This is a genomic window from Streptomyces sp. A3M-1-3 (assembly GCF_024213665.1).
Classification (GTDB): domain Bacteria; phylum Actinomycetota; class Actinomycetes; order Streptomycetales; family Streptomycetaceae; genus Streptomyces.
Genome location: NZ_JANAVP010000026.1, coordinates 1 through 102,000, shown reverse-complemented (window position 1 = coordinate 102,000; position 102,000 = coordinate 1). Strand labels below are relative to the sequence as shown.

The 102,000-nt window shown below is 69.7% G+C and carries 102 protein-coding genes, 1 rRNA gene, 1 pseudogene and 1 riboswitch; of the genes and pseudogenes, 55 read left to right on the top strand and 49 right to left on the bottom strand.

Annotation, left to right across the window (positions count from 1 at the left end):
* Window positions 1–207: 207 nt before the first annotated feature.
* The 17 genes from NLX86_RS26025 to NLX86_RS25945 form a co-directional block, all read right to left on the bottom strand.
* Window positions 208–1,251 carry a collagen binding domain-containing protein gene (locus NLX86_RS26025; protein ID WP_254374223.1) on the bottom strand — a complete coding sequence of 348 codons (1,044 nt, stop codon included), beginning with the start codon at window positions 1,249–1,251 and terminating at the stop codon, window positions 208–210.
* A gap of 62 nt (window positions 1,252–1,313) precedes the next feature.
* Complete coding sequence (locus NLX86_RS26020) at window positions 1,314–1,808, bottom strand: hypothetical protein (protein ID WP_254374222.1); 495 nt, start codon at window positions 1,806–1,808, stop codon at window positions 1,314–1,316.
* A gap of 37 nt (window positions 1,809–1,845) precedes the next feature.
* The gene (locus NLX86_RS26015) at window positions 1,846–2,712 is read right to left on the bottom strand and encodes a DUF317 domain-containing protein (protein WP_254374221.1); all 867 of its coding nucleotides are present in this window, start codon (window positions 2,710–2,712) and stop codon (window positions 1,846–1,848) included.
* A 13-nt stretch (window positions 2,713–2,725) separates the two neighbouring features.
* On the bottom strand, window positions 2,726–3,919 hold the full coding sequence (locus NLX86_RS26010) for an ATP-grasp domain-containing protein (RefSeq protein WP_254374227.1): 1,194 nt from the start codon (window positions 3,917–3,919) through the stop codon (window positions 2,726–2,728).
* Between the two features lie 92 nt (window positions 3,920–4,011).
* Window positions 4,012–4,332: a hypothetical protein gene (locus NLX86_RS26005; RefSeq protein WP_254374220.1), complete on the bottom strand. Its 321-nt coding sequence runs from the start codon at window positions 4,330–4,332 to the stop codon at window positions 4,012–4,014.
* Between the two features lie 30 nt (window positions 4,333–4,362).
* Window positions 4,363–5,601, bottom strand: coding sequence for an MFS transporter (locus NLX86_RS26000; protein WP_254374219.1), 1,239 nt, complete (start codon window positions 5,599–5,601; stop codon window positions 4,363–4,365).
* The gene (locus tag NLX86_RS25995; protein WP_254374218.1) at window positions 5,598–6,116 is read right to left on the bottom strand and encodes a hypothetical protein; all 519 of its coding nucleotides are present in this window, start codon (window positions 6,114–6,116) and stop codon (window positions 5,598–5,600) included. Before NLX86_RS25995 ends, NLX86_RS26000 begins: the two co-directional genes overlap by 4 nt.
* Window positions 6,113–6,964 carry a winged helix-turn-helix transcriptional regulator gene (locus NLX86_RS25990; RefSeq protein ID WP_254374217.1) on the bottom strand — a complete coding sequence of 284 codons (852 nt, stop codon included), beginning with the start codon at window positions 6,962–6,964 and terminating at the stop codon, window positions 6,113–6,115. The genes NLX86_RS25995 and NLX86_RS25990 overlap by 4 nt, the downstream gene beginning before the upstream one ends.
* Window positions 6,965–7,005: 41 nt before the next feature.
* Window positions 7,006–7,425 (bottom strand): hypothetical protein, encoded by a 420-nt coding sequence (locus NLX86_RS25985; protein ID WP_254374216.1) that lies wholly within the window; start codon window positions 7,423–7,425, stop codon window positions 7,006–7,008.
* 10 nt (window positions 7,426–7,435) lie between these two features.
* Window positions 7,436–7,882, bottom strand: coding sequence for a hypothetical protein (locus NLX86_RS25980; RefSeq protein ID WP_254374215.1), 447 nt, complete (start codon window positions 7,880–7,882; stop codon window positions 7,436–7,438).
* Entirely contained in the window at window positions 7,879–8,364 is a 486-nt protein-coding gene (locus NLX86_RS25975; RefSeq protein ID WP_254374214.1) for a hypothetical protein, read from the bottom strand. The genes NLX86_RS25980 and NLX86_RS25975 overlap by 4 nt, the downstream gene beginning before the upstream one ends.
* A 111-nt stretch (window positions 8,365–8,475) precedes the next feature.
* A complete protein-coding gene (locus NLX86_RS25970; RefSeq protein ID WP_254374213.1) occupies window positions 8,476–8,796 on the bottom strand; it encodes an SH3 domain-containing protein in 321 nt (106 codons plus the stop codon).
* A 180-nt stretch (window positions 8,797–8,976) separates the two neighbouring features.
* On the bottom strand, window positions 8,977–9,687 hold the full coding sequence (locus NLX86_RS25965) for a hypothetical protein (RefSeq protein ID WP_254374212.1): 711 nt from the start codon (window positions 9,685–9,687) through the stop codon (window positions 8,977–8,979).
* A gap of 56 nt (window positions 9,688–9,743) precedes the next feature.
* Window positions 9,744–10,445 carry a hypothetical protein gene (locus NLX86_RS25960; protein WP_254374211.1) on the bottom strand — a complete coding sequence of 234 codons (702 nt, stop codon included), beginning with the start codon at window positions 10,443–10,445 and terminating at the stop codon, window positions 9,744–9,746.
* A gap of 18 nt (window positions 10,446–10,463) precedes the next feature.
* The gene (locus NLX86_RS25955; RefSeq protein WP_254374210.1) at window positions 10,464–10,949 is read right to left on the bottom strand and encodes a hypothetical protein; all 486 of its coding nucleotides are present in this window, start codon (window positions 10,947–10,949) and stop codon (window positions 10,464–10,466) included.
* On the bottom strand, window positions 10,946–11,503 hold the full coding sequence (locus tag NLX86_RS25950; protein WP_254374226.1) for a DUF4913 domain-containing protein: 558 nt from the start codon (window positions 11,501–11,503) through the stop codon (window positions 10,946–10,948). Before NLX86_RS25950 ends, NLX86_RS25955 begins: the two co-directional genes overlap by 4 nt.
* A gap of 246 nt (window positions 11,504–11,749) precedes the next feature.
* Entirely contained in the window at window positions 11,750–12,505 is a 756-nt protein-coding gene (locus NLX86_RS25945; RefSeq protein ID WP_254374209.1) for a site-specific DNA-methyltransferase, read from the bottom strand.
* 516 nt (window positions 12,506–13,021) lie between these two features.
* Here NLX86_RS25945 and NLX86_RS25940 point away from each other — a divergent pair.
* From NLX86_RS25940 to NLX86_RS25750, 40 genes and pseudogenes are all read left to right on the top strand, one after another.
* On the top strand, window positions 13,022–14,143 hold the full coding sequence (locus tag NLX86_RS25940; protein WP_254374208.1) for a C40 family peptidase: 1,122 nt from the start codon (window positions 13,022–13,024) through the stop codon (window positions 14,141–14,143).
* A 107-nt stretch (window positions 14,144–14,250) separates the two neighbouring features.
* Window positions 14,251–14,562: a DUF6112 family protein gene (locus NLX86_RS25935; protein WP_254374207.1), complete on the top strand. Its 312-nt coding sequence runs from the start codon at window positions 14,251–14,253 to the stop codon at window positions 14,560–14,562.
* Window positions 14,562–15,251 carry a hypothetical protein gene (locus NLX86_RS25930; RefSeq protein ID WP_254374206.1) on the top strand — a complete coding sequence of 230 codons (690 nt, stop codon included), beginning with the start codon at window positions 14,562–14,564 and terminating at the stop codon, window positions 15,249–15,251. Before NLX86_RS25935 ends, NLX86_RS25930 begins: the two co-directional genes overlap by 1 nt.
* A gap of 20 nt (window positions 15,252–15,271) precedes the next feature.
* Window positions 15,272–16,651, top strand: a complete 1,380-nt coding sequence (locus NLX86_RS25925; protein ID WP_254374205.1) for an ATP-binding protein — start codon at window positions 15,272–15,274, stop codon at window positions 16,649–16,651.
* Window positions 16,652–16,732: 81 nt separating this feature from the next.
* Window positions 16,733–18,205: an SCO6880 family protein gene (locus NLX86_RS25920; protein ID WP_254374204.1), complete on the top strand. Its 1,473-nt coding sequence runs from the start codon at window positions 16,733–16,735 to the stop codon at window positions 18,203–18,205.
* Window positions 18,202–18,762 (top strand): hypothetical protein, encoded by a 561-nt coding sequence (locus NLX86_RS25915; protein WP_254374203.1) that lies wholly within the window; start codon window positions 18,202–18,204, stop codon window positions 18,760–18,762. Before NLX86_RS25920 ends, NLX86_RS25915 begins: the two co-directional genes overlap by 4 nt.
* Window positions 18,763–18,842: 80 nt before the next feature.
* Window positions 18,843–19,313: a DUF6238 family protein gene (locus tag NLX86_RS25910; RefSeq protein WP_254374202.1), complete on the top strand. Its 471-nt coding sequence runs from the start codon at window positions 18,843–18,845 to the stop codon at window positions 19,311–19,313.
* Window positions 19,314–19,336: 23 nt separating this feature from the next.
* Window positions 19,337–19,879 carry a hypothetical protein gene (locus NLX86_RS25905; RefSeq protein WP_254374201.1) on the top strand — a complete coding sequence of 181 codons (543 nt, stop codon included), beginning with the start codon at window positions 19,337–19,339 and terminating at the stop codon, window positions 19,877–19,879.
* 45 nt (window positions 19,880–19,924) lie between these two features.
* On the top strand, window positions 19,925–21,439 hold the full coding sequence (locus NLX86_RS25900; RefSeq protein ID WP_254374200.1) for a type IV secretory system conjugative DNA transfer family protein: 1,515 nt from the start codon (window positions 19,925–19,927) through the stop codon (window positions 21,437–21,439).
* A 53-nt stretch (window positions 21,440–21,492) separates the two neighbouring features.
* Entirely contained in the window at window positions 21,493–22,020 is a 528-nt protein-coding gene (locus NLX86_RS25895; RefSeq protein WP_254374199.1) for a hypothetical protein, read from the top strand.
* Between the two features lie 241 nt (window positions 22,021–22,261).
* On the top strand, window positions 22,262–22,762 hold the full coding sequence (locus NLX86_RS25890; RefSeq protein ID WP_254374198.1) for a hypothetical protein: 501 nt from the start codon (window positions 22,262–22,264) through the stop codon (window positions 22,760–22,762).
* 32 nt (window positions 22,763–22,794) lie between these two features.
* Window positions 22,795–23,577, top strand: a complete 783-nt coding sequence (locus tag NLX86_RS25885; RefSeq protein ID WP_254374197.1) for a hypothetical protein — start codon at window positions 22,795–22,797, stop codon at window positions 23,575–23,577.
* Window positions 23,578–23,696: 119 nt separating this feature from the next.
* Window positions 23,697–24,683 (top strand): hypothetical protein, encoded by a 987-nt coding sequence (locus NLX86_RS25880; RefSeq protein ID WP_254374196.1) that lies wholly within the window; start codon window positions 23,697–23,699, stop codon window positions 24,681–24,683.
* A 13-nt stretch (window positions 24,684–24,696) separates the two neighbouring features.
* The gene (locus tag NLX86_RS25875; RefSeq protein WP_254374195.1) at window positions 24,697–25,242 is read left to right on the top strand and encodes a hypothetical protein; all 546 of its coding nucleotides are present in this window, start codon (window positions 24,697–24,699) and stop codon (window positions 25,240–25,242) included.
* A 118-nt stretch (window positions 25,243–25,360) separates the two neighbouring features.
* The gene (locus NLX86_RS25870; RefSeq protein ID WP_254374194.1) at window positions 25,361–25,891 is read left to right on the top strand and encodes a hypothetical protein; all 531 of its coding nucleotides are present in this window, start codon (window positions 25,361–25,363) and stop codon (window positions 25,889–25,891) included.
* A 34-nt stretch (window positions 25,892–25,925) separates the two neighbouring features.
* Entirely contained in the window at window positions 25,926–26,384 is a 459-nt protein-coding gene (locus tag NLX86_RS25865) for a hypothetical protein (protein ID WP_254374193.1), read from the top strand.
* Window positions 26,381–26,725 carry a hypothetical protein gene (locus NLX86_RS25860; RefSeq protein WP_254374192.1) on the top strand — a complete coding sequence of 115 codons (345 nt, stop codon included), beginning with the start codon at window positions 26,381–26,383 and terminating at the stop codon, window positions 26,723–26,725. Before NLX86_RS25865 ends, NLX86_RS25860 begins: the two co-directional genes overlap by 4 nt.
* A gap of 88 nt (window positions 26,726–26,813) precedes the next feature.
* On the top strand, window positions 26,814–27,914 hold the full coding sequence (locus NLX86_RS25855; RefSeq protein WP_254374191.1) for a hypothetical protein: 1,101 nt from the start codon (window positions 26,814–26,816) through the stop codon (window positions 27,912–27,914).
* A gap of 34 nt (window positions 27,915–27,948) precedes the next feature.
* On the top strand, window positions 27,949–29,205 hold the full coding sequence (locus NLX86_RS25850) for an MFS transporter (RefSeq protein ID WP_254374190.1): 1,257 nt from the start codon (window positions 27,949–27,951) through the stop codon (window positions 29,203–29,205).
* Between the two features lie 53 nt (window positions 29,206–29,258).
* The gene (locus tag NLX86_RS25845; protein WP_254374189.1) at window positions 29,259–29,756 is read left to right on the top strand and encodes a hypothetical protein; all 498 of its coding nucleotides are present in this window, start codon (window positions 29,259–29,261) and stop codon (window positions 29,754–29,756) included.
* Between the two features lie 97 nt (window positions 29,757–29,853).
* A complete protein-coding gene (locus NLX86_RS25840; RefSeq protein ID WP_254374188.1) occupies window positions 29,854–30,291 on the top strand; it encodes a hypothetical protein in 438 nt (145 codons plus the stop codon).
* 580 nt (window positions 30,292–30,871) lie between these two features.
* Window positions 30,872–31,621, top strand: a complete 750-nt coding sequence (locus NLX86_RS25835) for a hypothetical protein (protein WP_254374187.1) — start codon at window positions 30,872–30,874, stop codon at window positions 31,619–31,621.
* A 15-nt stretch (window positions 31,622–31,636) separates the two neighbouring features.
* The gene (locus tag NLX86_RS25830; RefSeq protein ID WP_254374186.1) at window positions 31,637–32,044 is read left to right on the top strand and encodes a hypothetical protein; all 408 of its coding nucleotides are present in this window, start codon (window positions 31,637–31,639) and stop codon (window positions 32,042–32,044) included.
* A 297-nt stretch (window positions 32,045–32,341) separates the two neighbouring features.
* A complete protein-coding gene (locus NLX86_RS25825) occupies window positions 32,342–32,701 on the top strand; it encodes a hypothetical protein (RefSeq protein ID WP_254374185.1) in 360 nt (119 codons plus the stop codon).
* Entirely contained in the window at window positions 32,698–33,501 is an 804-nt protein-coding gene (locus NLX86_RS25820) for a DUF317 domain-containing protein (protein WP_254374184.1), read from the top strand. The genes NLX86_RS25825 and NLX86_RS25820 overlap by 4 nt, the downstream gene beginning before the upstream one ends.
* Window positions 33,502–33,531: 30 nt before the next feature.
* Window positions 33,532–33,888, top strand: a complete 357-nt coding sequence (locus tag NLX86_RS25815; protein WP_254374183.1) for a hypothetical protein — start codon at window positions 33,532–33,534, stop codon at window positions 33,886–33,888.
* Window positions 33,783–34,166: pseudogene (locus NLX86_RS34835) on the top strand (DUF317 domain-containing protein); the annotation flags it as partial. The gene NLX86_RS25815 and the pseudogene NLX86_RS34835, both read left to right, overlap by 106 nt.
* A gap of 151 nt (window positions 34,167–34,317) precedes the next feature.
* Entirely contained in the window at window positions 34,318–34,707 is a 390-nt protein-coding gene (locus tag NLX86_RS34830; protein WP_308409639.1) for a DUF317 domain-containing protein, read from the top strand.
* A gap of 266 nt (window positions 34,708–34,973) precedes the next feature.
* Window positions 34,974–35,306 (top strand): hypothetical protein, encoded by a 333-nt coding sequence (locus NLX86_RS25805; RefSeq protein ID WP_254374182.1) that lies wholly within the window; start codon window positions 34,974–34,976, stop codon window positions 35,304–35,306.
* Window positions 35,307–35,308: 2 nt separating this feature from the next.
* Window positions 35,309–36,082, top strand: coding sequence for a DUF317 domain-containing protein (locus NLX86_RS25800; RefSeq protein WP_254374181.1), 774 nt, complete (start codon window positions 35,309–35,311; stop codon window positions 36,080–36,082).
* A gap of 34 nt (window positions 36,083–36,116) precedes the next feature.
* Window positions 36,117–37,907, top strand: coding sequence for a TraM recognition domain-containing protein (locus tag NLX86_RS25795; protein WP_254374180.1), 1,791 nt, complete (start codon window positions 36,117–36,119; stop codon window positions 37,905–37,907).
* A gap of 55 nt (window positions 37,908–37,962) precedes the next feature.
* Window positions 37,963–38,865, top strand: coding sequence for an alpha/beta fold hydrolase (locus tag NLX86_RS25790; RefSeq protein WP_254374179.1), 903 nt, complete (start codon window positions 37,963–37,965; stop codon window positions 38,863–38,865).
* A 15-nt stretch (window positions 38,866–38,880) separates the two neighbouring features.
* Entirely contained in the window at window positions 38,881–39,471 is a 591-nt protein-coding gene (locus NLX86_RS25785) for a hypothetical protein (RefSeq protein ID WP_254374178.1), read from the top strand.
* Between the two features lie 30 nt (window positions 39,472–39,501).
* The gene (locus NLX86_RS25780; protein WP_254374177.1) at window positions 39,502–40,122 is read left to right on the top strand and encodes a hypothetical protein; all 621 of its coding nucleotides are present in this window, start codon (window positions 39,502–39,504) and stop codon (window positions 40,120–40,122) included.
* 9 nt (window positions 40,123–40,131) lie between these two features.
* A complete protein-coding gene (trpA, locus tag NLX86_RS25775; RefSeq protein WP_254374176.1) occupies window positions 40,132–40,917 on the top strand; it encodes a tryptophan synthase subunit alpha in 786 nt (261 codons plus the stop codon).
* Window positions 40,918–41,030: 113 nt separating this feature from the next.
* Window positions 41,031–41,894, top strand: coding sequence for a hypothetical protein (locus tag NLX86_RS25770; protein WP_254374175.1), 864 nt, complete (start codon window positions 41,031–41,033; stop codon window positions 41,892–41,894).
* Complete coding sequence (locus NLX86_RS25765; protein ID WP_254374174.1) at window positions 41,891–43,165, top strand: DNA cytosine methyltransferase; 1,275 nt, start codon at window positions 41,891–41,893, stop codon at window positions 43,163–43,165. The genes NLX86_RS25770 and NLX86_RS25765 overlap by 4 nt, the downstream gene beginning before the upstream one ends.
* Window positions 43,165–44,283, top strand: a complete 1,119-nt coding sequence (locus tag NLX86_RS25760) for a DnaB-like helicase N-terminal domain-containing protein (RefSeq protein WP_254374173.1) — start codon at window positions 43,165–43,167, stop codon at window positions 44,281–44,283. The genes NLX86_RS25765 and NLX86_RS25760 overlap by 1 nt, the downstream gene beginning before the upstream one ends.
* Window positions 44,284–44,349: 66 nt before the next feature.
* Window positions 44,350–45,708, top strand: coding sequence for a DUF317 domain-containing protein (locus NLX86_RS34825; protein ID WP_254374172.1), 1,359 nt, complete (start codon window positions 44,350–44,352; stop codon window positions 45,706–45,708).
* 34 nt (window positions 45,709–45,742) lie between these two features.
* Entirely contained in the window at window positions 45,743–46,582 is an 840-nt protein-coding gene (locus NLX86_RS25750; RefSeq protein ID WP_254374171.1) for a hypothetical protein, read from the top strand.
* Here NLX86_RS25750 and NLX86_RS25745 read toward each other — a convergent pair.
* The 4 genes from NLX86_RS25745 to NLX86_RS25730 form a co-directional block, all read right to left on the bottom strand.
* A complete protein-coding gene (locus NLX86_RS25745; protein ID WP_254374170.1) occupies window positions 46,501–47,379 on the bottom strand; it encodes an aldo/keto reductase in 879 nt (292 codons plus the stop codon). The genes NLX86_RS25750 and NLX86_RS25745 overlap by 82 nt on opposite strands.
* Window positions 47,289–48,500, bottom strand: coding sequence for a cupin domain-containing protein (locus tag NLX86_RS25740; protein WP_254374169.1), 1,212 nt, complete (start codon window positions 48,498–48,500; stop codon window positions 47,289–47,291). Before NLX86_RS25740 ends, NLX86_RS25745 begins: the two co-directional genes overlap by 91 nt.
* 8 nt (window positions 48,501–48,508) lie before the next feature.
* Window positions 48,509–48,685, bottom strand: coding sequence for a hypothetical protein (locus NLX86_RS25735; protein WP_254374168.1), 177 nt, complete (start codon window positions 48,683–48,685; stop codon window positions 48,509–48,511).
* 347 nt (window positions 48,686–49,032) lie between these two features.
* Window positions 49,033–49,929, bottom strand: coding sequence for a DUF5655 domain-containing protein (locus tag NLX86_RS25730; protein ID WP_254374167.1), 897 nt, complete (start codon window positions 49,927–49,929; stop codon window positions 49,033–49,035).
* 1,260 nt (window positions 49,930–51,189) lie between these two features.
* Here NLX86_RS25730 and NLX86_RS25725 point away from each other — a divergent pair.
* A complete protein-coding gene (locus tag NLX86_RS25725; RefSeq protein ID WP_254374166.1) occupies window positions 51,190–56,388 on the top strand; it encodes an NACHT domain-containing protein in 5,199 nt (1,732 codons plus the stop codon).
* Between the two features lie 795 nt (window positions 56,389–57,183).
* On the opposite strand, the gene NLX86_RS25715 is transcribed toward NLX86_RS25725, so the two are convergent.
* From NLX86_RS25715 to NLX86_RS25695, 5 genes are all read right to left on the bottom strand, one after another.
* Entirely contained in the window at window positions 57,184–57,723 is a 540-nt protein-coding gene (locus NLX86_RS25715; protein WP_254374165.1) for a hypothetical protein, read from the bottom strand.
* Window positions 57,724–57,861: 138 nt separating this feature from the next.
* A complete protein-coding gene (locus NLX86_RS25710) occupies window positions 57,862–60,042 on the bottom strand; it encodes a hypothetical protein (RefSeq protein ID WP_254374164.1) in 2,181 nt (726 codons plus the stop codon).
* Between the two features lie 2 nt (window positions 60,043–60,044).
* Entirely contained in the window at window positions 60,045–60,905 is an 861-nt protein-coding gene (locus NLX86_RS25705) for a hypothetical protein (protein ID WP_254374163.1), read from the bottom strand.
* Window positions 60,902–61,738, bottom strand: coding sequence for a vWA domain-containing protein (locus tag NLX86_RS25700; protein ID WP_254374162.1), 837 nt, complete (start codon window positions 61,736–61,738; stop codon window positions 60,902–60,904). Before NLX86_RS25700 ends, NLX86_RS25705 begins: the two co-directional genes overlap by 4 nt.
* Window positions 61,739–62,651: 913 nt before the next feature.
* Complete coding sequence (locus tag NLX86_RS25695; protein ID WP_254374161.1) at window positions 62,652–63,440, bottom strand: hypothetical protein; 789 nt, start codon at window positions 63,438–63,440, stop codon at window positions 62,652–62,654.
* 935 nt (window positions 63,441–64,375) lie between these two features.
* On the opposite strand from NLX86_RS25695, the gene NLX86_RS25690 reads away from it, so the two are divergent.
* The 4 genes from NLX86_RS25690 to NLX86_RS25675 all read left to right on the top strand — a co-directional run bounded on the left by NLX86_RS25690 (window position 64,376) and on the right by NLX86_RS25675 (window position 70,895).
* The gene (locus tag NLX86_RS25690) at window positions 64,376–64,633 is read left to right on the top strand and encodes a hypothetical protein (RefSeq protein WP_254374160.1); all 258 of its coding nucleotides are present in this window, start codon (window positions 64,376–64,378) and stop codon (window positions 64,631–64,633) included.
* A gap of 441 nt (window positions 64,634–65,074) precedes the next feature.
* On the top strand, window positions 65,075–67,078 hold the full coding sequence (locus NLX86_RS25685) for an AAA family ATPase (RefSeq protein WP_254374159.1): 2,004 nt from the start codon (window positions 65,075–65,077) through the stop codon (window positions 67,076–67,078).
* Complete coding sequence (locus tag NLX86_RS25680; RefSeq protein WP_254374158.1) at window positions 67,066–68,700, top strand: ATP-dependent helicase; 1,635 nt, start codon at window positions 67,066–67,068, stop codon at window positions 68,698–68,700. The genes NLX86_RS25685 and NLX86_RS25680 overlap by 13 nt, the downstream gene beginning before the upstream one ends.
* A 191-nt stretch (window positions 68,701–68,891) precedes the next feature.
* Window positions 68,892–70,895: a serine/threonine-protein kinase gene (locus NLX86_RS25675; RefSeq protein ID WP_254374157.1), complete on the top strand. Its 2,004-nt coding sequence runs from the start codon at window positions 68,892–68,894 to the stop codon at window positions 70,893–70,895.
* 511 nt (window positions 70,896–71,406) lie between these two features.
* Here NLX86_RS25675 and NLX86_RS34525 read toward each other — a convergent pair.
* Window positions 71,407–71,532, bottom strand: coding sequence for a hypothetical protein (locus NLX86_RS34525; protein WP_302061780.1), 126 nt, complete (start codon window positions 71,530–71,532; stop codon window positions 71,407–71,409).
* A 120-nt stretch (window positions 71,533–71,652) separates the two neighbouring features.
* On the opposite strand from NLX86_RS34525, the gene NLX86_RS25670 reads away from it, so the two are divergent.
* A complete protein-coding gene (locus tag NLX86_RS25670; protein ID WP_254374156.1) occupies window positions 71,653–72,111 on the top strand; it encodes a Rieske (2Fe-2S) protein in 459 nt (152 codons plus the stop codon).
* A 98-nt stretch (window positions 72,112–72,209) separates the two neighbouring features.
* Here the strand turns inward: NLX86_RS25670 and NLX86_RS25665 are convergent, their stop codons facing one another.
* On the bottom strand, window positions 72,210–72,911 hold the full coding sequence (locus NLX86_RS25665) for a cysteine hydrolase (protein ID WP_254374155.1): 702 nt from the start codon (window positions 72,909–72,911) through the stop codon (window positions 72,210–72,212).
* Between the two features lie 141 nt (window positions 72,912–73,052).
* On the opposite strand from NLX86_RS25665, the gene NLX86_RS25660 reads away from it, so the two are divergent.
* Window positions 73,053–73,520, top strand: a complete 468-nt coding sequence (locus NLX86_RS25660) for a pyridoxamine 5'-phosphate oxidase family protein (RefSeq protein ID WP_254374154.1) — start codon at window positions 73,053–73,055, stop codon at window positions 73,518–73,520.
* A 6-nt stretch (window positions 73,521–73,526) separates the two neighbouring features.
* On the opposite strand, the gene NLX86_RS25655 is transcribed toward NLX86_RS25660, so the two are convergent.
* Window positions 73,527–74,441 carry a LysR family transcriptional regulator gene (locus NLX86_RS25655; protein ID WP_254374153.1) on the bottom strand — a complete coding sequence of 305 codons (915 nt, stop codon included), beginning with the start codon at window positions 74,439–74,441 and terminating at the stop codon, window positions 73,527–73,529.
* A gap of 74 nt (window positions 74,442–74,515) precedes the next feature.
* On the opposite strand from NLX86_RS25655, the gene NLX86_RS25650 reads away from it, so the two are divergent.
* Window positions 74,516–75,487, top strand: coding sequence for a DMT family transporter (locus NLX86_RS25650; RefSeq protein ID WP_254374152.1), 972 nt, complete (start codon window positions 74,516–74,518; stop codon window positions 75,485–75,487).
* Here NLX86_RS25650 and NLX86_RS25645 read toward each other — a convergent pair.
* Entirely contained in the window at window positions 75,478–76,809 is a 1,332-nt protein-coding gene (locus NLX86_RS25645) for an aminotransferase class I/II-fold pyridoxal phosphate-dependent enzyme (protein WP_254374151.1), read from the bottom strand. The genes NLX86_RS25650 and NLX86_RS25645 overlap by 10 nt on opposite strands.
* Before the next feature lie 35 nt (window positions 76,810–76,844).
* Here NLX86_RS25645 and NLX86_RS25640 point away from each other — a divergent pair, with 35 nt between their 5' ends.
* The gene (locus NLX86_RS25640; RefSeq protein ID WP_374213958.1) at window positions 76,845–77,513 is read left to right on the top strand and encodes a pyridoxamine 5'-phosphate oxidase family protein; all 669 of its coding nucleotides are present in this window, start codon (window positions 76,845–76,847) and stop codon (window positions 77,511–77,513) included.
* Here NLX86_RS25640 and NLX86_RS25635 read toward each other — a convergent pair.
* Window positions 77,495–78,382: a haloalkane dehalogenase gene (locus NLX86_RS25635; protein WP_254374149.1), complete on the bottom strand. Its 888-nt coding sequence runs from the start codon at window positions 78,380–78,382 to the stop codon at window positions 77,495–77,497. The genes NLX86_RS25640 and NLX86_RS25635 overlap by 19 nt on opposite strands.
* 104 nt (window positions 78,383–78,486) lie before the next feature.
* Here NLX86_RS25635 and NLX86_RS25630 point away from each other — a divergent pair, with 104 nt between their 5' ends.
* Entirely contained in the window at window positions 78,487–78,942 is a 456-nt protein-coding gene (locus NLX86_RS25630) for a MarR family winged helix-turn-helix transcriptional regulator (RefSeq protein ID WP_254374148.1), read from the top strand.
* A gap of 10 nt (window positions 78,943–78,952) precedes the next feature.
* Here NLX86_RS25630 and NLX86_RS25625 read toward each other — a convergent pair whose 3' ends face one another.
* The 3 genes from NLX86_RS25625 to NLX86_RS25615 form a co-directional block, all read right to left on the bottom strand.
* Window positions 78,953–79,927, bottom strand: a complete 975-nt coding sequence (locus tag NLX86_RS25625; protein WP_254374147.1) for a DMT family transporter — start codon at window positions 79,925–79,927, stop codon at window positions 78,953–78,955.
* A gap of 160 nt (window positions 79,928–80,087) precedes the next feature.
* Window positions 80,088–81,083: a DMT family transporter gene (locus tag NLX86_RS25620; RefSeq protein ID WP_254374146.1), complete on the bottom strand. Its 996-nt coding sequence runs from the start codon at window positions 81,081–81,083 to the stop codon at window positions 80,088–80,090.
* Window positions 81,084–81,114: 31 nt separating this feature from the next.
* Window positions 81,115–81,681 carry a Clp protease N-terminal domain-containing protein gene (locus NLX86_RS25615; protein ID WP_254374145.1) on the bottom strand — a complete coding sequence of 189 codons (567 nt, stop codon included), beginning with the start codon at window positions 81,679–81,681 and terminating at the stop codon, window positions 81,115–81,117.
* Between the two features lie 203 nt (window positions 81,682–81,884).
* Here NLX86_RS25615 and NLX86_RS25610 point away from each other — a divergent pair, with 203 nt between their 5' ends.
* Complete coding sequence (locus tag NLX86_RS25610) at window positions 81,885–82,313, top strand: SRPBCC family protein (RefSeq protein ID WP_254374144.1); 429 nt, start codon at window positions 81,885–81,887, stop codon at window positions 82,311–82,313.
* A 112-nt stretch (window positions 82,314–82,425) separates the two neighbouring features.
* Here the strand turns inward: NLX86_RS25610 and NLX86_RS25605 are convergent, their stop codons facing one another.
* A complete protein-coding gene (locus tag NLX86_RS25605; RefSeq protein WP_254374143.1) occupies window positions 82,426–82,848 on the bottom strand; it encodes a PadR family transcriptional regulator in 423 nt (140 codons plus the stop codon).
* A gap of 340 nt (window positions 82,849–83,188) precedes the next feature.
* Here NLX86_RS25605 and NLX86_RS25600 point away from each other — a divergent pair, with 340 nt between their 5' ends.
* Complete coding sequence (locus NLX86_RS25600) at window positions 83,189–84,058, top strand: PhzF family phenazine biosynthesis protein (RefSeq protein ID WP_254374142.1); 870 nt, start codon at window positions 83,189–83,191, stop codon at window positions 84,056–84,058.
* On the opposite strand, the gene NLX86_RS25595 is transcribed toward NLX86_RS25600, so the two are convergent.
* Together NLX86_RS25595 and NLX86_RS25590 are read right to left on the bottom strand one after the other, a co-directional pair.
* Window positions 84,013–84,813, bottom strand: coding sequence for a CPBP family intramembrane glutamic endopeptidase (locus tag NLX86_RS25595; RefSeq protein WP_374213957.1), 801 nt, complete (start codon window positions 84,811–84,813; stop codon window positions 84,013–84,015). The two genes, NLX86_RS25600 and NLX86_RS25595, sit on opposite strands and share 46 nt — an antisense overlap.
* Before the next feature lie 154 nt (window positions 84,814–84,967).
* Window positions 84,968–86,497: a glutamate-cysteine ligase family protein gene (locus NLX86_RS25590; protein WP_254374140.1), complete on the bottom strand. Its 1,530-nt coding sequence runs from the start codon at window positions 86,495–86,497 to the stop codon at window positions 84,968–84,970.
* A 483-nt stretch (window positions 86,498–86,980) separates the two neighbouring features.
* Between NLX86_RS25590 and NLX86_RS25585 the strand changes: the two genes are divergently transcribed.
* Both NLX86_RS25585 and NLX86_RS25580 read left to right on the top strand, forming a co-directional pair.
* Window positions 86,981–87,562 (top strand): hypothetical protein, encoded by a 582-nt coding sequence (locus NLX86_RS25585; RefSeq protein ID WP_254374139.1) that lies wholly within the window; start codon window positions 86,981–86,983, stop codon window positions 87,560–87,562.
* 310 nt (window positions 87,563–87,872) lie between these two features.
* Window positions 87,873–88,070 carry a DUF5999 family protein gene (locus NLX86_RS25580; protein ID WP_302061762.1) on the top strand — a complete coding sequence of 66 codons (198 nt, stop codon included), beginning with the start codon at window positions 87,873–87,875 and terminating at the stop codon, window positions 88,068–88,070.
* A gap of 112 nt (window positions 88,071–88,182) precedes the next feature.
* On the opposite strand, the gene gcvP is transcribed toward NLX86_RS25580, so the two are convergent.
* On the bottom strand, window positions 88,183–91,068 hold the full coding sequence (gene gcvP / locus NLX86_RS25575) for an aminomethyl-transferring glycine dehydrogenase (RefSeq protein WP_254374137.1): 2,886 nt from the start codon (window positions 91,066–91,068) through the stop codon (window positions 88,183–88,185).
* A 185-nt stretch (window positions 91,069–91,253) separates the two neighbouring features.
* A riboswitch (glycine riboswitch) is annotated at window positions 91,254–91,352 on the bottom strand.
* A 101-nt stretch (window positions 91,353–91,453) separates the two neighbouring features.
* Here gcvP and NLX86_RS25570 point away from each other — a divergent pair.
* Entirely contained in the window at window positions 91,454–91,870 is a 417-nt protein-coding gene (locus tag NLX86_RS25570; RefSeq protein ID WP_254374225.1) for a PRC-barrel domain-containing protein, read from the top strand.
* Here the strand turns inward: NLX86_RS25570 and NLX86_RS25565 are convergent.
* From NLX86_RS25565 to rrf, 11 genes are all read right to left on the bottom strand, one after another.
* Complete coding sequence (locus NLX86_RS25565; protein ID WP_254374136.1) at window positions 91,759–93,324, bottom strand: DNA polymerase IV; 1,566 nt, start codon at window positions 93,322–93,324, stop codon at window positions 91,759–91,761. The two genes, NLX86_RS25570 and NLX86_RS25565, sit on opposite strands and share 112 nt — an antisense overlap.
* 68 nt (window positions 93,325–93,392) lie before the next feature.
* Complete coding sequence (locus tag NLX86_RS25560; protein WP_254374135.1) at window positions 93,393–93,998, bottom strand: MerR family transcriptional regulator; 606 nt, start codon at window positions 93,996–93,998, stop codon at window positions 93,393–93,395.
* Window positions 93,999–94,166: 168 nt separating this feature from the next.
* Entirely contained in the window at window positions 94,167–94,640 is a 474-nt protein-coding gene (locus NLX86_RS25555; protein WP_006123076.1) for a bifunctional nuclease family protein, read from the bottom strand.
* A 52-nt stretch (window positions 94,641–94,692) separates the two neighbouring features.
* The gene (locus tag NLX86_RS25550; protein ID WP_254374134.1) at window positions 94,693–95,430 is read right to left on the bottom strand and encodes a MerR family transcriptional regulator; all 738 of its coding nucleotides are present in this window, start codon (window positions 95,428–95,430) and stop codon (window positions 94,693–94,695) included.
* 17 nt (window positions 95,431–95,447) lie between these two features.
* On the bottom strand, window positions 95,448–96,380 hold the full coding sequence (locus NLX86_RS25545) for an FHA domain-containing protein (protein WP_254374224.1): 933 nt from the start codon (window positions 96,378–96,380) through the stop codon (window positions 95,448–95,450).
* 49 nt (window positions 96,381–96,429) lie between these two features.
* On the bottom strand, window positions 96,430–97,197 hold the full coding sequence (locus tag NLX86_RS25540) for a DUF881 domain-containing protein (protein ID WP_254374133.1): 768 nt from the start codon (window positions 97,195–97,197) through the stop codon (window positions 96,430–96,432).
* Between the two features lie 5 nt (window positions 97,198–97,202).
* Complete coding sequence (locus NLX86_RS25535; RefSeq protein ID WP_003970459.1) at window positions 97,203–97,535, bottom strand: small basic family protein; 333 nt, start codon at window positions 97,533–97,535, stop codon at window positions 97,203–97,205.
* Entirely contained in the window at window positions 97,532–98,452 is a 921-nt protein-coding gene (locus NLX86_RS25530) for a DUF881 domain-containing protein (protein WP_254374132.1), read from the bottom strand. The genes NLX86_RS25535 and NLX86_RS25530 overlap by 4 nt, the downstream gene beginning before the upstream one ends.
* Window positions 98,453–98,549: 97 nt before the next feature.
* Complete coding sequence (locus NLX86_RS25525) at window positions 98,550–101,045, bottom strand: mannose-1-phosphate guanyltransferase (RefSeq protein ID WP_254374131.1); 2,496 nt, start codon at window positions 101,043–101,045, stop codon at window positions 98,550–98,552.
* A gap of 115 nt (window positions 101,046–101,160) precedes the next feature.
* On the bottom strand, window positions 101,161–101,769 hold the full coding sequence (locus NLX86_RS25520) for a CDP-alcohol phosphatidyltransferase family protein (protein ID WP_254374130.1): 609 nt from the start codon (window positions 101,767–101,769) through the stop codon (window positions 101,161–101,163).
* A gap of 144 nt (window positions 101,770–101,913) precedes the next feature.
* Window positions 101,914–102,000, bottom strand: a 5S ribosomal RNA gene (rrf, locus tag NLX86_RS25515); the annotation flags it as partial.

The following is a 102,000-nucleotide window of genomic DNA, read 5'->3' as shown; positions in this document are numbered from 1 at the left end:
AACTCTGTCTTCACACACTGACGTTGGACGCCCTCGTCTCATGCGCGCAACCCATCCCTTGGAATCGATCATCTAGTCCCAGCGGACCCTAGGCGTATCGCCCAGTGCTCCCGAGTTCTTTGCTGAATCCGCTGCTCCTGGCCGGGGAAGGCGGTATACGCAGCAGGCTCCCCGGGGAATCACGGGGGGCCTGCTTTTCGATTGGGGTTAGTTGGTCTTCTCGTCGTCCTGCTCGGGCTCGGAGGTCGTCCGACGACGGGCGGCGACGACCGCGCCCGTGCCTGCGGCGAGGAGGAGCCCGGCTCCGCCGAGGATCCACGGGTTAGCGTCGGTGCCCGTGTGGGCGAGTGAGCCTTCCGGAGTCTTCGGCGACGCGGTGTCCGTCGCGTCCGCAGAAGGGGCGAGAGAGGAATCGGCGTCCGGCGTGCCGGTGGCCGTGGGGGCAGGCTGCGACTCGCCGGAGGCGTCGTGGGTCGGCTGGTCTGTGGGCGTGGACGGGGTGCCGGTCGGCTGTTCCGTCGGCTTCTCCGTCGGCGTGGGTTTCGGGGTGGTGGCGGTCTTGGCGTTGGTGACGGTCACGGTGACCGGTGCGCCGGGGCCGGCGGTGAAGGTCTTCGAAGGCTTGTAGAGGTCATAGCCCTCGGGTGCCTTGACCTGCTTGACCCAGAACTCGGTCTTCCTGCTGGTCACCGGTAGTTCGCCGGTGGCGGTGCCCTTCGGTCCGGTGGTGAGGGTGAGCAGGGTCTCCTTGCCGCTGCCGATGTTCACGGTGGAGCCGGGGAGGAGCTTGCCGGTCTTGTCGTCCTTGGCCTTGAGGAGGACCTGGGCGGGCTTGAACGGGTCGACGATCGTCAGGCGGGCGGTGGCGCCCGGGGTGACGATGACGTCCTGGTCGGCGACGAGGTCGTGGAGCGGGCTGCCGGAGCCGGTCTCCTTCAGCCGGTAGACGCCCGGTGCGAGGTCGGGGAAGGTCAGCTTCCCCTGCGCGTCCGTCTTTCCGCGGCCGGCCTCATGGCCGGTGGCGTCCATGAGTAGGAACGAGGCGCCCGCCAGAAGGCCGCCGGCCGGGTCCTTCTTGATGATCGCGACACTGCCGGCGTCGGGTGCCGGGGTCTCGGTGAGAGCGGTGAAGGCGGAGTGCGTCGGCTCGGCCGACTGGGCACTCGCGGCCGGCGTCCAGGTGAGGGTGCCGGTCACCGCGGCGGCGACGGCGACGGCAGCGGGAAGACGGCGGGCGGGGCTGATACGCAAGAAGGAACTCCTGAAGGATGAAGGTGGTGGCGAAGGAGGGTGCAGAGCGAGTGGCCGGTGGTTCAGCGGGAGCGGCTCCCGCTAGGGGCGGATGGTCGGGGCAGGGCCTTCCGCGCGGTGCGGCCCGCAGTGCGAGACGGGGAGGACGTCTTCCAGGCGCCGGGGAACCACACCGACGTGTACTGCTCGATGGCAGCACAGAGCCCGTTGGTGTGGGCGCCTTCCCACGGCACCCAGTCGGGTCGGTCGCGGAACTCGTAGAACGTGCCGTATCCCGAGTGCGACGGGCCGCAGCCCTGGGTCGCATCGCGGTGCTCGAAGGTCCTGTGGTCCTCGAACCGCAATGCCACGGCGTCGAGTTCGCCGCCGTCCTGGTGGATGGTGGCGAGTCGCAGGCCGTCGTACTCGTCTGCCCGGATGGTGCGCGAGAATTCGATTCGCAGCCTCAGCGGGCCGCCGGGCATGGGTGTCGCGTAGTAGGAGTTGCCGACGACGACGGCATCGGCGAACGGGAGCTTCAGGTGATCCACGAAGAACTCGCGGGCGTACAGGGCCAATCAGGCGCCTCCGGGCGGACGGTCAGGCAGCGGGTGGTCAACGTCGAGGTCCGGGCAGCGCGGGGCGACTGGTGGTGCTCCAGCGCGGCACGCTGGAGGCGGGGAGCGCGGCCGGTCGGCGGGGGGCGGCCCGCTGGACGTCGAGCGGGGTCGGGGCCGGCGGGCGCGGCGGGAGGATGGGGGTGAGCTGGGCCATGCCTTCGATGTAGCTGTGGGTGTTCTGTCGCCATCGGGGCAGCGGAGCCGGGTCGGAGACGCACTCGGTGACGGCCTTGAGCAGGGCGACGGGGGTGTCGGTGCTGGCGGTGGCGTACCAGGCGGGGCGGTCGATCGAGGTGCCGGCCCACATCTGCCAGCGGGCGTCGCGGGTGGTCAGCTCGGCTTCCGGGTCAAGGTTTCCGGTGGTGAACTCCAGCCCGGCGAACCCGTCGGCTGACTGGACTGCGAACACCCCCCAGCGGGGGCGGTCGATCTGCCAGCCGCGGTTGATGAGGGGGACGACCGCGAGGAACGGGTCGCGGTCCTTGCTCCTGGGATCGGGCGCTGCGAGGTAGGTGTCAGGGCCCTGTTCGTACGCTTCGGCGAGGGCGGTGGTGAAGGCGCGGGCGAACTCCGTCGGGCAGGAGTCGTTGAAACAGACGCCCCAGGTCGGTGGGCCGAACGGGTCCTTGTAGGCGTTGATGCGCCAGAGGCCGTCGTCGTCGCCTTCGGGGAGGTAGCCGAGGCGGACCTTGTGGTCGGGCGCGTTCAGGTAGGCGTTGCCGAGGTCGTCGTTCTCCAATTCCCAGCCGAGGTCGCGGAGCGGGGCGAGGGCAGGATCGCCGATCGCGGTGGAGCCGGCGAGGTAGCGCGGGGAGACGTAGACGTCTCCATCGATGGTGCAAAGGTCGTCGTCAGGGGACATGTGTCTCCGGTGATCAGGAGGCGGAGGCGAGGCGGAAAGTGAGGCGGCCGAGGGCGGTGGAGGCGCGGGCTTCGGCGGTCGCGGCAGTGGGGCCGGTGGTGATGAGGTAGCCGATCCGGGCGGTGAACATGTCGCCGCCATCCGCGGGGACGACGAGCTGGTCGCCGGGACGGTGCTGGAAGTGGACCCGCTCCAGCCACGGCGGGCGGGGGCCGTCGAAGCGAAGGCTGGTGAGGGTGCCGGAGGTCTCGGGGTAGATCAGCTGGATCACGGCAGCCGAGGACCTGGTCGGGGCAAGGTCGGGCGCGCGGTCGCAGGCGATGTCGGCAGCTGCGCGCGGCAGGTCGATGCCGGTGGCGAGGTGCACCAGGTGGCCGATCATGTCCCCGGCGATGCGACCGTTGACCTCGATGAGCCGGGGCCGGCCGCCAACGAGGCGCATCTCGGCGTGGCTGACGCCGTCGGTGATCCCGAGCGCGCGGATCGCGGCCCTCGCGACGGGGGCGACGGTGTCGAGGAGCGGGTCGGCGGCGTCAACGGAGTGCGCCAGCTCCTCGAAGAACGGCGCGGGGCTGACGGTCTTGCGGGTCACCGCGACGACGATGGTCTCGCCCCAGTAGGTGACGCACTCGACCGAGACCTCGGGCCCGTCGAGGTACTCCTCGACCAGGACACTCGTGCTCTCCGTCCCCAGGCGGGCGGCTCGGTCGGCGAACTCGAAGGCAGCGGTGAGCTGTTCAGGAGTGTCGGCGCGGATCACGCCGATGCTGGCCGCGTGCGCGGCGGGCTTCAGGACGACCGGGTAGCCGATCCGCTCCGCTGCAGCGTGCGCCTCCTCGCGGGTGCGGACGCTCACCGACACGGCCGACGGGACACCGTGGCGGGCGAACAGGGCCCTTGCGGTGGCCTTGTTGCGGCACGCCTGCATCACCTCCGGGGCGGTGGTGGGCAGGCCGAGCTGGCGTGCGAGGCGTGCGACCGGGACGAGATACCACTCGGTCCAGGTGAACACCCCAGCCAGGTCGTAGCGGTCGGCCAGCGTACGGCCGGCGGCAGACAGCGCCGCCTGGTCGGTCGGGTCGGGCACGACCACGCAGTCCCGGATGTACGGCACCTCCCACGACGGCTCCTCACCGGTGATCAAGACGACGTCGTAGACGGCTGCCACGGACTCAAGGCAGTAGCCGCGATACGCCTCGGCTTCCATGTCGGCCGCGGCCACGACCAGGACGACAGGACGGTCGGACAAGAAGGTGCTCCTCGAAGAATCAAATGGTGGACGGGAAATTACGCTCGGGTTCACGGGCTGCGCCGGCGGCGGACCTCGATCGCGGAAGCCCACTCCGGGTGCTCGGCGAGCAACCGCCGTGCGTAGAGCGCCGTGTAGTTGTTGTTGAAGCCCTTCACCCCGTACGGGTGACGCCAGCGCAGGGCCTCGAACAGCGCCTTCATCCCGATCCTCTTCGCACCCGCAGCGAGGCGCTGGACGACGAGCTGCTCCAGAACCCGGTAAACCCACGGGTGTTGGGCGTCGAAGGCGTGGAACTGCTGGGTGATGGTCGGGCCGTCCCGGTGTGGGAGGGCGAGTCCGGGCAGTCCGTCCTGCGTGATGGTGGACATGAGCGTCGAGTGCTCCTCTCGCAACGGGGGTCAGGCAGACGGGAAAGGAAGGGCAGGCAGGGTGCGCAGCCGGGTGAAGGCGGTCGCGAGGCCGAGGGCCTGCAGGACGGCGGCGGCGGTAATGGCGTGCCCGAGCTGGGCGGGTGGCACGGCGGCGACGAGCAGTCCGGCTGCGGGGAAGGGCAACAGGAGCAGCAGGATCGTGACCGCGAGGGTGCTGCCGAAGACGTCGGGCGGGATCAGGTGGGAGCGCAGGGTGCGCAGGACGACGGTGAGGCCCCCTTCGCCGGCCATCAGGACAGCGATCAGCAACAAGTAGTCGCGGTAGGTGTCGGCCTGGGCGACGGCGAGGGTTGCGCCGGCGGCGACGGCGGCGGCTGTGGAGCCGACCGGCCACAGGCCCCAGCGGTCGATGGCACGACGGGCTGCGGTGATGGCGAGCAGGGAGGCGACTGCTGCGGCGGACCAGATGAGTCCGGCGTCGGCGCTGGAGTGCTCCAGCTCGTTGACCACGATCACTGGCATGGCCGCCTGGAGGAGGGCGACGGCCGTGTTGGAGACGACCAGGCCGCCGACCAGCCATGCGAGGGCCGGCAGCGAGCGCAGCGTCGCCCAGCCTGCCCGCAGCCCTCCCGGCGCCGACACGGCACCGATCGGGACGGTCCGGTCGCGGGGGCCGAGTGCGGCGGCGAGGAGGGAGAAGCCGGCGAGTGTGCCGAGCATGACGGCCGGGCCGCCGTGCTCCAGCAGCAGGCCGGAGACGAGGGGCCCGGCGAGCATCGCGCTCTGGTCGATCCCCAGCAGGACGGATTGCACCCGGTGCGCCCGCATTCCGGCCGTTCGGCTTGCCTCGCCGCCGGCGGTCTCGGCCGCGACGTAACTGAACTCCGTGAGGACGCCGGTCAACGCGGCGAGTGCCATCACCGTGACCGTCGCCGCCGTTGCCTCGGCGTCGAGGACCGTCAGCAGGAGCGCGGCGGCGACGACGACCAGGGCCCGGGCGGCGCACGCAGTACGAAAGACGCGGGCCGTGCCGTGGCGGTCGACGACGGTGCCGGCCACGGTGAACGCACCCAGGCGCGGCAGCCACTCCAGCGCGAAGGCGAGCCCGGTCAACGCCGCGGATCCGGTGGTGGCCAGGACAAGGAGGGGGATGCCGTAGGTGGTCATCGCGAACGCGGCACCGTCAGCGCTGCGGGGCAGGTAGACCCCGCGCAGCAGGGTCGGGGCAAGGTGGCGCGCCTGCCGGGGGGCGGTGCGCGCCGTCACGCGGCAGGCGCGGGCTCGGCGAGCTGGGCTGCCTGAGGGTTGGCGTGCATCCACTGGCTCAGCAGGTCGCGCGGCCGGGCAAGGTCCGCGACAGCTTGCACGTTCGGCAAGCGGTCGTCTGCCGGGCGGTGGGGACCATCTCCCGCGGTGAGGACGTGTGTCTCGGCCAGGAGGGCGAGGGTGCACTGGATGCGGCTGGTGAAGTCGGCAACCGGCGCCGGGTAGGCATGGCGCCTGGCCCACCGGGCGGTTGTGTCGTAGACGTCGGCCAGCTCCAAGCCGGACGTGGTCAGGCTCAGCCCGACGCCGGGACGGACACGGACAAGGCCGAGGGCGCGGGCCAGGTCGGTGGCCTGACGAAGGTGGTGCGGCGTGAGATCGGCGAGCGTGCGTGCCAGCCCCCGCGGCGGGATCGGTCCGTTGTCGTCGATCTCGGTGATCAGGCGTATCAAGGGGAGCGAGGACAGCATGGCGACGGTGTCCCGGAGTTCGGCCGTGGTGAAGGAGGCAGTCATCGACGCGGGCCTCCCGCCGGAACTGCGGCCTTCGGGCGGGCCGTCGCGGCGTGGGAGAACAGGTCGCGGTTCTGCCACGTCAGGGGCGAGGTCTGCCCCGCTCGGACCGGCGCTGGCGCTGCTGTTGGGGCCGGCAGCCGCGATTGGTTGCTGACCCACTTCTTCGGAGCGGGCGCGGCATCCGGGCGCCCCCAGACCGGGTGCCGGGCGGCCTGCGCGAGGGGGTGTCCAGCGGACCACGCGGACAGGGCCCCGAAGACGGGCGCCAGCCCGTCACCCGCGTCGGACAGGCGGTAGGGCTGCCCGATGCCGTCGGTGTCGACCAGGCCGTCGGCCACGAGCTGTCGCAGCGGCGGGTAGATGTTGGTCCAGTCGCTGCTGGGCATGACGATCCTGGCCAGTGCCCGGCCGCTGACCTCTTCGCGGGACTTCAGCACCCACAGGATGGCGGCGGCGTGCCGCCGGGTGAGGAGGGTGAGGCTGTCCTCGATCTGCTCGATCGCAGGCAGCGGCGGGTCCGCCTTCTCCAGATGCTGCTCGGCCCAGGTGACGATCAGCGGCAGGACCGGCAGCAGCGCTGCCCCGCGGTCGGTGTGGCCGTAGGTGACGTGACGCGAGGTGTGCTCGGTGCGCTGGACGAGCCCGGCATCGCACAGACTTCGCAGCTTGGGGTGAAGCTGGCCGCTCTGCAGCCAGGACACCTTGCCCGCGATCTCGCTGTACCGCAGCGGCGGGCCGGAAAGAGCCAGCATGATCCGCACGTTCCATCGCGGAGTGATCATGGCGAGGGCCTCGGTCACCCGGGCGATGTCAGCGTCGGAGTCGGGAGGCAAACCGGTGATGGCCAAGGGAGAAACTCCTGGGTGGGTGAAGGGGAGGGCCGCAGAGGTCAGCGGCTCCGAGCAGCGCTCGCGGCCGGCACGGGAAGGGCGGGCACGGCAGTTACGTCCGGCATGGGGGCCTGGGACGGCTGGGGCGCGGGAACGCGTCCGAGGCTCTGGAGAACGGCGGAGACCGTCTTGGCCTGGACGTCGCGGACGGCGACCGCTTCGGCGAGCCGGCGGGTGCAGTCGAGAACGTGCGACACCTCGTGTCCGCCGAGCTCCCGCTCGGGATGGACGAGCTGGGCGAGGCGGTCACTGTGGAAGGCGATGCTCCGCTCGGCGAGGGCAAGGTCGTCGTGCATGCCGAGCAGGGCGGAGAGCATGCCGGGCGGCTGGTCCTGGGCGTGGGATTCGAGGTCGGCCAGCGGTGCGGCGTACAGGTCCTCGATCCGTCCGGCTATCTCGGTAGACGTGAGGTCGGGCAATCGGGGGCCTTCACAGTCGGCGGGCCCGGGCCGCCCCGGCACGCTGCGGTGCCGGGGCGGCGACGGCCGGGGGCAGGGTGGTGGTGGCCTTGTGCTGAGCCAGCTGGACGGGCCAGGGTTGGCCGGGGGACGGCATGGTGCGCAGCAGGTCGTCGAGCGCGGCGCGGTAGCCGTCGTGGGCATCGAGCGCGGCATCCAGCCACTGCGCGTCCAACCGCAGGTCCTCCGCGGACAGTTCGCTCATGTCGCGGTCGGGCGCCATAGCGTCGTGCACGCGGTCGCGGACACGGGCGACCTGCTCCTCGGCCAGGGCGAGGAAGGAGCGCAGTTCCAGGGCGCGAGTGATCGCGGGAGAGGCATCGGCCCTGGTCGCCGTCTCGTACAGCTCGGGGACGGGGGCGCCGAAGACCTCCTGCAAGCAGCCGTCGACGGTGCTGGGCTTGAGCCAGACGCTCATCGCTGCGCTGCCCTCCCCGTTCGCAGTGCCGTTGCCGGTGCGGTCGCGGGTCGGCTCGGAGCGCTGGTCTGCACGGCCGGGCCCGTACGGGCGCCGCGGTTGAGACGGGCGAGCCGTTCGGCAGCGAGATCCTTCTTCCCCGGAGCGTCCGGGTCGAGAAGCCACCGCACGACCAGAGCCCGCCCGTCCCGTGCGGCGACGGCCGCGTTGACGCGGTGGGCGAGACCCATCGTCGGGTCGTCCACCTCGCTGGGCTGTGTTTCCAGCGCGGCGAGGAGGGCGTCCTCCGCGCAATCGAGTACCGCCTGGGACTCGGTCAGAAGGCCGTGCCACTTGACGGCGTCGGTGGCATCAGGGTTAGCAGTCGGCGCCACGGAGACCGCGGCCTTCAACAGGTCCATGCCCATCCCGAAGTGCGCTTCGATCTGTTCGGTGAGCACGCCCACGACATCCTCTGTGCCGTCGACTATTTCGTCGGACAAGGAGAACTCCTCTCCGAAAGGGGCACAGCGGCCCGGTGGTTCACAGGACGGGATTCGGCGAACGAGCGATTAACTCGGCTACACCACAGGCGGGTTGTCGCCGAATGCCTGTCAGTCGAGGCACATTCGGACGTCGCGGTAGACGTAGGTGCCGGACACCCACCCCTTTACGCCGGTGGTCTTGTCGGTGATGTAGAGCCAGTTCCCGCTCTTCTTGGAGACGGTGAACTTGTGGCTCTGGTAGAGCACTCCCAGCGCGGTGGACTTCGTGGTGGCCTTGGACCGGATGGTCACGGCCTTCGTGTGGACCTCGTACGGGAGCGGCGGGAGAGACGAGCAGCTGCTCGCGTGGGCGGCCGTTGCCGCGGTGGCGACGGGTGCCGCACTCGCGGTGGTGGCGGACAGCACCGGCAGAGCAAGTGCTCCGAGCATCGCAGCGGATATGGCAATTCGGGTTGAGCGCATGCGGAAGAAACCTCCGTGCAGGCATAGGGATTGCGTGGAAAGGCGCCGCGGGTTTGTCCCGGCGGCTGTATAAGAGTCCGGAGAATCGCCGGTTTGGCCAACCGGCGATCGTCGGCTATGTTTCGCCGCGCCAATCGGCCTTACTGTTCAGCGCGATCGGCCAGGCGGGCGCGGAACAGATGCCTTTGGCGGGAGAGTCGGGCGGGTCGGCGACGCGGTCGGCCGCACTGCCGGGAGGGGGCCGACCGTGCCTGTGAGCCGGTCGTCGCACCACTGGAGGGCCTCTTCGACCGTGGCGAAGCCACCCTCACGCAGGGTGTGGGTCCACGCCTCGGTGTCGACCTCATCGACCACGACGCGGAACGGAGAGGGGGCTCGCTCATCCAAGGCACGCAGCGCCACGACGGTGACCATGTCGTCCGGGTCGTCTCGGGTGTAGGAGTAGCCCATCGCGTAGTGGTCGCCGTCGCCCACGAGACGTCGCTCCAGCGCCCGCGTCGCCTCATCCGCGGGCGGTGGACCCAGCTCGGGGTTGAGGCCGATGACGTCGGGAGGACAGCCGCGGTGGATCAGCCAGGACTGCGCCATCGCTGGCAGTGGCAGCGGAGCCTGCTCGAAGTCGAACGTCCTCTTCTCTTGGTCCCGTTGCAGGTGGACGGCGACGTACTGCGGCATGCCGGGGTGGCCGTAGGTGGCGGTGCGGTCGAACAGGACGTAATAGCTGTGCACGCCGCTGGCGGTGTGGTACTCGGCGAGCGGGACGAGCATGTCCTCGCGCACCGCGACCTGACGGTAGAAAGCGAGGTAGATCTGCTCGTCGGAGTCGAATTCGTCCAGTTCGAAGTCGACTTCGGGCATGCGCCCCTGGGCGGGGGACGATGCGGTGGAGGGCAACAGGGGCCTTTCGGTGGGGGTCAGCGCCGGTGTGCTGGGGTGGACGGCCATGCCCCGGGCCGGGGCGCCGTCTTCGGCACCTCGGTCGCCTTCGGGCGGCGGGCAGCGACCAGTGCGACGCGGCCGACTTCGGTCAGGACGACCGGCTGGCCGGCATGGACGGGGTGGCCGGTGTCCCGGGAGACGAGACCGGCAGCTTCGAGCCGCTGCAGCTCTGCGTGGGGGATGCGGGTGCCGGAGGCGGTGGTCACCGACATCCGGCCGGTCAGGAGATGCTCGTAGAGCCTGGCGCCGCCGGCGATGGCAAGCAGCGCCGCCTGGTCGGCAGCTGAGAGCGGTTCTCGCCCGGCAGCCGGTGCCGTGCGGGCGGCGGACTCGATCGGCTCCAGGGCTGCGAGCACCCGTTGTGCGGCGGCGTCGCGTACGTCAGCGGCTTCCTCCAGCTGGTCCACGGTGCGGTCGATCCGTTCGAAGAGAGCGCCGTCGACGGGGAACTCGCCGCTGGCCAGGCGGTGGAGGAGGGTGCGGTAGAAGGTCACGCCGGTCTCGGCCTGGGCCAGCTCGCGGTGCCGGTCGACCAGCCGGACGTGCGGCTCGTCGAGGACGCCGCGGTCGCGGTGGACCCACAGGGTCTCGACGTCGTGGCCGGTGGCGGCCTCGATGCGGTGGTCGAGCGGGGAAACCGCGCGCCGGGCTGCTGCCGGCACGGGGTCAGGGGGCATAGGCGCGTGCTCCTGTACTCAGCGGGCTTGGTGGTGCGAGGGGTTGTGCGCAGGGCGGGGCAGGCCCGGTATCGCGGAAGGCAGCGGTCCCGGACTCGCTACCGGGCCGCGGGTCGTGAGCTGCGGGGAGCGGGAGCGGGCCGCGTGGGTGCGGGAGCTGAGCGGTCGGCGGGCCATCCCCAGCCGGGCACCGACGGTGTCGTAGACGTCGTTGCCGGCCCGCGGCCGGACCGCGACGACATGGATCTCCCGCCGGTGCGTAGACACCTCGGGCGCCGGGCGCACGCCGTAGACGACGCGCCACTCCTTGCGGGAGTCCACGAACAGCTTGCGGTAGCCCTCCAGATCACCGGTCAGCCGGAGCCCGAACCGCTCCGCGTTCACCACTTCCTGCAGGTAAGCAAGGGTGAGGTCGCGGATGTCGCTGGGAGCCTGGAGGAGATCGGTAAGGGCCCGGGGGTCGAAGCTGAGGCCGAAGGCCGGCCGCTGCTGCCCCCCGTTCATGACATCAGCTCGTCCGGCTCACCGGACCCTGACGACTCCGACTCGGTCGCGTTCGCCTTCTCCGAACGAGCCGAAGGCGGCGGGCCGGCCAGGATCCGGTGTGCGGGACGCTCCGGGGAGGTCATGCAGGCCGACAGCGGACCCCCGGGCGCACGGACCGCCGCGATGGCGTGGGTGAGGAAGTCCCGGTGCCACACGAACAGTCCGGACAGGCCCGCCTCGGGGTCCTTGTGCTGCTGGTAGGCGAGCCACAAGCTGTGGAGCCAGGCGACGACGTCGTCGTGCTCCTGCCACTGCAGGCACCAGGGCGCCGCCGTAGTGACCTCCGCGCCGTAGACGGGGAGAAGGAAGTCGTCCACCCAGTCGCTCAAGGCGTCGAGTTCGTCCTCGTACTCCTCGCCCTCCAGCTCCAGGATGGGGCGCGGCTCCGGCGGCGTCGCCGGGGGCGGTACGCCGAGCCCCGGAATGCCGAACGCCGCCAACGGCGATCCGCCGGGGGCCGGGGCGGAGGCCAGGTGGTCGAGCTGCTGGGCCTGCTGCGCCGACTGCTCCATCAGCCGCCGGACGCTCGCCTCGATTCCCTCCAACTGGGGATCCGGAATACGAACCGGCTCCAACTCCCCATCGGCTGGGGGTTCTACGGATTCAGGCATGAAAAGAATGGCCTCCTACGAATCGTGGAAATAAGGGAAGCGGAAGCGGTGACCGACCGGGCCGTGGACCACTGGCAAGGCACGGCGCAGCGCCGCCCTGGACCGCGAAAGGTGCCGATTTCCGCCACAGAGAATGCTGTTGTGGCGTCAGGCGGTGAGAACCATGTCGCGCTGGGCGACGCATTCGCGGATCGCCTCCGTGAGCCGGTCGGCCGCGATGGACGCGTAGTGCTCGGTCTTCTCCACGCCGATGAAGTCCCGGCCTTCCAAAAGGGCGGCCACGCCGGTGGAGCCGGAGCCGGCACAGAAATCGAGTACCGTGCCGCCTTCGGGACTGATCTTGACCAGCTCGCGCATCACCTCGACGGGCTTCTGCGTGATGTGCCGGCGCTTCGCACCCGACGGCTGCGAGGCGCTGTAGAGGCCCGGCAGGTAGACCGGGTTCCGGGAGGCGTCGATCGCGCCCTTCGAGGCCCAGACGATGAACTCGCAGTTCTGCGTGAAGCGGCCCTTCTGGGGCCTGGCCTGCGGCTTGTGCCAGGCCAGCACGCCTCGCCACAGCCACCCGGCGGCCTGGATCGCATCCGTGGTGACGGGGAGCTGGCGCCAGTCGGTGAACAGGAGCGCGGTGCCGCCTGTGCGGGTGAGCCGGTGGGCTTCGGTCATGATCTGCGTCAGCCAGAAGCCGTAGCTGCGCTGGTCCATGTTCTCGCCGGTGAAGTCGGCGAGGGTGTGCTTGGCGTCGGTGGAGGTGTACTTCTGCTTCGCGCTGCGGGACGTGCGCTCCTTCGCGGTCCGGCCGCCTGAGTTGTACGGCGGGTCGGTAATCACGGAGTCGACGCAGTCGTCGGGCAGGCCGGCGAGGACGCTGAGCGCGTCGCCCTGATGCAGGGAAAAAGGCAAAGAGGAACCCCGATTCGGGTGTGAACGTGCGGAGGGAACTCCCCATCTCGCGCTTACAAGTCCACGCGGGCCGGTATTGGGCATGCAGAAGCCCGGGGCCGCAACCGGGGAGGGCGAGGGGAGTCCCAAAACTGTAGAGGCGAATTTGCCGCCGACCAAGAAGCGCGGTGCTGAGGGGTCGGATTCCGACCCCTCACGCCGACTTTTTGGTCAACCGCCGATCTGGGCCTACTGTTTTGGAACCGCCCGGCGCACACCGCCGCTGGCCGAATCCCACCCTGCCTCGCGGAGGTTCCCCCTGCCCCGGCGCACCTAGCTCACCCCCTGGCCCGCCCGAGCGAGCGGCAACTCGCCTGCGCCGGCCGACATCCCCGATCGCCCACCCCGGCAGCCGCGCCCCTTTCCACCACGCCATGCGCACGCGGCACGCCGGACACCGCACTCCAAGGACACCTGCATGACGTCTCGTTACCCGCCCCTGCCCGAAACCGGTGACCTGCGAGCGGGCCGTACCGGTTGAAGGCGCTCGCCGCCGGCATCGGCGTCGTCTTCCTCTCCCCGTTTCTCCTCGGCGGCGCTGCCATGATGATGGCCAGCTCCAGTGAAGCCGCCACCGGCACCAGTGCCATCGGCCCGTGCCTCCCCGACCTCGACACCGACAAGGTCACCGAGCAGGTAACCAAGATCCTCGACGGCGCGAACGCATCCGACGTACGGATCGAGGGCCTGGACCTGCCCGGCGAGCAGATCCCGCACGCCCAGACCATCGTCGCCACCGGCATCAGCCTGCAGGTGCCCCGGCGCGGTCAGATCGTCGCGCTGGCCACCGCCATGCAGGAGAGCCGGCTGCGCAACCTCACCTACGGCGACCGCGATTCGCTCGGGCTGTTCCAGCAACGGCCCAGCCAGGGCTGGGGCACCGCCGAGCAGATCCGCGACCCTGTGTACGCCTCAGAGAAGTTCTACAAGGCGCTACTGAAGGTGAACGGCTGGCAGCAGATGACCGTGACGCAGGCGGCCCAGGCCGTGCAGAAGTCCGGCTACCCGGACGCGTACGCGCAGTGGGAGCCGCTCGCGACGGCGCTGCAGAAGGCCATCGCCGCGACCTTCCCCGGCGGCGGGAAGGACGACACCGACCAGGACACCGAGAAGCCGCCCACAACGTCCGACTGCGGCACGGCGAGCGACGGCTCGTCCTTCGGGAAGATCCCCGAAGGCGCGGTCCCCAAGGGATACAAGATCCCGAAGGACACCGACCCACGCGCCAGTAAGGCGATCGTCTGGGCGATGCAGCAGCTCGGCACGATGTATCAGTGGGGCGGCACCTGCACCAACCCGCGCGGTGCAGATCCGATGGGCCGCTGCGACTGCAGCTCGCTGATGCAGCAGGCGTACGCCAAGGCCGGCATTCAGCTCACCCGCGCCACGTACACGCAGGTCAACGAGGGCAAGGCCGTCTCCCCGAACGCGCTGAAGCCCGGCGACCTGATCTTCAGCCGCGGCACCGCCGCCCGTCCGGAGCACGTCGGCATGTACCTGGGCGAAGGACTCGTCATCGAGGCCCCGCGCACCGGCAAGCCCACCCGGATCACCCCGATCAAGGACTGGGACGTCCTGGCCGCCCGCCGGGTCGTCTAAGCGCCGCACCACCTCGGCCGGCCCTCTCGCACCCCTCGCGCGCATCCCCCTTCTTCATCTCCGCCCGGGCCGTTCGGCCTGCGCACACAAGGAGCCTCGCAATACCCATGACACCCCTCGCCGACCGCTTCATCCACCTCGCCTACGACCCGGGCATCACCCCGGCAGGCGGTGGCCTGCCCGGCCTCTCCGTTCTGAAGAACGTCGTCAATTCGATCAACCTGTTCGGCATCGTGGCCGTCGTCGGCGCCCTGGCCGTCTCGCTCGGTGTGTGGGCCTGGGGCCACCACAGCGGCGGACACCAGGCCGAGGCAAACGGCAAGAAGGGTGCGGTCGTTGCCGCCGGCGCCGCTCTCGGCCTGGGTGCCGCCAACGGCATCGTGGCCTTCTTCTCCGCCCTGGGGTCGCAGGTCCGCTGATGACGAAGCGATTCCCCTCCCTGTCGGACTACGGAGTGGGCTGGTCCGCAAACCGCCGCAGTGCGTTGATCGCGATCGTCCTGGCCTGCCTGCTCGCCGTCGCCGGTGCGACCGCCTACTTCACCGGCCGCGGTGAACAGCACCGTTCGCCCTCCAGCAGCCCGGACCCGGCCCCGACAAGCAGCTCGGCGCCCTCGAACGACGCGCACGAACCAGGGTCCACGGAAGGATCTGTGCCCCGCCCGCCGCGAATCTCCGACCCCGTCGCCTTCGCCAAGGAAGCCGCCGCGATGCTCTGGTCCTACGACACCCGCGACACCAGCCACGAGCAGCAACTCTTCGGCATGGAGGCGTGGATGACGAAGGAGACCCAGTACAGCGACTGGGCCTCGGTCTCCGCGCAGATGCCGGACCCGGTCCTGTGGTCACGGATGGCCGACCAGAAGCAGCACGCCGCCGCCACCGTCTCCGAGGCCCACTACCCGGCCGCGTTCAAGCAGGCCCTCGCCGAAGACCCGTCGGCGATCACCAAGGCGTACATCTACGCCGTCACCGTCACCGGCAAGCAGACCATCACCTGGGCCAAGGGCGGCGGTGGTGCGGAAGACCGCTCCATCACCCTCGCCGTGCAGTGCCGGCCCTCCCACGACTGCTCGCTCGTCGCCATCGCCCCGCGCGTCGCGCCTTGACGATAAGGAGGTAGCTCCCCATGGGATTCTGCGACCTTCCCCTCGCGGACAAGGTCTGCGCGGTCGGCGAGGCAGTCGACTTCGCGTCCGACCCGGGCAAGGCCATCGGCGACTGGATGGCGAAGAGTGCCGGTGAACTCGCCGCCGCCTCAGCCGACCTCGCTGCCAAGGCAGTTGACGCCACCACCCGCGTCGACCTGAACGCGGGCTGGTTCCGCGACAACTACGAGACGATCCTGCCTATCGGCCTGGTCGTCCTCGTGGCCACCTTCTGCGCCCAGCTCGTCCGGGCCGCGATCAAACGCGACGGGCAGGCCCTGACCCAGGCGTTCACCGGCACCGCGTCTGGTGTGATCTTCGCCTTCGCCGCCATCGCCCTGACCACAGTCGCGATCGAAGTGGTCGACGCGCTGTCGGCCGGGCTCCTCAAAGCTTCCAACCTGTCGATCGAGACCGCGGTCCGCCGCATCGTCAAGGTCAGCCAGATCGGCGCTCTCTCGGGTCTCGGGTGGCTGGTGATGGTGTTCGCCGCCCTCGGCGCCGCGATCGGCGCGTTCATGTACTGGTGCGTGATGATGGTCCGCAAGGTCGGCATCCTCGTCATGGTCACACTCGCCGTGTTCGCGGGAGCGGGAGGCGGCTGGGAAGCCGCGCGGCGCTGGCGTAAGGGCTGGATCGAGGCCACCGCCACCCTCGTCGTCAGCAAGTTGCTGATGACGATCGTCTTCGTCCTCGGCATCTCCGCGATGGGCAAGACCGAGTCGAAAGACGGGCTCGCCGCGCTCGCCGACGTCATGGCCGGCATCGTCATCATGATCCTGGTCCTGCTGTGCCCGTACGCCACCTTCAAGTTCGTCCACTGGGCCGCTGAAGGCTCCGACGGCGAATCCCTCCACCGCGCCGGCGGAGCCGGTGCCCAGCTCGCCAAGCAGCACGCGGAAAAGGCGACCCGCAAGGCCGCCGCGATGGCGGCCACCGCCGGAACCGGCGGCGCCGCCGCCGGAGCAGGCGCTGCTCCACAGGGCCCCGACTCGATTCCCGGCGGAGGCGGATTCCCCGGCGACATCGCCTCCAACCCGACCGGCCAAGGCGGCGGCCAGGAGAGTTCGCAGAGCGGCGGGACCGGTATCTCGCCCGGTGGCGATGCCGTCAAGTCCGGCCTGGAGAAGGCCGTGCAACCCCCGCCGACCAGCGTCTCCGACGACACCAGCGGCCAGGTCGGCGGTAGCCCGGGCACAGGCAGCTCCGGACCCGGTGCCGCAGCCGGCCAGGCAGGCGGATGGCAGTCAACGCCGCCTACCACGACCCCGCCGCCGCAGGGCGCACCGCCGTCCTCCGGCTCACAGACCGCCCAGAACAGCGGCACGGCATCCCCACCACCGCCCCCGACCGGCCTCTGACCATCTGCCCGACTCCTGGGGGCGGGACGCGCCCCCCGCCGCCCGCCCCCAGGCTCCGCCCGCGCCTCCAGGACCAGCCCCTTGTCTGATCTCTCCGTCGCCCCTCTCACGGTGAAATTCCCGCACCGGTCCCGCCGCGGCATCCTCCTCGGCCTTTCCCTCCCCCAACTCGTCCTCGTATCCTGCGCCTTGGCGCTGCTCCTGGCGACCGTGGTCTCCACCGGGCTGCTCGGCGCCATCGCTCTGACCCCGCTGTGGGCAGCCGTCGCCGCCCTAGTCGCGATACGACGGCACGGCCGGTCGTTGATCGACTGGGCGCCGATCGTCGCCCGCTACGCGCACCGTCGCCGCACCGGTCAGACCCTCTGGCTGGCTCGGCCGGTCACCCGGCCCCGGCAGGACGGCATCCTCCACCTGCCCGACACCGCCGCATCCCTCAAGGTCGTCACCCCCGGCAACTCCGCCAACGGCGCCGCGGCCGTCCACGACCCGCACCAGCAGACCCTGACCGCCGTCGCCCGCGTGTCCAGCCGCGCCTTCGCGCTGCTCGACCCGGCAACGCAGAACCACAACGTGAACGGCTGGGGGCGCGCGCTGGCGGGCATCGCCCGTACGGGACACGTCGCCACCGTGCAGGTCCTGGAACGCACCGTCCCCGACTCCGGCGACACCCTCGCCCGCCACTGGGCCCAGCACGGACAGCCCGACACCCCCGTCGCCGGGCAGATCTATTCCGAACTGGTTGCCTCGGCCGGCCCCGCCGCCGCCCCGCACGAGACCTACCTCGCTATCTCCCTCGACCTGAAGGCCGCCAAGCGGCTGATCTCGCAGGCCGGCGGCGGGCTACCGGGTGCGTTCACCGTCATGGAGCAGACGACCGCTGCCATCACCCAGGCCGCCCGGAACGCGGGGCTGATGGTCACCGGGTGGCTGAGCGCCCGGGAGATCGCCGCCGTGATCCGCACCGCCTACGACCCGGGGGCCCTCGCCGCGCTCCAGCAGTGGTCCGAGACCGGCCGCGCCGAAGCAGATCCCGCAGCCGCCGGGCCCGTCGTCCAGTTCGAGGAGTACGACCGGCTCGCCACCGACACCGCCCGCCACGCCACCTACTGGGTGGAGAACTGGCCGCGAACCGAGATGGGGGCCGGCTTTCTGCACGGGCTGATGTTCACCGCCGGCGTCCGCCGGACCCTCTCCCTTATATACGTGCCGCAGGCGCTCGAGTCCGCACTGCGGGACGTCCAGCGGAAGAAGGCAGCGATCATCGCCGACGCCAGCGAACGCGCCCGCCGCGGCCAGGTCGACAGCGAGGAAGACTCCGTCGAGTACGCCGACGTCAAACAGCGCGAGCGCCAGCTCATCGCCGGGCACGCCGACGTCGCCCTGACCGGCCTGGTCACCGTCACCGCCGACACCGATGCCCTCCTCGACGCGGCCTGCGCGCAGATCGAGACCGCCGCCGTCACCGCCGGCGTCGACCTGCGCCGCCTCAACTACCAGCAGCCCGACGCCTTCACCCTCACCGCGCTGCCCCTCGCCCGGAGTGCCCTGTGACAGACCCCAGCGAGTCGCATCTGTACGACGAAATCCGCGCGCTGCTCGCGCCCCTGCAGGACATGCAGCGACGCCACCAACAGCGAATCGCCGCACACAAGAACGCAGACGGCGACGTCATCGACGAGCAATACGCCCAGCACGAGGACGCACGCCACGACACGGCCATCGAAGCCAGCGACACCCTCGACACGGTCATCACACGGCTGCACCTGCTGACAGCCACCCCCGCACGCCGTGCCTTCACCGTCGCTGTCACCGGACCTGGCCATGCGGACGGCGAACGCCCCTGGCTGTTCGTCGTCCATGCCACCGACCTCAACGACGCCCACCGCGGTCTGGTCCAGCTGCCGGCATTTCAGCACTGGCTGCTCGACACCAAGACGTCCCACGACTATGCCGTGCTGGTGCCCTCAGAGTGCCACCCGGGCACCCGAGCACCCGGCAGCTACCTCGATCTGCGCCATGAGCAGGCCCGGATCCTCGCCGAGCGATCACCCTTGCCCGCGACCGCCGCCCCTGTCCAGCCTGCGAATCCCACAAGCCGGACCCGCTGAGCACCGAAGCGCAGCCCTTCCTCCCCTCCGCCCGCCCGTTGCCCCTGCCTAGACCTACGGCAAGAAGGACCACAAGCCCATTGCCCTCTGCCATCCCCATCGCTGACGCACACCCCTATCTGCGGGCCGCCACCGCTGGCATCCGCCACCACACCCGCACCGTCGCCCGAGCCGCGCAGACGGCCGAGCCGGACACAGCAGTGGACCGCGTGCACCTCGACGTGCTCCACGCCCACCTCACCTCGCTCCACCAGCTCCTCCACCACCTCACCGAGACCGCTCGCCCGCCGCACCCCGCCGCCAGCCGACATCTCGCCACCGCGCACACCCGGCTGTGGCAGGCCACCGCCGCCGTGCACGATGCCTTCCACCTTCTCCCAGCCGCCTCGACAGACGCGACCGAGTGCCAGCCGGAGCGGCTCCCGGAAGGGCCACCGGTACTGACGATCTGCCAGCGCCACCTGGCCGCCGGCCACGTCGTACGTCGCAAGACCACGCCGAGCGATCTCAAAGCCCCGCTGCACAGCCACACCACCACCTGCAGCCAGTAACTGCCCCCAACGAAAGGCACCGTATGCGCACGCCGAAGCGATCCACCTCCGCAGCGGTCATCATCGCCGCACTCGCCGGCACCGCCGCCGTCGCGACCGGCACGCCGGCCGCAGCCGCCAGCTACAAGTGCACGACCAGCACCACGTCCATCGACGACCCGGCGTACACGGGCCCCTGGGCCGACAACTGGGACGTCAAGGTCAGCCTGTGCGCCAAGCGCTCCGGCTCGACCGTCTACACGTACGCGAAGGTCAGCTGGGACGGACCAGCGTACGGCCAGGTCGACGACAGCACCATCTTCGATGGCGCGTACTTCAAGCTCCAGGTCAAGCGCTCCCAGTCCGGCACCGACCCGGTGAAGAAGTCCGCCAACTACTACGGCATCGAGTCGCGGCTGGAAAACAGCGACTCGAACGCCAACTACAACAACGCGTACACAACGCCCGTTCTGAGCTACACGATCGGCTCCGGACGCGGACTGGCCGACGGCGAACTCCACCTCGACTGGAACAACGACGGCAAGGGCTACTGGAAGCACCAGTTCAGCGCCTCCCCGGCGGTCTGACCCTCTCCCGCATCGAGACCGCCGTTACCTGAAAGCCGTCCTGCCATGACTCACCGGCCCGCACGCAGAGCCCGCCGCGCCTCCGCCTCCCCGCTGTTCACCCCACACGGCACCGACCGGGCCAGCCGCAAAGCAGCCCGGCGGCAGCTCGCCGAAGCCGCCGCCAAGGCCCGCGCCGAAGTCAGTTCCCACCTCGCCGGCACCGCGCCCGCCGAGCAGGAGACGCCCGGTCCCCTCTATCCGCCGAGCGGGCGCCCGGGGCCTGCCTCCGCCCGCGGGAACCGGCTCCGCCTGCCATCACATCGCATGACCACCGCCATCGCGGCCGGCGCATACCCATTCCTCGCCGAAGGCGGCCTCGGCGCCGAAGGCATCTACGTCGGCCGCGACGTGCACGCCGAAGCCAGCTTCGTGTTCGACCCCTTCGCGCTGTACGGCAAGATCGAGGGGTTCACCAACCCCAACATCCTGCTTGCCGGCGTGATCGGCCAGGGAAAGTCCGCGCTCGCGAAGTCGTTCGCGCTCCGGTCGGTCGCCTTCGGCTACCGCATCTACGTCCCCTGCGACCCCAAAGGCGAGTGGACTCCCGTCGCCAAAGCGCTGGGCGGCACGTCCGTCGCTCTCGGTCCCGGACTGCCCGGCAAGCTCAACCCCTTGGACGCCGCACCGCGTCCGGAGAGCGTCTCCGAGGCCGACTGGGTCGGAGAGATCCGCAAGAGGCGCCTCCTGCTGCTCGGTTCGCTGGCCCGGACCGTCCTCGGCCGGGACCTGCTGCCGATGGAGCACACCGCCCTCGACGTCGCTCTCGACGGCGTCGTCACCCACGCCGCCGACACCGGCCGTACACCGCTTCTCGGCGACGTCGCCGCCGCCCTCAACAACCCCACGGCCCTGGACGAAGCCGCCGGGATGATGTCCGGACGGCTCGGGGAAGCGGCCCGCGACCTCGCCCACGCCATGCGCCGCCTGGTCCACGGCGACTTGGCCGGCATGTTCGACGCACCCTCCACCGTGGCGTTCGACCCCAGCTCCCCGATGCTCACCATCGACCTGTCCCGGCTCGGCGGGTCCGGCGACGACACCGCGCTCGTCCTCGCCATGACCTGCGCCTCCGCGTGGATGGAGTCCGCCCTCACCGACCCGAACGGCGGTCGGCGCTGGATCGTCTACGACGAAGCATGGCGCCTGATGCGCCACCCCGGCCTTCTCCAGCGCATGCAGGCCCAGTGGAAGCTCAGCCGCGGCCTGGGCATCGCGAACCTCATGGTCATCCACCGGCTGTCCGACCTGCTCACCGCCGGCGACGCAGGATCACGGGGCCGCGCCCTCGCCGAGGGTCTCCTCGCCGACTGCTCCACCCGCATCATCTACCGGCAGGAAACCGACCAGCTCCATGCCGCGGCCGCCCTGCTCGGCCTGACCACCGTCGAGATGGACGCCATCGCCCACCTCAACCGAGGCCGTGGCCTGTGGAAGGTCGCCGGGCGATCTTTCATCGTTCAACACCTTCTCCATTCGCTCGAATTGTCGCTATTCGATACAGATACCCGGATGCATTGAAAGGGAATGAGTAACCCATCTACGACACCTCTGACTACCCCGACGACATTCGCATGACCAACCCGGTACACCTCCGGCATCTGGCACGAAGCCTCGACGCCTCTGCCGACAGCCTCCCGCAGGCCGACGCCCTGAGGTGCGGCACCGATATCAGCCCGGACCTCGACGGGGCCATGGCCAACATCAGCTGGACGCTGGGGACCATCACAAACGATCTGGCCGTCAGCTACAGCCGCGAGACCAAGCGACCCTTGCCTCGTAACGGAGCTCTGCACGCCACGGCCATCAGTGGGTGCGCGGCTCCCTTGGGGAACGCGGTCAAGCATCTGGGCACGGCTGTCGACCGCCTCAGCTCGCACCACCACATCCTTCGGCCAGCAACGGCTACCCCCATCCACGCCCCCGAGGACCTCCTGGTGCCCTTGCAACGGGACATCAGCCGCGCTCGTACCGCAATTCGCAGGGCGGCGAAGCAGCTCAGGGAGAACGCCGCACTGCTCCACACCGCGACCACGCCGTCCCACGCGGTGTCCGACACCGCGTCACCATCCGCCGTGCCCAGGTCCGGCCGGGCACGCTGACATCGCACGCGGCCCCGCGCTCTCGACGGGGCGATCAGGCCCTGAAGCCCACACATCACGAATATCGCCACACCTTCGAGATTCTCGACGAAACGGCGACTTCTCCACATCCAGCGGGCCCAACTGCCTGGATTCCCAGTTCGCCAGCCCAGGCGAACCCCAAACGAACCCATGCCAGTGCAGACAGGCGCGGAGCTGCCGAAACCACCGCTGGCGACGAGCCGACCGGAACGGAATCTTTTTGTCGCACCCCGATCCCGAACAGCACAACGACGGCGCCTCCCCCTCCACCCTGCACCGCTACGCCCGCCGAGACGCCGAACCCTTCCTGGCCAAGCACTCACTCCCGGACCAGCCGCTGCCGCTCCCGGACCTGACTCCCTACCTCACCGCACTCGCCGCGGCTGAGACACCCGCCGAGGTCAGCGCCATCACCGACCGACTCGTCGGCGCCACCGCGCCCCTCCTCGACCACATCGCCGGCCACTTCGTGGCCACCGCACTCTGGGCCGGCCACGAGCACAGTCACACGCCACAGTCAGTACGCCTTCTGCGCGACGCGGCCCACAGTGTCCGGTCAGCTCTGATCCACGTGGCCCAGGCCGACCTGGAGAACCTGCGGGCCCACTACGCCCCGCCCGCGCTCAGCCCAGGCGAAGGACACGCCGTCCGGCCCGCCGCAGCACACCCCTCGTCCCCGGGGCCCTTGGCCGCTTCCAGCCCTCCTCGGTCCCGCCGCTAGAAACGCATCCCTCCGATTCGCCTTGGGACCACATGCCCGCACCCCGCACTGATCTCTCCTCCTTCGCCGACGCCCTGGCCGACCGGCTGCCCGGCCACTGGACCAGCGAATACGCCCAACACGATTCCTACGCCCAGCAGTTCGTCACCGTCGAGAAGCTCTGGGACACGGGCCACGTCGACTACATCGTCAGCCAGTACGTCCTCGGCCACCACGCCGTCCTGCACGACCAGGACGGACGACAGCTCTACCTCACCGACCGGCCCTTGTACTCCCGCCAGTTCGTCGTGGCACCGCTGGAGCCCGGAGAGCCGGGTATCAAGCCCCACCACTTCGCCGGCGTCGAGGAACCGAACGGCATCACCGTCCCCGACCAGCCGACGCGAGCAGCCGCCCAGGTCACCCGGCGCCTGTTGCCCCGCTACCAGCAGGCCCTGGACACCGTGCTGCACAACGCGGCCGTCCAGCCCGCCCCACCGCACCGCCCCGGACCGCCGCGGGTGGCTGACGTCGTCACCCTGACCTGGTACGAGGACGGCGCACTCGGCACGCCGTACAAGAGCGTCCCCGAGGGCGCCCGTACGACGCTGTACGCCCTCGGGTTCCAGTACCACCCGCACCAGGCCGCGTTCCTGCTGCCCGCCGCCTACGGGGAGGACGGCCGTGCTCTTCGCCTGCGGGCCCTGGTGCACCAGCTCGCACAGAAGGGCATCGGCGTGAACCTCCGCCACAGCACCACGCCCATCATCACGTCCTCGTCGCACCCGCCCGTTCCCGCGCTGACCAGCGCCTCTGTTCCCGCGCGCCATCGGTAGGGCCGGACCGCCCTGAACACCCCCTGCCCCTTCCCCTTCACCCAGCACAAGGAGCGTCCATCCGTACTGCCCGCCGCACCCTGCCCCTGATCACCGCAGCCCTCACCGTCGCCCTGGCCGTGACCGCCTGCACCAACGACGACAGCGACACCTCCGCCAAGAAGACGGCGCCCAGCGCCACCGCCGCGCCGAAGCCGGCCCCTGCGCTCACCCCGGCACAGGCACGAGACGCCATCACCCACTACTCGAAGACCAACAACCTTGTGCACATGAACCAGGACCGCGCGCTCCTCGACACCGTCGAGGGCGGCCCCCGGTACGTGATGTCGCTGGCCGACCTCAAGCAGGACGAGGCCCTGCCCAAGGCCGACCGCGAGCCGTACCGACCGTGGTCGTACAACCTCTCGGCCACCGACCTCTACATCCCGCGTCTGCAGAACGGACAGCAGCGGTGGTTCGCCGCCGTCACCCGGGCCGGCAGCAAGCAGCAATACGCCCGCGTCCTGATCATGGCCGAGAACACGAAGTCGAAGCAGTGGGAGATGGTCGCCACCGTCGACCTCGACGATCCGAAGCAGCTCCCGCAGATCATGCTCGACAAGGACGGGTACGCCACCGCGGTCGACGCCGCCTCGAATGCACTCGCCGCACCGGTCGGCGTGCTCCGCTCAGCCGTAGGCGACAACTTCGCCACCGGAGGCGAGATGACCGGGAAAAAGGTCTTCACCTCAACCGAGACCTCCCAGCGGCAGATCAAGGTCCACGACGAGACGACCCGGAAGTTCGGCCCGCGCGGCACCACACGCTTCGCCTCCGCCGACCCACAGTTCACCGACGCGTACGCGCTGAAGACCACCACGGGCGCACTCGTGATCTTCTCCCACACCCACACCCAGCACGACGCCGTCACCTCCCCGGGCCTGCGGATCGTGCCGGAGAAGCGCGACCGCGCCTGGCTCGGCACCAGCCCGAGCCCCGCCTTCAACTACCGATTTACCTGCTCGGACATCGCCGCCGTCCCCAGCGTGCCTGAGCCGTCCAGCCTTCTCGGCTACGGCTGCCGCCGCACGGACGCCGAGGCCGCCGGCCCGAGCACCTCCGTCTAGGAGACCCGCCCCAATGCAGAACCCCGACTTCGAGCTGTACGACAGCGTGGGCCGCGACGCCGACCAGATTGCCGCCGCCTGCTACGGCATCGCCACCCGCGATGACCTGCTCCGGTGGGCGAGGCGGGACGCAAGGACGTTCCTGGCCGACCATCCGTTGCCGGACAAGCCCCTTCCGAGCCCTGACCTGGCCCCGTACCTGGCCGCGCTCGCTGCGGCGGAGACACCTGCCGAGGTCAGCGCCGTCACCCAGCATCTGCTGGACGCCGCCGAACCCGCCCACCGGGCGGTGAGCGACTTCCTCCTGGCCGCCGCCCAACGGCAGGGCCAGAACCGCGGCGCGGCGAAGGGTTCACCGCCCAAGCTGCCGATGGAAGCGGCCAGCCGCAGCCTTTCCGTGTTGGCCATCGCGGACGAAGCCGATCTGACGACCCTGCGTGCCGAGTACGACCCCGCGCCAACGCCGAACCTCCCACCGCCGGGCCATGCACGGGCGTCGTCCGGACTCCCCCCGGCCCCGCCGCACGCCCCGCCAGCCGGCCCGAAGCCAGGCCGGTAATCCCGAAACTCCCCGGAGGCTTCTCCTGTCGACCCGTTCCTTCATCGCCCGTCCCACCGACACCGGCCACGCCGGCATATACGTCCATCTCGACGGCCAGCCGAGCAAGAAGCTGCCCATGCTCCTCGCCGCCTACCAGCACCGGTTCGGGCAAGACGTCGAGGCCATGGCGCGGCATCTCGTGGACGGCGTCGCCGTCGGCTGGGACGAGCTGGGCACCGACCTCCTCGACGCCTCCGGCCGGTACAGCAACGCCACCCCGCTCGCCATCGACGCGCGCGGCGCCGCGACCGAGCAGCTCCTGGACAGCACCTGGCGCGAGTTCCGCACCGTCCTGGACCACGCTCCCGCGCTGCTCGACCGGTGCCGCCCCACCGCCACCCCGTGGCCCGAGGACACCGATGCTCTCGCGCGGCTGGCCGACGCCCTCGGCGACGCCGAGACCGTGCGCGAGGAGCTGGTCTGCGGCACTCCGCTCACCCGCCCGGAGCGCAACGCGCGGACGTGGGCGGCCGTCGAGACCTGGCTCACCCACGGCGAATCGTTCCCCCGCCAGGCCCGCGCGGCGACCCCGCAACAGCGCACCGCCCTGGCCGTCTCCGCGCCGCCCCGCTCCCTCCCACCGGGGCAGCCCGCCCGCCGCCGCTGACCTGCGGCACAACACCGTAAGGAGTCCCCTCCCTTTGGATCCTGGCACCCACTTCGCCTTCGGCACCCACGAGCAGCACGGCTTCGTCGCCGCCTTCACCTCCTCCATGCCCGCCCACCTGGCCCACTGGTTCCTCGTGCGGGAGCAGTTCGAGCCTGTGCTCGGTGAGCCGGGCCTGTTCCGGCTCACCGAGCCCGAGCGCGACGGTCCGCGCCGCACCCGCCAGGCCGTCCACGACCTGCGCCGCCACGGCTACGCCGTGCACGCCGACGTCGCCCTCGACCCCGCAGCCTCGGCCAGCCCACCGCGCCCTGTCCGGCCCAACGCGTTGATGGAGCGGCGCAGCCGCATCGCACAGGCCGCCGCCGGCCGGTCATCCCAGCGCCGTGCGGCGCCCACCACCTCACCGCCGTCCGCACGGCCGATTCCGCCGAAGCCCACCTACGCACCCACCGTCCACCTCACCGCCTCCGCGACCGGACGGTCCCGGTGAAGCCCGGAACCGAACCGATCCGCATCACCCGCGGTCAAGGCGGCGAGGTCGAAGCCGAAGGCGTCCTCGACTCCCTTGCCGCAGACGTCCTGCGACGCGCTGGCTTCCTGTTCGAGCCGACGCTGCGCGGCCACTGGATCCGGCTCCCGTTCGACATGGGGCGCGACTGGGAGAACGAGCACGCGACCTGGGCGGCGGGGATGCTCACCGCCGCCCGCTACCCGGTGCACCTTGCGCCCGACCTGCGCGCCGCCGCCTCCGAGCAGGGCGCGCCGTCCGGACCGGCACGGCCGCCGGCCATGACCGCGCAGGCCCCTCCCGGGCGCCGGGCCGGCCGCTGACCCCGACCACCAGGAGGAACAGATCCCCAACACCCGCGCGACCGACCTCTCCGAACTGGTCTCCCGAGCCCGTGACTTCCGGCTGCGGATGGCCGTCATCGACCGCGAGACCGAGAGCGTGCTCGACACCACCCGGGACCGCTACGGACGGACCGTCCACCAACACGCAGCCGCAGCCGCCCGCGCCCGCCGCAACCAGGCGGCAGTCGAGACGTACGCGACGAATCTCGCCCCGTACGTCGGCCACCTGCTCGACACGGCCCACAGCGCCCTCGACGAGCTGCCGCCCGCCCGGCACACCACCGCGTGGCGCGACCTGCTCGATTCCCTCGCCGTCTCCCACGCCGAGATCGTCCGCGTCCTCGACCGCCCCGCCGCCCCTGGCTCGGCCGCAGAGCGCGAACAGAAGACGGCGGTGTGGCCCCATCTCGCCGCCTGGGCGGACCACGGCTCCATCGCCGCCGACCTCGCCGACCAGCACCACCAGCCCGAACCCGAGCTGACCGACGAGGAACGGCAGATGTGGACCGAGATGGCCCACGCCGCGCAGCGACGAGGCGAGTTGGACCTGATCGAGTCGTGGTACGCGGCCGACGGGCGACGCATCACGCTCGGCTATCTGGTCGAGAACGACACCTCGACCGTGATCGCCCTCACCGGAGACCCGGACGCGCCTGGCTGGGAAGTGATCGGGCACTACGCCCACGAGTACGCGGCCGGGCAGGCGCTCCCACGAGCAGTCCCGCCCGGAGCCCTTCGTTCGGACACCTCCCGGTTCAACCGCCCGGAGCCCGCGCCCGAGGTGTCCCTGCAAGAGCTGCATCAGGACGTCGTCGAAGCGCGCGCCGCCGGCGACGTCTCCGAGACGCTGCTCACCGCCACGCAGCCCGGATACGACGCAGGCCCGATGGTCCGCATGCAGGAACTCCTGCATACCGCCGGTCAGTTCGCGAACGCCCTGGAGACCGTGCAGGGCCGGCAGATCGCCGCCCGGCTCGATGCTCTCGGCCGGCAACTCGACTTCCTCACCCGAGAGGTCCACGAGGCGGCGGAGGATCTCGGCGCGACCGTCGCCGTCCTGCCACCGCACCGCGCCCCCAAACCGCCGCGGATCCGCCCGCGCCCCGCCCTGGACACGACGCCCCCGGCTCCGCCTCCCCGCACCACGGCCCCCGCGCGCCGCCCGTAACGGCCCCCACCTGATCCCTGACAGAAAGCTCCCGTTGTCCTTTACCGCCTCGACGGCCCCGGCACCGCGCATCACCTACGGCGCGGTGCTGGGCAGCCCGCACGTCGCCCGCCTCCTCGGCGGCACCCTCACCGGCCGCCTCCCCAACGGCATGGCACCGGTGGCCATCGTCTTGTGGACCCTCGCGGCCGGAGGCGGCATCGCCTTCGGCGGCCTGCTCAGCGCCCTGTACGGGCTCGCCTCCGGGCTGTCCCAGCCGGTCAAGGGACGCCTGATGGACCGCTACGGCCAGAGGGCCGTTCACCTGCCCGCCGCCCTCCTCAACTCCAGCCTCCTGCTCGCACTGCCGGTCGCCGGGCCACAGGGTGGACCCGCCCTTGCGATGACGATCGTCGTCGCCGCCGGCCTGACAACGCCGCCCCTCGAAGCCGGACTTCGCGCCTTGTGGCCGAGCGTGCTCCCCGACCCGCGGCTGCGGCACGCCGCCCTAGCCCTCGACACCGGCACGCAAGGGCTCTTGTACATCGTCGGCCCCCTCCTCGTCGCCGCACTCGCCTCCGCGCACAGCCCCGCCGTCGCGCTCGCTGCCACCGCCGCCCTCGGTCTGGCCGGCACCCTCGTCGTCGCGACCGCGCCCCCGTCCCGCCGCTGGCGACCCACACCGATGACCGCCGCCGACGGAGCAGGACGGCGGCTGGCCAGCCCCCAACTGGTGGCGCTGTTCATCGCCCTCACCGGCATCGGCTTCGCGATCGGCGCCCTGAACGTCTGGGCCGTCGCCATGGCCGAGCAGCACGGCCGGGACATGCTGTCCGGCCTGCTGCCCGCCGCGTTCTCGACCGGCAGCTTCCTCGGCGGCCTGGTCTACGGGCGCCGCGCCTGGCCCGGCTCCACCACGCGCCAACTCCTGGCCAGCACAGCCGCCTTCCTGGCCGGGTGGCTGCCGCTGCTCGCCCTGCCCGGCCCGCACGCGGCCACCGCCGCGGTCGGCCTGCCCGGCGCGTTCCTCACCGTGGTCGTCGCCTGCGCCTACGTGACCACCGATGCACTCACCCCCGCAGGCCGCACCAGCGAGGCGTACGCGTGGCTGATCCTCTCGATCGGCGCCGGCCAGGCCGCCGGCACCGCGCTCGCCGGACGCGTCGCCGACCACGCCCTCGCCAGTGCCGCGCTCCCCGCCGCCGGCGCCGCCTTCGCCCTGGCCGTCCTGCTCCTCGCCCGCCCCGGCCACGCCCCCGCCGAGCACGGTCGCAACCGCCGCCTTCGACCGGGCCGCAGCACACAAGCCTGAGCCATCCGGCCCTCAACTCCCCTACCTACAACCAACATCAAGGAGATTTATCCATGGCCGTCCGTACGAAGTGGACCGTCGAACACTCGTGTGGCCACGAGGTCGTCCACGACCTGTCCGACCGGCCCGCCGACCGGCGGGCCGGATTCGCCCGCTGGCTTGCGGGGAGGGACTGCACCGACTGCTGGAAGGCCGCTCGCGATGCCGACACGGAGTCCAAGGAGCAGTGGCTCGCCGCCAAGCGCGCCGAGGAACAGCAGGCCGCCGCGGAGTGGGCCCAGAGGTTCGACATGCCGCTCCTGGAGGGCCCGGAGCGTGCCCAGGACTGGGCCGAGCGATCCCGCCACCAGCTGATGACAGCCGCGCACACCGCGGTCGTCGTCGAGGGCGCGTGGGACGAAGCCGACTGGGCGGAGCTGGAGGAGAAAGCCCGCTCGATCACCCGGGCCGGATGGTGGATCGACCAGCGAGACGCGGAAGGCTCTGACCTGCTCGAACTCCTCGTCGCCGCCGACGAGGACGACCGCGGGACGGAGAACCCGTTCCGCTGATGCGGAACATAGCCGGGGATCGCCGGTTAGCCAAACCGGCGATCCTCCGGACCATTGATCCTCCCGCCGCCGCCCCGCTCCGCGTGGAAGGACCTGCATGATCCCGCCCTCCTGGACACCTCCGCCGACCCCGGCCCTCGCGCCGACGCCCGACCCGCTCACCCCCGCCCGGGACATCACCCAGGCCCACTTCCAGGCCGGCGACCAGATCGTCGTCCTCAAAGGGGTGGCCGACGGGGAAATGTGGGGGGACGCAATGCGCGTCGTCGCACCGTCCTGGCACACCCCGACCGACGAAGACGGATGGCGACTGCGCGACGCGACAGGAGGCGCGCAGACGTACATCACCGCCCACCCCCGCTACCTCGTGCACCTCTCGCGCCGCTGCCCGGACTGCCTGATCTACCTGCGCGCCATGGAGGACCACCTCCTGCCGAAGTACGCCGAGCACAACGCGCTGATCGACTGCGGCTGGTACACCACCACGGCCCTCAACCAGCTCGTGCACGTCGCCGACGCCCGGGGCGGCCGGTGAGCCCGCCCGTCCGTACCCTCGCCCTTCTACAGACCCGGACCCGAGCCATCATGAATCCGGCAGACCCGTCCTGGCCTGCCGCCTGGCAGGCGACCTGCGCGAACTCGACGCCAGCTGGCGGGAATCGGCCGAGGTCTGCGCAGACGCCGCTTGGACGGCTCGCGCCACCGGGCACAGCATCCTCAGCCTGCTGAGCCCGGACAAGATCACCGCCGGTCTGACCGCCTCCCACGACGGCATCCTCGCCGCCCTCGAAGAAGTCCTGGACGCCGCCGCCGAGTTCCACGACGGCCTCGGCGACGCGGCCGACCCGCACATCGCCCGGCGGCTGCGCTACCTCGCCGACGAGCGTCTGCGCGTCATCCGCACCGACCTCTCCCACACCCGCAACGCCCTCGCCGACCGGCACGCCCCGCACCCCGGCCGCAGCATTCTGCGCCGAAGAGGTCCCCGCCAACGAACGCGAACGCTCCGCCGTGTGCGCCTGCCCGCCACCGCCGCGCACCGTGCCGGCCCAAGCACCGCCTCCCGTGGCCGCTGGGCTGCGCCGTTGACACCGCCCCACTCCACCAAGGACACCATGCACGACTACGAAAACTCCGAGTGCCTCGCCTCATACGCCGACGTTCTCGCCGGCGAACTGCCCGGTGCCTGGACCAGTACCTACCACCCGCCCGAGCACAAGGACGACCTCGCCGAACTGGGCGACCGGATCTGGGATCTGGACCTCGTCGCCGATTCCCTCGCCGAGTATCCGCTCCAGCAGGCGGCCGTCCTGACCCGCCAGGACGGCGCCCAGCTCGTCGTCCTCGATCGGCCCGACGAACGCGAAGGATTCCTCATCGCCGCCGTCGCCCCCCGTGATCTCCCCGACGAGGCGTACCGCGGGATGCGCGAGCCGAACGGCATCGCCCTGACAGACGACCCCTTCCGGGGCGCCGAGCAGGTCGCCGGCGACCTGCTGACCCGCTACGACACCGCGCTCGCCCAGGTCCGTTACAACGCAGTCAATGGCGTCCAGCCGTCCCAGCTGGAGCGGGTCGTCCTGACCTGGCAGCCGGACGGAAGCCTCGCCGCCGCGCCCGTCGGCGAGACCGCCGAGTCCGTGCTGGCCGCCAACGGGTTCGTCCAGGACACGCAGACCGGTATCTACCGGCTGAGCGGCGACGACACCGCAGCTCAGGCGCGCACTGTTCGCGAGACCGGCCGGCAGCTCGATGCCCAGGGCATCGCCACCGCGCTCCAGCACCCCTCGGGCCGGATCGCGCCCTCCGCCACACCGCCGAGCCCGGCGAAGCAGCCGCACGCTCCCGTACCCCGCCGCCGCTGAACTGGAGAACCGTTCATGGGCAACCGTGCTGACGAGTACGGCACCGACGTCGAGATCTACCGCAAGGCCCTGACCACCACCATCCACGCCGACACTCCCACCGGCGCCCCCGAGCAGCTCCTCGACCTGCTCGACCGGCTCGGCCTGGACCGCCAGGAGATCCGCACCGCCGGGCCCGTCTACATGTGGCACGTGGTCCCCGAACACCTCGACGCCCACGACCAGAAGCGCCTGGCGAGCCGCGCGATCCCCACCCTCCTCATGGCCGGATACAAGGTCAACTGCACCCCCGAGGTCTTCGACAGAGGCGCCTACGAGCAGGCCGCGCACGAGATCCGCTCCGGCAAGCCCCGCCCCGCCACGCAGAACCCGGCACCGGCCGCTGCTCCCGAGCGCCCCGCGCCGTCCCCGCACACACCGTAAGAGCGAACGGCGGCCCCGGCGCCCCGCCGGCGCCGCCCCGCCCCCGCACCACCGACCGGAGAAACCCGTACTCCCCCGCACACCCCCACCGATCACCCACCGCCTGAAGCCCCGCCTCGCGACCGCGCTGTTCCGCCGCTACCTGCGCGCCTGCATCCCCACCGGCCCCGACCGCACCTCTCCGCTGGCCGGCGCACGCCCCGAGTCCGTTCTCGCCGAGGCCCAGCGGATCGGGCACCGCCACCACCACTGCCCCACTCCGACCTGGAGGAGCATGCCTCACCCCACCCTTACCCGGTGCAGTTGGCCGACGCGATCACCCGCCAGCTAGGCCAGCTCGCCGACCACCTCGCCCAACTACCCCCTCACGAGGCCACACAGGTCATCGCCCGCGTCCTCGAACCGGACGACGGAGTCCTCGGCGGCGTCACCCACCTCGTCTCCACCAGCAGCGTGTTCGCCAAGATTCAGGCCGAGCGCGGCGCGCTGCCGGCGGAAGTGTGGCTCGCCCTCGGCCGGGCAGCGAACGAACTCGACGCCATCGGCGGGGACCTGGACGAACACCGCGAGGCCCTCCGGCACGTCAGCACGCAGCCCGCCACCAAAACGGCGAAGCCACCAGCCCCTGCTCCGCTCGTCGTCCGGCGGCGCCGGTGAAGAAGAAGCAGTGGCAGGGCTGGGGACCGGGCGAGCCGGCCGAGCAGCACTACCTCGTCGAGCCCCGCCCCCTCGCCGGCGGCGGCGACATCCGCCACGTCTCAGAGTTCCTGCGCGCCTCCGGCTGGCAGGACAAGTCCAAGGCAGGCGGTCCCCTCTTCCTGGAGAGCCCGGACCGCACGGTCCGGATCGCTTACGACCCCCATGTACTCCCGTACGGATGGACGATCCACGGTAAGGCGACCGGGCACCAGGACGAGTGGTGGCTGACCCTCGGCCGGCAGACGCCGGTGGAGATCGTCGCCGGCCTGACCGACGCCCTCACCCGTCCCCGCTCCGCCCATGCCCCCGACGTGTGGGCGCCGCTGAAGGAGCAGCGCTGGCGCACTCCGCCCGACGCCCGGCACGTCACCGCCGTGAGCCCCGACGGAACCGCCTGGATGCAGTTCCACCAGACCCCAGGCGGCGATGCCATGTGGTGGTCCGGTGCGAAGGACCAGCAGGGCAACGGCTGGACCGCGCAGTTCGCACCCAGCACCCCGATGCACCTCGTGCAAGCCTTCTCGGCTGCTCTCGCCAGTCCCGAGCCCGTGATGCGCCCGCGCGGACGCGTCCCGCACAGCACACAGATCCGGACCACACCCGTCTCCGTCCTGCCCTCCCAGCTCAGCGCCTGGCAGCAGGCCCGGATCGCCGCCGCCCGCGCCGCCACCTGGGCCCGCAACTCCGTCCGCAGCCCCCGGCCCCGCACCACGGCTCGCCCCCACGCCCACGCCGGCGGCGCCCGCACCCGTCACTGACTTCCGAAGCCCCAACATCCGAGGAGCCCTGTGCCCGCACTCACCTCGGACCACGTCCGCACCGCCACCGAAACTCTGTCCCGCCTCACCGACTACCTGCGCGAGGACCCCGAGCCGGCCAAGGCGCTCGCTCTCGTCGAGCCCCTGCTCGACGAATACACGGGCGTCCCCGTCCAGCTCGCCGACGCCCTGCGCGCCCTCGCCCGCGCCGTGCAGGACCACCCCGACACCCCGCGCACCACCGAAGTCGACCTCCTGATCACGGAGTTGCGCACCGCGGCGTGGGAGCAGGCCGACCAGCACACCCTCCACTACGTCCTCGACGACCTCCGCGCCCTGTACGCGAAGGCCCCGTCGTCCACAGTCGGGTGCGGCCGGTGCCGGTGAGAGAACGGCAGCTCGCCGAATTTGCCAACCAGCACGCCTGGCGCATCCCGTTCGACACCAGCCCGTGTCACCTCGCCGGCCCCGGTGACGCCCGTCATGTCACCCACGGCGTGGCCGCCGCCGGATGGACCCGCACCACCGACCCGCTGAGTCCCGAGATCGTCCTGACGAGCCCGGACCACCGTCACAGCCTCCAGTTCGACCCGCAGTCCGCCACCTCCGCGTGGTGGCGGCTGCGGGGCGAGCCCACCGACACCGAGCACGGCTGGTACGCCGAGTTCGGCGAACTCGTCCCCGCCGAGATCCTCGGCAGCCTCACCGACGCCCTCATCGCCCCACCCGCCCGCACAACAGCCGGACCCCTTCGACGTACTGGAGGCCGCGGGCTGGACGATCGACGCCGAGAAGGCCGCCGTCTCGCCGGACGACATGTGCCACATCCGCCAGCGGCACGACGGCGGCAGGCGCGACGCGTGGCACTGGCACGTCGAGACCTGCGAACCGGGATACGGCACCCCGATGGACCCCCGGATCTGGCACACCTGGATCGACGGCCACGCACCCGCTCACCTGATGAACGCCTTCGTCACCGCGCTCGCCCACGACGCGCCGCTGCAGCGCGGCATGTTCGACCGCACCGCCCACCACAGCGTCGTGCAGCAGCCGAGCCCGCTCACCCCGCAGCAGGTCGTCGAGGCGCACACCGCCCGACTCGACGCCGTCCGCTCGCAGGCACGCGCCGCCCCCCGCCCGCAGCAGCCGAAACTCACGAGCGCCCCGGCCAAGACCGGCACTTCCCGTCCGACCGCTCGCCGCTGATCCCGAGAGGACACCTCACCATCTCCCTCGATCCCACCGCTCACCGCGAGTTCCTGCACCACCTCGACGGCTTCATCCACGACAGCAAGAAGATCCTCAACGCCTGGGACGCCTACTCCGACGAGCACACTGGTCTCGACGGCTGGCCGTACGACGACCACGCCTACGGGCTCCGCCAGAGCCAGCGCGACGCCGACACCGCCGAGGCGTTCGAGACCGTCCGCGCCGGCGCCCGTCACCTGCTGGTCACGGCCGAGACGCAACTCGTGCACCTGCCTGCCCACGCGGTGCAGAACCGCTGGGGGTACCAACTGGGCGTCCTGTATGCCGCGCTCGACCGCCTGGATGCGCTGCATCAGGAGTGGCTGGAGACGCGCGACAGTCTCCCAGCCGACGCCCGGCCCGGCACCGCGGCCTTCGCTGACGCTCTCGCCGAGCATCACGCCGAATCGTGGAGCTACCTCGACGACTGGGCCACTCACGGCCAGGCCATCGGCGACATCAACTCTGCCGCCCCGCAAGCCCCTTCGCCCTTGGCCCCGCCTCCGACTGTGACCGCAGTCCCCGCGTCGGGCCAGACCACGTCGGTGCGGAGGTGACCGTGCCCCCGATTCCCGAGACCGTCGAGGTCGAGTTCATCGCCCCGCGTCACCTGGCCGGCGGCGGTGACCCCTCGTGGATCACCGTCCGCCTCCACCGCGCCTGTGGCTGGAGCTACGGCCACGACCCCCTGATGCCGCGCGTGATCCTTTCCAGCCCCGACCAGAAGGCCCTGCTGCGGCTGGACCCCGATCCCGACGGCCAGTGGTGGACCCTCCACCACGCCGCCGAGCCGGACAGGCCCGCCTGGTACGCGAGCTTCGGCGCCCGCACCCCGGTCGAGATCATCGCCGGCTTCACCGACGCTTTCACCGATCCGGCCGCGACCACAGCCGCCGAGGCGGATCCTTACGAGCCGCTCCTGCAAGCCGATTGGGCGCCCGCCCGCGTCCAGAACGGACTCGTCTCGCCCGACGGCACGGCGTACGTCCAATGCCTCGACGGCGAGGGAAGCGGCCCCTGGTTCGCCACCGCCACGCTTAGCGAATCCCGGCCGGTGTGGCAGGCCCGGTTCGGCGAGCACACTCCGCCGCACCTGATCGCCGCGTTCACCGCCGCGCTCGCCGACCGCGGCCCGGTGGCACGGTCCAATCCGCTCAGTCTCCCGACCCGCAATCCGGATCTCGTCACCCGCACGGACCGGGAACTGCCGGCCGCGCAAGTCGCCTCCGCCTTGGAGGGCCGCGTCTGCACGCTCGCCACCCGCCGCGCCGCCCCGCCAGCGACTCCGCGCGCCCCGCGACGCCCTCCGGCCAACCCCGGCCGCGCCCGCTGAACCCCTCCGCCCCCGCCCGGAAGCACATCGCCCCTTGCCTCCTCCCTCCAGCAACTCGACCGACGGGTACGACATCGCCTTCCGCCTCCTCCTCGGAGTGCTCGCCGTCGTCGTCCCCCTGTCCCACCTCGCCTGGCTGTCCGGCAACATCACCGCGTACCTCACCGGAGCCACCTGGGCGCCGTACCAGCCGGCCGCCGCCCTGCTCCACCCCGACCAACTCTGGCCCCAGGCCACAGAAACGTCCCTGCTGATCGGCGCCCGGATCGTCCCGATCATCGTCCTGCTCGCGCTCGGCGCCGCAGCCGGCGTCCTGTGGTCCCGCCACACGAACCGCAGCAGCGGCCGGAAGAAGAAGATCACCGGGATGGCCAAGGCCCGAGACATCCAGCCACTGATGGCCAAGGCGATCACCGACAAGGCCCGCTCCCTGCGCCCGAGCCTGAAGACCGCCAAGCACATCGACGCAAAGGACACCGGCATCCTGCTCGGCAACCTGCAGGGCACCCACCACGAAGTGCGCATGGGGTACGAGGACGTCGCCGTCGCGATCATGGCCCCGCGGTCAGGCAAGACGACCAGCCTGGCGATCCCCTCGATCCTCAACGCGCCCGGACCGGTCCTGCTCACCAGCAATAAGGCGGCGGGCGACGCCTACACCGCCACCCTCGACACCCGCGCGGCGGCGGGGCGGGCGTGGTCGATGGACCCGCAGCAGATCGCGCACTCGGCCCGCGAGATGTGGTGGAACCCCCTCGCCGGCGCGAAGACCCTGGACGGAGCGGGGCGCCTGGCCAGCCACTTCCTCGCCGCGAGCGTGGACGCCTCCCAGCAGGGTGACTTCTGGTCGAAGGCCGGATCCAACATCCTGTCCCAGCTGTTCCTCGCGGCGGCGCTCGACGACCGGCCGATCACTGACGTGATGCAGTGGCTCGCCTTCCCCGCCGACCGCACCCCGCTGGACATCCTCCGCGACCACGGCTTCACCGCCGTCGCGGCACAGCTCAAGGGCACCGTAGAGGGCCCGCCCGAGACGCGCGACGGCATCTACGAGACGGCCCGCCAGTACGCCGCCGCCCTGCTGAACTCCGAGATCGCGGCATGGGTGACCCCGCAGAAGAATGTCCCCGAGTTCCGGCCGTCAGATTTCGTCACCTCCACCGACACGCTCTACCTGCTGAGCAAGGACGGCGGAGGAGGAGCGAGCGCGCTGATCGCGGCGTGCGCGGACTCAGTGATGCGGGCCGCGACCGCACAGGCCGAGCGCGCCGGCGGACGCCTCGACCCGCCGATGCTCGCGATCCTCGACGAGGCCGCCAACGTCTGCAAAATCAGCGACCTGCCGGACCTGTACTCCCACCTCGGCAGCCGCGGAATCATCCCGATCACCATCCTCCAGTCCTACCGCCAGGGCCAAAAGGTCTGGGGCGACGCGGGCATGGACGCCATGTGGTCCGCCTCGACCGTGAAGGTGATCGGCTCCGGTATCGACGACCCGGACTTCGCCGACAAGCTCTCCCGGCTGATCGGCGACCACGACGTCGAGACCACCTCCACCTCGCACTCCGAGTCCGGCAAGAGCACCTCCGTGTCGATGCGGCAGGAGCGCATCCTGCCCGCCGACGCAATCCGCGCCCTCCCCAAGGGCACCGCCCTGTGCTTCGCCACCGGCATGCGCGCCGCGATGCTCGACCTCCGCCCCTGGTACCTGGAGCCCGGCGCCGACGAACTGGCCGCTGCTTCCCAACGCGCCTCGAAGGGCATCACCGCCCGCGCGATCGCCAAGCACGCGCCGAAGCAGTCCGACTTCGGCACAGCCGCCTAAGAATCCAGGCCGCCCCCTCGCCCCGGCACACCCCAGTCCTGTGTTTCGGAGATTGATGCCTTCCCCTGTCACCCACCCCCACGCTGCGAGCGCGGCACGGCAGTTGGCCGTACCGCTCCCAGACGGCACTCAGCTCTCCACGCACATCGAAGGCCCGGCCGACGGTCCGGGGACCGTGGTCCTCGTCCACGGTCTCTCCGTCACCTCCGCCCTCTGGCGCCGCCATGTGCCGCTGCTGACCGAGCAGAACCTGCGCGTCGTGCGCTACGACCAACGCGGCCACGGCCACTCCACCCGAGGAGCCGCCCCACTCACCCTGGACCAGCTCGCTGACGACCTCGCACACCTCATCGGCCACGCCGCGCCACGCAGGTCTCTCGTGCTGGCCGGGCATTCCATGGGCGCCATGACGCTTATGCGGCTGACCGCCCGCCACCCGCGTCTCGCGCCCCGGATCAGCGGGCTCGTACTGGTCTCCCCGCCCCCCGGTGGTCTGAGCACCCGCACCGGCAACGGAGCCGGGCAAGCCCTCCTCGCCGGCAGCCGTGACCTGCTGGCCACCGCCTGCACCCGCGCACCCCGGCTACTCGACACCGTCCGACGGCAGCTGCCCGCCACCAGCCGCTGGACACTGCGCCCACCCACCACACGAGGCGCATCGCCTCAGCCGCTGCCGTGCCGGCAAGGGCTCCACGCCCTGCCCACAGCCGACATCGCAGCCCTGTGGAACGACCTCACCCAGCAGCACCACGACCCGGCACCGCTGCAAGCGCTGGGGCAGCGGGTCCAGATCCTGGCCGGCGAGCAGGACGCCCACATCCCTGCAGACGAAACCCGCCGCCTCGCGCAGCTCTTGCCCGAGGCTCAGCTGGAGATCGTGCCGGATGCCACCCACGCCCTACCGCTACGCCAGCCGCAACTCATCGCCGACCGCATCACCGCCGCGGCCAGACGCTAACCGTCAGGGAACTCCGTGACCTTCGCCGACCACCATGATGTCTTCATCGGCTCGGCCGACGACGGATGGACGTTCGCCGTGCTCAACCGCCGCATACCCGCTGCCGACGCCATCCTGACCCGAGCCGGGTTCACCGCCCGCGAGGACCACGGCCGCAGCGTCTACCTGCTGCCGCCGGGCACGTCCGAGGACGCGCACGAGCGGGCCGGTATGGCGATGTACGGGCTCCTGGCGCACACCATGGATTTTGTCGACCTCGCCAGCACCACCCGCGGCCCGATATCCAAGGCCGCCGTGCACTTCCGGTTCGCCGACGGAACCGTCACCGCGACAGCGGCCACGGACAAGGCGAGCGGCATCCTCACGCAGCACGGCTTCATCCCCAGCGAAGACCCTGCCCGGCACGTACTGCCCGCCGACATGGGCGAGCGCGAGGCCGTGAACACCGTGGTCCGCGCCGAAGCGCACCTGTACGCCGAGGGACTCGGTGTGCGCATCGACCTCGGCATCCCGACGCCCGCAGCAATTCCGACCGCTGCCCGGCGCACCTCCCAGGCGGTGCTCGCTGGCCCGACTGCCGCGCGGGCGCAGCGCCGCACCCGCTGACCCCTACACCTCGAGGCCCCTTACACCGTCATGCGTCAGATCGACCTTTCCCTGCAGATCGACCACCTCCGAAAGCTCGGCGACGACTTCGCCGCCCTGCACACCACCGTCGAGGCGTTGAACGCCACCCCAGGGAGCGAGACGCTGCAGCACGTCGCTCCGAAGATCCTCGCCATCCACGAGCTGATCGGGCGCACCCTGACCCGTCTGTCCGTGCTCGACGGCAGCCAGTACACGACCGTGCCCGGCAGCCGATCCTCCCTGGACACGCTCAGTTCCGTCGTCGAAGCCGCGGCCTTCGCCTCCGCGGACCTGTCGACGATGGTGGCCACCAACCCGCTGGACGCTGCGGGATTTCCCGGCGGCCCGCCGGTCGGCGACGCCACCGTGCGCCAGGCTCGGCACGCCGAAGCGGCGCCCCTCCTGGCCGAGAGCCTGTCCGGCGCCGCCCACCACCTCGACCTGTGCGCGATCGGCTGCCACTACACGGCAACCGGCATCGCCCGGGACCTGAAGGACCACCCTGAACACCAGCCGCCGCTGCCCGATCTGACCAAAGCCCAGCACACGGCCCCCGAGTCGGCGGCTCAGGGCGGAGCCGGCACCACCCCCGCGAGTACCCCCACCCCGCTCGCGGGACGCCGCCGCTAGAGCAACGCCGTGCCCGCTCCCACCGAAGCCCTCCGGACAACCCTGGCCCAACCGCGCTGCTCCCTGGGCGTGTTCGTGCCCGCTGGCCTGCATCCGCCGACCGCAGAGCGCCGGGTCCTCGAACGGCTCGCCTCGTCGGGAACCGACGTGTTCGAGATCGGACTGGCCCACCACACGCCGTTCCTCGACGGCCCCGTCATCCAGTCCGCATACCGCCGCGCCCTGCACAACGGGAACGTGCTCGACCGCACCCTCCGCGCGGTCGAGCACGCCGCCCGCCACGCGCCGACCGTCGTCATGACCTACTGGGAAGCCGTCACCCAGCACGGGCCCGAGGGCCTGGCCCACTCATTCGCCGACACGGGCGCCGCCGGCGTGATGGTCGTCGACCTCCCCGACGAGGCGGCCGACACCTGGCGTGAGATCGCCGCCACCGCCGGCCTCACCGCCCCGCGCTTCGCGCCCCGCACATCGACCGAACGGCAGCTCGGCGCGATCAGCGCGACCGCGTCCGGGTGGCTCTACGCCCCCGCCAGTGCCGCGCCGACCGGATACCGCGGGCACCTCGACCTCGAAGCTCTCTCCGCCGCAGTGCGGCGGCTGCGCTCGGCCAGCCCGCTCCCCGTCGTCTCCGGGGTCGGCATCTCCACCCCGCTTCTCGCCGCCGCCGTCGCCCCTCTGGTCGACGCCGTCGTGATCGGCACGCCCGTGGTCCGCGCCCTGGACCGGGGCCCCGACGCTGCGAGCGCCCTCGTCGCCGCCTACGCCCGAGCCCTCCAACACCGGCCTCGCTGATCCCGCCCGGGACACCGGCGCTCTCTTTCCCTCCACTCCCGTCAGGAATCGCCATTTCCACCACCCCGCAGTTTCTTGCCATATCCCTCGGCGCCGGGATTCAGTCCAGCGCCATGCTCGCCCTCTCCGCCGAAGGGGTCCTCCCGAAGGTCGATTACGCAATATTCGCCGACACCGGCTGGGAACCCGCCGCCGTATACGCCCACCTCGACCGTCTCGAAAAGGAGATCGCCGCACCCGCAGGAATACCGGTACTGCGCGCCTCTTCCGGAAACATCCGCAACGACGCACTCGACCCGGATCACAGGTTCGCGTCCATGCCTCTCTACATCCTGAATAAGGACGGGAAGCAGGGCATGACCCGACGCCAGTGCACGGGTGAATATAAAATCAAGCCGATCAAGAAAAAGGTCCGCGAAATTCTCGGATACCCCTACCCTCGGCGTATCCCGAAGGACGTGTTCGTCGAGCAGTGGGTGGGAATTTCGACGGATGAATTCCACCGCGCCAAGGACGCCGACGTCCGCTACATGCGCAACCTGCATCCCCTCATCGATATGGGATGGTCCCGCAGCGACTGCATCCGCTACCTGACGTCACTCGGTCTCGCGGACACCCCGAAATCGTCGTGCCTCGGCTGTCCTTTCCACGGAAATTCTCAGTGGAGGCACATCCGCGACACCAGCCCCGACGAGTGGCAGGACGTCGTCGACTTCGACGCCGCGATCCGGAAGGGAAACGCCCGCGCCAACGCCACCGGCAACCACCTGCTTGGCCAGGCATTCCTTCACCGCTCCCGCGTCCCTCTCGACGAGGCGCCGATCGACCACGTCACCGCCGCCGAACGGGCAGCCCGCCAGGACGAGCCGGCCGACGCAGAGGAACTGGAGCACGGCGTGGTGGACGGCTGCTCGCCCTGGGCGTGCCCGGGTGACGCGGACGCGCTGGCCCAGGACGACTTCGGGCTGGCTTCTTGATACTTGACCTCTTCGCGGGGCCGGGCGGCTGGAGCCACGCCCTGACCGTACTGGGCGGGCGGGACGTCGGCCTGGAATGGGACGAGTGGGCCTGTAAGACCCGTGCCGCGGCTGGCCAGTTGACGATCCGCACCGACGTGGCGATGTATCCGACGTGGCCGTGGGTCGGCCGGACGCGGGGGCTGATCGCAAGTCCGCCGTGCCAGGCGTGGAGCATGGCTGGCAAGCGCCTCGGCCTACTCGACCAGCCGCTGGTGCACGCGGCGGTCGAGGATCTGGCCGCCGGACGTGACACCCGCGAACGCCTCCTCGCCGCGTGCCGCGACGAGCGCTCCCTGCTCGCAGCCGAACCCATGCGCTATCTGCACGCTCTGAACACGGTCGGCGAGCCCGACTGGGTGGCCATGGAGGAGGTGCCGGACGTCCTGCCGCTGTGGAAGCAGTACGCGGCCGTCCTGCGCGGCTGGGGGTTCTCCGTCTGGTACGGGATCGTCAACGCCGCCGACTTCGGCGTTCCGCAGACCAGGAAGCGGGCGATCCTCCTCGCCTCCCGGGTCCGCACGGCACAGCCTCCCACTCCCACGCACTCCCAAGTCGCCGAGTCTGAATCGCTGTTCGGGCCGGGCCGCGCCCGCTGGGTCAGCATGGCCGAGGCACTGGGGTGGGGTGCGACCGACCGGCCCGTTCCCACCGTCTGTGCCGGCGGCGGACCCGAACCCTTCCCGTCGGGCTCCCGCAAGACACTCTCCGACGCCCGAGAGCGCGGCACATGGATGCCCCGGCCGGACGGCGTTGTCCTGCAGTCCCGCCGCGAAGGCGCTGGCTGGAAGGCCCGGCACGGCATACGCGAGAACCGGGCCGCCGACGCTCCGGCTCCGACGTTCACCGCCGAGGCGCACCGCTGGTCCTGGTCCCTGCGCAGCAACAACCAGGCCAACGCCACCGTCCGTCCGCTGTCCGAGCCGGCAGGCACGCTGTTCTTCGGGCACCGGGCGAACGAGTGCACCTGGGTCGCCGAACCGGCCTCGGCTCCGACCAAGGACACGGACGAGAAGGGCACGGACGCGCCGGCGGTACCGGAGCCGATCCGGATCACCGCCCGCGAGGCTGGCCTCCTGCAGACCTTCCCCGCCGACTACCCCTGGGCCGGCAACAAGGGCCAGCAGTTCTCGCAGATCGGCAACGCCGTACCCCCATTGCTCGCCGGCCACCTCCTCGCCCCACACCTCGGCGTCACCCTCGACCCCGACGACTTCACCCTCGCCGCCTGATGCCCCACACCCCGGAACCCGACGAAGACGACCTCGACGCCATCGCACCGCCGCAGCCGGTGTTCCACGTCGAGCAGGCCCTCCTCGGCGCCCTCCTCCTCGACCCGCACCGTCTCGGCGACGTGACCGGCATCGCCGCCGACTCCTTCTCCACCGCCGCGCACGCCGCCCTCTTCGCCGCGATCAGCACCCTGCCTCCGCCCAACCCCGCCGAGCACGCGAAGAACACCAAATGGCTCGACCGCGTGCTCGCCAAGGGACGCGGGCAGGCGCGCGGACTGACCGCCTCGTACCTGCACACCCTCGTCCAGGTCTGTCCCTGGCCCCGCCACGCACCGGCCTACGCGCGGATGGTCGAGGCCGAACACGCCCGCCGCCGGCTGCAGACGGCCGCCGAACGCCTCGTCCAGACCGTCCACGATGCCTCCCTCCCGCACCCCATCCAGACGGTGCTCGCCGAGGCCGACGCACTCGCCGCGGTCGTGGACGACATCGCGAGCCGCTTCCCGCCGCGCGCCGGAGTCCTGCCCCGCACCCCGGAAACGCCGCCAGCCATCGCGCCCGACCGCACCGATGCGGTCGAGGAGGAGCAGCTGCTGCTCGCCACCGCTACCGCCCACCCCGCCGACATCGACTCCATTCGGTGGCTGCTCCCCGACGACCTCACCCTGCCGCTGCACGCCAGCCTGTGGCAGTGCCTGACCACCCTCGCCCGGCGCCGCGAGCCCGTCGACCCCGTCACCGTCTTGTGGGAGGCCCAGCAGCGCGGTGTGTTGGACGACGGAAACAACCCGGGCGAAGTGCTCCGCCTGCTGGCCGAACCGGCTGGTTCCGTAGAGCACTGGGGCGAGCGCGCCCTGCAGCGTTCCCTCCTGGCCACCGCCGACCACACGGGCCGGCGCATCGAGGCGTATGCCGGCGACCCGGCGAACACCCCGTTCCAACTCGTCGTCGGCGCCCGCCGATCCCTCGCCGACATCGGCGCCGTTCGTACCCGCTGGCAGCACGCCACCGGAACGGTCCCGCCGCAGCGACCGCGCCCGGCGCCTACCACCCGCGCCGGCCCACCGACCACCACGGCCGCGCACACCGCCCGCGCTGCGCGAGCAACCCGATAACACCCTGCATACGCCGGTGGCCGGACCCGAAGGTCCGGCCACCGGCAGAAGAGACGACACCCCCACGTGACTCCCCCCATCGACGCCCACGTCCGCCTCGACACCCACCCCACTCACCCCAGCTCCGTGACCGCGGTCCTGACCGGCGCCCAGGCCCGCATCGCTCTCATGGGTCTTGAGGCAGCCGACTGGACCGTCGTCGCCGAGAACGTCCTGGTCCTGGTCCGCATCGACCACGAGGAGCCCTACTGGGCCGAGGACGCAGCCAAGCACCTGTCCGCCGAAGGTATAACCGTCGAGATCACCCCTCGGCTCCGGGAGGCCATGGACGAGGAATGGACCTGGGCCAACTACCCGATGCCCTGGTGCACCCGCAGCGAAATCCGCAGGGTCTCCAACGAAGCCCAGAAGATCCACGACGACATCCGCCACGGCCAGCTCCTCATCCACGCCCACGCCCACGACGGCCACACCACCGTCGCGGTCGGCACCTACCTCGGCCGCAACGGCAAGTCCATCTACCTCCACGGCGAGGACCACCTGCGCCAGGTCGCCGACACCTTCGACTCGCCCGCCCAGGCCCTGCTCGCCTTCGAGAAGGTCCACACCGCCGACATGCGCCCCGGCGCGGCGCCCCTGACCGACACCGAACGCGCCGCCGCCGAGGCCCGCGCCACCTTCGGCCTCACCGCAGCCAAGCCCGCACCGTCCCGCCCGGAGCCGGAGACCGTTCCGGCCTACCTGGCCGATGCCGGCGACCACGACGCCCTGCTCGACGCCTTCCTGGATGCACACGGCGATTGGGAGAAGTGGCGCACCTGGTCCGACGAGACGACTCACGCCATCCACGAATCCCAGACCCTGCGCATCGAGCGCACCCACGAAGCCCCCGCCCACGAGACCGCATGGACGGTGGCGGCGTACGAGACACCGGTCTCCGACCGCATGTGGGTGCTCACCACGACCGGCGCCACCCCAGCCCCCGTGCTGCAGGAACTGCTGGATCACCTCGCCGACGGCGACGGCTGGGACACAGCCGTCAGCGCCCCGGTGGACGAAAGGACCGTCACCGCCGCCACGCGGCCCCTCTCCGAGGCCGGATGGAAGCACACCGTGGACGGGCGCTGGATCCGCTGGACGTCCCCTGCGGCAGACGCGGGAGTCCAGTTCGACGCCTTCGCCGCCCAGCACCCGAACCAGACCCTCGCGACCTGGACCGTCTGGGCCGGCCCGAACGCCGACCGCCCCACCTGGACCCTCACCGCGTCCCCGCGCACCCCCAGTTCGCTGCTGGCCCACCTGGCCGAGAACCTCGCCCAGGGAACCGGCAGCCGCCGGGCGCAGACCACGGGCCGCGAACGCAGGACGAACCTGGGCACCGCACCGCCGACTATCCCGGCGGTCGCAGCCAGCCGTACACGCTGACTGCGGCCATCCCAGACTTGGTAGTTTCAGGCGTATGACGCTGCGTTCTGTGGATCTGCGTAAAGAGCCCGTGGAAGCCGTACTGGACCGTGTCGAGCGGTCGCTGGGGGTGCGCCTGGATCACGAGACTGTGGTGCGTAAGCGCCGGTCTGTGGGGGCGCGTACGGACCGCGGTTCATGGGTGCGTGTCGAGCGGCGTGGGCTCGACCGGATCGGGGTTCAGGGCGGGGACGGCACCGCGTCCGCCGAGGCCCTGCGCGGGATCGCGAAACCGTCCTGGCTCGCCGGCGTCGCGTGGCGGGACGAGACGGAGCCGGTGATGTGGCGCGCGGACGAGACCGAGCTGCTGCCCGGGGCGCCGGTCGGCAGTGCGGTGGTGGCGGAGGATCCGCTGCTGCCCGAGGAGTGGTGGGCCGCCCTGAATGCCTCCCTCGATGCCCTCGCCGCGCAGCACACCAACCGGATCGCGACACCAGATACCGAGACCCTCACACAGGAACTGGTCACGGAAACGGTCCACAGCGTCTTCCCTGGCGTCGATACGGCCGTGGGCGAATGGCGTCCGGCCCATGCGGATTTCAACTGGGCGAATATGACGGCGCCGGTGTTCTGCGTGTTCGACTGGGAGGACTGGGGCATGGCCCCGTGCGGCCTGGACGCGGCAAGTCTGTGGGGCGCTTCCCTCGCCGTCCCCGCTCTGGCCGACCGTGTCCGCAGCGAGCGGCGCGACGATCTGCAAAGCCGGGACGGCAAGCTGATGACCCTGTTCGTCGCCGCGAAAATCCTTGGCCCCTACGCCGACCCGGACGATCCTCGACTGGGGGTCGCCCGGGAGACGGCGGAGCGAGTGGTGAAGGAACTTCGGACGGGCTGACGGCGGGCCTGGAGGAGCTGCCGGTACTCCCGGACCACCTGGTCATCGACCTCGTACGCCAGGGCGCCGACCAGCTCCCGCAGGTGGTCGACGTTGTCCGTACCGACCGCGACCGCGTCGACCCGGGGCAGGCCGTAGGCGGCGCGGAACGCCGCCTGGGCACTCGTGGCCGGCGGGGTGTTCCGCAGGAAGATCCGCGGATCGAACTTCCCCCACACCGCCTCGCTCGTACTGCCGCCGAAGGGGCTCATGCCCCACACCTGCGACGGTCGCCAACGCGTCACAAGGGCCTCGGCCGCTTCGAGGGCGTCGGCACCCACCACTAGCCCTGAACGGACCATGAGGACATCAGGGCGAGGAGCGTCGAGGTCGGCAAGCGGGCGCGGATCCCAGCTCGACACACCCCACCCCCCGCACAGCCCCGTCTGCGCGGCGTCGGACAGGACTGCGCACGCCTGCGCCAGCATCTCGGCGTCGGGGTGGGAGTGCTCGGGGTTGTGGAGGAGCACCGTGTCCGGTTCACGTCCCAGGTCCTTCACGGCCTGCTCGACTCCGGCGTGCAGCCGGGCGGGGGCGAGGGAGTGTTCCCCGGGGAAGTATCCGACCTTGGTGGAGACCGCGAGTTTCGGCAGGAGATCGCCGGCCACCGTCTTCAGTACCTCGTGTGAGCGATGGCGGAGGTAGTTCGAGGCGGTGTCGATGCGCGCTACGCCGAGGTCGGCGGCTGCTTCGAGTACGTCACGGGGGTGACGAGACCGGTATAGCCCGAGGACGACGTCTCCGTCAGTGGTTCGCACAGCCCCTCCGTGATGAGCAGGTCGGCCAGGGTGGTGGTGTCCTCGTCGGCGCCGTCGAGGTAGACCGGGTGACCCGAGAGCAGCGCGCGGAGTCCCGGTTCTGCGCGCTCGTGGAGGGTCAGCCGCTTGCCACCGCCGCAGACTTGGAGCCTGTCGCCAGACCGGACGATGGAGGGGGCGAACTCGGTGACGGCCGCGACCCCCGCCGGGCGGCCGAAGGCGGTCACATAGGGCATGTGGCGGGCGGGCGGCGTGTTGGACCGCAGTTCGTCCAAGTACCGATCGGGACTGTAGGTGGCAGCCAGAGCGCTGAGCTTGTCCGCCAGCACCTCGTGCGCGGTTCCCTCGGCACCTTCCAAGTCGCGGCGGAACGCCTCATCGGCGCGGGCTGCGTCGGACAGGAAGTTGGCCCACGTGACGCCGGTCCGTTTGGTGAACCCGAACGTCACATGCAGCGAGTGGCCACTGCTGCCGGAGCCGAGTCGGGTGGCGGTGTGCCAGAAGCCGCGGGGGATGTGCATGACGTCCCCGGCCCGCATGGTGCCCTTCCACAGCACTTCCTCGGAGGGCGTGCGGTTGCGTTCGGCGTCGCGGTACATCGGCGCCGACCGGGAGGGGCCGCGCACCTCCCACGACTTCTCGCCCGAGAGCTGGACGGCGATGACCTCGTGGTCGTCCCAGTGCAGATGGAATCCGTCGGTTTCACCGACTGCGAGGTATGCGTTGGCGGAGGTCAGGTCGCCGGACCACCAGCCCAGGGCCCGGCATGCGACTTCCAGGGTCGGGTCGAAGAAGTCGACGTGGTCCAGGACCACGGTGCCGCCGTTGTTGAGGATCCGTCCGAGGGCCGCCATGTCGGCCTGGCTCACGGCCTGCCGGCGCCGGTTGACGTTGGTGGACAGGAACGTGGACGGGTGTATTTCGTCGCCCTCGGCGTAGCAGCGAAGCTGCGGATTGGCCAGGTGGCGGCGCTTGATCAGGTCCAGCAGCTTGTGCGGGGTCAACAGCCGTGCGGGCAGCTCCGGGTCCGTGAGACGGCCGCGTGCGAACGCGGTCCCCACGGAACCCGGCCCGTCCCAGCCGAGAGCCTTCTCGATGTGGGTGACGAGCCGGTGCTCCATGGGTCCCCCTATTCCTTCGGGAGGTTCAGGTCGCGGTTGTCGCCGTCATCGCCCGCGCTGTTCTGCGAGCTGGTGACGTCGGACCGCTCGGACTCGCTGCGGTCGTGCGCGGTCGCCAACTCCTCCACAGCGATCAGAAGCGCGGGACTCGTCCCCGCTCGCTGCGTGGGCGCCGTGTCTGCCATCTACGCTCTCCTCTCAGCCGCTACCGCCCAGCTCCGGGCGAAGGTCTGAGTTAACCCGCGTCCACCAGATGGCAGTAGAGCGGGATTCGGACAGACGTGCGGAGCACGCTATTCGTTGCCGAGGCGTACGGCGGACTGCAGGAGGCACCGCCGGGCGGGCCGTATCGCTCAGCGCAGCGTATGGGCATGGGGCCGGCGCAACATAGCGCGGGATCGCCGGTTAGCCAAACCGGCCATCCCGCGCATCATTGGTAGTCCACCGCCACGACCTGCCCGTACGTCGAAAGGCACCACCGACGACCACAGACCAACCGCGAAGCGCTCACCGCGAAGGTGCCGTCACGCGATTAGGCCGCTGCGTAGCTCGCCCGGAACAGATCCTGCGCCCTCTCCACGTCCTTCGGCGTACGGAGCTGAACCTCCAGGTCGCCCGTCCCGTGGTGACCGAGACCGGACACGTCCCGGGTGAAGCCCGGAACGAGGTCGACGTCCTTCGGGTCGACCTTCAGGTAGACCAGCAGCTTGCTGCGCTGCGGCAGGCAGAGGCAGGCGAAGTTCCGCAGCCGCTGATACGCCCGGTAGGTCTTGCGCTCCACCCGGTTCACGCCGTCCCCGAGCCCGAGCAGGACCTCGTCGACCGCGCCCGCCAACTCTGTCATCGCCGCGCCCTGGACGTCGGCCGCCGCACGGGTAATCGCCTGGCGCCGTGCCCGGCGGGCCACCTGCATGCCGCCGCTCACGGCAGCCACGGTCTCAAGGCCGAGCAGGTCGCTGTCGAAGAGTCGGTAGCGGACCAGGTCGATCGACCGCCGGTGCTCGCGCACGGCATGCACGTCGTAGCGGGTGAAGTCGCCGGCGATGCAGATCAGGCGCGGGCCGCTCCACAGGACCTGGGCCGCGGCCGTCACCCCGAGCCGGTCGCGGACCAGGTGCTCGAACTCGGCCCGGTGGTCCATCAGCCAGGACAGGTAGAACAGACCCTGGTTGATGACGCCGGCATCCGTGCCGCGCTTGTACTCGACAATGACCGGCGATCCGTTCTCGTCTAGCCCGAGCGAGTCGATCCGGCCCCCGTGCACTGGGCCAGTGCTGTACTCGCTCGCCAGGAACTGCACCCCCAGCAGCGTCTCCATGTGCGCCTCGACGAGACCCTGCACATCGGCCTCGATCTCAGCAAGACGCGGCATGACCTCGGTCATGCCGCTATTCGTCGTGTCCGTGCGGAACAGCTTCAGGACCGACACCTTCCCCTCCTCGGCTCGGAGATCAGCAACGCCGATGAGGTACGGGATGTTTCCCCCGAGAGGCTTCGGGGGCGTGAAGATAGTGTGAGACCCTACGTACGGCCCGACCGAGGAGCGCCCGCGTCCCCCGGCCACCGGGAAACCGCGATTCCCCCATGCGTCCCCCGCGACCTGGGGGACAGCGCCTGGAAGGTGCGTTTACGCAGGTCAGCCCCCGTAGATCAGTGGATAGAGCACGTGCCTTCTAAGCGCCTGCTCCCCCGTCCTTCCCAGGGAGTGCGTCCCCGCGACCAGGTGGGAGGCTAATTGGCGTTGGTCAGCGCCACTCCCATCGATGCCAAACTTCCGCCGGGGTATTTCACTAAGCGGGAGCGTGCAAGGCGCTTCTTGAACGTGGCCAGTAGTGGAGTCACAGGCCGAGGAAGGACATGAGATCCGGAATCTCAGTGAGTATTCCATTGCAACGCCAGCAGGACGACCAAGTCTTCTGCCCGCCCCACAGGGGGCGACTCCGGCCCTGGCCTTCCGCTAGAGATGTCTAAAGGCGCGGGTTGCGCGGGGTCGTGACGGCTGTCGTGGGTCCGCGCTATGCAGCTACGCCCCCGCCGGACAGGACCTGCTGCCCCTGGTAGAGCTGGTCGACGAAGTTCTGATAGCAGTAGCCCAGAAAACTTGCCGAATGGCCCAGTCCACGACGCGCCTGTGCACGCCAGGCCCACAGCATCATGACCACCACCCGTGAAGTCCGCCACAACCTGGGCAAGCAGCCCAGACGACTCAACATTGCCAACCGGCTCTCGACAGCCATAGCGAGTACCCCGACAAGGCAAGCCTGGAGATGGGCGCCGAAGGCATGGACGCCACTGCCCAAGCGTTGCGGACTGATGCCTCTGCCCTACTTCGGATCGGCGACGACGAAACGAACTGGGTCAGGAACAGCTCGCCACCCACCTGCCGTCAGCTCCCTCTTGCGGCCCACCACCGCGGAGTGCCGGCCAAGTTCTGACAACACAGCCTCACGAGCCCTGTGCCGCTGGGAGCGGTACACGACAGCATGAGGGCTTCTCGCAAGCGGGAATAGTTGCCCGGCTACCCACTGACTCAGTCCCCGCTACAAGCGCGGTCCTCGCAACCACCTGGCCCTTCCTCGGCATCGCCGCCGCCCCCTGCTGCTAGAAGCGGCTCATCCGCCTCACCGCATAGGACACTGTTCTTGGTCTGGCAGCCGAAGCCGAGGCGGGCAGCAGCGAAGGGACGGCGATGATGACGTTCACGGACGACGCGGGTGGCCGAGACCGCGCCGAAGCGCTCCTGTGGTCTGCCCCCACAGGTCAGCTGCCAGCACCGCCGATCGACACTCGGGCGCAGGTGCTGCCCATTGGGGAACTGGAATGGCCCGACGCCGAGCGCCTGTTCCTCAGGCTGCTGCACACCGTCAGGCCGGTTCAGTACGCAAAGCTCTTCGGTGTTCCAGGCCAAGCCCAAGCTGGGATCGACGCCTACGCTCGACTTCCGCTCGACCTGACGGGCGGCGAGTCCGGCGGCCGGGACTACGTCACCCTGCAGTCTCGACGGGTCGAATCGCTGACCGCGGCCAAGATCAAGAAGGCCGTCGACGACCTGTTGAAGGGCGAATGGGCGGACAAGACGGTGTCGTTTCACTTCGCCACGTCGTTCGACCTGCAGGACACCAAACTGGACCTGTCGATCCGTCAGCAGACCGAACGGCTGGCCAAAGTCAAGATCACTTTTGTTCCGTGGGGCGTGCAGGAGGTCTCTAGTCTGCTGAAGGACCATCCTCTCATCGTCGATGACTTCTTCGGCCGAACCTGGGTGGAGCGCTTCTGCGGCCCAGAAGCAGCCCAGGGCCTCGCAAACAACCTGCCACACCAGGACAGCAGAGACCTACGCGCAGGGTTGCGCGATCTCTACCACGCCGTCTTCTCTGCACAAGGCGGAGCCCAACCGGTCGAGAACGCAGAGCCCGACGGCGAGTTCGTCATCCTGGACGTCGAGCCCAATCATCTGCGGGCCGACAGCATCGACGCCGAACAGTCCGAGCCGACTGTTGAAGATCAACGCCCGGCGGAAGGCTCGGTCGACGGGCAGACCGCCTCGTGGCTGGGCGCCCGCCGGCAGTCGTTCAGATCTGCCCGGCACTTGCTCAAGCACAGAAGCCAGGCCGCACTGGCTAATGCCGGCACAACGGCTGCCGACGAGTGGTTGGCCACCGGTAAGTACCGGTTGCTCATCGGCCGTCCGGGAGCGGGAAAGTCAAGCCTGTTGCGGTTCATGGCAACGGACCTGCTCTCGTCCCAACCGCAGTCGACTACGTTGCAGCGGGAACACGCCACCGACCTGCCGATCTGGCTGCCATTCGGGTTCCTGTGCCGCCACGTTGAAGCGTCGACGGAGAACTCGCTTATCTCGGCCGCCGAAGCCTGGCTGAAGTCGCAGAGCGCCATCCATCTCTGGCCGCTGGTCAAACGTGCACTGCGGGATGACCGTTTGCTGCTGCTCGTTGACGGCGTCGACGAGTGGAGCGACGTCGGCGCAGCCGAACGCGCCCTCGGGATCCTCGAGGCGTTCCTTGGCCGTACCAAGGCGTCAGCGATCCTCTCCACGCGCCCATACGCGGTCGACCGGCTCAACTGGAGGCGCCCGTGGGCGCAAGCTGAGATCACGCCGCTGACGAACCAGCAGCGCCAGACGATCGCAGCCGGGATCCTCCGGCCAGTCACCCAGTCGGAAGTCGCAACGGCCTTCCCGGCGACGTGGAGCGCCGGCGTCGAACCGTTCCTCGACCAACTCGAGGCCACCCCGGAACTCGCCGAGCTCTCCAGGTCCCCACTCTTCCTGACGCTGCTGGCCGCGACATGGCAAGGCGAGCCCCTACCACGGCAGCGGTTCAAGATCTACGCTCGGCTCGTGGAGCTGCTCGCTGAAAAGCATCCCCAGATGCGGCAGCGCGCCTCCCATGCCCGAGGAGCAGTGCTGACAGCGAGCGACGTGACCACGCTGTTCGCCGCCGTGGCCTACCGCCTCCGCGTCAAGGTCCCCGCTGGCACCGTCACCAAGCCGGAGATGCGCACGCTCATCGTTGAGTCGATGACCGACGACGAAGTCCTCGGCTATCAGCGAGCCGATGCCCGCAGAATCGCTGATGCAGTCCTCGCCATGGCAGAAGACGAATTCGGGCTGATCGTGTCACACGGCGCCGGGTCCGTCGGCTTCCTGCATCGCGTCGTGCTCGATTACCTGGCTGGCCAGTATCTCGCCACGCTGCCCACCGAAGAGCAGATCGCGGCCGTCCAGCGGTTTGTGCATGACCCGGCTTGGCGCGATGTGCTCCTGACCCTGCTGACCGCGCAGATCAGTCCCTATACAAGCGTGCCACTGCTTGCCGCGGGCCTGGCTACGGGCGGCCACCGATGGGCAGACATCGACGGATACGAGCTGCTCGCCGAGGCGCTCGCCGCCGGTGTCAAGCTCACCCCGAAATCGCAGACCAGTTACACCAACCAGCTCGTCGAACGCGTGGAGACCCATCCGTCGCTGCGTCATCGGGCGAACCTCATCACTGCACTAACCGGCGCGCTCGCGAACCACGCCGCACGCACCCACCTACTACCGATCATGAAACGGTGGCTCACAGCGCCTCGCCCCGAACCTTCACCAACCATGTGGGCGCTGCGCGATCTCGACATCGCTGACGACGTCGCGGCCGAGTACCTGCTCTGGGGCATTAGACACCCAGAGGACAACGTGAAGATCAACGCAGCGCTGGCCATCGCACGCCGATTCGGTGGCCGGTCGCGCCTGCTCGACCGGTTGGTGGCGTTCACCGAGACTGGGCCGTCCTCTGCGACCCAGGCCTCTGCCATCCTCGCCATCGGCAACGGGTGGGCAGATGCACCGGAAACCACACGGATGGTCGACTGGGCGCGAGTCCAGCCATCCAGGTCACTCCGGCTGGTTGGCCTGCACCTGCTGCAGCGCGGCACTACGTCAGGAGATGCCGCACTGTATCGTCCGGAGGAACGAGACTGGCTGCTGTCCTTGCTTCGCCGAGAGGACCTCCTCTCCGGTCCGTGGCCCGCAGCGGACCTCGTCAACATCGCCGCCACCGGGGATGCGCAGGCAGCGGAGTTCGCGCTGGAGACCTTGCAGACGAACGGTCGCAATGGTGGCGACCGTGGCCTTGCATGGACCCTGGCGTGCAACGCCTTCGCCGGCGACAGCCGCTTCAAGGCATGGGTGGCTGCTGAGCTCGCAGACCCGGAGGAAGGCGGGCTGATCCTTTTCGACGTCGGCATGATTCCCCAGCAGTGGCGCGACGATCCGGCATTCGCTCAGGCTCTCCACCCTTACGTGGACACCGGATTGCGGAATATACAGCCCTACCGCGTAGCCGGCCTCGCCACCGCGCTGCCACCCGCTGAGGCCCAGGTGGTGCTGTTGCGCGGTCTGGACGCCGCCCGGCCGTACGCCGCGGCCCGCACGTTGGTCGAGCGGTACGCAGACGACGAGTACGTCCGGACCGTCCTCTCCAGCCGGCTTCGCGGCGACTTCGCCGAAGCCGCGCCGATGGCAGGCGTAGCCATCGACGTGCTTGGTCCAAGGGAGGGTTTTGCCGTCCTGGTGTCCCTGCTGCGCCAGTCCGACGCGCATGCGCAGACCGAGGAGCGCGTTGTCGTTGCTCAGGCTGTGGCCGATGCCTGGAAGCAGTTCGAGACTGCCGTCCGGGAACCCGATGCCGAAACCGAATCCGCGAGGGAGGCGCTTGCCAGCTACGACCCAGCCGAGCTGGCGGCACTGTGCACCGCGGTTTCCCCCCACTTCTTGATGTGGCATGTCCCAGCGGTCATCAACGCCTGGCCTGAGCAGCCGACTGTCCGTGAGTTCGCCGACAAGCTCATCCACGACACAAGGCCCATCTCGTCAGGGATTTCGGACACCATTCCAGCCGCCATCCTCAGGGCCTACTGCGGCAGGACCGACGAACCCTCTCTCCTGATCGTCAACAAAACTCTCAACCTGCTCAAGCACATCGAACCAGAGCTACGCGAAGTTCTGGCATTCGAACTTGCACGCAGCTCACTCGCCGCGGCCGACCTCCTCGGCGTGATGGTGGCATGGAAGAACGAACCGGATACCGGGATTCGCCGGAACGCCTTCATCGGGCTGATCCAATCGATCAAACGCCACCAGCAAGCCCACAACAACCTAATGGGCTCCGGCGCACAGACGCCCGAGATGGAATGGCTGCGCGGTGAGATCACGGACGAACTGTGCGCCTACGGCCCTGAACTCGAAGAGCGCCGCCAACTGGCGTGGATCGGCATGCTCATGCTCGGTGACCTCACACTGATCGACAGTGTCAGGGAAACCCTCGGTTACCCCGGTGTGCCCGGCGTCAGACTGGATGTCCTCCACGACGGTGACGTGGATCAGATTCTTGTCGACCTCGTCGCCGAAAACTGGGAAGGACTGCACGCTCACTTCGGCGATGGGATCTTCGAGCGGCTGAACGGAAAGTCCGACAGTCAGCGCCGTACCGCCAGCGAAGAACGGCGCCACGTTATGTCAGCGCTCGCAACAGTCGTTTCCCGATATCCCACCATCGCCGAGATGCTCCGCAACGAGGCCGAAAGTGATGCAGACCTCCGCCAGGATTGGGGCTTCCTGGTGTGGGCCAAAGAAGAGAACAGAGGCGACGAGGGAGTCCTTCGTTCGATCGTGGCAGCGCTCAACCGAACGGGCCACCATCGGAAGGACCAGGTCCTCGACTCGGTGCTGGACCGCGACAGCTGGAATGTGCCCGATGAGGTGTTCAAGGCCATCCTCGCCGAGGACGCCGTTGACACGCGGTCAGGCCATGCCTTTGTAAACGAAGAGCTAGCCGCCTACACACAACTGTTTCCAGCGGACAGCTTGTCCATCGCCGCGCTCCGAGACCTCGAAACGTGGTTCGAAGCAGACCCCGCAACCCGCGAGCGGCTCGACTGGAGCGAGATGTTGGCCATCGCCTTCGGTGCAGCCAAACCGCAAGATCTTCCAGCCCTTGCAACCCGCGCTCACACGCGAATCCGCATGGGACTCTCGGACCTCTACCTACCCATGTTCGCGAAGCCACTGATGCGGCGGCTACGAGTGGACGCGGACGCCATCGAGGCATTCAAGGCCGCCCTAAGCGACCCAATGGGTATTCGCGAGGACAGCCCAATACTGGCGGCCCCCTGGGACCCGATTGCCGACGCACAGCCGGAAGCGCAAAAGTTGCAACGCATCTATCTTTTCGCCGTGGTACTGCGGCAAGCGGGTGCCCTGCCGCAGCTGGACGCGACAGAGGCCATCCGCGTCCTCGAATCCGCGTCACCAGATACTGTCGTGCACAACCCCTTCACCAACCAGGAAGGTCCGCTCTGCGTAGCCGTACTTGACCTCGCCGCGCGCTGACACCGTGATCGGTCTTCAGCGTCGGTTGGGCGAACAGACAGTAAAGGCTCGACCAGCGGACCGAGCGCGGCAACTACGTCGGCCACATCGCTGGTGCCCCTCCCTCGCCGAGTACCGCCACGGCCTGGAAGCGGCTGGCGTCACCGACATCAAGATCACTCCGCCCCACCGGGCCGCCGACGGCATGCAGTCATTCATCGTCCAGGCCGTCAACCCTAGGACCGCCCAGCCGAGGGAGCACGCCACCAACGCGGCATCCGAGCCAAACTCCACAGGCGCGGTGGGGCCGACAAAGCTGACCCACGCGGACCCGAAATCCGTACCCCCGCCCGCTAAACCGCGGGTCCGGGTGCGGGTCGTTTCAGGTTCAGGATTCCGCGAACCCGCGCGCCTCACTCCGTGACGCCCGCGAAACCCTCAACGTCCTCCTGCGCTCGCGGACCCGAGCCGCATACATCGACACGACCCACCCCGTGGCGACACTCATCAAACGTCTTCATCCTCTCCCCCGACCGCCAGGCTGAACTCATCGCCCTGCTCGCCTGCGCCACCGCAGAGATGATGAGGCACCAGCCCGGCTTCATCTGCGCCAACTGCCATGCCTCCCACTCGGTAGGGCGTCCGTCACCTGCCCGTCAGTAACGCCTTTCGGGACTCGGGTGGTGTCACGCATGGTCCGTTGGTTGTCGCCGAGGAGCCTGGGGGCATCGATGAGCCCCGGAGCGGGGTCGGGGCGGCCCTGCACATATGCCAGACGGGAAGCGGCCAGATGGGTCAGTCGGGCCGCCTGGAGCGTTAGCGAGCGACGGGCACCGTCTGATACCTCACCTCGCTCCAAGAAGAGTGACGAGATGCGGGCGATGGTCGCTGCGCGGCGTGCGATGCGCACGTCGGCATGGCCGTGCTCTGACCGCGTCTGTTCGTCCACGAGCGCGAACCGCATTGAAGGGGGGTGGGGGTGGCGCTGTGGGGGGCTTTCTCGTTCAAGGTTGTGCCGAACCGGCTGCGTTCGACGGCCTGGAGGTATGCCGCGCGTTCGAGCCGGTTCAGGAACTCGGCCGCGGTCTTCCTCTCCGTCCGCTCGGGATGCTCGCTCAGTTCCCACAGCGGCCACAGCTCCATCTCCGCGACCTCTTGTACGTCGAGGATGCCCATGGCGACGGCGTTGGTGGGCTGCGTCACCAAGTGCCGTCGGACACGGATGCGGAGCCCCTCGTGGGCCTGACCGACGTAGATCGGTTCGCCGTCGTAGTCGAAGAAGGCGTAGCAGCCGTACCGGGCATCCGTCCACCTTCGCCCCCGCGAATCCTCCTCCGCCAGAGCCTTGTTCAGCATCGAACGCAGGCGCTGGACCCATCTCGAACGCCCGGAGTGTCACATGAGCGTCCGGTCGAGACGGCCGGGAATGACAACGCCAGGACGCGATGCCTTGACACGACCAATTTGCGCCACGGGCCCTGGCGGGACGCGGTCTCACCGACCGAGATAGAGGAATCGCACGTAGCACGCGTAGGACAGCCCGCGCTGCCGGACCTTGACGGCCGCCAGAGAGGCGCTCAGCGTCCCGTGGAGCGCGCTGTTCTGCTGGAGTGTGACCGTGCGTCGGCTAAATTCCTGCCGCTGTTGCCGGGCCCGGTCGCCTGCCAGCGTGTTCTCCCGAGCGAGCCGTTCCTGGCCGGCCTCCAGCTGCTTCCGCGCCTGCTCGCGCAAGACGTCGGTCTCGGACTCTACAGCCTTGCGCCGGTCGGTGAGCTGGACCCGGCGGCGGGCGATGCCCTGCTCGATCGACTGCCGCTCCACCGCGGTGAGGGCGGCCGGCTGCCGGGCGACGGCGGACGCAACAACGGATTTGCGCCAGACATCGAGGGCGATGGCCTTGGCCTCGCCGATACCGTGGACGTTGATGACGCGGCCGCTGCTCAGCACGAGTACGGCGCCGGTGTTGTTGTAGGTGCTGTTCTGCACCGACCGGTAGCCCGTGAAATCAGCTGCCGTCCGAATGCCAGCAGCTGCGAGACGAGCGGCAAGTGTCGACCCGATGCCGTGCGGCGGGGACTGGGCGATCAGCCGTCGGCCGAGCTGATCCCGGACGTACGCGGACTGCTTGTCGGTGAGCGCTTTGGCCAAAGCCTTGCGGAGTTCCTCCGAGAGTCCGTCGATCTTCTTGTCGAGATCGCGCTGCTTGCGGACCTTGCGCTTCTCGGCCTCCTTGAGCTCGGCGTGGTATTGGGCTGTGAGCTTGTCCTGGGCCCGCGGGAGGGCGGCGGCCCGCTTTGTCTCCCCCGCGTCGAACTTCGCACGGTCCTTGCGCAGCCTCTCGGCTGCCTTGGCCGGGTCCTCGAGCTGGTCCAATTCGTTCGTCAGCCTGACCAGGGCGGCCCGTGACTGTGCCCGCTCCACGCGGCGGCGCCGGGCGAACGCGGTGAGCGCGGCAGCGAAGACGAGGGGCACCCCGAACCCGAACAGTGGCGTCTGGAATCCGGTGACGATCATCAGGACGGTCGCGGCCAGCGCGAGCGGCCAGAGCACGGCCATGACGGCGTCCAGCGGTGTCCGGGTGCGGAAGCCGTCCGGTGAGGTGGCGGCGGGCGCGGCCGAGGGCGGCGCGGCCTGCTGGGGAACGTGCCCGGTCATCCAGCCAGGCAGTCCACCCGTACCGGGAGAAGCGGTCGGGGGGACGGCTGACGCCGCGGTGGTCGTCGTGGCGGAGGTCCGCTGCTTCGGGACGGCCTGGGCGAGCGGGGGAAGCAGGTCCAGCGGTTGGGAGGCCAAGGACCTCACGTGGTCCGCGAGGCCACTCACCGTCGGATCCGGGTGGGCGAGCAGCGTCTGCAGCCCCGTGGCGCCGGCCGGATTCTTGAAGTCTTCCTCGGTGAGCAGCAGGAACTCACCACTCGGCTCGTGCAGTCGGTTCCACAGTGCGGGGTCGGCGGCGACGGCCTTGAGCGACAGGAAGATGACCCAGGCGGAGAACCGGTCCAGCGCCGCCCCGAAGTCGTCGTTCCCGCGCATGGGCGACTGGTAGTTGCGGTGCCCCCTCTCGGTGCCACCCAGGCCGGCCAACGCCGGCACGTACATGCCGTCGTAGTCGACCAGGCGGAGGGTGTCATCGCCTGCGACGAGCAAGTTGCCGTGCTGGAAGTCACCGTGGGCGATCTCATGTGCCGACAGATCGCGGGTCAGGGACTCGAAGCGGTCGGCCAAACGGTCGACGGCGAACCGGTCGGCGTGGTTGTCGTCGAGCCAAGAGGACAGAGTTACGGCATCGATCCACTCCATCTTCAGGACCGGATAGCGCTCTTGGCCCACGCCGATCGCGTCGGGCAGGTACTCGAAGCCGAGATTCCACTGCTGGGAGAGCTCGGCCGAATCCAGTTGCGCAAGTCGGGCGCTGATGGCCTGGTAACGACGCTCCTGGTCAGGGATGTAGCGGGTGAAGCATTTGACCGCATACCGCTGCCCCGAGGTGACGGAGGTCAGCGAGAACACGCTCGCGAAGGCGCCGGAGATGGCCCGGGGCAGACCTAGCTTGGTCAGTTCCGGCCGTGCGCCCTTGAGCTCGGGGTGCCGGAAGCACAGTTGCGTGTGCTGCAGTGCCTCCGCATAGGCTGCACCGCTGGGGAACTGCCGCTGCGGACCGACAGACGTGACCACGTTCACCGCCCTTCGAAGTCGATCCGGACAACCGCCACATCGTCGTTCCGCAACTGCTGGCACTCCCGGAGACCGTCCAGCCAGTCCATAAACCCGCCCAGGTCGTCAGGCCCGGAGAACTCCAGCAACTGACGTACGGCGCTGTCCCGGTCGGAAGCCGACAGGAACCACGCCGCCAGTGCGTCGGTCATCAGAAACAGCCGGTCTCCGGGGCCGCACCGGCCCTCGGCGAGCCGAGTACGGCAGGCCAGCAGTGCCACGTCGTGGTTACGGCTGCCGAAAAGATTGGGGGCTGTACCGAACTCTTCGGCAGCCGTAACCGGGAACGCCCGTACCAACCGGTCGTCGCGCAGATGGAACAAACAGCTGTCCCCCAGGGCGGCGGCACGCCACCGCCACGCCGGTTCAGACGCTTCGGAGTCGGAGCCAGGGCCAGGATCGGAGTCTGGGTCGACGCGCACAGTGAGCAAGGTCGCGTAGGCGCCTTCGGCGAGCTTGGTGTGCTCGTACCACTTCAACGGGCGTCCTTCCGCGACTCGCACCTGCGTGTACTGCGCGAGCCAGGGATCCCACTGAGCCACGGCCGACGACGCGAACTCCTCGAAGGCGGCACCGCCGGCCAGCACGTCGGGCCGCTCCATGGCTTGTTCGGCCGCCACGCGGGACAGCAGCCGGGCCCAGTCCTTGGCCAGGGCACTCTCCGTAGCCCCGTCGCAGACGCCCACAGTGAGCGGTTCCCGCAGCATGTAGTCGTGTGAGCGGCTGGGGAGCACAACGACGGCGTCCTCGCATTCCGCTACCGTGCTCCCGTACTTGGGGGCTACGAGGTGCGTGACGTACACGCAGCAGGGTGGGGTGATCACCGCAGTTCAGTCGCGCGGGTGCCGATGTCGAGGAACTGGACGACCGTGGTGATGTCCGCGTTGTAGACGAAGCCGCGGGTTGTGTCGCTGACCCGCTGGCCCTGCGAGGCGGCGTACGAACGCATATGACTGGGCAGAGGGCTCGACATGGAGAAGAGGGTGCGAGCGTAGCTGTCAGGGAGACCGTCGGAGGTGTCGGGGAATGCGGTGGGTGTTCCGCCTGCGGCGGAGACGTGCAGGTTGAACAGCAGGGCCGCGCCGTCGGCCGTGGCGTGCGAGGTAATGGCCTCGGCAGCCGCAGTGGGGTCGCCGTCGGTCGACTCTCCGTCCGTCAGGTTGATGACGATCGGCGGGAAGCTGGCCGGGTAGCGCTCGGTCCAGCTGGCCACGAGGCTTTCGGCGTACTGAAGAGCACGGTTCATCGGGGTTCCGCCATGTGCGACAGGGTCCATCCACAACGGGAAGTTGACCGTGGTCTCGGCCAGACCACCTGCGCCGTCGGGCACCTTTTTGCTGCGCTCGTCAACGCGGGCCGGGTTGTCCGCCACCTCGCTGAGTGGAACGATGTCCCGGCCGGCGAGAGAGCCCGCGAACGCCGAGCCGACGGTGGCGCCGTAGCCGATGACCGCGACGTGGAAGTAGTCGCGTACGCCTTCTTCCTTTGCGCACTTGACCGAGAGCTCGGTGAGGAGCCGGTTGATGGCATCGGCGACGACATCAGCCTTCTGCTGGGGGACTTCACCGCCGATGGGATCGCTCATGGAGGTCGACTGATCGACGAGAAAGATGATGCTCGTCGGATTGCTGCGGCTGATTTCGGCCGTGTACGGCACGTTGCGCTCCTGGCGGACTGCGAAGAAGCGGTCGGCGGAGGAGCTCGCGAAATGCTGACCTTCCGGTTACCCGCGCGCACGCCGAGACACCGAGATCCCCCCGATCACATCGTAGTGCGAGGACCTCGGCCTATGGGTGGGCGTATCCAAAATGGGCCTCGACGAGGTCCTTCACCTCGGCCCTTCATCAGCCGACCAAGGCATCACCTCGGCCACGCCGCCCCCGACTGAACAGGCTCAGTCCCGACACCTCTCCTTCGCCGTCTGGCCCAACACAGGGCGATCGAGACAGTGGCCGCTGGTGAGTTAGTATCAGATTCCTGATGTGGCCACGGAACTTGATTGCCGCCCGAAGGTGACCCCTCCCGCCTGCCGGGTCCATTCGAGGCCATCCGGCCAAACAGCAACCACCTCCTCGACCGGGGTCTCTATCCTGCCGAGAAAGCGGCTGCTTCGTGGTGACGAACCGTCATAATGCACGTCGGGCATGCGTCCCACATGCGTCGCGTGCGTCGAACATACGCCTGGGAATCGCCCGTAACGACCCCGACGCACATCACGCACAGGCCCCGGACATACAGGTCAGGCGTCCTTCTTCTCCGGCTCAAGAATCGCCACGCACTCCACATGGTGCTCATTAGAAACCGGTCAGTCGGCGGGCTGCTCGCCCCGCGTGTCATCGTCCAGTCTGCCGTTCGGGACCGTAAGGACTCCATCCCTGCAGATACGGCCTCAGCTCCTCTGGTGTCGGATCACGCAGAGTCGGCATCCCCCAAGGCTGGCCCAAAGGGTCGATCGCCCGCACGTAGCCACGTGCCCACTCCAGCCAGCGTCGGGGCGCAGCCGGATCCGACTCAGTCGGAGCGCTGCCCAATTCGGCAAGACGACGTTCCAGAGCGTCGCAGTACTCACCCTATTCAGCAGCCTCCCGCCAGCGCCTTGCCTCTTCGTGAAGCACCTCGGCGAGTTGATCCCGAACCGCTCGTTCCTTTGCCTTCGCCATGGCCGCCCGCCAGCGAACCTCACGCTCGTCCCTGGCCCGTTCCTCGCTCTCCCTGCGCTGGGCATCCTCCAGTGCTCGCTCCTCGATCTCCCCGAGAATCACGCCCAAGGCGTCCTCAAGCACCCGGTCCTTCCGATCTCGCCAGCGGCTCGGCCGGCTGGACCGACCGTGGCCAAGCTCTACGACGAGACGTGCGGAGCGCTCCGGATTCGTGGACTGCGGGAACTCCTGCCTGACAGTGACGGTGCACGTGAAGCCGCCGCCGACCACGTCCACTCCGCCGTCGCGCCGCGAGAAGTACGACCGGCCTTCCCTCACTTCCTGCCCTCGTCTCATCGCCTCGGCGGCCAGCGCCTGCAGTATCAGGAGTGACCTACGGCGGAGCACGGGCGGAATCAGCAGCCGCCCCTCATCGTCCCTGAGCGCAGCCACAGCTCGATGGAGGGAACCCAGTCGCGTGGGGACCGGGACCACCGATGTGTCGTCTTTCGGTCTCTGGCTGCGTGAGTTGGGATGCGGGCCTTCCGTAAGGAATATCTCCAGCCCATGTGCGCCGAAGTGGGCCTTCTCGATGCGCTTGCCTTGCGGTTCCAGGCCGTGCCGCTTCGCGTAATCGACGACGCGCCGCCATTCGGCGACCTCATCGTCATCGGGGTCGGCGAGACGGACACGCCCCTCTGCAACCAGGCACGCGACCAACTCCTGCGCCTTCGCGCGGCGAGCCCGAGCGATGGGCCGTTCACCGTACGGCGTCGGATGGCGCGTTCGGCCCGTGGCTTCCCGCCTCCCGCCTCCCGCCGCCTTTCGCCGGTGCCGGTGACCCGGCAGACACCGCCTGGACACCACCGTCTGCAAACGCCGGGTCGTCGGGATGATGACCACGCCGAAGGTAGAACCGGCCGGCCTCGGTGACCCCCGCATGGATATCCCCGTTACCTGTGCTGACCCGCAGAAGTCCACGGTCGCGCAGGGCATAGGCCGAGGGCCAATCCCCCGGTGCCCAGGCTCCGGGTTCTTCACCGACCGCCAGCCGTTCGAGAAGCGCGCGTTGCCGTTCGTTCAAGGCGGACCACGGATGCACAGTCACCAGCCCACACCGCACCCCCACGCTCTGCATAGAGCCGAAAGAGTGACCGTCGGCAGTGGGAGTCTTCAGGGACTTTTCTGGGACTTCCGGCTGCATCAACGCGCACGAGCGTGAAACAGCCGAAAGACCATTCGTGCAGGTCAGTAGCCTGCAATCGCTCGTCGCAGCAGGTCACAGGGTTGACTGGTCTCTTCCGGGACAAGTGACCACGGACTCCTTCGCCCCCTGCGTCCCGCCGCCACCTTCGGCAGAAGCCCCAGCGTCGTCAGGCCATTAGGTGGCTTCTGACCTGCGCCATCTCGCCGCTTGGGTCGAGCACGTGCCCCCGCACCGGCCGGCACCGACTACGAGCAGGTCGACGGCCAGATCGTTATCCCCCCAACGACAGCCATGCGCAAGGGAATTCAGCCAGTGGCGGATGTACGCGTGGGCGGCGGCCACCGGGTCGAGGTCACCGTCGGGGAGCCGGTTACGCTTACCGCCCTCGTCGGGGAGCCGGTTACGCTTACCGCCCTCGTCGGCGTTCCGCCCGGGGCCCGGCACCCTGGTGGCGCTGGCGTGGGGCTTCGACGGCGCCGGAGACTACCCCGTGTCCGAGACCGGACTGGACGGCGCACAGCCCAGGCTCACGGTCGAGACCTCCCACACCTTCACCGAAGCAGGCACCTACTTTTCGGCCCTGCGGGTCACCAGCCAGCACCAGGGCGATCCCACGACTCCGTTCGCCCGTGTCCAGAACCTCGGACGGGTCCGCGTCGTCGTTCGGCAATCCTCATCACCCATCCTGATGACCGATACGGCATGACGCGTCGGGTGCTGGAAGACGAGGGGAAACGTTGCGGACCGGCACCCGGAAAATCCCGCAATGCACCAGCACCTCGCCCGATGGCCGGGAACAGGATCCGCCGCACCTATGGAAGTGCCACACCATCGCCTCGATCAGCATGAATCCCAGCAAGGTCGGGCCGTGCGACTGCGCGCACCTGGTACACGGTTCCGGGACAAGCCCGAGTCGGTCGCCGCCCCGTTGTGTTCGCGTCGCCCACCGTGCAACGGCCGAGCAGTTGGGGCACGCCCAGAACGTCGATCGATGCTGATCGGAACAGACGTATTCTGACGCATCATTGACCACTGTGAGCCATACAGGAGCCTCTGTCCCTTCAGTATCAGATAATGCTCTGGCTCCCGGTGGTCGTAGGCATACGCCGCCCCGTGAGCGGGGGTTGGGACCGATGTCGGGAGTGCGATGCAGCTGACCCATGCCGAAGTGATCAATTTCCGCGCCCTGGACAAGGCTGATGTGCGGATTGATCTGGAGACCACGCTCGTCGTGGGGCGCAACAACAGCGGCAAGACATCGTTCGTCAACCTCTTCGAGAAGTTCCTCGGCGAGGACGACACACGGTTCATGCTGGAGGACTTCTCCACCTGCCGGATTGGTGACATCGACCAGGCACTACAGATTTTCGGCGAGGCGCAGGGACATGCGGCCGAAGGCGATCAGGAGACCCGTGAGAGCCTGCTGGCGAAGGCATACGAACTCGTGCCGTCCATCCGGCTGGGACTCACGATCGAGTATGACGAAGACGATGACCTCGCTCCGCTGACCGACGTGATCCTGGACCTCGACGACGCCTGCTTCACGGTCAAGATCGAAGCCGCGCTGGAGGCATCACGGCCGCACGACTTCCTCAAGGGCTTCTGGACCGCAAGCCAGCGGCGGAAGTCCGATCCCATCAAGTGGCTGCGCAAGAACTTCTCGGACTACTTCGCGCCCGTCTATCGGGCAGTCAGCCCGGTGGACGAGAAGATGACGAAGGAAATCAAACGCAGTGCCGCGCAGGCGATCATCTCGGTCAAATTCGTCTACGCGCAGACGAAGGTCGACGACACACCGGGAGACAAGGCCCGCACCCTGTCTAAGACGTTCGAGACCTACTACAAGGTCAAGAGCGGTCCTGAAGGCCGCCACCAGAGTGTCGAGCGCATCGAGGATGCCCTCGCTGCCGCATCAATGGAGCTCGACACCGGCTACGAATCGCTGTTCGACCCAGTCTTCGAGGACCTGCGCAGTTTCGGAGTCGGGACCATCACACCCGTCGAAAAGCCCCGCATCGTGTCTCTCATGGAGGGCACGGGCATCCTCAAGGGCAGTACACGGCTGCAGTATCCGTCCGGAGACGGGGACTTCCACCTTCCCGAAGGCCACAACGGACTGGGCTACAGCAAGCTGATCTTCACCATCCTGCAGATCATCAGCTTCCACCAGGCTTACGAGCGTGCTGCCCCGAAGCCGGCGCTGCAGGTGCTGTTCATCGAGGAGCCGGAGGCACACCTGCATCCCCAGATGCAGGAGGTCTTCATCAAGAACATCCAGGAGTTCATCAAGCGCAAGGCTCCGTGGGAGGTGCAGGTGGTCATCACCACGCACTCTTCCCACATCGTCGCCAGCGGCGGGTTTCATACCGTGCGGTACTTCGACCGCTCCGAGCCGGATGGCAAGGTCAAAGACCTCTCCACCTTCCAGGCCGCGGTCAAGGCAACCCCGCAGGGCGATGAGACTCTGCGATTCCTGCGCCAGTACATGGTGCTGCACCGGTGTGACATGTTCTTCGCCGACAAGGTGATCCTGATCGAGGGCACCGCCGAACGGCTGCTCCTGCCCGAGATGGTGCGCCGGTGCGCCCCCGACCTCTTGCACCAGTACGTGTCCGTGATCGAGGTGGGTGACGCCTACGCAGTCCGGTTCAGGGAGTTGCTGGCCTTCCTGAACGTGAAGACACTCGTCATCACCGACATCGATTCGGTCTGCCCCAAGCACCAGAAGTCGTGTCCACCCGACAGTGGCCTGCCCGTCACGGCGAACTCGACGCTGAAGAAGTGGCTCCCCGGAAAGTCAACCATCGCCGGGCTGCTCGCAACGTTCCCGGCCGACAAGGAGCAAGGCCAGGTCCGCGTTGCCTACCAGATTCCCGAGCGAGAAGCGGGGACGTGCGCGCGTAGTTTCGAAGACGCTTTCATCATCGCCAACGCCGACGTCCTCGCCCGGGACTTCACGCAGTTGGCCCTGAAGAGAGCTTTCCTCACGGAAGTACCGGCCGACCCCACCCGCGACGATATCGAAACCAAAGCCTTCGATATCGCGAATCACCTCAGCGACCACAAGACGGACTTCGCGTTCGACGTCATGCTTCTGGACGGCTGGACCGTTCCCCGCTACATCGCCGAAGGACTTCAGTGGCTCGCGTAGACACCCTTGAAGCTGTCATCGAAGAACTGGAGGCCCGCCGGAGCTTCCTCGTAGAGGCCGGCGCCGGCGCAGGCAAGACCACCACCCTCGTCAAGGCCCTGCAGTTTCTCCTCAACCGCCATCGCGCCCAGCTGGAGGCGAACGGCCGGCGCATCGCGTGCATCACGTACACCAACGTCGCCAAGAGGAAGATCATCGAGCGTATCTCGGCTGACCCGCTGATGGCCGTGGGTACTATCCATGAATTCCTCTGGAGTGTCATCCAGCGGTACCAGCGTGAACTCTGGGAGCACGTCCTCGCCTACAACGAGACGCTGAAGAAGCCCGAAGACCTCAGCGAGCTCACCGCACCCCCCGTCGTCGAGTACTCCGATCGAGGAAGGAAGCTGAGCGAGGGCCGCATCTCCCACGACGAAGTCATCGCGCTCTCGCTCCGCCTCGTCGAAGCTCATCCCAAACTCGCGCGGATCATCGTCAGCCGGTTCCCGTTCATCTTCGTCGACGAGTACCAGGACACGTCGCCGAAGACGCTCAAGCTGCTGCTGGACCACCTGGCGGGCACGGGCAGGGAAGCATGCGTCGTCGGTCTCTTCGGCGACTCCATGCAGAAGATCTACCCATCGGGCGTGGGGACGGTGACCCACCCCAAGCTCAAGCCAATCACCAAGCACGAGAACTACCGGTGTTCGCCGCCCGTCGTCGAAGTACTCAACAAGATGCGGCCCGAGCTGATCCAGAAGGCCGTCGGAGAGCGGCAACAGGGCGAGGTGTACCTGTTCCTCAACGCCAGCACCGCGGCTGGCCCTCAACGGCTCGAAGTGGCACTCACTGCGCTCGCAGAAAGAGGCTGGACACAGGAGAACACCAAGTACCTCATGCTCACCCACCGCGGGATCGCGGGCACGCTGGCGTACCCGAACCTGCTAGAGCAGTACCGACGCGTAAGCCGCTACGGACCCGATGACCTCATGGCCCGCAACGAGCCCTACATCCAGTACCTGACGCGCATCGAGGCACTATGCGCGGCCTACCACAACAACGACTTCGCGGAACTGACCAGCCTGCTGGGCCAAGGCAGAACCCGCATCACCAAGCACAGCCACAAACGGAGCATCAGCCAAGCGATCCGCACACTCAACACCGTCCGTGAGACCGGAACAATCGGCGACGTGCTGGACCTCATGGCCGACGGCCACGTCCTTGCCATGCCCGGAAAACTCAAGGAACTCGAACGACGAAGGAACGCGACAGACCTGGATGAGCGGGGCCAGCGGCGAGCCGACTTCTCAAACGGCCTTCGCGAACTGTCCTACCAAGAGGTCATCAGCGTCACACGCTTCATCGACGAGCAGACCCCGTTCTCAACCCAACACGGTGTCAAGGGCGACGAGTTCGAGAATGTTGTCGTCGTCACCGACGACCGCCTCTGGAACATGTACAGCATCAGCAAAATGCTCGCGGGCACCGACTCCGCGGACCGCTCCCAGCGCTCGCGCAACCTCTTCTACGTCAGCTGCTCACGAGCCCAACACGGCCTGGCCGTGGTCTTCCTCGACGATCTACCTGAAGAGGCAGAGGCCACCGCACGCGGCTGGTTCAGCTCTGGCGTTATCCATCCATAGAAGCGTAGGCAGGCCCCTACGAGCCGATCCGCAGAGACAGATACCATCCAGCCTCACACCCCTCCCCGCACTGATCGATCGGACAATCTGTGAGCGCTGCTGGTTCCGTCGGGCGGATCCAGCCCGCTCGCCCCGGTGATCCTTCCCGTGTCGGCCCCTACCGTGTGGTCGGCCGACTCGGTGCGGGCGGCATGGGAACCGTGTATGCCGCGCTCACGGACGGTGGGGACCGGGTGGCGGTGAAGTTGATCCATCCCCTGCAAGCGGGGGATCCGGAGTTCCGGGCCCGGTTCCGCCGTGAGGTTCGGCTTTCCGCCCAGGTTCAGGGCCCGTTCCTGCTTCCGCTCCTGGCGGCCGACCCCGATGCCGACGCCCCTTGGCTGGCGACCGCCTACGCCCCGGGCCCCACCCTGGCCCAGCACCTGGCCGCCCACGGACCGCTGACCGACGGCACCCTTTACGCCTTCGCTACCGGCACCGCGCAAGCCCTCGCGGCGATCCATTCCGCTGGCGTCGTGCACCGGGACGTCAAGCCGCAGAACGTGCTGCTGACCCAAGCCGGCCCGCGCGTACTGGACTTCGGCATCGCGCATGCCGCCGACGGCACCAGCGTCACGCGCACCGGCGTACTGACTGGCACCCCGGGCTGGATCAGCCCCGAGCACTATCGCAGCGGCGTCACCGCGGCGGAGGGTGACCTGTTCGCCTGGGGCGCGCTCGTGGCCTATGCGACGACCGGCCGACTCCCCTTCGGCACTGGCACTCTCGAAGCAGTGGCCTACCGCGTCACGTCGGGCAGACCGGATCTCGACGGCATCCCCGAGGCACTCAAGGATGTCCTGGAGCAAGCCCTCGCCAAGGAACCCGCCGAGCGGCCGGCCGCCGCCGAAGCCGCAGAAGCCTGCGCACGGCTGCTGGCCGCGGAGTCCACCCAGCTGCTCAACGGCCACGCGGTGGCAGAAGCGGGCAACAACCCGATACTCGTCAGGGAGTTGGCCACCGCGCAGTGGTCGATACCCGCCCCGGACGACCCGTCCTGGCCCCTGCCCGCATCCGCCCCTCCTGGAAGATCCTCCCGGCGCCAGGCCGTTGTCGCCGTCCTGGTCGCGGCAGCCGTCGTCGGCGCGAGTGCGGGCGGCGTGCTGGCCTTCCGCCATGACGGGAGTGACACGGATACGACCAGCGGTTCCGAAACAGCCGCCTCAGCGGCGTCCACGGGCGTTCATGACTCCGGTACGGCATCCAGTCGGACGCCCTCCGCCGTACCCGGCACAGAGCCGACCGGCCAGGCGGCAACCGACCCGCGTACCGTCCCCGTCCCCGCCGACCCGCTCGCCGACGTGGCCGATCCCGCCTTCACCCGCGCGGACGACGAGACCCAGCCCGTCCCCGGCGAGTGGCGCGCCAGCCGGGACGCCGACGGCACAGCCGAGCAGGAGGTCGCGGCCGCCATCGTCGATCAGGTGACAGCCATGCTCACCACGAAGGACATGTCCTTCATGACTCCCACGGTGACGTTCAACCGGCAGGCGCAGACCGTGATGGTGACCGGTGGCCCGATCTCCACCCTGACCGACGACTACAAAGAAGTCTTCCGCCGGGCAGGCGAGATGGCCGCCTGCGTCACCCTAGCCCACCGGCTCAAGGACGCGCCGACCAGCTGGCAGTACGGCCGGTTCTCCGTCTACTGGAAGGACTACGACGGCCAGGACGAGGCCACCATCCTCGGCTTCGGCAGCGCCACCGACGGCTGCTACGCCGGGGAAGCCGGACGACGCCAGGGCACGGACGAAGGCATCGTCACCGCCGGGCTGCCCAGCGGCGACAAGAACGAAATCCGTGTCGCCGGCGACACGGTCAAGGCGATCACCACAGCCTGGAACACACGCGTCGCCGAAGGCTACGGCCTGGAACCCTTCGACCGCGACGACGCCATCACCCTCGGCTTCGACCCCGTCGAAAGGATGATGTACGTGTGGGCCTGGGACGGCTCAGGCGCCCTCTCCGGCCGCGCCCAGCAATCCCACTTCCAGGAAGTCGTCGCCAAAACGGCCTGCCCCAAGCTGCTCGCCGAGTACAACACCAACAAGCACTGGAACTACACCCACTGGACCATCGCTGCCTACCAGGGAAACAGTGCATGGCCCCAGCTCTTCGCCTCCGGCGACTGCCTGCCCACGGACGGCCGCCCATGACATCGCAGCCGATAGTTGCGGCACCGTTTCCAAGTTGCCCCACTGGCTCGCGCCAGGCAATGCTGTTCCAACGCCGGTTGTGATCCTCGGTCATCCCTGAGCCCACCCCGGTGGAGGACCGCTGTCCAGGCCGGCACACCCACCATCTCAATCAAGGCCAAGGTCCGGGCCATGCGCGGACCGGCCTCCATTCGCAGCCGGCCCAACCCTCATTTTCCCTGTTCACGACGCCATAAAGGATGTACCACCAGCAGACGAAGAACTTGCTGGGACCTCCTCCCCTGGCCAATCTGCTGCAGTCACTCAGCGTGCCTACTACAACCCGTCGGACAGACTGGCTACCGCGGCGAACCTGCCCACCAAACGGTCCAGCTTGGGGAGAATCTGGGGAGTATGGGCGGCGCTGGGGAGCGCGTGGGGAGATTCGACTGCATAACGCGGCACGATTCTGAACGACGCTGAAAGACTCATCCGCGCAGGTCAGAGACCAGCAAAGCCGCATCGCCGCAGGTCAGCGCCACCATGTAGACAACTTCATGACGTACGTACCGAGATCGTCGGCCTCGACAATGCCGGGGAGCGAGCCGCCCTCACGCAACGGCGTGACGTAGCGGGTCGCGATGACTTCGGAGAGCATCCGACCAGGTTACTGGGACCTGCCGAAGAACTTCCCGGGCGTTTGAACGGCCCGCCACGGCCGCTCGTACAACATCGCGAACCGGCCGTACGAGGGCCGGCCGTGGAAAGGGAAGCCACCATGACCGGATCACAGGTGCCCGAGCTGGTGCTGTGCCGCCGTACCGTCGTCGCCGCTGTGGGTGCCGCCGGGCTCGCCGCCGCGTTGACCGCGTGCGGGGGTTCGGACGACTCCTCGTACGGCGGGTCCCAGAAACCGGCCGAGAGCGGGAGTGGCGCCGGGGCGGGTACCGGTACCGAGCTGGCCAAGACCGCCGACATCCCCGAGGGCGGCGGCAAAGTCTTCGCCGACCAGGGTGTGGTGGTCACCCAGCCCACGGCGGGACAGTTCAAGGCGTTCTCGTCCAAGTGCACCCATCAGGGCTGCGCGGTGAAGGACATCGCGGACGGGACGATCAACTGCCCCTGCCACGGCAGCAAGTTCGACGCCACGGACGGCTCGGTCAAGGCGGGACCTGCCACGCAGGGGCTGCCCGCGGCCTCGATCGTCGTGGAGGGCGACGCGATCAAGCTCGCCTGAAAGTGAGGATGTGACGTGGTGACACTGCCGGTGGGTCTGACCCTCCGCCTGACGGACGTCTCGACTGTCCTGCCTGGGATTTGTCGGCCCGCCGGGCGTCACCACGCACGCGGCCGGACGGGCGCTTGTGACCTTGTAGGAGCATCCCGGGGGCCGGGCGCCGCGCGGCGCGGTCGCGTCCAGCAGGCCATGACGTCCTCGGTCGTGGTGATGGTGGCGACAAGGGCAAGGGTGTTCCGGATCATCGCGGGGGTGTAGTCGGCAGGCACCCCCGCGATGGCGTCGGACGGCACGACCACCGTGTATCCGAGGTTGACGGCGTCGAAGACGGTGTTGGGGACGGCGACGTTCGCGGACACGCCGGTGACGATGAGCGTACGGCAGCCAAGATTGCGCAGCAGGGCGTCGAGGTCGGTGCCCGCCATGGGGCCCAGACCGTGCAGCCGCCGTACGACGAGGTCTTCGTCCGCCACCTCGATCGGATCGGCGATCCTGACGGCCCTGGTTCCGGACAACTGCTGGACCGGAAGCCGTTCCGCGGCCCGGAAGAGCCGGGCGTTGCGGCTGGCCCCCCGGCCGTCGGGCCGCCGCTCCGCGACCGCGTGCAGGACCTGTACGCCCACCAGGTGCGCGCCCGCGACCAGGCGGGCGACCCGCGCGAGCGCGCCTGAGGTGCGCGCCTCCTTGGCGAGTTCGGGCAGCGCGCTGTCTTCACCCACCACACCCTGCTGGCACTCGACGGTCAGGAGGGCGGTGGTGGCGGGGTCGAGCAGTTCCATGAGCTCTTCCATCGACGGCATGACTCCCCCTGCTTGTGTCGGGCCCCGGTTGCACCGGGCCGGGCGCGCGAGGTTAGCCACCATTGCGTGGCGAGGGAAGAGAGCCCATCCTTTCTGACACCTAGTCAGCTACGAGTGAGTACGAGTAGAGGATGGTCGCAGATGGTCGCCACACAGCGGCGGGGCCGCCGGATCATGATGACGCCGGGCGATCTGGACACGTTTCTCGCCGAGCGGCGCACCTGCCGGGTCGCGACGGTGTCCGAGGACGGACGGCCGCATGTGAGCGCCCTCTGGTTCGCCTGGGACGGCAGTTCCCTGTGGCTGTACTCGATCACCCGCAGCCGGCGCTGGGTGGACCTGCGCAGGGACCCGAGGATCGCGGTGGTCGTCGACGACGGCGAGGAGTACGGCGAGCTGCGGGGGGTGGAGCTCTCCGGTACGGCCGTGTTCGTCGGCGAGGCCCCGCGCACGGGCGCCCCCTGCCCCGAACTGGACACCCCGGAGAAGTTGTTCGCGCGGAAGAACTTCGGCCTGGAGAGCATGCCGCACGACGGCCGCCACGCCTGGGTGCGGCTCACTCCTGACGCGATCGCGTCCTGGGACTTCCGGAAGCTGGGCGACGGGTAGCCGGTCTCACCGCTGGTCGTCCGTCAGCTGTTCCCCGGCCGACCGCAGCGCATCCACCGCCGCCCGGATCGACGGCCGGCGGTCGGCGTCCGCCCGCCACACCACGTAGATGTGCCGCCGCACGGTGTCCCGTACGGGCACCAGCCTGACGCCGTCCGGCACGGGGCCGCGGCCGAGCCGGGGTGCCACACAGACCCCGAGGCCGGCCGCGATGAGCGCCAGCTGCGTGTGGTGCTCCTCGGCCATGTGCGCGATGCGCGGTTCGATGCCCTCGCCGCGCAGCGTGAACATCAGCCACTCGTGGCAGAACTCCCCCTCGGGCCAGGAGATCCAGTCGTCGTCGGCGAAGTCGGCGAGGTCCGCCACCTTCCGGTCCGCGAGCGGGTGCCCGACCGGTACGGCGACATCGGCGGCGTCATCCAGCAGAGGCGCCCGCACCAGCCCGCCCGGCACCGGCAGGCGCTTGTTGTACCAGTCGAGGACCACAGCGAGGTCGAGCTCCCCGCGCACCACACCCAGTACGCCTTCCGAGGGCTCCATCTCCCGTGAACGGACCCGCAGTTCGGGGTGGTCCGTCCGCAGCGCCGAGAGCGCGGCCGGGAAGAGTCCACGGGCCGCCGTGGGGAAGGCGCCGATCCGCAGCTCCCCCACCGCCCGGCCGCGCTGGGCCTCCACGTCGGCCTGGGCCAGCTCCACCTGGGAGATGATCCGGGCGGCGTGATCGGCGAGCAGCCGGCCGGCATCGGTGAGCCGGACGCCGCGGCCGTTCTTCGCGAGCAGCTGCTGCCCGACCTCGCGTTCCAGCTTCGCCATCTGCTGGGACACGGCCGAGGTCGTGACATGCAGGCCGTCCGCCGCCCCGCTCACGGAGCCGTGGCGGGCGAGGGCGTCCAGGGTCCGTAGCCGCTCCAAATTCAACACGTAAGCAATGCTAAGCGATCCCTCGAAAGAAATCTCACTTGTCCTACAACGTTCAACCCGTCATCGTGAGGGCCATGAGCGCTCCCACCACGCCCGGCACCCTGCCTCCGGCAACCCTCGCCCCCGACACCACGACCGCGGCCCGGCGCCCAACCGTCGACTGGCGCATCAGGTTCGCGGTGCTCTCGCTCATCTGGGGCTTCAGCTTTCTCCTCATCAAGGTGGGCACCGAGGCGTACGCGCCCTTCCAGGTCACCCTGGGGCGGCTGTTCTTCGGCACCGCGGTGCTGGCCGTCGCCATCGCCGTGAAGCGGGAGCGACTGCCGCGCGGCGCCCGTACCTGGGGGCACCTCATGGTCTCCGCCTTCTTCCTCAACGCCCTGCCGTTCTCCCTCTTCGCGTACTCCGAGCTGACGATCCCCTCCACCCTCGCCGGCATCTGCAACGCCACGTCTCCGCTCTGGGGCATGGCGCTGTCGATGGTCGCGCTCTCCGAGGACCGCCCGACCCGGCGCAGGGTCGCGGGTCTGGGCATCGGCTTCATCGGCGTGCTGACCGTGCTGGGCGCCTGGCAGGGCTTCTCCGGGCTGGACGCGACGGGCACCGCGATGGCGCTGCTCGCCTCGCTGAGCTATCCGGTGGGCTGGATCTATCTGCGCCGGACCCTGGGCGGCAGCACCGACTCCGCCCTGTCCATGACCGGGGCACAGCTCCTGCTGGCGACCATCCAACTGGCCGTGGTCACCCCACTGTTCACCAGTTTCCCGACCGCGTTCCCGCTGGTGCCGACACTCGCGGTGCTCGCGCTCGGCGCGCTGGGCACCGGACTGGCCCTGCTGCTCCAGTACGGCCTGGTCGCCGAGGTCGGCCCGACGACCGCCCAGATGGTCACGTACTTCATTCCGGTCATCGCGACCGCCGCGGGTGTGCTGGTCCTGGGCGAGGCCCTGCACTGGAACACTCCCGTCGGCGCGGCCATCGTCCTCGCCGGCGCCGCCCTGACCCAGAGCCGGCCGAAGGCCCGAACCGCTCCCGATCAGTCGTAGCGACGCTCCGGCGCGGGCCCCGCTGCGGACGCCAGCGCCTCGGCCACCGGCCCGATGTCGGCCGGGGTCATGGGCGAGACGGTGAGGCGCACGCCGGGGCTCGCGGACATCCTGAAGCGCGCCCCCGGGGCGACGGCCCAGCCCGCGTGCAGCAGCCGCGCCACCACCCCCGTCTCGTCGGGCACCGGCACCCACACGTTCATCCCACTGCGCCCGTGGGCCGCGACCCCTCGCTCACCGAGGGCCGCGACCAGGGCGTTCCGGCGCTCGCCGTACGACCGCGCGACCGCCGCCGGATCCACCGCACCCGAGGCCCACAGATCGACAACGGCGTACTGCAGGAGCCTGCTGACCCACCCCGGCCCGAGCCGCTGGCGCCCCCGCACCCGGTCCAGGGTGACGGCGTCACCGGTCAGCACGGCCAGCCGCAGGTCCGGCCCGTACGCCTTGGCGGTGGAGCGCACCAGCGCCCAGTGCCGCGTCCCTCCGGCGAGCGGACGGAGCGGCAGATCGACGATGGCGTGCCCGTGGTCGTCCTCGATGAGCAGGACGTGCGGGTGCGCCGCGAGGACCGTACGCAGTTCCCGCGCGCGTGAGGCGCTCACCGCCCCGCCCGTGGGGTTCTGGGCGCGGTCCGTGACGACCAGCGCGCGGGCCCCCCGCCGCAGCGCCCGGTCGACGTCGCCGGGGAGCGGTCCCTCGTCGTCGACGGTGACCGGGACCGCGCGCAGCCCCAGTGCCGGAACGAGGTCCAGCAGGCTGCCCCACCCCGGGTCCTCGATGGCCACCGCGTCACCGGGCTTGAGGTGGGCCGCGAGTACGCGTTCGATGGCGTCCAACGATCCGGAGGTCACACAGACGGGCCCGTCCGGCACACCGTCGGCGTCGAACGCGGCCCGCGCCATCCTCGCCAGGTCCGGCACTACGGCTTCCTGCCCGTACAGGCCGGGCCGCTCCGCATTGCGCCGCGCGGCGGCGGCGAGCGCGTCCCCGAGCGCGGGCAGCAGGGCCGGGTCCGGGTTTCCGGTGGAGACGTCGCGTACGCCGTGCGGTGCGTCGACCCGGATGGACTCGCGGGGCGTGCTGGCCGGCCGGGGGCGCACCCGGCTGCCCCTGCGTCCGTCGGTCGCGATAACCCCGCGCTCGCGCAGGATGCGGTACGCGGCGGCGACCGTATTCGGATTGACGCCCAGGTCTGCGGCCAACTCCCGCATGGGCGGCAGCAGTTGTCCCGGCGCCAGCTCACCCGAGCCCACCCCGAGTTCCACACTCGCGGCAATGTCCGATGCGCGGCGCCCGACGATCCGATACTCTCCTAGCACAAACGAGATTATGCACTAGTGCAATGGAGAGCGCAATGCCGGACACCTCCGCCGCCTACCGGCCGACCGACCGTACCGTCCCCACGCGCTCGCGCCACCGTGCCTCGTACGACCGCGAGGTCGTGCACGCGATACTCGACGAGGGATACGTCTGCCACCTCGGATTCGTCCGTGACGGCGCGCCGGTCGTCCTGCCGACCCTGTACGGCCGGGTCGGCGAGCGGGTGTACGTGCACGGCTCGACCGGTTCGCGCCCCCTTCGGACGGCCGGCCAGGCGCCCGATCCGGGCCTCGCCGTCTGCCTGACCGTCACCCATGTCGACGGCCTGGTGCTGGCCCGGTCCGCCTTCCACCACTCCCTGAACTACCGCTCCGTGGTGGTGCACGGCACCGCCCACCAGGTCACCGACCCGGAGGAGCGCCGGACCGCCCTCGACGCCCTGGTGGACCAGGTCGTGCCGGGCCGCGCCGCCGATTCCCGTCCCGCCAGCGACAAGGAGCTCGCCGCGACGGCGGTACTCCGCCTCGACCTGGACGAGGTCTCGGCGAAGATCCGCACCGGCGGCCCCAACGACGAGCCCGAGGACCTCTCGCTGCCCTACTGGACGGGAGTCGTCCCCCTCACCCGCGGTTACGGCGAGCCGGTCCCGGCGGACGACCTCGCCCCCGGCATCGTGCTCCCGGACTACCTCACCACGTCCTGAATCCAGGCCGACCGGAGCCGGTGCCGGTCCGCCCAGGTGGTGATGGCCGCCGCGATGGCCTCGGGACGGTCCTCCGGCGCGAGGTGGGCAGCCGGACCGCAGTGTTCGGTCTCCAGGCCGGCGATGTGCGCCGCGCACCAGGCGGCCATCTCCTCCCCGACCATCAGAGTGGGCGACGAATCGAAGGTCAGGAGCAGCTTCGGCACGTCCGCGCTGCTCGCGAGCCAGGCGTCGTAGGCCGTGATGCGGCCGACCACGTCAGCCGGTTCACCGTCGAGCGGCATCGCGCGGGGCCACTCGAGCAGTGGGCGCCGGCTGTCGCGGGTCGGGTACGGCCGGCGGTACGCCGCCAGATCCTCGTCGCTCAGCCCGCCCAGCACGGTCTTGCTCAGCGCCTCTTCGATGAAGACGTTCTGGTCGAGCACCAGCGCCTCGCCGGTCCCGGGCGTCCGGAACGCCTCGAAGCGGGACCGGGCGGCGGCCGGGAACTCGTCCCAGGTCATCGGCCGGACAATCGTCTCCATGAACGCCATCCCGCGGGTCCGCCCGGGGTGGCGGGCCGCCCAGTCGAAGGCCAGCGCCCCGCCCCAGTCGATGCCGACGAGCACAACGCCGTCCAGCCCGAGCCGGTCGATCCAGGCGTCGAGGTAGCGGGCGTGATCGGCGAACCGGTAGGGCACGTCGGGCTTGCCCGAGCGGCCCATTCCGATCAGGTCGGGCGCGAGGCAGCGGCCGGGATCGCCGATGCGGGGCAGCACGTGCCGCCACAGATACGACGACGCCGGGTTGCCGTGGAGGAACACGAAGGGGGTCCCGCTCCCGCTGTCTTCGTAGTACATCGTCGAGTCGAGCACATCGATCGTGGGCATGGCAAGCTTCCTTCACCCGAGGGAATGTTGGCTGCACCAACGTTGGCCGGACCCACGATAACATTGATTGTGGGTCCGGCCAACGAATCGGCTAGTCTGCCTTCATGGACACGACGGCTGAACACCGCGCTCCCGCCCGGCTGCGGGCCACCCCCAGCTGGCTGATCACCCAGACCGCCACGCACGCTTCGCGGCTGGCGAGCGAGGCGTTCGACACCGTCGGCGCGCGGCGCTACCACTACGCCCTGCTGGCGGCGTTGGAGGAGTTCGGCCCGGCCAGTCAGGCAGAACTGGGGCGCCGGTGCGCGATCGACCGCAGCTATGTCGTCGAGGCCGTCAACGGACTGGCGGAGAACGGCATGGCTGTACGGACCCCGGACCCGGCCGACGGCAGGCGCAACATCATCACGATCACCGAGGCCGGGGAGCGGGAACTGCGGAAGATCAGCGAGAGGCTGGCCGAGGCGCAGGACAAGCTGCTGGCCCCGCTGTCCCCTGCCGAGCGCGAGCAGCTGGCGCAGCTGATGGCACGGGTGCTGGATCACCAGACCCGCGGCTGACCACCGAGGGTCAGGCCGGCGCGGCTGCCCGGCGCGCCACGGACGCAGTCCGCGCCTCGGCGAAGGCCAACCCCGCCACGGCCGTGAGCAGCAGCATCGTCCCGGCCACCGTCGCCGCCGTGAGCCGCTCGCCCAGGACCGCCACCGCGATGACCGCCGCGCTCACCGGCTCGATCAGCATGATCACGGAGACGGTGGCGGCCCGCACCGCGGCCGCTCCGGTGAAGTACAGCGCGTACGCGAGAGCGGTCGGCACGGTCGCCACGTACACCAGCAGCCAGACCACCCGGCCGAGGTCCGCGGTGTGCGGCAGCAGCCCCTCCGCCAGGCCGAGCGGCAGGAGGCACACCGCCCCGACCCCGAAGGCCCAGGCCGTCGTCGACAGCGGGTCGGCGCCACCGCCCTCCCGGCCGAGCCAGCGGGTCTGCAGCGTCATGGCCGCGTATCCGGCGGCGGAGAGGAGCGCGTACGCCACGCCCAGCGGGCGTACGGCTCCGCCGCCGCTGCCGAGCACCAGCACCACGAGCCCGCCGAGCGCCCCGGCCACGGCCGCGATTCCGCCGCGTCCGAGCCGCTCACCCATCGCCAGCCGGGCGCCGACGGCGATGAGGACCGGTCCGGCGCCCAGCGTGACGACGGTGCCGACCGCGAGCCCGGTCTCCTGGACGGCGGCGAAGTAGGCGGACTGGAACACGGTGAACGTGACCCCGGTGACGGCGATGCGCAGCAGCCGGCGCCCGCGCGGCTCCGCGGCCGCGGGAGCCTTGCGCGGCCGTACGCTCTGGACGGCGAGCAGCACCGCGAGGCCGCCGGCGCAGCGCCAGAACGACAGCGCGACGGGCCCGAGGTCACTGACCAGGTACACCAGCGAGGCAGCGGCGCCCGCGGTGCCCCAGGCGGCACCGGCGACGACCAGATAGAGCAGGCTCCGCCCGACGGGCAGTCCGGAGGCGGGCAGGGATGTGGAAAGGGAAGTGTTCGGCACGTGGCTTCTCCGCGGAAGACAGGAATGGTGGCCGCTGATCTCCGTAGGCGGGCAGCGACGAGCCGCTCGGGGACTGCCCGAGCCCGGTCTTCGTCTTCGACAGCGCCGCCCGCGTTACGCGGCAGGCGGCGGAAGTACGGTCGAATGCATGATCGTCACCTTACGTTGTGCTCCGCTCGAGGGACAACTCGCCGTCCGCGCCGCCGGCCTCCGCACCGGGGCCGCCCGCGGCCACCGGCCCCGCGTTCGCCTTCGGCGTCGACGACTGGGCGATGAACGCGCCCACCAGCACCACGGCTCCGCCGATGATCTGAGGCGCCGACAGATGCTCGCCGAGCAGCACCCAGGCCAGCACCGTCGCGATGACCGCTTCCAGGCAGGCCACCACTCCGGCCACCTGCGGTGAGAGCCTTCGGACCGACACCACGCCGGTCACGTAGGCGATCACGGTCGCGATCAGCACGACCCAGCCGAGCAGCAGCGCCGCGGGGACCGGGGTGCCGTTCATGTCGGCCCGGCCGGCCAGTACGGACCAGTCCATGCCCCACGGGCGCGCGACGGCCGTCAGGATGACCGTGCCGATGAGCAGGCCGTACGCGATGACGCCGAGCGGGTCGGCCGCGTCCTCGCCGCCGCTGCCCTGGTCGGACAGGATGAAGTAGCCGACCTGGCAGCAGGCCGCCCCGAGCGCGAGCAGCAGACCGACGACATCGACGGTCAGTCCCGACCACACTTCGACGACACAGGCCAGGCCGCCGACGGCGAGGATCACTCCGACCGCCGCCGCCCGGGTGACGGGCCGCCGCTGCACGAACCGCACCCAGCCGAGGACGAGCGCCGGGGCGAGGTACTCGATCAGCAGCGCGACGCCGACCGGGATACGCGATATCGACGCGAAGTAGAACGCCTGCACACCCGCGATCGCGAGCAGTCCGAAGCCCGCCAGCAGGGCGGGTTTACGCAGCAGCAGACCGCGGTGGCGCCAGGCGAGCGGTGACATGACGAGGGCGGCTCCCGCCACCCTGAGCCAGACCACATGCAGCGGGTCGAGCCCCGCTTCGATCAGCGGCTTGGCCGCGACACCTGATCCACCGAATGCGAGCGCCGATCCCAGGGCGAGTCCCAGGCCGACGCTCCTTCCCCGAGACGCTTGCATCGGGCCATCATGACAGCACTCGTCATGACCGTCATCCCTGTGACACCTGTTGAGACGGCCCCCAGATCCGGTCGGCCGGCGCGTCCGCGTCCACGCCCGCCCGGCGCAGCACCTCGACCGCCCGGCAGCCGCGGTCCGCGACGAGCGCGGCCAGCAGATCGAGCCCCGCGACCGGCTCACCGCCGCGCCGCCGCGCCCTTTCCAGCGCGTCACCCAGGACGCCGGCAGCCGAAGGCGACCAGTCGGCGGCAACGGGCTCCCGGTGTCCGGGTACGACGGCGGGGACGGCGGCCGGGACGACGCCCACCGCGCCGGAGCCCTCGACCGTTCCCTGCCATCGGAGGCCGTAGCCGATGCTGCGCTGGACGAGATAGCCGAGCAGCCGGGCGAGCCGGGTGCCGCCGAGCGCCGCCCGAACCTGCCGATCCGCTTCCAGCAGCGAGTGCAGCAGATGCGCGGTGTCGGTCTGCCGGTCCCCGTCACACAGCGCCCGTCTGCGCGCACCGGCCACCACCGTGGCCAGCTCCTCGGTGAGACGGGCCTCGATGTCTGCGCCGGCCGGTCCGGGCAACCGGACCGGCCGAGTAGGGCTTTGCACCCCTCCACCTCATCAGCCACGGCCGCGCGGAGCATCCCCGCCGGGGAGCATCCGCGCATCCCGCGGAAGCTGGGCACACCTGCCCGCGCCCTCCTCCGCACGGATGAGATCAGCAATTTCTGACGGCCCATCAGTATTGAATGTTCCGCCGCCTGCGGATACGTTCCGCGCCACCGTCAGACCCGACACGAAGGGGTGGTCGCATGGCCGAAGTCAGCGCGGAAGCACGCATCGAGGCACCGGCCGGCAAGGTCTGGTCCCAGCTGACGGACTTCAGTACGTACGGCCAGTGGAACGCCACCCACACCAGCTTCCCCAAGGGGGAACCGGACTCGCTCGAAGTGGCGTCCACCTACGAGGAGAACATGAAGCTCATGGGCTTCCCGGCCGAGGTGACCTGGACCGTCGACGAGCTGGAGCCGGAACGGCTGCTCGTCACCAAGGGCAAGGGCCCGATGGGCGTCAGCCTGGGCATGCGCTATTCGCTCACACCCGACGGGGACGCCACCCGGGTACGTATCGACGGCGAGTTCACCGGCGCCGCGGTGTCGCTGATGGCGGGCAAGCTCAAGGACTCCGCGACCGCCGCGCTCCACGAGTCGCTGCGCAAGCTGGGCGGCCTGGTCGCCTGACCGCACGGGCGCGCCGGGCCGACTTGGGCGTAGGAGCGCCGGAGCGCCGAAGCGCCGGCAGACAGGAAGGCACCCCGCGGACCGGCCGCGGGGCGCCTTCCTGCGAACCGGCTCAGTGCTCGTCGGCCAGGATCAGATAGAGCTTCTTGCGGGCGTCGTTGATCACCGAGACCGCCTTCTGGCGCTGTTCGGCGGTGCCGGTCTTCCAGACCTGCGCGAACGCCTCCATCAGGCCGAAGCCGGCCTGCCGGATCTCGTTCATCATCTCCCAGTCGACCCCGCGCCCGGCCTCTTCCCACGGGGCCTGCGGCCCGGCCTCGGCCTCGGCGCGCCCGGCGTCGGTGAGCGTGAAGAGCTTCTTGCCGCCGTCGCTCTCGCTGGTGATCAGACTCTCGTCCTCCAGCAGCTGGAGCGTCGGATAGACCGAGCCGGGGCTGGGCTTCCACCCCCCGCCGCTGCGCTCGACGATCTCCTGGATCATCTCGTACCCGTGCATCGGCCGGTCCTTCAGCAGCGCCAGGATCGAGGCGCGCACGTCTCCGCGTCGCGCCCTCCCCCGCGGTCCGCCCCGGCCGCCGCGCCCGCCACCGAAGGGCCCGCCGAAGGGCGGCCCGAACGGCCCGAAAGCGGCGCGCCGACCCTCGAAGTCACCCCGACCCTGATGTCCGGGCCCGCAGTGTCCATGCCCCCGACCATGTCCGCGTTCCTGTCCATGTGAACTCATCGCTACGCTCCTTCCATCGGTTGATCAGTCGCGATGCGTCAACGATATATCGGAACCGTACGCTTGACAATGCCCGATCCGTGCGAAAACAGGCCGCCCACCGACAATTGGCCTTGGCCTGCGGCTTTGCCCCGCCTCTAAGTTCAGGTCCATGCGGATTCGAATCGTCGACGCCTTCACCGACCGCCCCTTCGCGGGCAACCCGGCCGGAGTCCTGCTGCTGGACGCCGCACCGTTCCCCGACGACCAGTGGCTCCAGCAGGTGGCCGCCGAGGTGAACCTCTCGGAGACGGCCTTCGCCCATCCCCTGCCGCCCGGCGGAGTCGCCGACTGGGCCCTGCGCTGGTTCACCCCCGCGACCGAGGTCGACATGTGCGGCCACGCCACCCTGGCCACCGCCCATGTGCTGCGCACGACGGGGCTCCTCACGGGCACGGTCCGGTTCGCCGCGCGCTGCGGCACGCTCACCGCCACGGTCCGGGGGGAGGGCTCGTACACCCTCGATTTCCCGACCTCGTCGCTCACCCCGGTGGAGACTCCGGACGGGGTCGCCGAAGCGCTCGGCGCCGACGTGCTCTCGGCCCACGCAACGGCCGACCACATCGGCGACCTGTTGATCGAGCTGGCCGACGAGCGGACCGTACGCGCCCTGTCACCGCACCTCGCCGGGCTGGTCGCACACTCCAAGCGCGGCATCATCGCCACCGCCGCGGCTGAGGACCCGGCCGGCGGCTGCGACTTCGTCTCGCGCTGCTTCTTCCCCGCCGTCGGGATCGACGAGGATCCCGTCACCGGCAGCGCGCACACCGCACTCGCGCCGTTCTGGTCCGCCAGGCTGGGCCGTACCGAGCTGACCGGCCTCCAGGCATCAGCGCGCACGGGTCTCGTACGGACGTCCTTGCGGGGGGACCGGACGCTGCTGACCGGGGACGCGGTCACCGTCCTCGACGGAGAACTGCTCACCGCTCCCTCGCCTCACCCCGTAGGGAGCCAGCCCACCTTGCCGGCCAGCAGCGCGTAACCGACGAACGCCACGATGTCGAGGAGCGCGTGGGCCGCGACGAGCGGCCCCACCCGCCCCCACCGCCGGTACAGCAGCACGAACACCACGCCCATCACCATGTTCCCGATGAAGCCGCCGATGCCCTGGTACAGGTGGTACGAGCCGCGGAGTACGGAACTGGCGACGAGCGCCGCCATCGGCGTCCAGCCCAACTGCCCGAGCCGGCGCAGCAGACAGCCGACGACGACGACTTCCTCCAGGACGGAGTTCTGCAGCGCGGACAGGATGAGCACCGGGAACTTCCACCACACCTCGGGCAGCGCCTCCGGCACCACCGTCAGGTTGAACCCGGTGGCCCGCGCCACCAGGTAGAAGGCCAGCCCGGCGCCGCCGATGCCGGCGGCGACGAGCGTCCCCCGCCCCAGGTCCTGCCACGGCCGTGTCCGGTCGAACCCGATCGCCCGCAGGCCGGCCCCTTCCCTCATCAGCAGGTGTGCGACGAGCAGGACGGGCACCAGCGCCGTCGCGATGCCGAACAGCTGCCACGCGAGATCCAGCCACGGCCGGCCGGGCGCGTACGAGCCGTTGAGTGTGGCCGCCTGGTCTTTCAGGCCGCCCGGCTTCGTCAGCGAGCCGACAAAGCTGATCAGCGACGACACCGCGCTCGCCCCGAGCGACAGCGCCAGCACAAGCAGCGTCTCGGACCGGAAGACCCTCCGGGGGCCTTCCGCCTCACGCCACGATTCAGCCACGCGTTCCGCCTCCGCCTGCACGCCCGCCTCCTACGGCCATCCCCGCGCCTGCCGGGGAGGTCACAGCATGCCCGACGATCCCCTGCTCCACCGGAACCGGGGCTCGCCTTCGGCAGTTCGCGCGCTGTCGGTCCTCAGCCGCGGATGATCCCGGGAGTCGCCCGGGTGCTCAGCCTCAGCCGCGGCCGGCCGTCGCCCCGGCCGGCGTCGAGAGCCCCACCGGCCAGGTGTGCACCGGCTCCCCCTCGTGCATCAGCTCCGCGTACCGCCGGGTCGTGGCAGCCAGCGCCTCGTCCCGCTCCAGGCCGGCCTCCAGCGCCCGGTGGTACGTGTCCACCTGCCAGGAGGCACCGTTGACCCGGCGCCTGCACCGCTCCTCGATCACCCCGAGGTAGAGATCGCGGTCCGCGGGCTCGACCCCCCACGCGTCCAGGCCGGCCGCGGCGAGGGGGAGCAGCTCGTCCCGTACGAGAGTGACGGCCGGGAGGGTCGCGATACCGGCGGCCCTGCCCCGCCTCGGCCAGCGGAGCCGGGCGTCGATGCCGTAGCGGCACGCGGTGTCGAAGTTGGCGGCCGCGTCGGCGAAGGGGAGCCGCGTCCAGACCGGCCGGGAGTCCTCGGCGAGCGCCCGGACCATGCCGTAGTAGAACGCGGCGTTGGCGACGACGTCGGTGACCGTGGGCCCGGCGGGCAGGACGCGGTTCTCCACCCGCAGATGTGGCATGCCGTCGGCGACTCCGTACACGGGCCGGTTCCAGCGGTAGACCGTGCCGTTGTGCAGCACCAGTTCCTTCAGGTTCGGTACACCGCCGTCGTCGAGGACCCGCAGCGGGTCCTCCTCGTCGCAGATCGGCAGCAGGGCGGGGAAGTAGCGCAGGTTCTCCTCGAACAGGTCGTACGCCGACTCCACCCACCGCTCACCGAACCAGGTGCGGGGCCGGACGCCCTGCGCCTGAAGCTCGGGCGGCCTGGTGTCGGTGGCCTGTTGGAAGAGGGGCGGCCGGGACTCGCGCCACAGCTCCCTGCCGAACAGGAACGGAGAGTTGGCGCCGACGGCGATCTGTACGGCGGCCACGGCCTGCGCGGCGTTCCACACATCGGCGAAGCGTCCCGGCGTGACCTGGAGGTGCAACTGCACGGAGGTGCAGGCGGCTTCGGGGGCGATCGAGGTGGAGGTGCAGGTCAGCCGCTCCACGCCCTCGATGTCGAGGGTGAAGTCCTCGCCGCGGGCGGCGAGGATCTGGTCGTTGAGCAGCATGTAGCGGTCGACGTGGGACAGATTCGCCGAGACGAGATCGTTCCGGGAGATCGTCGGTAGAATTCCGATCATCACAATGCCGGCATCGACCTCTCCGGCCTTTCGATGCGCATACGCCAGACCCGTGCGCAACTCCTCGGCAAGCTGATCGAAAACCCGCCCGCCGAGCCGGTGCGGCACGATATTCACTTCCAGGTTGAACATTCCGAGCTCGGTCTGAAAATCCCGGCTGGCGATGCGCTCGAGCACTTGCGCATTCATCATCCTGGGCATGCCGTCGGCACCGGCGAGATTCAGTTCGATCTCCAGCCCCATGAGATTCTTCGGCCGGTCGAAGCGCTTCTCCTTCAGGAGTCGCGCCAGTCCCTCCAGACACTCATGGTGCTTCCGCCGGTACCGTTGCCGATCGGACAGGTCGAATCCGCCTGCCACGACCTTCTCCCCCATCGAAGCGTCCCTCCTCGAGTGGGCAGCCAGCGGTGCCGGCCGCTCGCGTCACGGTCGATGATGCCCACCGAAGTGATCGACAACGCCCCGCGCGGGCCCGTCGGCCGCTACGCTCCCCAGGGTAACGGCCCGGCACATTCACCGGGCATGAAGCGATGTGCAGTTACCATTTCCAGACCCCTGGTGAAAAATACCGACGATTTTCGGCCGTCCGGCTCCGGTGAATCCTGCGAGGTCAGGGCCCGAACCCGTCGAAGAATCGGGACGAATACCTGCCGAGCGAGGCCTGATTCGGCCTTGTCGGCAATACGCGGGACAGCTAGCCGAAACACTGCGTGAACACGCGTCGTATAAACTCGACAAACGAGGCAGAGAGTTGGCGCCCGGCCATTGCCCCACGGCCCCCCTCTGGCCCCAGAATGCGACAGCGCCGTCCGCACCTGCCACGCTTCACCGTGTCTCCCAAGTGAGAGGCGTCCCACCATGCCGCTGCATGTCCCCCCGGCTCCCGCGCCCGCCTTGCGCAGCGTTCTCGCGGCACTCGGTTCCCCCACCGCCGTGCGCGAAGACCGCACCCCCGCCCTCCGCGCCGCCCAGGGGCCACTGAGCCCCGAACTCCCGCTTCCCGTCCATGTACTGGACCGGATCACGGCCCAGCCGCCGCGCACCCGCCTCGCCGGATGGCGCTTCCTGATCCATTGCGGCGACCGCCCCGTGGCGGCCGCGGACACCATGCTCACCCCGGACGGCTGGGCCTTCGCGCACTTCTTCGAGGGTCCGTACGTCAGCGCGACGGAACGCGCGCTGCGCCAGGCGGAGGCCATGACCTCTCACTACCAGCCGCGACTGCTGTCGGTCCCCGAGCTGTACATGCTCACCCTCTGGCTGCACGGCGCGGTGGGCGCGGACGCCTCCGCCGGCGGCCCCGCACCCGCGGACCTGCTGGTGCCCCTGGCCCCGGCACCGCCCGGCATCGCCGCGCACCGGCCGCACCGCGTGGCCGATCTCCTGCCCGTACTGACCCATCGCCTCTCCGCGGTCCCCCTGCTCGGCTCCCCTGCCTGACACGGCAGCAGGGCGCCCCGCGACCGGATTCCGGTCGCGGGGCGCCCTGCTGTCCGGCCCCTTCCACCCCGTCCGGACTAGTCCGGTCCGGCCACCTCGAACCATCCGAAGAGACGGTGCACTTGAGCTGAACCGTCCGCACGGGTGATGCGTCGTTAATCAGTAAGGAAGAGCTGCCGGGAAATCCCTGCGGATTGACGCCCGTAGGGCAACACTGGGGACCGGACCGACCGACTGATTACGGGGGGCGGCCATGAACACCGCATCGAGCCGCAGGACACTCACCACACCGCAGCGAAAGAACGCATCCATGTGCCAGCACCAGCCAGCGTGCCCGTCAGCCGACTCCGCCGACCGGGAGGCGGCGCACGTCGTCGCGCACCACCCGGAACAGGGCTGGAGCCTGCTGTGCAACGGAGTCCTCCTGTTCGAGGACACCGGGGAGCTGCTGCCGGACGGGCAGATCATCGCCCCGCACCGGCCGCTTCAGGTGATGAAGGCCGCCTGACCCGGCCGGGGCGGGCGGACTGGCGAACCACGAACAGTACGGCGAAGGGCCGGCCCGGAGATCTCTCCGAACCGGCCCTGACGCATGCCCGCGGGCGGACGCGCCGGACGTGTCAGTTGTCGTACTCGTCCAGCGGGGGGCAGGAGCAGACGAGGTTGCGGTCGCCGAAGGCACCGTCGATCCGACGCACCGGCGGCCAGTACTTCTCCGCCGCCGAGACGCCGGCCGGGAAGACCGCCTCCTCGCGGGTGTACGCGTGCTCCCACTCGCCGCCCAGCGCGGCCGCCGTGTGGGGCGCGTGGTGCAGCGGGTTGTCGTCGGCCGGCCACTCGCCCGAGGCGACCCGCTCGATCTCGCCGCGGATCGCGATCATGGCGTCGCAGAAGCGGTCGAGCTCACCGAGGTCCTCGCTCTCGGTCGGCTCGATCATCAGCGTGCCGGCCACCGGGAACGACATCGTCGGCGCGTGGAAGCCGTAGTCGATCAGCCGCTTGGCGATGTCGTCGACGCTGACGCCGGTGGCCTTGGACAGGGGCCGCAGGTCCACGATGCACTCGTGGGCGACCAGCCCGTTGGGGCCGGTGTACAGCACCGGGTAGTGCGGCTCCAGTCGCTTGGCGATGTAGTTGGCGCCGAGCACCGCGACCTGGGTGGCGCGCTTGAGGCCCTCGCCGCCCATCAGACGTACGTACGCCCACGAGATCGGCAGGATGCCCGCCGAGCCCCACGGGGCGGCCGAGATCGGGCCCACGCCCGTCTCCGGTCCTGCGCTCGGCTGAAGCGGGTGGTTCGGCAGGTACGGGGCCAGGTGCGCCCGGACACCGACGGGGCCGACGCCCGGACCGCCGCCGCCGTGCGGGATGCAGAAGGTCTTGTGCAGGTTGAGGTGCGAGACGTCGCCGCCGAACTTGCCCGGCTGCGCCACGCCCACCAGCGCGTTGAGGTTGGCACCGTCGACGTACACCTGGCCGCCGGCGTCGTGCACGGCCGCGCAGATGTCGGCGACGTGCTCCTCGAACACGCCGTGCGTGGACGGGTAGGTGATCATGAGCACGGCGAGCTCGTCGCGGTACTGCTCGATCTTGGCGCGCAGGTCTTCGGCGTCCACCTCGCCGTCGTCGGCGGTCTTGACGACGACGACCTTCATACCGGCCATCACGGCGCTGGCGGCATTGGTGCCGTGCGCGGAGGACGGGATCAGGCAGATGGTGCGCCGGCTGTCGCCGTTGGCCCGGTGGTACGCCCGTACGGCCAGCAGGCCCGCGAGCTCGCCCTGCGAACCTGCGTTGGGCTGGATCGACACCTTGTCGTACCCGGTGACCTCGGCGAGGCGCTCCTCCAGCTCACGGATGAGCGTGAGGTAGCCCTGCGCCTGGTCCACGGGCGCGAACGGGTGCAGCGCCGCGAACTCCGGCCAGGTCACCGGCTCCATCTCGGTGGTCGCGTTGAGCTTCATCGTGCAGGAACCCAGCGGGATCATGCCGCGGTCCAGCGCGTAGTCGCGGTCGGCGAGCTTGCGCAGGTAGCGCAGCATCGCGGTCTCGGAGCGGTGCTGGTGGAAGACCGGGTGGGTCAGGAAGTCGTCGTGCCGCAGCAGGCCCTCGGGCAGCGTGTCCGCGCCGGCCTCGTCCAGCGCCTCGATGTCGGCCTCGATACCGAAGGCGGCCCAGACGGCCATGATCTCGGCGCGGCCGGTGGTCTCGTCGCACGCGACAGAGACGTGGTCGGCGTCGACGAGCCGCAGGTTGACCCCGCCTTCACGGGCGGCGACCACGACCGCGGCTGCCTGACCGGGCACCCGTACGGTCAGCGTGTCGAAGTACGAACCATGCACGACCTCGGTTCCGCCGGCCCGCAGCCCCTCGGCGAGCAGCGTGGCGTACCGGTGGGTGCGCCGTGCGATCCCCTTCAGCCCGTCCGCGCCGTGGTAGACCGCGTACATGCCGGCCATGACGGCGAGCAGCACCTGCGCGGTACAGATGTTGCTGGTGGCCTTCTCGCGGCGGATGTGCTGCTCACGGGTCTGCAGCGCCAGCCGGTACGCCTTGTTTCCGTCGGCGTCCACGGAGACACCGACCAGACGGCCGGGCAGGCTGCGCGCGAACTTCTCGCGTACGGCCATGAAGCCGGCGTGCGGTCCGCCGAAGCCCATCGGCACACCGAAGCGCTGCGTGGTGCCGACGGCGATGTCCGCGCCCAGCTCGCCGGGCGAAGTCAGCAGGGTGAGCGCGAGCAGGTCGGCGGCGACGGTGACGACGGCGCCGAGCTCGTGGGCCCGCTCGATGACCGGCGCGAGATCGCGCACCTCACCGGAGGCGCCCGGGTACTGGAGCAGCACGCCGAAGACGCCGCGCTCGGCGGCTTCGGCCGGGATGCCTTCGGAGAGGTCCGCGACAACGATCTCGACACCGGTCGGCTCGGCGCGGGTCTCGATCACCGCGATGGTCTGCGGCAGCGTGTCGGCGTCGATGAGGAAGACACCGTCCTTGACCTTGCCCATACGGCGGGAGAGCGACATGGCCTCGGCGGCCGCGGTGCCCTCGTCGAGCAGGGAGGCGCCGGAGGTGGGCAGCCCGGTCAGCTCGGCGACCATGGTCTGGAAGTTCAGCAGCGCCTCGAGGCGGCCCTGCGAGATCTCCGGCTGGTACGGCGTGTACGCGGTGTACCAGGCCGGGTTCTCCATCACGTTGCGGAGGATCACCGGCGGGGTGAAGGTGCCGTAGTAGCCGAGCCCGATCATCGGTGCCAGCACCTGGTTGCGCTCCGCGAGGGAGCGCAGCTCGTCGAGCACCTCGGCCTCGGAGCGTGCCTCCGGGAGGCGGAGCGTTTCTGCGCTCTTGATCACGTCGGGTACCGCAGCGGTCGTGAGCTCGTCGAGCGAGCCGTAGCCGACCTGGGCGAGCATCTTCGCCTGGGCTTCGGCATCGGGGCCGATGTGGCGGTGCTCGAACGGAATGCCACGCTCCAGCTGGGCGAGCGGAATGCGGTTGGCGGTCATCGGGAGGCCTCCTGGTCTGACGCGACCTGCGAGGGGCACCAATGCGCGGGTGCCCGGACGGCCTCCCCCTCTGTCATCTCAACCTGAGAGTTTCACCGGCCCGCCGAGGCGCGCCGGCTTTCACCGTCGGTGAGGAAGGGATCCGGTACATACCGCCCGACGCCCGCCCTGCTTTCCAGAGTGACCTCGTCCGTGCGGTACGTGTGCCTGAGAGATTCCGGGGAGGATTTGCTCCTTCGGCGCCTCCGTCTACTGCATTCGGAGGACTCTCCCGCACGGGGTCAGCAGCCGACAGCCAGCCTACCAGCGCCGTCTCCGGAGGTCCCCCGAGTGGCCGCCACCCCAAATGTGCACTTTTGTAGTCTTTACGGAGCAGTTGCGACCAATTGGAGGGACCGTGCAGACCGACATCGATCCGCGCAGCCTGATCGGCCGCAAGGCGTTCGACCGCAATGGCACCAAAATCGGCACCATCGACGAGGTCTATCTCGACGATGCCACAGGAATGCCGGAGTGGGCGGCCGTACGCACCGGACTGTTCAGCCGGGACGCGTTCGTGCCGCTGGAGCCCAGCGAGGTCGTCGACGACACTCTGCGGGTGCCCTTCGAACGGGCGCTCATCAAGGACGCCCCCGACTTCGGTGTGGGCCGCCACCTCTCCCCCGAGCAGGAACTGCAGCTCTACCACCACTACGGGCTCGACGTCTCGTTCCCCGGTGGGATCGCGGGTCCTCCGCCGCCCCCCGCCCCGTCCCCCGCGGACCGCGACTTCGGCCGGCTCGCCGGCAGCGAAGACGCCTGATCCGTAGGCCCTCCGACCAGCGGCAGCGGGTCGGAGGGCGCCAGCTCCGGATCGTCGACCCGGAACGTCCGCACGCGGCCCGGCTCCGAGCCGGGCTCCTCGAACCGTACGGTCACCCGCCCGACCCCGCTCCCCTGCACCCATCCCGCCCCGTACACGGCATGCCGGACGTCATGACCGGCCGGCCAGCGCCGCTCGGGCGGGGGAGCGGGGTCCTCCGCGCCCGCCACCTCAGCCCGGTTCCCGGCGGGACCGCCGGCCAGGGACCCGGCCGGCTCCCTGGCGGCGCCCCCGGCCCGGGCGGCCGACCCTTGCCCGGCCGGGTCTCCGGCCAGGCCGTCAGTCGGCTCACCCACCGCCTCCGCGGCAGCTCCGCCGCTCCCCGCCGCCTGCGTGAACAGATCCTCCTGGGTGAAGTCCGCCAGGCCCGTGACACCCACCCCCAGCAGCCGGACCCCGCCCGTGGTGTCCACCGCCTCCAGCAGCCGCGCGGCGGCCTCGCGCACCACCGCCTGGTCGTCCGTCGGCCCCCGCAGCGTCTCCGAGCGGGTCAGCGTCGAGAAGTCGTACCGGCGCACCTTCAGAACGACCGTGCGGCCGGACCGCCCGGCCGCCCGCAGCCGCTGCGTACACCGGTCGGCCAGCCGCCGCACTTCCGTCTGCACCCGGCCCCGGTCGTGCAGGTCGACGTCGAACGTGTCCTCGACCGACACCGATTTCGCATCACGCTCGGCGACCACCGGCCGGTCGTCCAGCCCCTGCGCCATCCGGTGCAGCGAGCCGCCGTGTGCCCGGCCCAGCAGCCTGATCAGCTCGTCCTCGCCGGCCTCCGCCAGCTCCGCGATCGTGGTGATCCCGGACCGCCGCAGATGCTCACCGGTGGCCGGGCCCACGCCCGGCAGCGTCCGGACCGGCATCGGGGCCAGCAGCGCACGCTCGGTTCCCGGCTCGACGAGGACCAGCCCGTCCGGCTTGGCCTGCTCCGAGGCGATCTTGGCCACCATCTTGGACCCCGCGAGCCCCACCGAACCGGTCAGCCCGGTGGCGGCCAGGATGTCCCGGCGCAGCTGCTCCCCCGCCGCCCTCGCGGACGCCGAGTCGTCGGCCGACCCGCCTGCCTCCAGGTCGACGAAGGCCTCGTCGAGGCTCAGCGGCTCGACCAGGGGCGACAGCCGGCCGAGCAGCTCCATCACCTGCTCACTGACCGCGCGGTACAGGGAGAAGCGGGGCACGAGGTAGGCCGCGTTGGGCGCCAGCCGCCGGGCCTGCGCCATCGGCATCGCGGAGTGCACGCCGAACCGTCTGGCCTCGTACGAAGCGGTGGCGACGACGCCGCGCGGCCCGAGCCCGCCGACGACCACCGGCTTGCCGCGCAGGCTGGGCTTCGCGGCCTGCTCGGCGGCGGCGTAGAAGGCATCCATGTCGAGATGCAGAATCGTGGGCGCGGCTCTCACATCACCGATGCTGCCCTACGCCACTGACAACGCCCCGTCACGCGCGTACGGCCTCAGACGGCCCTGCTTCAGACGGCCCTGTTGCGGCGTCGGGCAAGTTCATCGGCCGGGTGGTGCCCCACCAGAGTCTCGCCGGTGTCGATGCGCTCGCCGTGCAGCTGGGACAGCGCACTCTCGACATCACGCCACACCACCCCGACGGCGATCCCGAAGATGCCCTGGCCGCCCTGGAGGAGGTCGACGACCTCGTCGGGCGAGGTGCACTCGTACACCGTCGCCCCGTCGCTCATCAGCGTCATCCGCTCCAGATCGGCGAACCCGCGAGCGCGCAGATGCTGGACCGCGGTCCGGATGTTCTGGAGAGCCACTCCCGTGTCCAGGAAGCGCTTGACGATCTTCAGGACGACGACGTCCCGGAAGCTGTAGAGCCGCTGGGTGCCCGAACCATGGGCGGGACGCACGCTCGGCTCCACCAGTCCGGTGCGCGCCCAGTAGTCGAGCTGTCTGTACGTGATCCCCGCCGCCGCACACGCGGTCGGGCCGCGGTAGCCGACCTGTTCGATCTGTTCGACCTGCTCGGGTCCGGCCGCACTGCCGTGAAGCGGGTACGGCCCGCCCTCCCCCGGACTGCGTCCGAGGGCACCCCCCGCCGTACCGTCGCCGCTGCTTCTCACGCCGACCCTCCGTCCTTGACCTGCCCTCTCGACGGTAGGCAGTCACCAGGGGTGCGTCAACGATCGCCACACTCGGCACGCCGAGTGATAATCACCCTGAGAGTGGTTTCCCGTACCCCCATGCGGGGAAAGGCTACTCGAATGCGCCGACGGCGCCCGGCGGGAAACTCACTGGCTGTTGGTCCCGAAGTCCTCCGGTGAGATCTGGTCGAGGAACTCGCGGAACTTCTCCACCTCGTCCTCCTGCTCGTCCGGGATGGCGATTCCGGCATCGTCCAGCACCCCGTCACTGCCGTAGATCGGCGTCCCGGTGCGCAGCGCCAGCGCTATGGCGTCGGACGGCCTCGCGCTGACCTCCACGCCACTGGCGAACACCAGTTCCGCGTAGAACACGCCCTCCCGCAGGTCCGTGATGCGGACCTCGGTGAGTTCCTGCCCAACCGCCTCCAGCACGTCCTTGAACAGGTCGTGGGTCAGCGGCCTCGCGGGGGCCATGCCCTGCTGGGCGAAGGCGATCGCGGTCGCCTCCCCCGGTCCGATCCAGATGGGGAGGTACCGATCGCCTCCCACTTCACGCAGGAGCACGATCGGTTGGTTGGAGGGCATTTCCACCCGGACACCCACAACGTCGAGCTCGTTCACACAGCAACCCTAGGACCTGCCCGGCAGGTTTGGGTAGTCGGGCTCCTCTGCGTCAGTGCAGGCGCACCCCGAGGGAGGTCTGCACCAACGCCGCGTGGAGGCGTACGGAGAGCGTGGCGAGCTCTTTCACGGTGGCCTCGGCGTGCGCCCTGGTCTGCGGATTGCGATGCCTGCGAAGGGGCGCCACCACCTGCTCGACCAGCCCGGCCTCCCGGTCCGCGGCGGCCTTCATGGCCCGCAGATGGCGGGGTTCGAGGCCGAAGCGGCCCAAATCCGCCACAAGTCTGGCCACGGTGACCGTCTCGGCGTCGTAGCCGCCCCCGGACGCCGGCGCGATCAGGCCGTACGACTCCCACTCGTCGAGCTGGTCCTCGCCCACCTCGGCAGCCGCGAGCAGCTCCGCCCGGCCCACCCGCGGGACCGTCGGCCGGTCCGGTTCGTGGTCGAGCGCGCCGGCCTCCGGCTCCCGCTGCGGCGCGGGAATGGACACCTGCTCCCCACGGGCCCTCGCGTCCAGGTGCTCGCGAATGACTTTCAGCGGAAGATAGTGGTCACGCTGCATGCGCAGCACCTGGGCGAGCCGCTCCACGTCCCCAGGGCTGAATTTGCGGTAGCCGGAAGGCGTGCGCTGTGGCTCGACAAGACCTTCCGCCTCCAGGAAGCGGATTTTGGAGATGGTGACTTCGGGAAACTCGTCACGCAGCAGGTTGAGCACGGTTCCGATGCTCACCAGCCGCCCGCCCGCGGTGGCGGTGCCGTGTCCGGCACCGCCCGTCGGTGTTCGCAGCATGGACCTTCCCTGACGGGTCAGATGCCCCGCTGGCTCGCGTAGAAGACCAGCCGGTACTTGCCGATCTGCACCTCGTCGCCGTTGGCCAGTGCGACGGAGTCGATCCGCTCACGGTTGACGTACGTGCCGTTGAGGCTGCCGACGTCGGCCACGGTGAATCCGCCGTCCCGGCCCCGGCGGAACTCCACATGGCGCCTGGAGACCGTTACGTCGTCCAGGAAGATGTCGCTCTGCGGGTGCCGGCCGGCCGTGGTGAGGTCGCTGTCGAGGAGGAAGCGGCTGCCCGAGTTCGGCCCGCGGCGCACCACCAGGAGCGCGGAGCCGAGCGGCAGGGCGTCGACCGCTGCCTGTGCCTCCGGGGAGAGCGAAGGCGCGGCGGTCTGCCCCGTCGCCTCCGCCTCGTACGCCTCGAGGCCGGAAATGGAGATGGTCGAGGTCGTCTCCGAGGGGCGCTCGGGGGTCAGCCCGGCCCGCAGCGGCGCTCCGCAGTTGGAGCAGAAACGACTGGCCTCGGCGTTGCGGTGCCCGCACCTCGTACAAACCGGCAAGGCCGACATGGACGGATCCTCCTGCCGCGGCTGCCCCGCAGGGGCACTGGATGCGTACGGGTCGGGTGCAAACCCTCCACCCGTACTTGAGGTTGATGGTTCCCCGAAACCTATGCGGCCCGATGCCGCAGGGTCAACAGAAGACGCGCCCGCGCCGGCGACCTCGTCGCGGAACAACGGGCGGTCCGCGCCCTGCTCCTCCGCTTCGCCATGACGCGGCGCACGATGCTTGGCGGTGCCACTGCCACCGTCCTCGCGTGCGCTCTTGCCGAACAACTTCGCAAACAACTTCACGGGCGATTCCCCTTGACCGAAACAGACCCGCCCGTGGGGCAGGACGAACCCTGAATGCACACACCTGCCGACCCGGACAATCTCACAACGTCCGTAACCACCAGACAGTTTCCACCACGCGCCGCAGTTCCGGTGCGTCGACCCCCCGCAACCCGTCTCACGACGATGACGACCGAGCGTAGTCAGGCCGCTTCGCCGGTCGCAAGGCATCCACAACGATCTTCTGAGATCGTGTCACGGTGGCGGTGGCCTGCTCCTTCTCCATCGTCTGGATCACGCCACCGGGGATGTTGAGGGCCGGCTCCAGGTCCTGCGGCTTACCGATCGCCTTGAACTCGTACGGCGGACCGATCTTGCGGCCGTCGACCCGCACGCCACCCTCGTCGTCGGTGAAGAAGGTGTTCGCCACGACCCGTACGTCGTTGATCTGGATGGCCTCGGCGCCCGCGGCCCGCAACTCCTGGATCGCGTCCAGCAGCATGTCCGCCTCGACCAGGCCCTTCGGGTCGGTGACCGTCAGGGTGATGCCCGGCCCCTGCGCGGCCACCGTGCCGGCGAGCACCCCGAGCTGCGCTTCCTTCTCCACCGTCTGCTTGCGCGCCTCTTCGGCCTGGTCGGAACTGTTCTCGAGTTCCGTGCGCTGGTCCTCCAGCCGCTGCTTCTCGTCCTGGAGCCGCTTCGTGCGGTCGTCGACCTCGTCGAGGATGCGCACGAGGTCCTCCTGGCGGGCCCCGCGCAGAGCGCTGGTGTCGCTGGTGGACCGTACCTGGATGGCCAGCCCGAGCCCCAGCACGAACAACAGCAGGGCAACGATGAGTTGGGCCCTGGACGCGCGCGGCGGCCAGAGTCCGGCGACCAGCCGCTGGCGGCCCGTCTGCTCTGCTGCCTCGGAGGGTTCTTCGGTGTTCACCGGCTCGGTGCTCATCAGCCTCACGCCCGGAACACGTGCCGCCGGATCGCGGCAGCGTTGGAGAAGATGCGGATGCCGAGCACGACGACGACACCGGTGGACAACTGGGCGCCGACGCCCAGCTTGTCGCCCAGGAAGACGATCAGCGCGGCCACCACGACGTTGGAGAGGAAGGACACGACGAAGACCTTGTCGACGAAGATCCCGTCGAGCATCGCGCGCAGACCACCGAAGACCGCGTCGAGTGCCGCCACGACCGCGATCGGAAGATAGGGCTCGACCACGGCCGGCACCTCGGGCCGGACCAACAGTCCGACCACCACTCCCACAACGAGGCCCAGTACCGCGATCACGATGCACCCTTCCCTGAGTCGGCCGCGCCCTCATCGGCGCCCTCGGCCTTCGGCTCTGCTGTACGTACGGTCAGGCTCGGGGCCGCCGGGAGCCGCACCTCGGCCTCGACGGAAATGCCGGTACTGATGCCGTAGTTCTCCTGAAGCACATGCAGGTACTGGCCATCGGCGCTGTCCTGGAACGTGGTGCTCAGGTCTTTCCCGTCCCCCACCGCGAGGACCGTGTACGGCGGCACCAGCGGCTTGTTGTCGACCAGTATGGCGTCGCCGGCCGCCCTGATCGCGGACAGGGCGGTCAGCCGCTGCCCGTTGATCGAAACCGCCTCGGCGCCGGACTGCCAGAGCCCGTTGACGACCCGCTGCATGTCGCGGTCCCGTACCCGGCCCGTGTCCGAGAAACCGGCACTGTCCCGCGGCCCGCCGCCCCCCTGCGAAGCGTCCTTGGCGTCGTCGATGACCAGCTTCACTCCGGGGCCGCTGACCTCGGTGGCGCCGGACAGCAGCGCCACGAGTTCGGCCTGGTCGCCACCGTGCCTCTTGAGTGCCTCGCGCTGCCGGCTCGCCACGTCGTCGCTGAGGCCGTCCACGTCCTTCTCCAGCGCATCGGCCGCCGATGTCTCCCTGCCGATGCGGTCGATGAGCTCCTGACGCTCCTTGGCCAGGACCGGAGCTGATATCTGCGCCTGAGCCGCACCGAGCGTCACCACGAGGGCTGCCAGCACCAGACCGGCCGCCAGCCCGAGCTTCGCCCGCAATGTGCGGGGCATCCCCGCACTGCCCTCGGCCTCGCGGCGGGCGGACGCCTCGGCGTACCCGTCGTCGAGACTGTGGTCCATCACGTCGGTCAGCAGCGACATGGACGCATCGGGCCGCGGCGGCGGCGAGGCCGTGCTCCGAACGGGGGGCTGCTGCGACATGCCGCACATCGTCGCACGTCGGCAGTGCTACCGCCGAATGGCCCCACCGGTGTGCCGGGCGGCGTCGTCCAACGCCTCCCGGCACACCGCTGACACGTCAGTGACCTGCGCTGTCCACCACGGCCGACCACTCGTCGAGGAGGGCCTGCGCGGACGCGTCGTCGGGCCCTTCCGCCCACAGATGGGTGACGGCCTCCGCAGGGTCGGGCAGCACCATTACCCAGCGTCCGTCGGCCTCGACCACACGCACGCCGTCCGTGGTGTCCACCGACCTGTCTCCGGCGGCCTCGACCACCGTGCGCATGACCAGGCCCTTGACCGCCCATGGCGTGGCCAGGTCACGGCGGAGCACATGAGCCCGCGGAATGCGCGCGTCGATCTGACTCAGCGTGAGCTGCGTCCTGGCCACGAGACCGATCAACTGCACAAAGGCGGCCGTCCCGTCGAAGACGCTGCTGAACTCGGGCACGATGAAGCCGCCGCGCCCGTCTCCGCCGAAGATCGTCGTCTCCGCGCGGCCCACCCGGGTCAGATCGTCCGGAGACGTTGTCGTCCACTCCACCTGCGTGCCGTGGTACGCGGCGACCTGCTCGGCGATCCTCGTGGTCGTCACCGGCAGCGCCACCCGCCCGCTACGCCGCTCGGCGGCAACCAGGTCGAGAAGCACCAGCAGGGCGCGGTCGTCCTCGATGATCCGGCCGCGTTCGTCCACGAGCGACAGCCGCTCGCCCACGGTGTCGAAGCGCACCCCGAAGGCCGCACGTGCCGAGGCAACGATCTCGCCGAGCCGCACCAGCCCCGAGCGCCGCGCGTCGGGCGTCTCGGTCGGCCGGGATTCATCGAGTCCCGGATTGATGACGAGGGAGTCCACGCCCAGTCGGCCCAGCAGGCTGGGAAGCACCAGCCCGGCGCTGCCGTTGGACGCGTCCACGACGACCTTCAGGCCCGACTCGGCCACACCGGTCGTGTTCACATGCCGCAGGAGCGAACCGGTGTACGAGTCGAAGACGCTCGCGGGGAACTGGAGGTCGCCGATCTCCCCGGGGAAGGCCCGCCGGTACTCCTGGCGCGCGTACACGCGATCCAGCTTTCGCTGGCCCGCCTGCGACAGATCCGCTCCCCGCTCGTCAAAGAACATGATGTCCACCGAGTCGGGCACGCCGGGTGAGGTGCGCACCATGATTCCGCCGGCGCTGCCGCGGGCGGTCTGCTGCCGGGCCACCGGCAGCGGTACGTTCTCGAGGTCGCGTACGTCGATGGCACTGGCCTGCAGGGCCGAGATCACCGCGCGCTTGAGCGCGCGGGCACCACGCGAGTGGTCACGCGCCGTGGTGACCGTGGAGCCCTTCTTCAGCGTGGTGGCATAGGCCCCGGCCAGCCTGACGGCCAGTTCCGGTGTGATCTCGACGTTCAGAATCCCGGAGACCCCGCGTGCGCCGAAGAGGTGCGCCTGCCCGCGCGACTCCCAGATGACCGATGTGTTGACGAACGCGCCGGCCTCGATCGTCTTGAACGGATAAACGCGGACATTGCCCTGGATGATCGATTCCTCGCCCACCAGGCACTCGTCACCGATCACCGCACCGTCTTCGATACGGGCGGCCCGCATGACGTCGGTGTTCTTGCCGATGACACAGCCGCGCAGATTGCTGTGCTGGCCGATGTAGACGTTGTCGTGGATGACGGTCCGGTGAAGGAACGCCCCCGACTTCACTACGACATTGGACCCCACGACGGTGTGCTCACGGATTTCCACATCGGCTTCGACCTTCGCGTAGTCACCGATGTAAAGCGGCCCTCGGAGCACCGCGTCGGGATGCACCTCGGCACCCTCGGCGACCCATACACCGGGCGAGATCTCGAAGCCGTCGATATCGACGTCGACCTTGCCTTCGAGTACGTCGGCCTGGGCCTTGACGTAACTCTCGTGCGTACCGACGTCTTCCCAGTAGCCCTCGGCGATATAGCCGTAGATGGGCTTGCCTTCCTTCATCAGCTGCGGGAAGACATCGCCGGACCAGTCGACGGGAACATCGGCCTCCACGTAATTGAAGACCTCCGGCTCCATCACATAGATGCCGGTGTTCACCGTGTCCGAGAAGACCTGGCCCCAGGTCGGCTTCTCCAGGAAACGTTCGACCTTTCCTTCTTCGTCCACGATCGTGATGCCGAATTCGAGTGGATTGGGCACCCGGGTCAGGCACACCGTGACGAGGGCGCCCTTCTCCTTGTGAAACCTGATCAGGTCGGTCAGGTCGAAGTCGGTAAGCGCATCGCCGGAAATGACGACGAAGGCGTCGTCCTTCAACGCCTCCTCAGCATTCTTCACGCTGCCGGCGGTACCGAGTGGCTTCTCCTCATTGGCATAGGTGAGCTCCATACCGAGCTCTTCGCCGTCACCGAAGTAGTTCTTGACGAGGGATGCCAGGAACTGCACGGTTACGACGGTCTCATTGAGCCCATGCCGCTTGAGCAGCCGCAGCACATGCTCCATGATCGGCCGGTTCACCACCGGCAGGAGTGGCTTGGGCATACTCGAGGTCATGGGGCGAAGGCGAGTGCCTTCACCACCAGCCATCACAACGGCCTTCATGTCGGAAGCGTCCTCCTTGAAGAGACGACGGTCTAGCCGACTGCGCCCGTCCGGACATACCCGCAGATGAGAGCGCGGGGGTTCGGGGCCATTGCTCAGCGCCGCACGAGCGAGCTCAATCGGCTGCAGCGTCCGCCTTGACGAGGCGGCGGACCTGAACCACGTAAAGGATCCCTGCCCACCAATAGAGGGTTGTACCCCATCCTGCGAACGCCCATCCGAAAACTGCGGCCAGCGAGGCGAGCCAGGTGCTGCCGTCACTGAGTAGAAGCAACGGGAAGGCATACATGAGGTTGAAGGTCGCGGCCTTCCCGAGGAAGTTCACCTGGGGGGGCGGATAGCCGCGTCGGCGGAGGATCCACACCATCACCAGCAGCATCAGCTCACGGGCCAGCAAGGCCGCGGTCAGCCAGAGAGGCAGGATCTCCCGCCACGTCAGCCCCAAGAGGGTGGAAAGGATGTACAGCCGGTCGGCAGCCGGGTCGAGCAGACGTCCGAGGCTGCTGACCTGGTTCCAGCGCCGGGCGAGCTTTCCGTCGAGGTAGTCACTCACTCCACTGAGCATCAGGACGAGCAGGGCCCAGCCGTCACTCCTGGGTCCGCCGAACTCGGGCAGCAGGATCAGCCACAGGAACAAGGGCACGCCGGCGAGGCGAGCCATGCTCAGGATGTTGGGGATGGTGAGGACCCGGTCCGTCTGAACGCGAGTCTCCTGGACCTCCACCCGGGGGCCTCCAGTGAGAAACGTACCAACGATGCCTCATGACCTTACCTTCAGCCACGGCCGCCCGGTGCACGGGGTGCCGGCTGGCCCCCTGAACGCAGAAAAGCCCCGCACCATAAGGTGCGGGGCTTTCCCACAATGATTGTTCGGCGGTGTCCTACTCTCCCACAGGGTCCCCCCTGCAGTACCATCGGCGCTGAAAGGCTTAGCTTCCGGGTTCGGAATGTAACC

Bases quoted from the DNA above. Each gene is read 5' to 3' on its own strand.
- NLX86_RS26015 (WP_254374221.1), bottom strand. From the start codon at position 2,712: ATGTCCCCTGACGACGACCTTTGCACCATCGATGGAGACGTCTACGTC.
- NLX86_RS26010 (WP_254374227.1), bottom strand. From the start codon at position 3,919: ATGGAAGCCGAGGCGTATCGCGGCTACTGCCTTGAGTCCGTGGCAGCC.
- NLX86_RS26005 (WP_254374220.1), bottom strand. From the start codon at position 4,332: ATGTCCACCATCACGCAGGACGGACTGCCCGGACTCGCCCTCCCACAC.
- NLX86_RS25995 (WP_254374218.1), bottom strand. From the start codon at position 6,116: ATGACTGCCTCCTTCACCACGGCCGAACTCCGGGACACCGTCGCCATG.
- NLX86_RS25980 (WP_254374215.1), bottom strand. From the start codon at position 7,882: ATGAGCGTCTGGCTCAAGCCCAGCACCGTCGACGGCTGCTTGCAGGAG.
- NLX86_RS25970 (WP_254374213.1), bottom strand. From the start codon at position 8,796: ATGCTCGGAGCACTTGCTCTGCCGGTGCTGTCCGCCACCACCGCGAGT.
- NLX86_RS25965 (WP_254374212.1), bottom strand. From the start codon at position 9,687: ATGCCCGAAGTCGACTTCGAACTGGACGAATTCGACTCCGACGAGCAG.
- NLX86_RS25960 (WP_254374211.1), bottom strand. From the start codon at position 10,445: ATGCCCCCTGACCCCGTGCCGGCAGCAGCCCGGCGCGCGGTTTCCCCG.
- NLX86_RS25955 (WP_254374210.1), bottom strand. From the start codon at position 10,949: ATGAACGGGGGGCAGCAGCGGCCGGCCTTCGGCCTCAGCTTCGACCCC.
- NLX86_RS25950 (WP_254374226.1), bottom strand. From the start codon at position 11,503: ATGGAGCAGTCGGCGCAGCAGGCCCAGCAGCTCGACCACCTGGCCTCC.
- NLX86_RS25935 (WP_254374207.1), top strand. From the start codon at position 14,251: ATGACACCCCTCGCCGACCGCTTCATCCACCTCGCCTACGACCCGGGC.
- NLX86_RS25930 (WP_254374206.1), top strand. From the start codon at position 14,562: ATGACGAAGCGATTCCCCTCCCTGTCGGACTACGGAGTGGGCTGGTCC.
- NLX86_RS25925 (WP_254374205.1), top strand. From the start codon at position 15,272: ATGGGATTCTGCGACCTTCCCCTCGCGGACAAGGTCTGCGCGGTCGGC.
- NLX86_RS25905 (WP_254374201.1), top strand. From the start codon at position 19,337: ATGCGCACGCCGAAGCGATCCACCTCCGCAGCGGTCATCATCGCCGCA.
- NLX86_RS25900 (WP_254374200.1), top strand. From the start codon at position 19,925: ATGACTCACCGGCCCGCACGCAGAGCCCGCCGCGCCTCCGCCTCCCCG.
- NLX86_RS25895 (WP_254374199.1), top strand. From the start codon at position 21,493: ATGACCAACCCGGTACACCTCCGGCATCTGGCACGAAGCCTCGACGCC.
- NLX86_RS25885 (WP_254374197.1), top strand. From the start codon at position 22,795: ATGCCCGCACCCCGCACTGATCTCTCCTCCTTCGCCGACGCCCTGGCC.
- NLX86_RS25875 (WP_254374195.1), top strand. From the start codon at position 24,697: ATGCAGAACCCCGACTTCGAGCTGTACGACAGCGTGGGCCGCGACGCC.
- NLX86_RS25870 (WP_254374194.1), top strand. From the start codon at position 25,361: ATGCTCCTCGCCGCCTACCAGCACCGGTTCGGGCAAGACGTCGAGGCC.
- NLX86_RS25855 (WP_254374191.1), top strand. From the start codon at position 26,814: ATGGCCGTCATCGACCGCGAGACCGAGAGCGTGCTCGACACCACCCGG.
- NLX86_RS25845 (WP_254374189.1), top strand. From the start codon at position 29,259: ATGGCCGTCCGTACGAAGTGGACCGTCGAACACTCGTGTGGCCACGAG.
- NLX86_RS25840 (WP_254374188.1), top strand. From the start codon at position 29,854: ATGATCCCGCCCTCCTGGACACCTCCGCCGACCCCGGCCCTCGCGCCG.
- NLX86_RS25835 (WP_254374187.1), top strand. From the start codon at position 30,872: ATGCACGACTACGAAAACTCCGAGTGCCTCGCCTCATACGCCGACGTT.
- NLX86_RS25830 (WP_254374186.1), top strand. From the start codon at position 31,637: ATGGGCAACCGTGCTGACGAGTACGGCACCGACGTCGAGATCTACCGC.
- NLX86_RS34830 (WP_308409639.1), top strand. From the start codon at position 34,318: ATGTGCCACATCCGCCAGCGGCACGACGGCGGCAGGCGCGACGCGTGG.
- NLX86_RS25790 (WP_254374179.1), top strand. From the start codon at position 37,963: ATGCCTTCCCCTGTCACCCACCCCCACGCTGCGAGCGCGGCACGGCAG.
- NLX86_RS25780 (WP_254374177.1), top strand. From the start codon at position 39,502: ATGCGTCAGATCGACCTTTCCCTGCAGATCGACCACCTCCGAAAGCTC.
- NLX86_RS25770 (WP_254374175.1), top strand. From the start codon at position 41,031: ATGCTCGCCCTCTCCGCCGAAGGGGTCCTCCCGAAGGTCGATTACGCA.
- NLX86_RS25760 (WP_254374173.1), top strand. From the start codon at position 43,165: ATGCCCCACACCCCGGAACCCGACGAAGACGACCTCGACGCCATCGCA.
- NLX86_RS25750 (WP_254374171.1), top strand. From the start codon at position 45,743: ATGACGCTGCGTTCTGTGGATCTGCGTAAAGAGCCCGTGGAAGCCGTA.
- NLX86_RS25740 (WP_254374169.1), bottom strand. From the start codon at position 48,500: ATGGAGCACCGGCTCGTCACCCACATCGAGAAGGCTCTCGGCTGGGAC.
- NLX86_RS25735 (WP_254374168.1), bottom strand. From the start codon at position 48,685: ATGGCAGACACGGCGCCCACGCAGCGAGCGGGGACGAGTCCCGCGCTT.
- NLX86_RS25725 (WP_254374166.1), top strand. From the start codon at position 51,190: ATGATGACGTTCACGGACGACGCGGGTGGCCGAGACCGCGCCGAAGCG.
- NLX86_RS25715 (WP_254374165.1), bottom strand. From the start codon at position 57,723: ATGCTGAACAAGGCTCTGGCGGAGGAGGATTCGCGGGGGCGAAGGTGG.
- NLX86_RS25685 (WP_254374159.1), top strand. From the start codon at position 65,075: ATGCAGCTGACCCATGCCGAAGTGATCAATTTCCGCGCCCTGGACAAG.
- NLX86_RS25675 (WP_254374157.1), top strand. From the start codon at position 68,892: ATGGGAACCGTGTATGCCGCGCTCACGGACGGTGGGGACCGGGTGGCG.
- NLX86_RS34525 (WP_302061780.1), bottom strand. From the start codon at position 71,532: ATGCTCTCCGAAGTCATCGCGACCCGCTACGTCACGCCGTTGCGTGAG.
- NLX86_RS25670 (WP_254374156.1), top strand. From the start codon at position 71,653: ATGACCGGATCACAGGTGCCCGAGCTGGTGCTGTGCCGCCGTACCGTC.
- NLX86_RS25665 (WP_254374155.1), bottom strand. From the start codon at position 72,911: ATGCCGTCGATGGAAGAGCTCATGGAACTGCTCGACCCCGCCACCACC.
- NLX86_RS25660 (WP_254374154.1), top strand. From the start codon at position 73,053: ATGGTCGCCACACAGCGGCGGGGCCGCCGGATCATGATGACGCCGGGC.
- NLX86_RS25650 (WP_254374152.1), top strand. From the start codon at position 74,516: ATGAGCGCTCCCACCACGCCCGGCACCCTGCCTCCGGCAACCCTCGCC.
- NLX86_RS25640 (WP_374213958.1), top strand. From the start codon at position 76,845: ATGCCGGACACCTCCGCCGCCTACCGGCCGACCGACCGTACCGTCCCC.
- NLX86_RS25635 (WP_254374149.1), bottom strand. From the start codon at position 78,382: ATGCCCACGATCGATGTGCTCGACTCGACGATGTACTACGAAGACAGC.
- NLX86_RS25630 (WP_254374148.1), top strand. From the start codon at position 78,487: ATGGACACGACGGCTGAACACCGCGCTCCCGCCCGGCTGCGGGCCACC.
- NLX86_RS25620 (WP_254374146.1), bottom strand. From the start codon at position 81,083: ATGCAAGCGTCTCGGGGAAGGAGCGTCGGCCTGGGACTCGCCCTGGGA.
- NLX86_RS25610 (WP_254374144.1), top strand. From the start codon at position 81,885: ATGGCCGAAGTCAGCGCGGAAGCACGCATCGAGGCACCGGCCGGCAAG.
- NLX86_RS25600 (WP_254374142.1), top strand. From the start codon at position 83,189: ATGCGGATTCGAATCGTCGACGCCTTCACCGACCGCCCCTTCGCGGGC.
- NLX86_RS25590 (WP_254374140.1), bottom strand. From the start codon at position 86,497: ATGGGGGAGAAGGTCGTGGCAGGCGGATTCGACCTGTCCGATCGGCAA.
- NLX86_RS25585 (WP_254374139.1), top strand. From the start codon at position 86,981: ATGCCGCTGCATGTCCCCCCGGCTCCCGCGCCCGCCTTGCGCAGCGTT.
- NLX86_RS25580 (WP_302061762.1), top strand. From the start codon at position 87,873: ATGTGCCAGCACCAGCCAGCGTGCCCGTCAGCCGACTCCGCCGACCGG.
- gcvP (WP_254374137.1), bottom strand. From the start codon at position 91,068: ATGACCGCCAACCGCATTCCGCTCGCCCAGCTGGAGCGTGGCATTCCG.
- NLX86_RS25550 (WP_254374134.1), bottom strand. From the start codon at position 95,430: ATGCTGCGAACACCGACGGGCGGTGCCGGACACGGCACCGCCACCGCG.
- NLX86_RS25540 (WP_254374133.1), bottom strand. From the start codon at position 97,197: ATGAGCACCGAGCCGGTGAACACCGAAGAACCCTCCGAGGCAGCAGAG.
- NLX86_RS25530 (WP_254374132.1), bottom strand. From the start codon at position 98,452: ATGTCGCAGCAGCCCCCCGTTCGGAGCACGGCCTCGCCGCCGCCGCGG.
- NLX86_RS25525 (WP_254374131.1), bottom strand. From the start codon at position 101,045: ATGAAGGCCGTTGTGATGGCTGGTGGTGAAGGCACTCGCCTTCGCCCC.